Genomic DNA, 111798 nt, shown 5'->3' with positions numbered 1-111798 from the left:
CCCCGACCGCCGTTGAGCCGATCCCTGGTCCCGGGCGGGAGGTCTCCGCGCCCAGGACCACACGTCACGGTGTGACGTGCCGGAGCGCGAACGACAGCGCCGTCTCGACCTGCCGGATCGTCTCCTCGACGACCAGCGAGCCGTGGCCGGCGTCGAAGCGGTACACCTCGTGCGGGTGGCCCAGCCGCTCCAGCTCGGCGAGGTAGTTCTCGATCTGCCGGATCGGGCAGCGCGGGTCGTTGGCCCCGGCGACGACGAGCACCGGCGCCCGCACCTGCTCGACGTAGGTGATCGGCGAGGACCGCACGTAGCGCTCGTGCACCTCGTCGGGGGAGCCGCCGAACAGCGCCCGGTCGTAGGCCCGCAGGCCCTCCATCTCGTCCTCGTAGGCGGCCAGGTAGTCGGCCACCGGGACCTCGGCGATGCCCGCGGCCCAGCGCTCGGGCTGCGTGCCCAGGCCCAGCAGGGTGAGGAAGCCGCCCCACGAGCCGCCGGTCAGCACCGCCCGCGCCGGGTCGAGGAAGCCCTCGGCGGCCAGCGCGTCGTAGACGGCGGCGACGTCCTCGAGCTCGGTGAGCCCGGGCCGGCCGGTCAGCGCGTCCCGCCAGGCGCTGCCGTAGCCGGTGGAGCCGCGGTAGTTGACGTGCACGACCGCGTAGCCGGCGTCGACGTAGGCGGCGCGGCGGGCGCGGTAGGAGTCGTCGTCGGCGGACTCGGGGCCGCCGTGCACCAGGAACGCCGTCGCGTACGGCGCCTGCCCGGCCGGCCGGACGACGAGCGCGTGCACGTCCCCGCCCGGGCCGGGCACCCAGCGGTCCTCGACGGGGTGCGCGGCCGGTGGCTCCTCGCCGGGCGCGGCGAGCACCACCGGCCCGTCGGCGCGGCGGATCACCGGCGGGCGCTCCGACGACGACCAGGCCAGCTCCACGGTCCCGTCCGGGCGCGCGGTGGCCCCGCGGACGACGCCGGACGGGGTGTCCAGCCGCTCCAGCTCACCCGTGGCCAGGTCGTAGCGGTACAGCTCGCTGCGGGCGGCGTGGTCGTGGCCGACCAGCAGCGCCGACCCGTCCGCGTACCAGCCGGCGGTCACGTCGCCGGGCAGGTCGAGCACGATCTCGGTCTCGGTGTCGGCCGCGACGTCCCAGACCAGCAGCTCCTCCCGGCCGCGCCGCTCGTGGCCGACCAGCAGCCGCCGGTCGCCGGGCAGCGGGGCGAACTCCAGCGCGTGCAGGCCGCGGCCCTCGCCGTCCCACTTCTCGGCCACCACCGAGTCGTCGGCGGTCCGCAGCACCCGCAGCGCGGGGTAGCGCGGGTCGCCGTGCTCGGAGTGCGAGATGACCAGCAGCTCGTCGTCGAGGGTGAGGGCGTCGACCGAGGCGGGGTCCTCGTGCCGGTAGACCACCCGCGGCGTCCCGCCGGCAGGCGCCAGCCACAGCTCGCTGCCGTCGTCGGTGGACCGGCCGATCGCCACGAGCGAGGAGCCGATCTCCAGTCCGGCCGGGTAGGCCGGCCCGACCTCCGGGACGGCGACCCGGTCCTCGCCGCCCGCGAACGGCTGCACCATCCAGACGCCGAACTCGTCGCCGTCGGTGTCGGCGAACCACCAGATCGTCTCGCCGTCGGGGGACAGCGTGCCGATCAGCGTGCCGTTGGGCCGGTCGGTGGCCTGGCGGTGCGCGTCGGTGGTGCGGTCCCACGCGTACTGCTCGACGACGCCGCTGACGTCCGAGGCGTACAGGCAGCGCTGCGGCGCGTGCAGCGCCCAGTCGGGCAGGCTGACACGGGGCGCGCGGAAGCGGGCCTGCCAGCGGGCGGTGACCTCCGGGGACAGGACGGGGGCGCTCACCCGCTCATCTTCCCCCGGCGCCCGCACCGGCCGGCTGCCCGCCCCGGGAGCCGCGGCCGGCCCGCCCGGCCATCACCCGCGCCTGCTCGGCCGCGGCCTCGGCGGCGGCGTCGCGGACGTCGCCGATCAGCAGCTCCAGCACGTCCTCCAGTGCCACCAGGCCCACGGTGCGCCGCTCCCCGCCGCCGGCGTCCACCACGCCGCCGAGGTGGGCGCCCTGCGCGCGCATCTCCGACAGCACCTCGGGCAGCCCGGTGCCGGGCGCGATCGGCACCAGCCGGTTGACGTGCTCGTCGGGGATCGGCCGGTCGCGCCCGGCGGCGTCGATGCCCAGCACGTCCTTGACGTGCACGAAGCCGACCAGTGAGCCGTCCCCGCCCTGCACCGGGTAGCGGCTGAAACCGTGCTCGGCGACGACGGCCTCCAGCTGCCGCGGCGTGGTGGAGCGCGGCACCGTGACGACGGTGTCCATCGGCAGCAGCACGTCCTCGACGGTGTGCTGCTCGAAGGTGAGCGCGCCGGCCGCCAGTGCGCTGACCTCGGTGCCCAGCAGCCCCTCGCGCCGCGACTGGGTGATCATCGAGCGGATCTCGGCCTCGTCGAAGCTGGCCGCCACCTCGTCGGTGGGCGTGACGCCGAACAGCCGCACGAAGCCGTTGGCCGTGGTGTTGAAGAACCAGATGACCGGCTTGAGCAGCCGGGTGAAGGTGGCCAGCGGCGGGCCGAGCGCGATCGCCGCGCGGTCCGGCCCGGCGATCGTGATGTTCTTGGGCACCATCTCGCCGAGCACCATGTGCAGCACGGTCACCAGCGCCAGCGCGATGACCAGCGCGATCGGGTGCAGCAGCGCGTCCGGCACGTGGAGCGCGTGCAGCGGCGCCTCGATGAGGTGGGCGACGGCGGGCTCGCCGACGGCGCCCAGGCCCAGCGAGCACAGCGTGATGCCCAGCTGGGCGCCCGCCATGTTCTGCGACACGTTGCGCATCGCGGCGAGCGTCCTGGCCGCCCGCGCGGAGCCCTCCGCGACGCGCGGCTCGATCTGGTCGACCCGCGCGGACACCAGCGCGAACTCGGCGGCCACGAAGAACGCGTTGCCCAGCAGCAGGCCGACCAGGACCAGCAGGCTGACGACGTCGCTCACGCCGCCGCCTCCTGCCGCACCCGCGAGGCCGTGGCGCCCGGGGGCAGCACCACCGTCCGCTCGGCCAGGATCCGCGCGACCCGGCGGCCGTCGAGGCTCTGCACGGTCAGCCGCGCGCCGTCGAACTCGACGCAGTCGCCGACCTCGGGCAGCCGCTGCAGCCGCTCGGCGAGGAACCCGGCCAGCGTCTCGTACCGCCCCTCGGGCACCGCGATGCCGGTGCGGTCGAGCACCTCGTCGGGGCGCAGCAGCCCGGACAGCACCCACCGCACGTCGTCGACCCGGCGCATGGTGCGCAGCGGCCGGTCGGTCTCGTCGGTGATCTCCCCGACCAGCTCCTCCACGATGTCCTCCAGCGTCACCACGCCGTGCGTGGCACCCCACTCGTCGACCACCAGCGCGATCTGCAGGCCCTGCTCGCGCAGCAGGTCCAGCAGCCGCTCCAGCCGCAGGGACGAGGGGACGGCGAGCACCGGGTCGGCCAGCTCGCCGGCGGTGCGGCGGCCCCGCTCGGCCTCCGGGACGGCGACCGCGCGCTTGACGTGCACCACCCCGGTGACCTCGTCGAGGTCGGAGCCGTAGACCGGGAAGCGCGAGTTGCCCGACTCGGTGGCCGCGGTGATGACGTCGGCGGCGGTGGCGCTGGCGCGCAGCGTCCACAGCCGGGTCCGCGGCGTCATGACGTCGGTGGCGTACTTGGCGCGCAGGCCCAGCGAGCGCTCGAGCAGGCGGGCGGCCACGGGGGAGAGGTCGCCCTCGGCCGCCGACCGGCGGGCCACCGCGGCCAGCTCCTCGGCGCCGCGGGCGGAGTCCAGCTCCTCGCGGGGCTCGAAGCCCAGCCGGCGCACGATCGCGTTGGCCAGCCGCTGCAGCGAGTTGACGACGACGCCCGCGACCGCGGTGAACGCCCGCATCCCCGGCGCCACGACCTTCGCGATGCCCAGCGGGTCGGCGATGGCCAGGTTCTTCGGCCCGAGCTCGCCGAGCAGCATCTGCAGCGTCGTCGCCAGGGCCAGCGCCAGGCCGTAGGAGACGCCCGTGGCCGCCGCCTGGGACAGGCCGAGCGCCTCGAGCGGGCCGTGCAGCAGCTGGCCGATCGCGGGCTGGGCCAGGTAGCCGACGACGAGCGTCGTCAGCGTGATGCCGAGCTGGGCGGCCGACAGCTGGGTCGACAGGGTCCGCAGCGCGGTCGCCACGCCGCCGGCCCGGGAGTCGCCGGCGCGGGCGGCCTCCTCGACGCGGCCGCGGTCGACCGTCGTGAGGGAGAACTCGGCCGCGACGAAGAAGCCGGTGAGTGCCGTGAGCACCACGGCGGCGAGGAGGAGCAGCCACTCGGTCATCGGGTCCGACGGTGCCCGCTGCGGACCGGACTCAACCGGAACGGCCCCGGAACGGTCGAGGGGGCCGCCTCCCGGCGGCCCCCTCGACTGGAGTCGGGGTGACAGGATTTGAACCTGCGGCCTCGTCGTCCCGAACGACGCGCGCTACCAAGCTGCGCCACACCCCGGTGCCTCGACCACTGTACCGTCCCGTTCCCGTGGCCCCCCTGCAGGGTCCCGCCCCGAGCCTGCCGGTGGCGGGGGGCAGGGGGTCCCTCCTCAGGCCGGCCGCGCCGTCAGCGTGAGCAGGGTCGCCTCGGGCGGGCAGGCGAACCGGGCGGGCGCGTAGGGGCTGGTGCCCAGGCCCGCCGAGACGTGCAGCCAGGTGCCGTTCGGCCGCCCCGGCGCGGGCTCGGCCCAGCGGTGCAGCCAGCGGACCCGGTCCCGGTCGATGCCGCAGTTGGTGACCAGCGCGCCGTAGAACGGCACCCGCAGCTGCCCGCCGTGGGTGTGGCCGCACAGCAGCAGGTCGTAGCCGTCGGCGGCGAAGCGGTCGAGCACCCGCGGCTCGGGGGAGTGGACGACCCCGATGCGCAGGTCCGCCGCCGGGTCGGCCGGGCCGGCGACGGCGTCGTAGTCGTCCCGCCGGATGTGCGGGTCGTCGCAGCCGGCGAACACGATCCGCCGGCCGGCGACGGTCAGCTCCCCGCGGGCGTTGGTGAGGTCCAGCCAGCCGCGGCCGGTCAGCCCGTCGCGCAGGTCGCGCCAGGGCAGCTCGGTGCCGTGCACCCGCTTGTCGGGACGGGTGAGGTAGCTGAGCGGGTTCTTCGGCCGCGGCCCGAAGTAGTCGTTGGACGAGGTGACGAAGGCCCCGGGCCGGTCCAGCAGCGGGTCCAGCGCCTGCAGCACCGTCGGGACGGCGTCGGTCCCGGCCAGGTTGTCCCCGGTGTCGACGACGAGGTCGGGCTCGAGGCCGTCCAGCGCCGCCACCCAGTCGCGCTTGGAGCGCTGCCCGGCGGTCATGTGCAGGTCCGACAGGTGCAGCACGGTCAGCGGCGCCGAGCCGGGGGCCAGCACCGGGACGTCGAAGCGGCGCAGCGTCCAGCGGTTGCGCTCGTACAGCGACGCGTAGGCGACCGTGGAGGCGCCCGCGGCGAGGGTGGCCGTGGGCAGGGCGGTGTACCAGCGCACGGGCCCGAGCCTACGGGCCGTGATCGGCCCCGGCGGCCGGGACGGAGGGCGTCGTGCCAGGCTGAGGGCGTGTCTGACCTGAAGGACCGGCTGCGCGCCGACCTCACCACCGCCATGAAGAGCCGCGACGAGCTGCGCACCGCGACGCTGCGGATGGTGCTCGCGGCGGTCAGCGCGGAGGAGGTCGCGGGCAAGGAGGCCCGGGAGCTGTCCGACGACGAGGTGCTCGCGGTGCTGCGGCGCGAGGCCAAGCGGCGCCGCGAGGCGGCCGAGGCGTTCGACGGGGCCGGCCGTGCCGAGCAGGCCGGCCGCGAGCGCGCGGAGGGCGAGGTGGTGGCCGCCTACCTGCCCGCCCAGCTCGACGACGCCGACCTCGCCGCGATCGTCGCCGACGCGATCACCCGCACCGGCGCGAGCGGCATGAAGGACATGGGCCGGGTCATGGGCGCCGCCAACGCGGCCGTCGCCGGCCGGGCCGAGGGCGCCCGGGTGGCCGCGGAGGTCCGCCGCCAGCTCGGCTGACCCGCGGCCGGCCCGCCCCCGGGGGCGGGCCGGCCGCGGGTGGGGCCTCAGTTGCCGCCGCGGCCCCCGTTGCCGCCGCCCCAGTTGCCGTTGCCGGGCCGGCCGTCCGCGTCGCCCTGGCCGGCGTCCGCGTCGCCCCGGCCGGCGTCGCCCTGGTCGGGCGTCGCCGTCCCCTGGTCGGGCGCGGGGGCGCTCGGCGCCGGCGCGGGCTGCCCCTGCATCAGCGCGGGGTCGGCCGGCGGGAACGCCGAGGTGGGCTTGTCGGCGAGGAAGGGCGCGAAGGCGTCGTGCCAGATGGTGGCCGGCATGTTGCCGCCGTAGCCGCCGACGTCCTGCTGCTCCTTGGGGTTGAACACCATCACGCTGGCCGCGTACTCGGGCATGACGCCGACGAAGGCCACCGAGTCCCGGCCCTGCGCGGTACCGGTCTTGCCGGCGATCGCGTGACCCGGGATCGCGGCCCGGGTGCCGGTGCCCTCGGGGCTGGCGGTGTCGCCGACCAGGATGTTGGCCAGCGTGTTGGCGATGTTCGCCGGGATCGCGTTCGGCGTGCACTGGTCGCCGCGGACCACGGGCTGGCCGTCGTCGCCGGTGAGCGGCTGGCCGGCGCGGTCGAAGACCTGGACCACCGGGATCGGGTCGCACTGCGTGCCCTGCGCGGCCAGCGTGGAGTAGGCGGTGACCAGGTCCAGCGGGCTGGTGGCCTCGGCGCCGAGCGTGAACGAGCCGAAGTTGCCGTCGATGATCTCGTCGGCGGAGTTCTGGGTGGGCTGGTCGAAGCTCATGCCCATCCGCTCGGCCATGCGCACCGGGCCCTCGACGCTGCCCAGCCGGTCCTCCAGCGCGAGGAAGTAGGTGTTCGACGAGCGGACCAGCGCGCCGACCATGTCGAGGGTGTCGGGGTAGTTGCCGGCGTTCTCCACGCAGTACATGCCGGTCGACTGGGACCGGTCGCCGCCGCAGGAGGGGCCGCGGAAGACCCGTGAGGTGTACTGGTTGCCCGGCGTGCTGATCACGGTGCTGGCCGGGATGCCGGCCTCCAGCGCCGCGGCGGCGGTGAACACCTTGTAGGTCGAGCCGGAGCCCTTGCTGGCCGCCGTGTGCAGGACGACGGACTCGCACTGCGGCTCCGCGCAGCCGTACTGCCGGTTGACGCTCATCGCCAGGACCGCGCCGGTGCCCGGCTGCACGGCGGTGAACATGCCGGCGAGCTGGTCGCCCATCGGCAGGGTGTTGAGGACCGCCTGGTCGCCGAGGGTCTGCAGCTGCGGGTTCAGCGTCGTCTGGATGGTCAGGCCACCGTTGTCCAGCTGCTCCTGGCTGATGCCGAGGACCTGGGTCAGGTACTGCTGCATGAAGGCGCAGAAGAACCCGCCGATCGCGGCGTCGATGCAGCCGTTGGGCGGGCTGATGCCCGGCGCCACCTGCACCGGCTCGGCCATGAGCGCGGCGAGCTGCTCCTCGGTCGTCCCGTCGAGGTGGCCGAGGTCGAACATCCGCTGCAGCACCTGGTTGCGGCGGGTCTGGCCGTTCTCCGGCTGGGTGATCGGGTCGTCGTTGGTCGGGCTCTGCACCAGCCCGGCGAGCATCGCCGCCTGGGGGAGGGTCAGGTCGGCGGCGTTGACGCTGAAGTACTTCTGGGCGGCGGCCTGGATGCCGTAGGCGCCCTGCCCGAAGTACACGATGTTCAGGTAGCGGGTGAGGATCTCGTCCTTGGAGTAGGTCTCCTCCAGCGCCAGGGCCAGCCGGGCCTCGCGCAGCTTGCGGGACAGGCCCTCGACGCCGTCCTGCTCGATGGCCTCCTGCCGCTCCTCGGCGCTGTCGGCGGTCTCCAGCAGGGTCTGCTTGACCAGCTGCTGGGTGATCGTCGAGCCGCCCTCCTGCACCGAGCCCGCGGCCACGTTGGTCACCGCGGCGCGCAGCGTGCCCTGCACGTCCAGGCCGTTGTGGTCGTAGAAGCGCGAGTCCTCGATGTCGACCAGCGCCTGCTTCATCACGTCGGCGATCTGGTCGGACGCCACCACCGTGCGGTTGTGGGCGTAGAAGTTGGTGATCAGCGAGCCGTCGGCGGCGAGCACGCGGGAGTTGCCCGCGGGCGTGGCGTCGGTGAGCTCCACCGGCAGCGCGTCGAGCAGCGACGCGGAGTTGCGTGCCACCAGCCCGCTCCCGCCGACCAGCGGGAAGAGCAGGCCGGCGACGAGCGCGCCGGCCACGACGATCATCGCGACGAGCTTGCCCAGGACTCGGGCGCGGGAGGCAGCAGACATCGCTGCCAATGTACGGGGCCGGGGTGGCCCGGACGGGTGATCAGGCGCGGCGCGCGGGCAGCACGCGGGTGCGCGGCACGCCCGTCGGCGTGTCGTCGTCGGGACCGGTCAGCGCCTCGGCCATGGTGCGCAGCCCGTCGAGGTCGTGGACGTCGCCGGCGGCCGCCGGGACCGCCCGCATCGCCACCTCCGGGTGGGCGCTGGTGAACCGGTCGGCCAGCCGCTGCTCGCGGGCGGCCACGGTCATCCGCTCGGCGTGCACCCGCAGGGCGCCGGCGGCCAGCGCCGCGGCCGGGTCGCCGTCCCCGTTCTCCGCGGCGGCCTCGGCGGCCGCCTCGGCGCGGGTGGCCGACAGCCGCGTGCTCGCCGGCGGGTGGGTGCGGTTGAGCACCAGCCCGGCCAGCGGCATCCCCTCGGCCGAGAGCCGGTCGACGAAGTAGGAGGCCTCCCGCAGCGCGTCCGGCTCCGGCGTCGCGACGACGACGAACCAGGTGCCCGGGCGGCGCAGCAGCTCGTAGGTGGCGGTGGCCCGCTCGCGGAAGCCGCCGAACATCGTGTCCAGCGCGGTGACGAACGCGGAGATGTCGCGCAGCAGCTGGCCGCCGAGGACCTTGCTGATGATCCGGGTGAAGAACACCAGCCCGGCGCTGGCGACGCGCAGCCCGGCCCGGCCCCCGGCGCGGGCCGGCGCGGTGAGCAGCCGGATCATCGTGCCGTCGAGGAACCGGCTCATCTTGTTGGGCGCGTCGAGGAAGTCCAGCGCCGACCGGGACGGCGGGGTGTCGACGACGATCAGGTCCCAGGTGTCGGCCGCCCGCAGCTGGCCCAGCTTCTCCATCGCCATGTACTCCTGCGTCCCGGAGAACGACGAGGACAGGGTCTGGTAGAAGGGGTTGGCCAGGATCTGCTCGGCCCGCTCGGGCGTCGAGTGCGCGGACACGATGTCGTCGAACGTCCGCTTCATGTCCAGCATCATCGCGTGGAGCTCGCCCGCGGCCCCCGGGACGTCGACCCGCCGCGGCTCGTTGTCCAGCTCCACGAGACCCAGCGACTGCGCCAGCCTGCGGGCCGGGTCGATGGTCAGGACGACGACGCGGCGGCCGGCCTCCGCGGCGGCCAGGGCGAGCGCGGCCGACGTGGTCGTCTTGCCGACCCCGCCCGAGCCGCAGCAGACGACGATCCGGGTGTCGCGGTCCTCGATCAGCGAGGCGAGGTCCATCGGCGGCGCGTGCCGGTCGGTCGCCGGCGACGCGGCGGCGCGGGCCGCGCTCACGCCGCCACCTCCGTGCCGAGGTGCTCCTCGAGCCGGTCGGCCAGCTCGAACAGGCAGCCGAGGTCCATCGGCCCGGGCAGCAGCGGCAGCTCCACCGTCGGCCGGTCGAAGGACTCGACCCGGGCGCGCAGCGCGTCCTGCGCCGCCCACCGCTGCGCGTGCTCGACCGCCTCCGCGGCCAGCGCGTCGGCCAGCGCGGGGTCGGCGGGCAGGCCCGCGGCGGTCAGCCCGGGCACGAGGTCGGCGCCGGTGACCGCGCCCTCGGCGGCCCGCACCAGCGCCGGCTCGGGCAGCACCGGCTCGGTGGCCATGTTCACGATCACGGAGCCGACGGGCAGCTTGGCCTCGGTCAGCTCGGCGATGGCGTCGGCGGTCTCCTGCACCGGCATGTCCTCGAGCAGGGTCACCAGGTGCACCGCCGTCTGCGGGGAGCGCAGCACCGCCATGACGCCGTCGCTCTGCGTCTTGATCGGGCCGGAGCGCGCCAGGCCCGCCATCTCGCTGGTGACGTTGAGGAACTTGGTGATCCGCCCGGTCGGCGGGGCGTCGACGACGACCGCGTCGTAGACCCGCCGGCCGTCCCTGCGCCGGGTCACCGCCTCCTTGATCTTCCCGGTGATCAGGACGTCGCGCAGGCCCGGGGCGATCGTCGTCGCGAAGTCGACGGCGCCCATCTTGCGCAGCGCCCGGCCGGCGCGGCGGAGGTTGTAGAACATCTCGAGGTACTCGAGCAGGGCCTCCTCGACGTCGATCGCGAGCGCCCGCACCTCCCCGCCGTGGCGGGTGACCGCGACCCGGCGCTCCTCGTAGGGCAGCGGCGGGGTGTCGAAGAGCTGGGCGATGCCCTGGCGGCCCTCGCACTCCACGAGCAGGACGGTGCGGCCCTCCGACGCCAGGGCCAGGGCCAGGGCGGCGGCGACGGTGGTCTTGCCGGTCCCGCCCTTCCCGGTGACGACGTGGCAGCGCACGGGGAAGTCGGGGCTCACCCTGACCAGCCTAGGAGCACTCCGGGGGCCACGGCCCGTCGCGGGCGAGGCGCACCCGCCGCCGGCCCCCCGGCGCTGCGCTAGCGTCGTCCCCCATGAGTGATCCGGCCCGCCGCAGGTGGGAGTACGCCACCATCCCGCTGCTGATCCACAACACCAAGGCGATCCTCGACTCGTGGGGGACCGACGGGTGGGAGCTGGTGACGGTGCTGCCCGGGCCGACCGGCCCCGAGCAGCCGGTCGCCTACCTCAAGCGCCCGCTGGCCTGAGGCGCCCGCGATGACGCAGGGGATGCAGGCCGGGAGCTGGCACGCGCGGCTGGCCGAACTCGGCATCCGGCTGCCCCCGGTGGCCGCGCCGGTCGCCTCCTACGTGCCGGCCGTGCGCACCGGGGACCTGGTGTTCACCTCCGGCCAGCTGCCGTTCGTCGACGGCGGGCTGCGGCGCACCGGCAAGGTGGGCGGGTCCGTCGACCCCGAGGACGCCGCCGCCGACGCCAAGCTGTGCGCCCTCAACGCGCTGGCCGCCGTCGACAACCTGGTCGGGCTGGACCAGGTGGCCCGGATCGTGCGCGTCGTCGGCTACGTGGCCAGCGCGGAGGGCTTCAGCGGCCAGCCGCGCGTGGTCAACGGCGCCAGCGAGCTGCTCGGCAAGGTCTTCGGCGAGGCCGGCCGGCACGCCCGCAGCGCGATCGGCGTCGCCGAGCTGCCGCTGGGCGCGCCGGTGGAGATCGAGCTGACCGTCGAACTGCGCGGATGACGGCGATCCGCCCGGCGGCGACGGTCCTGCTGCTCCGCGACGGCGCGGACGGGCTCGAGGTCCACCTGCTGCGCCGCACACGCGGGATGCCCTTCGCCGGGGGGATGACCGCCTACCCCGGCGGCGGGGTGGACCCGCGCGACGGGGACACCGACGTCGCCTGGGCCGGGCCGCCGCCCGCCGAGTGGGCGCAGGCGCTGGGCTGCGACGAGCGGGTGGCCCGGGAGCTGGTGTGCGCCGCCGTCCGCGAGACCTTCGAGGAGGCCGGCGTCCTGCTGGCCGGCTCACCCGACGGCAGCGACGTCGTGCCGGACGTGTCCGGGGACGACTGGGAGGCCCAGCGGCAGGCGCTGCTCACCCGCGAGCTGTCGCTGGCCGAGTTGCTGGCCGGGCGCGGGCTGGCGCTGCGGGCGGACCTGCTGCGGCCGTTCGCGCACTGGATCACCCCGCCGCAGGAGACCCGCCGCTACGACACCCGCTTCTTCGTCGCGGCGCTGCCGGTGGGGCAGGAGGCCCGCGACGTCTCCGGGGAGGCCGACGAGGCCAGCTGGCTGACGCCGGAGGCAGCGCTCACCGAGATGCGGGCCGGCACCCGGCCGATGCTGCCGCCCACGATCCACACGCTGCGCCAGCTGTCGGCCTTCGCCGACGTGGCGGCCGCGCTGGCCGGGTCCCCGCCGGAGCCGCTGCACCCGATCATGCCCGAGCTGCGGACCACGCCCGAGGGACGCTTCGCCGAGCTCCCCGACGGCACCCGCATCGGCCTGGTCGTGCCGCTCCCCTCGTGACCCTCCGGGTCACACCGCGGCCAGGTGCGGTCCCCCAGTTGCGCTGAGCCCTGCCCGCACCTCCTCGCGGAGGCCTCCGGCCCCCACTCGTCGGCGCGCCTCGCGGGGCGGCTCCCCTCGGGTGCTGCGAACGCGAGAGGCCCGGGACCGTGACGGTCCCGGGCCTCTCGCGTTCGATCGTCAGCGCGCGCGGCGGCGGAGGCGGTCCTCGTCGAGGACGACGACCGACTTGCCCTGCAGCTGGATCCAGCCGCGGTGCACGAAGTCGGCCAGCGCCTTGTTGACCGTCTCGCGCGAGGCGCCGACCAGCTGGGCCAGCTCCTCCTGGGTCAGGTCGTGCTTGACGCGCAGGCCGTCGGCCTCGCGGCTGCCGAACCGGTCGGCCATCTGCAGCAGCGCCTTGGCCACGCGGCCGGGGACGTCGGTGAAGATCAGGTCGGCCACCGAGTCGTTGGTGCGGCGCAGCCGGCGGGCGAGCACGTGCAGCAGCCGCTCGCCGACCTCCGGGTGCGCCTCGATCCACGGGCGCAGCACCGACTGCGGCATCTTGGCCAGCTTGACGTCGGTGACCGCGGTGGCCGTGGCCGTGCGCGGGCCGGGGTCGAACACCGACAGCTCGCCGAACTGGTCGGAGGGGCCCATGACGGCCAGCACGTTCTCGCGGCCGTCAGGGGAGCGCCGGGACAGCTTGATCTTGCCGCTCAGCACGATGTACAGGCTGTCGCCCGGCTCGCCCTCGTTGAACACGACCCGACCGCGGGGCAGGGTGATCGTCTCCAGACGGCTGGCGACGGGGTCGACGGCGTCCTCCGAGAGTCCCTGGAAGAGCCCCGACTGGGCCAGCACCTCGTCCACCACGATTTCTCTCCACCCCACCGTTCCGCGCTCGACCTGCGGGGCGTCGGCCCCGCATCCGTACGGAGTCTAGGCGGCTGTGCGCACGGTCACCCGTTCGGAGACACGCGGGGTGACCCACCGGGGTGAGGAACGGCCCCGGGAGCGACGCGGTGTGAGGGTCTAGACCAGCGGTTCGGTGCTCTGGCGGACCCGCGACCGACGGCGGCGGCGCCAGCGCGCCATCGCCCGGCGGATGCCGGAGGCGGCCAGCGTGTCCACCTCGCCCGGGGTCGCCGACTCGAGGAACTCGGCCACCTCGCGCGGGGACGTCGGACGGCGGAGGGGCTCCTCGACGCGTTCCATGACCAGCAGGAACGCGATGACCATCGGGGGGAAGAGGATGACGATGAGCGCGACCACGTCACCTCCCGGGTCCGGTCGCTGCTGAGCGGGCCTGTACAGCCATGGTGGCACGGCCCGGAGGGTGTCGCCGGTGACGCATACCCTCGACCGCGTGTCCACGCCGGCCTACGCCCGCCCCGCTGCGCGCCGTGCTCCCGCCCGACGTCCGGCCGCCGTGCCCTTCGACCCGGACGAGACGCCGCTGGCCCGCACCCGCCGCGCCCGCCGGATGGCCCGTGAGCTGGCCGTCATCCACCCCGACGCGCACTGCGAGCTCGACTTCACCAACGCCTTCGAGCTCCTCGTGGCCACCGTGCTGTCGGCGCAGACCACCGACAAGACGGTGAACAAGGTCACGCCGGTGCTGTTCGCGAGGTACCCCGACCCCGTGGCGCTCGCCGGGGCCGACCGGGCCGACCTCGAGGAGATCCTCAAGCCCACCGGGTTCTTCCGCGCCAAGGCCAACTCGGTGCTCGGCCTGGCGCAGGCGCTGGTCGAGCGCTTCGACGGCGAGGTGCCCGGCCGCATGGCCGACCTGGTCACGCTGCCCGGCGTCGGCCGCAAGACGGCGAACGTCGTCCTCGGCAACGCCTTCGGCGTCCCGGGGCTGACCGTGGACACCCACTTCGGCCGGCTGGTCCGCCGCTTCGGCTGGACCGCCGAGGAGGACCCGGTCAAGGTCGAGGCCGAGGTCGCCGAGCTGGTCCCCAAGCGCGACTGGACCATGTTCAGCCACCGCGTGATCTTCCACGGCCGGCGCGTCTGCCACGCCAAGAAGGCCGCCTGCGGGGCGTGCGGGCTGGCCCGCTGGTGCCCGTCCTACGGCATCGGCCCCACCGACCCCGAGGCGGCGATGAAGCTGGTCAAGACGCCCGCGGCGTCGGACACCGAGTGAGCGCCCGGCGCGCGGCCGCGCTGCTGGCGCTCGGGGTGCTGCTGTCGTCGTGCACCGCCTCGGCCGACGAGCCCGGGGCGCCCGAGCGGGCCACCGTCGCGGAGACGCGGACGGACCTGGCGGCCTGCCCGGAGCAGCCCGGCACGCCGGCCGCCGACGGCGACCTGTCCGGCGTCGCGCCGATCGAGTGCTTCAGCGGCGGCACCCTCGACCTCGGCCGCGCCCCGGGCGTGCCGACCGTGCTGAACCTGTGGGCGAGCTGGTGCGGCCCGTGCCGCGAGGAGCTGCCGCTGGTGCAGCAGCTCGCCGACGCCGCCGGGGACCGCGTCCGGGTCGTGGGCGTGATCAGCCAGGACGGCGTCCCGCAGGCGGCGTCGTTCGCCGAGGACGCCGGCGTGACCATCCCCGGCGCCTTCGACGGGCACGGCGACGTCGCCGCGGCGCTCGGGCTGCGCGGCCTCCCGCACACGGTGTTCCTCGCCGCCGACGGGTCGGTGGCCTCCGTGCGGACCGGCGCGGTCGAGTCCCTCGACGAGCTGCGCGCCCTGGTCGCCGAGCACCTCGGGGTGCAGCTGTGACCGGCCTCCTGCCCGGCGCCGACACCACCGGCCTGCCGGACTACCTGCTGCGGCTGGTGGCCGCGGCGGCCGACCTCCCGCTGCGCCACCGCACGCAGACGGCCACCGACACCGCGCGCCGGTCCGCGGTGCTCGTCCTGTTCGGCGAGGGCCCGCGCGGCGCCGACGTCCTGCTCATCGAGAAGTCCGCGCTGCTGCGCACGCACGCCGGGCAGCCGGCGTTCCCCGGCGGCGGCGCCGACCCGGGGGAGGACTACCCGGTGGGCACCGCGCTGCGGGAGGCGCAGGAGGAGGCCGGCGTCGACCCGGACGGCGTCCGGGTGCTCGCCACGCTGCCCCAGCTGTTCCTCGGGCCGTCGGACAACCTCGTCGTCCCGGTCGTGGCGTGGTGGGACGACCCGCGCGACGTCGCCGTCGGCGACCCGCGGGAGGTGGCCCGGGTGGCCCGGGTGCCGCTGGCCGACCTCACCGACCCGGCCAACCGGTTCCGCGTGCGCCACCCGGCGGGGTACGTCGGCCCGGCGTTCGGCGTGGCCGGGATGGTCGTGTGGGGCTTCACCGCGGCGCTGCTGGACGCCGTCCTCGAGGCCGCGGGCCTCGCGCGGCCCTGGGACGTCCGCGACGTGCGCCCGCTGTCGGCGGCCGGTGCGCGGCCGGCGGCCGCGCCCGGGGCCCTGGGGGAGGGCGGCGCCGAGGACGCCGCCGCGCCGACGGTGGCCGACGGCACGACCGGGGACGCCGCGACAAGTACGGTTCCGCGGCGATGAGCAGGATCTGGACGCGCCGCCTCCCGGCGGCGCTGACCGGCGCGGTGCTGGCGGCCGGGGTGCTGGCCGGCTGCGGCTCCGGCGACGACGGCGGCGGTGCCGCGGCGCCGTCGAGCCCCGACGCGTCGCTCGGCACGGTCACCACGGCCGAGGACGGCGTCCAGGAGGTCACGATCCAGACGCCGGACGACTACGTGTTCGTCCCCGACACCTTCACCGTGGCGCCGGGGCGGGTCCGGCTGACCGTGCAGAGCACCGCCACGCAGGCCACCCACAACTTCCGCTTCACGCCCGGCGCCGGCGTCGAGGAGATCCCCGAGGAGATCCCGCTGCTGGCCGCGGGCGAGACGGAGACCATCGAGTTCGAGGTCACCGCCCCCGGCGACCACCCGTTCGAGTGCAGCTTCCACGTCCAGCTGGGCCAGACCGGCGTCATGACGGTGCGCGGCTGACCCATGTCGCTGGTCGACCTCGTCCTCATCGCGCTGGCCCTGGTCTTCGCCTTCTCCGGCTTCCGGCAGGGCCTGCTGGTGTCGGCCACCTCCTTCCTGGGCTTCCTCGGCGGCGCCGTGCTCGGCGCCCAGCTGTCCGGGCCCGTCGCCGACCGGCTCGACGGCTCACCGGTCACCCGGGTGTTCGCCGCGCTCGTCGTCGTCCTGGCGGGGGCGCTGCTCGGGCAGGTGCTGGCCGGGGCGATCGGGCGGGCGGTGCGCCGCCGGGTCACCTGGGAGCCGGCCGAGGTGCTCGACTCGGTCGCCGGCGCCGTGGTGTCGGCGATCGCGGTGCTGCTCGTGGCGTGGATGGTCGCCACCCCGCTGGCCACCGCGCCGTTCCCCGGGCTGGCCGGGCAGGTGCGCAAGTCGGCGCTGGTGCAGGCGGTGGACCGGGCCGTGCCCGACGGCGTCCGGTCGGTCTACGACTCGCTGCGCGAGGCGATCGACCGGCGTGGGCTGCCCGACGTCCTGGACCCGCTCACGCCGACCCAGGCCCGCGAGGTCGAGGCGCCGGACGCGACGCTGGCCGCGAGCCCGGTCGTCGGGCAGGTGCAGGGGTCGGTCGTGAAGATCAGCGGCATCGCGCCGTCGTGCTCGCGGCAGATCGACGGCTCCGGGTTCGTCTACGCGCCCGGCCGGGTGATGACCAACGCGCACGTGCTCGCCGGCGTGGACGCCCCGGTCGTCGAGGCCGAGGGCGAGGAGTACGAGGCGACGCCGGTGTACGTCGACGAGGAGGTCGACGTCGCGGTGCTCGCCGTCCCGGACCTCCCGCAGGTGCCGCTGGCCTTCGCCCCGCAGGTCGCCGGCACCGGCGACGACGCGATCATCATGGGCTACCCGGGCGGCGGGGGGCTGTTCATCGGCCCGGCGCGCGTGCGCGACGAGGGCCCCATCAGCGGCCCGGACTTCCGCGACACCCGCACCGTGCAGCGCGACGTCTACGCGCTCTACGGCGAGGTCCGCGCCGGCAACTCCGGCGGGCCGCTGTTCGACCCGGCCGGGCAGGTCCTCGGCGTCGTGTTCGCCTCGGCGATCGACGACCCCTCCACCGGCTACGCGCTCACCGCCCAGCAGGTCGCGCCCGCCGCCACCGCCGGCGCCACCGCCACCGCCGAGGTCGACACCGGCCCGTGTGAGTGAAGGACCCCGCTGCCCCTCCACCGCTCGCCGGCCCGCGGTGGGCCCCTGCAGCGGGGCCGCCGCTGACCGGGAGAGGCTGTCAGCCGGCCGCCCAGCCCGCGATCGCCGCCGTGACCTCGGTGGCGGCCTCCTCGGGCGGGAAGTGGCCGATGCCGGGGAGCTCGCACCACTCGTAGGCGCCGGCCACGTAGCGGCCCGAGCCGCGGGCGGTCCGCGGCAGCAGCAGCGGGTCGGCGTCGCCGTGCAGCTGCAGCGTCGGCGCGGTGACCGGCGCGGCCATGCGGCGGGCGTAGCGCAGCCCGTCCGGCCGCAGCTGGGAGCGCCCGGCCCAGCGGAAGTACTCCATGGCCCCGTAGGCCGCCTGCGGGATCCGCGCCGCCGACCGGTACCGCTCGACGGCCTCGGCGAAGTCGGCGGTGTGCGTCCAGTCCCGCCCGGCCCAGTTGCGCAGGAACTCGGCGACCGGGTCGTCGTCGGTGCGGGTGAGCCGCCGCTCGGGCAGCCGCGGGACCTGGAAGCCCAGCACGTGCCGCAGCGCCCGCCGCTGGGCGGGGTCGCGCAGCCCGTTGCGCAGCAGCCGCGGGTGGGCCATCGAGACGACGACGAGGCGGCGCACGCTGCGCGGGTGCAGCGCGGCCATCGTCCAGGCGACCAGCCCGCCCCAGTCGTGCCCGACGACGACGGCGTCCCGCTCGCCGAGGGCGCGGACCAGGGCCGCGACGTCGTCGGCCGCCGTCGGCAGGTCGTAGCCGCGCGGCGGCTTGTCGCTGGCGCCGTAGCCGCGCAGGTCCGGCGCGACCGCCCGGAAGCCGGCCGCGGCGAGGACCGGCAGCTGCGCGCGCCAGGTCCACCAGAACTGCGGGAACCCGTGCAGCAGGAGCACCAGTGGGCCCTCGCCGGCCTCGGCCAGGTGCAGCCGGACGCCGTTGGCCGAGACGTCGCGGTGGATCCAGGAGCCGGGCAGCAGGACGCTGGTGGCGTCGGGACGCTCGTCGGCGGGAGCGCCTCCGGACCTCGCGGCGCTCAGACCAGGTAGGTGTCGGGGGAGCGTCGCTCGACGCGCCCGTTGCTCACCGTCGGCAGCGCACGGCGCCGCTGGCCCGGCTGCTCGCGGTGCATGACCTCGGGCAGCTCGCGCAGCGACTCCAGGGTCCGCTCCGGCTTGTCGATCCGCTTGATCATGCGCACGCCGACCAGTGCGGCGAGGCCGGCGATCAGCAGCAGGCCCGCGGTGACGATGAGGTAGGAGATCCAGCGGGGCAGGCCCAGCCAGGTGAACAGCTCGGCGAGCATGATGAACAGGAAGATGCCGGCGAAGGCCACGAGCACCCCGGCGGCGGCGAACAACCCGCCGCTGATGCCGGCCTTCTTCGCCGAGCGGCCGATCTCGGCCTTGGCCAGCTCGATCTCCCCGCGGATCAGCGTGGAGACGTCGGCCATGGCGCTCTGCACCAGCACGCCCACGGAGGGGTCGGCGCTGACGGCATGCCGCCCGGCGGGCTGGGTGGTCGACGCGCTGTGGGCCACGGGGGCTCCTCCCTGGTCGGACTGGATCGGCGGCCGCGGACGGCCTGGGGAGGATCTTGCCCCGTCACCGCCCGGATCACGCACCCGGAACCCGATCGGGCGCCCGGGACGCGGGAGGCCCTCCGCACGTCCTGCGCGCCAGGACGTGCGGAGGGCCTCCGGTGCCTCAGTCCTCGGAGCCGCTGGTGGCGGGCAGCTTGTCCTTGATCAGGTTCATCACCGAGGAGTCGGTCAGCGTGGTGACGTCACCGAGCTCGCGGTTCTCGGCCACGTCGCGCAGCAGCCGCCGCATGATCTTGCCCGAGCGGGTCTTGGGCAGCTCCTGGACGACCATGATCTGGCGCGGCTTGGCGATCGGCCCGATGTCCTTGGACACGTGCGTGCGCAGCTGCTGCACCAGGTCCTCGCCGGAGTCCTGGGCCGACCCGCGGAGGATGACGAACGCGACGATGCCCTGCCCGGTGGTCGGGTCCGACGCGCCGACGACCGCGGCCTCGGCGACGGCGGGGTGGGCGACCAGCGAGGACTCGACCTCGGTGGTGGAGATCCGGTGGCCCGAGACGTTCATGACGTCGTCGACCCGGCCGAGCAGCCAGATGTCGCCGTCGGCGTCCTTCTTGGCCCCGTCGCCCGCGAAGTAGACCTCCTTGCCGAACCGCGACCAGTAGGTGTCGACGTAGCGGTCGTCGTCGCCCCAGATGGTGCGCAGCATCGACGGCCAGGGCTGGGTGAGGACCAGCAGGCCGGTGCTGTCGTCGCCGAGCTCGTTGCCCTCGTCGTCGACGACCTTGGCCGAGATGCCGGGGAACGGCGTCTGCGCCGAGCCGGGCTTGAGGTCGGTGACGCCGGGCAGCGGCGTGATCATGTGCGCGCCGGTCTCGGTCTGCCACCAGGTGTCGACGATCGGGCAGCGGCCGCCGCCGATGTTCTGGTGGTACCAGAGCCACGCCTCGGGGTTGATCGGCTCCCCGACCGAGCCGAGCACCCGGAGCGAGGTGAGGTCGAAGCCGGCGGGGATGTCCTCGCCCCACTTCATGAAGGTCCGGATCACCGTCGGGGCGGTGTAGAGGATCGAGACGCGGTACTTCTCGATCAGCTCGAACCAGCGGCCGCGGTGCGGGGTCTCCGGGGTGCCCTCGTACATGACCGACGTCGCCCGGTTGGCGAGCGGCCCGTAGACGATGTAGCTGTGGCCGGTGACCCAGCCGACGTCGGCGGCGGTCCAGTAGACGTCGGTGTCGGGCTTGAGGTCGAAGGTCGCCCAGTGCGTGTAGGCGACCTGGGTGAGGTAGCCGCCGGAGGTGTGCAGGATGCCCTTCGGCTTCGCCGTCGTCCCGGACGTGTACATGATGTAGAGCGGGTGCTCGGCGTCGAAGGCCTCGGGCGTGTGCTCGGGCGACTGCCGGTCGACGACGTCGTGCCACCACAGGTCGCGGCCCTCGGTCCACTCGACGTCCTGCTCGGTCCGCCGGACCACCAGCACGTTGCGGACGCCCTCGGTGCGGCTGACGGCGTCGTCGACGGCGGGCTTGAGCGCGCTGGGCGCCCCGCGCCGGTAGCCGCCGTCGGCGGTGACCACCAGGACGGCGCCGGCGTCGGTGATCCGGCTGGCCAGTGCGTCGGCGGAGAAGCCGCCGAAGACGACCATGTGGACGGCGCCGATGCGGGCGCAGGCCAGCATCGCGACGATCGTCTCGGGGATCATCGGCATGTAGATGGCGACCCGGTCGCCGGCCTGCACACCGAGCTCGAGCAGCGCGTTGGCCGCGCGGCAGACGTCCTCGGTGAGCTGGGCGTAGGTGATCGTGCGGGTGTCGCCCGGCTCGCCCTCCCAGTGGTAGGCGACCTGGTCGCCGTGGCCGGCCTCGACGTGCCGGTCCAGGCAGTTGTAGGCGACGTTGAGCTTCCCGCCGACGAACCACTTGGCGAACGGCGGGTCGGTCCAGTCGAGGACCTCGTCCCACTCCTGCGTCCAGCTCAGCCGGCGCGCCTGGGTCTCCCAGAACGCCAGCCGGTCGGACTCGGCCTGCTCGTACACGTCCGGGCCCACGTTGGCGGACGCGGCCAGCTGCTCCGGCGCCGGGAACCGGCGGCCCTCCGACCCGGTCGACTCGCTCACGTGTGCTCCCTCCGTCTCGTCGGTGCGCACGCCGTGCCGGCGGCGTGTCCCAGCACACACCGTAGGGGGCCGGGCCGCCCGCGGGGCCGGGGACCGCAACGTCGTTGCAGCAGACTGGGGCCGTGGACGGCGGACCCCAGGCGGTCGTGGCGGCCCGGGTGCCCGGCGCCGCCGGCCTCGGCCTGCTCGCCCCGCCGTCGGCACGCCCGTTCCCGGCCACTCTGCTGGCCGACCCGGACTGGACCGCGGAGCGGGTCGCCGCGCTGGGCCGCCGGTACCGCAGCACCGACCGGCGGGTGCTCGCGACCGTGTGGTGGTACTCGGCGTCGGCGGTGCTGCTGACCCCGGTCGCCGCCGGGCTGGCCACCGGCCGGCCGCTGTCGGCGCGGCTGGCCGACGCCACCCTGTACGGGATGGCCGGCGGCGCGGTGCTGGCCGGGGTGTCGCGGGCGCCCGCGGGCCCGGACCCGGCGGGGGAGCTGCGGGAGGCGCTGGCGTCGGCGGTCGCCGCGGTGGCCGCGGCCGGCGGGCTGCGCGAGCGGCCGCTGTGGGCGGTGGCCACCGACTCGCTGGCCGGCCGGCTGCTCGCCGTCGGCCGGGCGCTCGGCGACGTCGAGACGGTCACCGCGCTGGCCGCGCCGCTCGCCGCGGCCGTCGGCGACCCGATGCCCGCACCCCGCTACACCGACGTCGGCGGCGTCCGGTTCGTCCGCCGCGCCTCCTGCTGCCTGCTGTACCGGCTGCCCGGCGAGGCCCTGTGCACCGCCTGCCCCGGCCGGCCGCCGGCGGACCGGCGGGTGCTGCTGGAGGCCGCCGCCGGCCTGTGGTGAGTCAGCGGTCCAGCGCGCGGGCGATCGCGGCGCGCAGGTCCCCGACGCCCTCTCCGGTCAGGGCCGAGACCGGCACCGCGTCGGGGTAGGCGGTGCACAGGGCCGCCATCCACTCCGGCGGGGCGACGTCGGCCTTGTTGAGCGCCAGCAGCTCCGGGTGGTCGCGCGCGCCGATCTCGTAGAGGACCCCGCGCACCGCCGTCACCTGGCCCATGGCGTCGGGCGCGGACGCGTCGACGACGTGCAGCACCAGGTCGGCCTCGGTGACCTCCTCGAGCGTGGCGCGGAAGGCGTCGACCAGCTGGTGGGGGAGGTGGCGGACGAAGCCGACGGTGTCGGTGAGCGTGTAGGGCCGGCCCTCGGGGGTGACCGCCCGGCGGACGGTCGGGTCGAGGGTCGCGAACAGCGCGTCCTGCACCAGGACGTCGGCGCCGGTCAGCCGGTTGAGCAGCGCCGACTTCCCGGCGTTGGTGTAGCCGGTGAGCGCCACCGAGGGCACCCGGTTGCCCCGGCGGCGACTGCGGGTGCGCTGCCGCCGGGCGGCGGTCTGCTGCACCTGGCGCCGCAGCATGGTCATGCGCCGGCGCACGTGGCGGCGCTGGGACTCCAGCCGCTGCTCGCCGGGGCCGCGCACCCCGGTCCCCGCGCCGCCGGCGCTCCGCCCGCCGCCGATCCGCGAGAGCTCCGTCCCCTGCCCCTGCAGCCGCGGGAGCTGGTAGGCGAGCTGGGCCAGCTCCACCTGGGCGCGGCCCTCGCTGCTGCGCGCGTGCTGGGCGAAGACGTCGAGGATGAGCGCCGTCCGGTCCACCACGCGCGCGCCGACCCGGTCCTCGAGGTTGCGCACCTGGGCCGGGGACAGGTCGCCGTCGGCGATGACCAGCCCGGCGCCGCGGTCGCGGACCAGGTCGGCCAGCTCGGCGACCTTCCCCGACCCGAGGAACGTCGCCGGGTCGGGGTGCGGCCGGGCCTGCACCATCCGGCCCACCACGGCCACGCCGTCGGTGTCGGCCAGCCGCTCCAGCTCGTCCAGCGGGTCGACCGCGTCCGCGTCGGCGTGCAGTCCCAGCAGCACCGCCCGGGGTGGCTCCGCGCCGTCCCCGGCCGCCGTCCCCTCCTGCTGCGTCCCGAGCAGCCACGTGCCTGGCATCCCGGCCTCCCCGGCCGTGCGGGCCGGGGAGGCCGGGCCGTCCTGGCCCGGGTGTCCCGGCCCGGTCAGCCTCGCCGGTCGGCTCCCGGACCGCCACCGGGCAGGAAGAGCATCGAGTCGCCGAACTCGTGCCACAGCCAGCCGCCGGCCGCGGCCGCCCCGTAGGCGCGCGTGACCAGGTCCCGGCCGGCCACCGCCTCCAGCAGCAGCAGGTGGCTGGTCTCGGGCTCGTGCAGCCCGGTGACCAGCCCGGTGACCGCGCGGGCCGGCCGGTCCGGGCCCAGCACGAGGTCGGTCCAGCCCTCGCCGGGCCGGGTGACGCCGTCCTCGCCGGTCACCGTCTCCAGCGCCCGCGTGACGGTGGTGCCGACGGCGACCACCCGCCGCCCGGCCGCCCGTGTCGCGGTGACCAGCCGCGCGGTGACCTCGGGGACCCGGTAGCGCTCCGGCGCCGGCGGCTCGTGCAGCTCGGGGCTGGAGACGCCCGCGTGCAGCACCAGCGGCACCACCGGGACGCCGCGGGCCATCAGGCGCACCAGCAGGCGGTCGGTGAACGGCCGGCCGGCGCTGGCGTTCTCCGCGCTGCCCGGCTCGGTGGCGTAGACGTTCCGGACGTCGTCGAGCGCGACCGGACCGCGCAGGTGGCGGTAGCGGACCGGCTCGCCGTGCCGGGCGAGGTAGGCGGGGAGGGCGACGGCCGGCGCGGCGACCGCCCGCCACAGCCGGCCGGGGCGCGCGGGATCGGGGAACCCGCCGCGCAGGACCAGCCGGACGCCGTCGGGCAGCAGGAGCACGGCGCCGGGCTCGAGCCCGGTCTCGGGGCCGTCGTCGGCGGGGCGGCGGACCTCGACCACCCAGGTCCCGTCGTCGAGCGTGGTCGAGACGTGCACCGGCGTGCGGGTGTCGTCGGCGCGGCGGGCGGTGAGGCGGGCCGGCAGCGTCGCGGAGGTGTTGACCACGACCAGGTCGCCGGGCTCGAGCAGGCCGGGCAGGTCGCGGAACCGGGCGGAGGTGAGGCTGCCCGGGCGGACGGCCATCAGCCGCACGCCGTCCCGGGCCAGCCCGCGGCGCTCCGGCGGCTCGCCGGCCTCCGCCCCCATGGGCACGGCGAGGGCGGTCACCGGGACACCGCCGACGGCACCAGGTCGGCCAGGCGCACCCGCGGGCCGGGCAGGTCCCCCTCGAGCAGCGTCAGCAGCGCCGCGGCGACGTCGGCCGGGTCGGCCAGGCCGGCCGGGTCGGCGCCGGGGTCGGCGGCGGCGTGCATGTCGGTGGCCATGTCGCCCGGGTCGACGGCGACCACGCGCAGCGCCGGGTGCTCGACGGCGAGCACCGCGGTGAGCAGGTCGAGCGCGGCCTTGCCCGCCCCGTAGCCGCCCCAGCCGGCGTAGGGCTCGACGGCGGCGTCGCTGCTGACCGACACGACCGTCCCGCCGGCGCGCTCCAGCGCGGGCAGCACCGCCTGCACGAGTGCGACCGGGGCGACGGCGTTGGTCCGCAGCAGGTCCTCCAGCACGGCCGGCGGGAGGTCGGCCAGCCGCGGCAGCGGGACGGGACCGAGCGCGGAGGCGTTGTTGACCAGCAGGTCGAGGCGGTCGCCGGCGGCGGCGGCCAGCGCGGCGCGGTGGGCGGGGTCGGCGACGTCGCCCGGCACGGCGGTGACCAGGCCGGGGCGGGGGAGCCCGGCGACGGCGGCAGCCAGCCGGCCGGCGTCCCGGGCGTCGACGACGAGCCGCCACCCGCGGCGGGACAGCTCGGTGGCGAGGGCGAGCCCGAGGCCCCGGGAGGCCCCGGTGACCAGTGCGGTGGGTGTCATGTGGCTACCGTGGATCCTGAAGTCGACTTGAGGTCAAGGGGGCGCCGTGGAGCTGCTCGCGATCGGGGAGGTGGCCGCCCGGTCCGGCCTCGCGCCGTCGGCCCTGCGGTACTACGAGGCCGAGGGGCTCATCGCCGCGAGCCGCACCCCCGGCGGCGCGCGGCGCTACCCCCGCTCGGTGCTGCGCCGGCTGGCGTTCGTCCGGGCGGCGCAGAACGTCGGGCTGTCGCTGCCGGAGATCCGCGAGGCGCTGGCGACACTGCCCGACGGGCGCACGCCCTCGGCGCGCGACTGGGCGCGGCTGTCCCGCGGCTGGCGGGACCGGCTCGACGCGCGGATCGCCGCGCTCGAGCAGCTGCGCGACGGGCTGAGCTCCTGCATCGGCTGCGGCTGCCTGTCGCTGACCTCGTGCGCGCTGTCCAACCCGGGCGACGCCGCGGCGGCGGAGGGTCCCGGTGCCCGGCGGCTGTCCCCGCTGCTGCGCCGCGTGCCGCCGGCCGGCCGCGCGGGCTGAGCGCACCTCGCGGGGCCCGCCGGGGGCGGGCATGATCCGGACGGGACCGAGTCGCGGGACGCCGCCGGGGAGGACAGCCGCATGACCCTCATGCCCGCCGCCTTCATCGGCCACGGCAACCCGATGAACGCCCTGGAGCGCAACCGCTACACCGACGCCTGGCGGGCCTTCGGCCGCGCGGTGCCCCGGCCGCGGGCGATCCTCGTCGTCTCCGCGCACTGGTACGTGCACGCCACCGCGGTGACGGCGATGCCGCGCCCGCGCACCATCCACGACTTCTTCGGCTTCCCGGACCGGCTGTTCGACGTCTCCTACGACGCCCCGGGGCTGCCCGAGCTGCACGAGCAGGTGTCCGACGTCGTGTCCCCCACGTGGGTGGGCGCCGACCTCGACAGCTGGGGGATCGACCACGGCGCCTGGTCGGTGCTGGTGCACGCCTTCCCCGACGCGGACGTCCCGGTGGTGCAGCTGTCGATCAACGCGCTCAAGGGCCCGGACTACCACCTGCAGATGGGCGCGGCCCTGGCGCCGCTGCGCGAGGACGGCGTCCTGGTGATCGGCAGCGGCAACGTGGTGCACAACCTCGGCGGGGTCAGCCGAGCGCTGCCCGACGCCGGCTTCGACTGGGCGCAGCGCTTCGACCAGGCCGCGCGCGAGGCCATGCTCACCGACCCCGGCGCGGTGGGCCGCCTGGACGGGCACCGGGACTTCGACCTCGCCGTCCCCACGCCCGACCACTTCCTGCCGCTGCTCTACGTCGCCGGCATGGCCGGGGCCACGGGGACGACGGCGGACGTGCTGGTCGACGGCTACGCCTACGGGTCGCTGTCGATGACCTCCTACACGGTCGGCATGCCGGCGCCCGGTGCCGAGGGCGGCGGCTTCGCCGCGCCGCTGCCCGAGGGGCCCCCGCCGGACGGCGCCAACATCTAGCCGCCGCCGGACCGGCCACCGGTTCACCCCGGAGCGTGACGACGGGCCGACCGAACGGAGGGGTCCGTCACCGATCGACGTCACGGTCGTTCCCCCCGGACAGTGACGCCGCTCATGTCCTGACATCCCCGGGGGGTCCCGTTGTCGTCCGCTCGCCGTTCCCCGTCCCGCAGGCCCCGTGGCCACCGGGCGCTGCTCGTCGCCGGCCTGGTCGCCGCGGCGGTCGCGGTGCCCGGGGTGGCCACGGCCGCGCCGGGCGGCACCCCCGCCGATCCGCTGGAGGGCGTCGTCACGACGCTCGAGCAGGCCGTGACCGGGCAGGGCGGAGACGCCGCCGAGCCCCCGGCGCTGCCCGGCACCGACGCGCTCCCGCTGCCGGGCGCCGACCAGGAGGTGCCCGCCGAGCCGGCCCCTGCGGAGCAGGGCCCGGTCCCGCCGCTGCCGGAGGCGCTCGTGCAGGGCCTGCAGTCCGCGCTCACGCCGCTCGGCGTGCCGGAGCACTGCGTCCAGGGGGTGGCCGACGGCGTGCAGGGCCTGCTCGACGGCGTGCTGTCCCAGGACCCCGCGGCGGCCGTCGAGGAGCTGGTCACGGGGCTGCAGGGGGCACTGACCGGCCTCGCGTCCGGCCGGCCGCCGGCGCTGGACCCCGCGACGCTCGGGAGCGCCGCCGAGCAGGTGGCAGCCGACGTCGAGGAGTTGATCGCGGCGTTCCAGGCCTGCCTGCCCGCCCTCCCGGAGACCCCCGAGCCCCCCGCGCCGGAGCCCACGCCCACGCCCACGCCCACGCCCGAGGCGCCGCACGCCGCGCCGGTCGCCGCGCCCGTGGCCGACCAGCCGGTGCAGTACCTCGGCTACGCGCCGACCGGCGGGGACGAGGGCGTCGAGACCGAGGGTCCGGGCGCCGTCGTCCCGCTGGCCGCCCTGGGCGGTGCCCTCCTGGTCGGCGGCGGCGCCGGTGCCGCCGTCTCCCGGGCCCGGTCCCGTGCGGTCGGTCGCTAGGGAGCTCTCGGGCCAGCGCCTGCCGCTGCTGGTCCTCCTCGTCGTCGTCCTCGCCGGGGCCGGCGTGTTCGTGTGGACGGGGCGCCCGGCGGCCGACGCGGCCGTGGCGCCCCCCGCCACCTCGCTGGTGGCGGTGCCGGCGACCGGCGAGGTGCCCGCCCTGCCGGCCGCCGGCACCCCGGCCGCGGGCCCGGTCGTGCCGGCGCGGATCGCCGTCCCGGCCATCGACGTCGACACCGCGGTCGAGTCCCGCGGGACGGTGCGGTACGGGAACCCGTTCACCGGCCGGGCCGTCGACGGCTACGGCGTGCCCGAGTCGATGCGGACGACGTCGTGGTGGTCCGACGGGCCCGCGCCCGGGTCCGGGCGGATGGCCGTCGTCCTCGGCCACGCCGGGGCCGGGGGCGGCGCGGTGTTCGACCGGCTGCCGGAGCTGTCCCCCGGCGACGAGGTGGTCCTGGTGGACGCCGGCGGCGCCTGGCTGCGGCTCGAGGTGCTCGGCGACCCGGTGACCGGGCTGGACAAGGCCACCTCCGCCCTCGCGGACACGCTCAACGGGCACCCCGCGGGCGCCGACCTCGCGCTGGTCACCTGCGGCGGCGAGTTCGACGAGTCCGCCGGCGCCAGCGAGGACAACACCGTCGTCTTCGCCCGGGTCGTCTAACCGGCCGCGGTGCCGCTCGCCCGCCCGCCCGGATCACCCGGCGCCGGGCGGGCGGCGTCGCTGATCCGCGGGAACGGCCGGGTGGAGAAGACGACCTCCACCGGGAGCCCGAAGAACTCCGCGATGCGCAGCGCCAGGTGCAGGCTGGGGTTGTACTCGCCGCGTTCCAGGTAGCCCACCGTCTGGTAGTGGACGCCGAGGGCGTCGGCGAGCTCCCGCCGGGTCACGCCCTGCTCGGCCCGCAGCAGGGCGATCCGGTTGTAGACCGCGTCCTGACCCCGGTCGGTGGTCACCGCACCCACTGCAGCGAGGCCTCGCGGGCCGCCTCGACCTGCGACCCCGACTGCCGGCGGGCCATCCGGCGCAGCACCCGCGGGGTGACCAGCGCCCCGGACACCGCCCAGGCGGTGAGCACCAGCACCGTCGTCCCGGTGCGCCACGAGTCGCCCACCTCGAGGGTCACCGCGGCGTCGGGCAGGAAGGCCGACCGCAGGCCGAGGCCGATCCAGTACACGGGGAACACCTGCGCGACCCCCTGCACCCAGCCCCACAGCGACTGCAGCGGGAAGAAGATCCCCGAGATCGCGGTGAGGACGAGGATCGGCAGCATCCCCCAGGAGCCCACCTTCTGGGTGCTGGGGACGACCGAGCCCAGCAGCATCCCGAGCGGCAGCGTCGCCAGCAGGCCGAGGACGACGACCCACGCCACCGTGAGCCAGCCGGCGGCCCCGCCGTGCATCAGCCCGTCGAAGAGCAGGAAGCTGGGCACGAGGATCGTGAGCAGCGACGGCAGCAGGTTCAGCGACTGGTAGGTGAGCTGCCCGGTGACGTAGCCCTGCATGCCGTGGGGCAGCGCCTTGTGCCGCAGGAGCGTGCCGTCCTCCCGCTGCATGGCCAGGTCGAACGCGGGGCCGATCACCAGGCCGAAGGCCAGCAGCCCGCCGAGGATGCTCGGCAGCGCGTACGTCGGGTAGGTCAGCCCGGTGTCCCCGATCTCGTCGTCCCGGTTGAACCACAGCAGGAGCAGCGTGCCCAGGGCGGTGAACAGGTAGAACCCCTGGTCCTGCGGGCTGCGCACGCTCTGCACGAACTCCCGCCAGCCCCGGCGCAGGCCCAGGGCGATCGCGTTCCGGGTCGGGTTCACCGCGTGACCTCCTCCAGGGCGGGCCCGGGCCGGAGGCCGGCCTCGGAGCGCTGCACCATCGCCAGGTAGGTGTCCTCGAGGCTCGCCCGCCGGACCTCCAGGTCGGTCAGCTCGTCGCCGTGCTGCTCGACGAGCCGGCGGACGAAGGGGACGACGTCGGTGGTCGGGTGCACGAAGCGCTCGGAGCCGCAGGCCCAGCGCACCTCCGCGGTGCCGGCGACCCGGCGGCCGAGCTCCTCCGCGCTGCCGTCGGCGACGATCCGGCCGCCGGCCAGGATGAGGATGCGGTCGGCCAGCTTCTCCGCTTCGGCGAGGTCGTGCGTGGTCAGCAGGATGCTGGTGCCCTCGAGGTCGGACAGCCGGTGCACCAGCTCGTGGAAGTCGCGGCGGGCCTGCGGGTCGAACCCGGCGGTCGGCTCGTCGAGGAAGAGCAGCTCGGGGCGGCCGATGATGCCGACCGCGACGTCCAGCCGCCGCCGCTGCCCCCCGGAGAGGGTGACGATCTTGCGGTCGGCGTGCTCGGTCAGCCCGACGGTGTCCAGCAGCCGGCCGACGTCGTACGGGCGGGGGCGGTCGGGCGTCGAGTACGGCGCGTAGTAGCCGCCGAGCTGGGTCAGCAGGCGGCGGGGCGTCCACCGGGCGTGGTCGCGCCAGGACTGCAGGACCACGCCCACCCGCGCCCGCCACGCGTCGCCGGCGCGCGCCGGGTCCTCGCCGAGCACCCGGACGTCCCCGGCCGAGCGGACCCGGAAGCCCTCGAGGACCTCGATCGTCGTCGTCTTCCCGGCGCCGTTGGGGCCGAGCAGGCAGACCACCTCGCCGGCGGAGACGGTGAGGTCGACGCCGGACAGCACCTCGTTCGTGCCGTAGGTCATGCGCAGGTCGCGCACCTCGACGACGGGGGCGGACACCGGAGGGGACACGGGCATCAGGGCCTCCGAGGAGGGGAGCCGGCGGTGTCCCGTGATAGTAGGACTACTACATCCGCAGCGGAAGTGCTGCGGCGGCCAGGACCTCGGCCCACATCGCGCAGGCCGCGGCGCCCGGGTGGAAGCCGTCGTCGGCGAACAGCCCGGGACCGTCGAGCGGTGGCGCGGGGGCGTGCCGGACGCCCGGGCGGGCCAGGCGCCCCAGCTCGGCGTCGAGCGCCCGGGCCTGGCGGCCGAGCACCCCGCGCAGCGGCTGCGGGAGGGTGGGGAAGCGGCCCAGGTCCGGCAGCCCGGCCAGCACGACGACGCCGCCGGGCGCGGTGAGCGGCGTCAGGGCGCCGAGCAGCGCGGTCACGTCGCGGCGCCAGGCGGCCCGGGAGCGCAGCCGCAGCGTGTCGTTGACGCCGAACGCGACCAGGACGACGTCGGCGGGCGGGCCGGCCGGCCCGGGGACCAGCAGCCCGAGTGCCTGCGCGACCGTCGTCCCGGTGCGCGCCGACAGCCGCCAGCGCACCTCGCGGCCGCTGCGCCGGGCGAGCGCGGCGGCGAACCGGGCGGCGAGCCCGTCCTCCTGCGTGGCGACGCCGACGCCCGCGGCCGGCGACTCCCCGACGACCGCCACGGTCAGCGGCGGCCCGTCGCCCGCCACGACGCCGGCGCGCGGCCCGGGCGCCTCCGGCAGCACCGGCGTGCGGCGGCGGACACCCGCGCCCTGGACCAGCAGCACCGGCGCCAGGGCGACCGCGAGCGCGCGCACGGGCTACAGCCGCGTCCCCAGGGCGACGACCTCGCCCACGACCCAGACGGCCGGCGGGCGGATGCCCTCGTCGGCCAGCGTCCCGGCCAGCCCGGCCAGCGTGGTGCGCACCGCGCGCTGGGTGGCCGTGGACCCGTCGGCGACGACGGCCACCGGCGTGTCCGGCGCCCGGCCGTGCTCGATGAGCGCCGCGGCGATCGCGCCGGCGGTGTCCACGCCCATGAGCACGACGACCGTGCCGCGCAGCCGCCCGAGCGCCGCCCAGTCCACCAGCGACTGCGGGTGGCCCGGCGGCACGTGCCCGGAGACGACGACGAACTCGTGGGTCAGCCCGCGGTGGGTGACCGGGATGCCGGCGAGCGCCGGCACCGCGATCGCGCTGGTCACGCCGGGCACCACCTCGACCGGCACGCCCGCGGCGACGCACGCCTCGAGCTCCTCCATGCCGCGGCCGAAGACGAACGGGTCGCCGCCCTTGAGCCGCACCACCCGCCGGCCGGCCAGCGCGTGCTCGACCAGCAGCGCGTTGATCTGCTCCTGCGCCATCGACCGGCCGCGCGGCAGCTTCGAGGCGTCGATGACCTCGACCTCCGGCGGGAGCGAGGCCAGCAGCGACTGCGGCGCCAGGTGGTCGGCCAGCACGACGTCGGCCTGCGCGACCGCCTGCTGGCCGCGGACGGTGATCAGTCCCGGGTCGCCCGGCCCGCCGCCGACCAGCACCACGCTGCCGGCCCGGCCGCCCTCCGGCTCGCGGGCGGCGCGGTCGCGGATGCTGCCGTCGCTCAGCCCGGCGACGACGGCGTCGCGCACGCCGACCGCCCGCTGCGGGTCGCCGCCACCGTGCACGCCGATCACCAGGTCGCCCTGCCGGCCGACGGCGGGCGTCCACACGCTGGAGGCCGACCGGTCGTCGGCGCGGGCGCAGAACACCCGCAGCCGCTCGGCCTCCTCGGCGACCGCGGCGTTGACGGCGGGGTCGTCGGTGGCGGCCACCGCGTACCAGGCGCCGTCGAGGTCGCCGGGCCGCCAGCCGCGGCGCACCCAGGTCAGCGAGCCGGGCGCGACCAGCGCCTCCAGCGCCGGGGTGACGGCCGGGCTGACGACGGTCACCCGCGCGCGGGCCTCGAGCAGCCCGGCCACCCGGCGGTGCGCGACCTGACCGCCGCCGACCACGACGACCCGGCGGTCGAGCAGGCGCAGGCCGACGGGGTAGACGACCCCGGACCCGGGGTCGACGGGCGTCGCGTTCACGGGACCTGTCCGCGGCCGGCGGACGGGGTCGGGTGGGTGCTCAGCGGGGCTCCTCCGGGACGGCGGCCGGTCCCGACGACGTCGTCGGCGTCGGGGACCTCGGCTCCAAGGATCGCAGCGAGGTCCGCGGCGAACGCACGCGAGGTCGCCGGGTCGCGCACGGCGACGCGGAGGTGGTCGGGGGACAGGCCGGGGAACGTGTCGCCGCGGCGCACCGCCCAGCCGCGCTCCCGCAGCGCCGCGCGCACCCGCCCGCCGCCGGGCACCCGCAGCAGCACGAACGACGACCGCGGCTGCCCGAGGACGGTCACGCCGGCCGGGAGCGCGGCCAGCAGCGCGGCCCGGTGGTCCGCCAGCTCGCGGGCGGCCGCGTCGGCCTCGGCGCGGGCGGCGGGGGTGGTGCAGGCGACCGCCGCGGCCAGCGCGGGCGTGGACAGCGGCCAGTGCGGCTGGGCGGCGGCCATGGCCGCGACCAGGTCGGCCGGGCCGAGCGCGTAGCCGACCCGCAGCCCGGCCAGCCCCCACGTCTTGGTCAGGCTGCGCACGACGAGCAGGCCGGGCAGGTCGGGACGGCCGACCAGCGACCCGGGCTCGCCGGGCACGGTGTCGGCGAAGGCCTCGTCGACCAGCAGCACCCGGCCGGGGCGGGCCAGCGCGGCGACGTCGTCGGCCGGGTGCAGCACCGACGTCGGGTTGGTCGGGTTGCCCAGGACCACGAGGTCGGCGTCGTCGGGCACGGGCCGCAGGCGGTAGGACGGCGGCTCCAGCAGCAGCCGCTCCACCGGGTGCCCGGCCGCGCGCAGTGCCGCCTCCGGCTCGGTGAACGACGGGTGCACCACCACCGCCCGCCGCGGCCGGACCGCGCGGGCGAGCAGCACGAAGGCCTCGGCGGCGCCGGCGGTGAGCAGCACCTCGGCGGGGTCGCGGCCGTGCGCGGCGGCCACCGCGGCGCGGGCCGGGCGGGCGTCGGGGTAGGCGGCGACGTCGTCGAGGGCCCGCCGCAGCACCGCCCGCAGCCACGGCGGCGGGGTGCCGGCGCGGACGTTCACGGCGAGGTCGGTGAGACCGGGGGCCAGCTCGAGGTCGCCGTGGTGGTCGAGGTCGATGCCGTCTGTCGCCCTCCGGGCTCCAACCGCGGCCACTTACCGTTCCCCGGTCGCGTGGAGCCGGTCCGTCTCCGCCGTCCGGAGGGCCTCCGGCCCCCCACCCGGCGAAGACACCGCTACCGCGGCGGTCACCCGCCCGCGCACGGTCTTGCCCACCACCAGCCGGGCGCCGCCGAGCAGGGCCGCGGCCTCGGCCACCGACGCCGTGCCCACCGCCGCGGCCACCCGTGCCGAGGGCGAGGGGACGGCGACCCGGGCGAGGTCCGCGGCGGGGTGGCCGGTCAGCGGCCAGCCGCGGGCGGCCGCGGCGGCGACCAGGCCGCGCTCGGCGGCGCGCGCGTCGAGGGTGGCCAGCCGCGCCACCCGGGCGCCCGGCGGCAGGACGGCGTCGACGGCGGTGAGCACCTCGTGCGCGGCCACCCCGGCGACCGCGCCGACGCCGACGGTCACGTCCACGGGGTCACGCCCGGCCGGTCGGGGAGGGCGGCGAGCAGCGCGGCCGCGTCGCGGGGGAGCGGGCCGTCGGCCAGCAGGCCGAGCTCGCGCAGCCGGGCGCCGACGGTGAGCGCCCAGGGCCGGCCGAGGCGGGCGCGGGCGAGCAGGTGGTCGTCGGCGAGGAGCTGCTCGGGCGGGCCCTGCACCACCCGCCGGTCGACGACGACGGCCACCTCGTCGGCCCAGGCCAGCGCCAGGTCGACGTCGTGCGTGCTCATCACCACCGTGGAGCCCGACGCCTGCAGCCGGTCCAGCGCCGCCAGGGCCTCGGCGACGGCGGAGGGGTCGAGGCCGGCGGTGGGCTCGTCGAGCAGCAGCACGCAGGGGCGCATGGCCACCGCGCCGGCGATCGCCACCCGCTTGCGCTCGCCGTAGGACAGCTGGTGGGTGGGCCGCCCGGCCAGGCCGTCGACGGCGAGCAGCGCCAGCGCCTCGGCCACCCGGGTGCGCACCTCGTCCTCGGGCAGGCCGAGGTTGAGCGGGCCGAAGGAGACGTCCTGGGCCACCGAGGCGCTGAACAGCTGGTCGTCGGGGTCCTGCAGGACCAGCTGGACCTCCTGCCGGTGCGCGCGCAGGCCGCGGCGGGTGTGGTGCAGCAGCGCGCCGTCGACGGCCACCCCGCCGGAGTCCGGGCGCAGCGCGCCGGACAGGCAGCGCAGCAGCGTCGTCTTGCCGGAGCCGTTGGCGCCCAGCACCGCCAGCCGGCGCCCGGCCGGGACGGTGAGCGAGGCGCCCTCCAGCACCCGGCGGCCGCGCTCGTAGCCGACGACGAGGCCCTCGGCGGTCAGCGTGCGGTGGCTCATGCCAGGACGCCCACGGCGACCAGCGCGGCGAGCCCCGCGGCGGTGGCGGCGAGGAAGCGGCGGGACGAGGGCCGGGACTCCGGCAGCACCCGCAGCCCGGTCTCCATCCCGCGGCCGGCCAGGCCCTCCTGCAGCCGGCGGGCGCGGTCGAAGGACCGGGTGAGCACCGCGGCGGCCAGCGCCCCCGAGGAGCGGTAGGAGCGGCGCCAGGTCGAGTGGCCCATGCGGGCGGTCTGCGCCTCGCGGATGGTGCGCAGGCTCTCCAGCAGCACGAACAGCAGCCGGTAGGTCACCCCGGCCACCTCGACCACGGCCGCCGGGACGCGCAGCCGGCGCAGCGCGGCCAGCAGGTCGGTCATCGGCGTGGTGGTGGCCAGCAGCAGCACCGCCGCACCCCCGGCGACCGAGTGCCCGACCAGCGCGCCGGCGCGCTCCGCGGCGTCCGGCGCCCAGCCGGGCCCGCCGTCGCCCACGGAGACGACGGCGGTCAGCGCCCCGACCGCGACGAAGGCCAGCGGCCAGCGCGCGGCGCGGCCGAAGGTGCGCGCCGGCACCCGCGCCGGGCCGAGCGCGAGGACGACGGCGGTGGCCGCGACCAGCACGCCGCCCGGCCACACCGGCAGCACCAGCGCGCAGACGACCAGTCCGCCGGTGAGCAGCAGCTTGTCCACCGGGGAGCGGGTGCGCCAGGCGCTGGCCCAGGCGGCGTCGTCGACCGCCAGCCCCGTCACGGCGCCTCGGGAGGCGGGGCGGCCTGCTGCTCCCGCGCCTGCCGCCGGCCGCGCAGCCGGCCCAGCACGTAGCCGAGCACGCCGCCGCCGAGCGCGGCCTGCAGGGCGAACAGCCCCGACTCGACCTCCGCGGAGGGGTTGGACACCGACTCGAACCACGGGGTGTAGCCGGACTCCTCGATCGCCTCGGTGGCCCGGCTGTCGGTGCCGGCGTAGTCGGAGGCGCCGCCGTCGAGGGCCAGCGGGAGGGCGAACAGCGCCACCACCGCGAGGACCAGCAGGGCGGTGACCAGGTGGCGGCGGGTCACCGGACCTCCTCCGGGGTGGCGGCGGGGCGCAGCAGGCCCAGGCGCTCGAGCTCGGGCCGGGCGTTGACGGTGAGCACCCGGAACAGCAGCACGCCGAGCAGGCCCTCGCCGACCGCCAGCGGCACCTGGGTGACCGCGAAGACGCCGAGGAACTTGGCCGCCGCGGCGAGGAGGCCGCCGTCGGCGTCGGGGAAGGCGAGCGCGAGCTGCAGCGACGTCGTGACGTAGGTGGCGAGGTCGGCCAGGGCGAGGGCGACGAACACGCCGGGCAGCAGCCCGGCGCCCAGCGCCCGCGCCAGCCGGTAGGCGCCGTAGCCGACCCACGGCCCGACGACGGCGAAGGAGAACGCGTTGGCGCCGAGCGTGGTGAGCCCGCCGTGCGCCAGCAGCAGCGCCTGGAACAGCAGGACGACGGTGCCGAGCAGCGCCATCACCGGTGGCCGGAACAGCACGGCCCCGGCGCCGGTGCCGGTCGGGTGGCTCGAGCTGCCGGTGACCGAGGGCAGCTTGATCGCGCTGAGCACGAAGGTGAACGCGCCGGCCGCGCCGAGCAGCAGCGTGGACTCCGGGTGCTCGCGCACCTCGGTGACCACCGCCCGGGCGCCGTGGACGACGAACGGCGCGGCGGCGATCGTCCAGCCGATCGCGTGCGGCGCGGGCAGGAAGCCCTCAGCGACGTGCATGGCGTGCCCTCTCCGGGACGGCCGCCGCGCAGGCGGCCACGAACCGTTCGGCCAGGGCCGGGGAGCCGGCCCAGTGCAGGTGCAGGTAGGAGGCGTGCACCGAGCCGGCGACGAACCCCTCGGGTGCGCCGCCGGGCCACCGCCAGGCCGGGGTCGGGCCGGCGCCGGGGAGCGCGTGCGTGCGGTGGAACTCGTGCCCGCGCACCCGGGTGCCGGCGCGGGCCAGCACGCTGTCGGACAGGGCGACCGCGGCGCGGTAGCCGAGGGTCAGCCGCGGCGTCATCGCCGTCGCGACGTCGAGGACGCCGCACATGGGCGTGCCGTCGAGCTCGCGGGAGAGGTAGAGCAGCCCGGCGCACTCGGCGGCCACCGGGCCGCCGCCGGCGGCGAGGGCCGCGACGGCGTCCCGCAGCGGGGTGTTGGCCGACAGCTGGTCGGCGTAGACCTCGGGGAACCCGCCGCCGACGACCAGCCCCGCGGTCCCCGCGGGCAGCGCCTCGTCGCGCAGCGGGTCGACGGGGACCACCTCGGCGCCGGCCGCGGCGAGCAGCTCGGCGTTCTCCGCGTAGCCGAAGGTGAACGCCGGCCCGCCCGCGACGGCGACCCGCGGCCGCCCGGCGACCGCGGTGACCTCGGCGGCCGGGTCCCACGGGGGTCCGTCGAGGCCGGGTGCGGACCGGGCCAGCCGCAGGACGGCGTCGAGGTCCACCGCGGCGCCGACCACCTCGCCGAGGCGGCGCACCGTGGCCAGCGCCTCGGTGGAGCGCTCGGCGGCCGGCACCAGACCGAGGTGCCGCGACGGCGTGCCGAGGGCGTCCAGCCGCCGGACCGCGCCGAGCACCGGCACCCCGGCCGCGTCCAGCGCCTCGCGCAGGATCGCCTCGTGCCGGTCGCTGCCGACGCGGTTGAGCACCACGCCGCCCAGGCGCACCCGCGGGTCGAAGGTGGCGAACCCGTGCACCAGCGCGGCGACGCTCTGCGCCTGCGCGCCCGCGTCGACGACCAGCACCACCGGCGCCCGCAGCAGCCGCGCGACGTGCGCGGTCGAGGCGAAGCCGGGCTCGACGTCGGGGGAGGTGGCGCCGTCGAACAGCCCCATCACGCCCTCGACGACGGCGACGTCGGCCCCGCGGGCGCCGTGCAGGAACAGCGGGACGACGCGCTCCTCGCCCTGCAGCACCGGGTCCAGGTTGCGGCCCGGACGGCCGGCGGCCAGGCCGGTGTAGCCGGGGTCGATGTAGTCGGGGCCGACCTTGTGCGGGGAGACGGCCAGCCCGCGGGCGGTCAGCGCGGCGACCAGCCCGGTGGCGATCGACGTCTTGCCCGCGTTGCTGCTCGGGGCGGCGACCACGATCCTCGGGACCCGGCCCACCCCGCTCACCACTCGATCCCCCGCTGGCCCTTCTGGCCGGCGTCCATCGGGTGCTTGACCTTGGTCATCTCGACCACCAGGTCCGCGGCGTCGACCAGCGCCTGCGGCGCGTCCCGCCCGGTGATCACGACGTGCTGGGTGCCGGGCCGGTGCGTGAGGGTCTCGACGACGTCGTCGACGTCCACCCAGCCCCACTTCAGCGGGTAGGTGAACTCGTCGAGGACGTAGAAGCGGTGCGCCTCGGCGGCCAGGTCGCGCTTGATCTGCGCCCAGCCCTCGGCGGCGTCGGCGGCGTGGTCGACCTCGGTGCCCTGCCGGCGCGACCAGCTCCAGCCCGAGCCCATCTTGTGCCACACCACCGGCCCGCCCTCGCCGGTCTGCTCGTGCAGCCGGCCCAGCGCGGTCAGCGCGTTCTCCTCGCCGACCCGCCACTTCGCGCTCTTGACGAACTGGTAGACCGCGACGGACCAGCCCTGGTTCCACGCCCGCATCGCCATGCCGAACGCGGCGGTGGACTTGCCCTTCATCTCGCCGGTGTGCACGACCAGCAGCGGCCGGTTGCGGCGCTGCCGGGTCGTCAGCCCGTCCTGGGGGACGACGGCGACCTGCCCCTTCGGCACCGTCAGGCCGCCTGTCGCACGGAGCGGACGGTGGCCGCGAGCGACTCGGCGGCGAGCTCCTCCAGCCGGAGGGTCCGCGCGCCGAGGTGGGTGCCGAGGACACCGGCGAGGCCCAGGCGCACCGGGCCGGACTCGCAGTCGACGACGACCGCCGCCGTGCCCGCCTCGGCCAGCCGCCGGGCGGTCGCGTGCGCGGCGCCGAGCGCGTCCGAGCCGCGCGCCCCGGTGGCCCGGCCGTCGGTGACGACGACCAGCAGGGGGCGCCGCTGGGGGTCGCGCACCCGCTCCACCCGCAGCGTCTCCTCCGCGCGCAGCAGCCCGGCGGCCAGCGGCGTGCGCCCGCCGGTGGGCAGCTCGCGCAGCCGCGCCGCGGCGGCCTCGACCGACCAGGTGGGCGGCAGCGCGAGGACGGCGTCGGCGCCGCGGAAGGTGACCAGGCCGACCTTGTCGCGGCGCTGGTAGGCGTCGAGCAGCAGCGACAGCACCGCGCCCTTGACCGCGCCCATCCGCGCCCGCGAGCCCATCGAGCCGCTGGCGTCGACGACGAAGAGCACGAGGTTGCCCTCGCGGCCCTCGAGCGTGGCCTGGCGCAGGTCCCCACGGGCGACCCGCAGGCCGGGGCCGGTGCGCCCGCGGGCGACCTGGTGCGGCGCGGCGGCGAGCACGGTGTCGACCAGGTGCAGCCGGGTCACCGGCCCGGACGGGCGGGTGGAGCCCACGACCCGCCCGCGCTCGGCGCGCGCCTTGGACCGCCGCCCGGCCGCGCCCGTCCCGACGCCGGGCACCTCGAGCCGGCGGGTGCGGAACGGGTCCGACGGCGCGACCGCGGCCCGCTCGGACGCCGGCGCCCCACCGCGCTCCTCGCCGCCCTCAGAGGAGCCCTCGTCGCGCGAACGGCTCTCCTCCGAACCGGAGGAGGCGCCGCCGTCCTGACCCTGGCCGTCGCCGGGAGGGGGCGGGGGAGCGCCGCCGTCGCCGGGGCCGTCCGGGGGAGGCGGGTCCTCGTCCGGGCGGCTGTCCTCGAGCGCCTGCTCGAGGGTGTCGTCGTCGAGGCCGGGCGCGTCGAACGGGTCGCGGCGCCGGCGGTGGGGGAGCGCCAGCCGGGCGGCGACCCGGACGTCGTCCTCGGTGACCGCGTCGCGGCCGGACCAGGCGGCGTGCGCGATCGCGGTGCGCGCGGTGACGAGATCGGCGCGCAGCCCGTCGACGTCGAAGGCGGCGCACACGGCGGTGACCTGGCGCAGCGCGCCGTCGGAGAGGACGACGTGCGGCAGGCGGGCGCGGGCGCCGGCGATCCGGGCGGCCAGCTCCGCCTCCTCGGCCTCCCACGCGGCGGCGAACCCGGCGGGGTCGGCGTCGTGGGCGAACCGGCGGCGGACCACCTCGGCGCGCTCGGCGGGGTCGCGCGGGGCGGCCACCTCCACGGTGAGGCCGAACCGGTCGAGCAGCTGCGGGCGCAGCTCGCCCTCCTCGGGGTTCATCGTCCCGACCAGCAGGAAGCGCGCCGCGTGCCGCACCGAGACGCCCTCGCGCTCGACGTAGGCGGTGCCCATGGCGGCGGCGTCGAGCAGCAGGTCGACGAGGTGGTCGTGCAGCAGGTTGACCTCGTCGACGTAGAGCACGCCCCGGTGCGCGGCGGCCAGCAGGCCGGGCTCGAAGGCCTTCACGCCCTCGGTGAGCGCCCGCTCGAGGTCCAGCGACCCGACGACGCGGTCCTCCGACGCGCCCACCGGCAGCTCCACCAGCCGGGCCGGGCGCGTGGAGCCGGGCACGCCGAGGTCGTGCGGACCGTCGGGGCAGGCCGGGTCCGGGGCGGCGGGGTCGCAGGCGAACCGGCAGCCGGGCACGACGGCGACCGGCGGCAGGACGGCGGCCAGTGCGCGCACCGTCGTGGACTTGGCCGTGCCCTTCTCCCCGCGCACGAGCACGCCGCCGATGGCGGGCGAGACGGCGTTGAGCAGCAGGGCCAGCCGCATGTCGTCCATGCCGACGACGGCGCCGAAGGGATACGTCATGCGGGTGCACGGGTCCTCTCCCCGGGTGTCCACGCCCGGAGGTGGCAGGAGGCGGCGGCGGGAGTTCCTGACTCCCCGGCACCTCGCGGGCGAGGTCTCCGGGTCACAGTGGCGGGACCGCGCCGGAGTCGCACCGGGCTTCCTCCACTGCCGTCGCTGTGGCCCGGTCATGGAACCACGCGACAGGACGGGCCGGGAGGCCGGGCGGCGACTTGACGGAACGGAAAGAGACGGTCCACACTTTCCGGCATGGAAAACGACGCGATCGACCGCGACACCGCCGCCGCGCAGCTCGCCGCGCTGCGGGCCGACCGGGAGGCGCTGGCCGACCGCGTGCTGCAGCCGTGGTGGTACGACGTCGCGCTCGGCCTGCTGCTGTTCGCCTTCCTGGCGTCCTACGCCCTCGACTCCCTCTGGGTGACCTTCCCGGCGCTCGTCCTGTTCGCCGCCGGCCTGGGCGCGCTGGTGGCGGCCTACCGGCGGATCACCGGGGTGTGGGTGAACACGCCGCCGCGGGTGGCGGCGGCCTGGGGCGCGTTCGTGCTGGTCGTCCTCGTTCCGGCGTTCGTGCTGGCGGAGGGGTACGACCGGCACTGGGTGATGGTGCTGGCCGGCGCGGTGCTCGGCGTCGCGGCCGGGGTGCTCAGCCGGGTGTGGGGCCGCCGCTGGGTGGCCGGGCTGCGGAGCGGGCTGTGACCGCGGTCGCGCCGCACTTCGACGCCGTCATCCACCCGCCGCCGCGGCTGCAGATCTGCGGGCTGCTGGCCGCCGTCGACACGATGGAGTTCGCCACCGTGCGCGACCGGGTCGGCGTGAGCGACTCGGTGCTGTCCAAGCACGTCAAGCAGCTGGAGGAGGCCGGGTACGTGCAGGTCAGCAAGGCGACCGTCGCGTCCCGCCAGCGCACCAGCCTGTCGCTGACCCGGACCGGGCGCCGGGCGTTCGAGGCGCACGTCGCCGAGCTGCGCCGCATCGCCGGGCTGTGAGGGCGCGCCGCCCCGGCCCGCGCGGGCTCGCCGACGCCGCCCTCGTCCTCACCGGCGCCGCGGCGGCCGGGTGGCTGCTCGGCCGCGTCGGCGTCCCGTCGGCCGCGCTGTTCGGCGGGCTGCTCGCCGGCCTGGTGCGCGGCCTGGCCGGGCGTGCGCCGCTCGACGTGCCGCGGCCCGCGGCGGCCGCGGCGCAGGCGGTCGTCGGCATCTCGATCGGCGCGCTGGTCGACCCCGACACCCTGGCCGCGATCGGCGAGGACTGGGCGCCGGTCCTCCTGGTCACCGTGGCCACGCTGCTGCTCACCGTCGGCGCCGGGCTGCTGCTGCGCCGCCAGCCCGGGATCAGCCCGGTGACCGGGGCGTTCGCGATGATCGCCGGCGGCGCGTCGGGCATCACCGCCATGGCCCGCGACCTCGGCGCCGACGACCGCATGGTGGCCGTCCTGCAGTACCTGCGGGTGCTGCTCATCGTCGTCGCGATGCCGGTGGTGGCGACGACGGTCTACGGCGCCGACCCCGGCGCCGGGGTCGGCGCCGCGGACGAGGCCGGCCCCGGCTGGCCTGCCGGCCTGCTGTCCACCGCCGCCTGTGCCGCGGTGGGCGTGCTGCTGGCCCGGCTGGTGCACCTGCCGGTGCCGGCGCTGCTCGGGCCGCTGCTGGTGGCCGCCGCGGCCGACCTCGGCGGGCTCTCCGGCGGCGCCACCGTGCCCGGCCCGGTGGAGGCGGCGGCGTTCGTGCTCATCGGCCTGCAGGTGGGGCTGCGGTTCACCGTCGCGAGCCTGCGCACCGTGGGACGGGCGCTGCTGCCGGCGCTGGCGGTCATCGTCGGCCTCGTGGTCGCGTGCGCCGGGCTGGGCGTCGTCCTCTCGGCGGCCACCGGCGTCAGCGAGCTCGACGCCTACCTCGCGACGACGCCCGGTGGCCTCTACGCCGTCCTCGCCACGGCCACCGGCACCGGCGCGGACGCGACTTTCGTGCTCGCCGTCCAGGTGCTGCGGCTGTTCGTGATGCTGCTCGCGGCGCCGCTCATCGCCCGCAGGCTCCGCCGCCGGCCGGCCTGACCGGTGGCACCGCGCGCCTACCCTCGACCGGGTGAGCCGTGCGCCGGAGGAGGAGACCGAGCTGTCCGAGGTGGAGACTGCCGTCGTGGACGCCACCGCCGACGAGCAGGACGCCGTCCTGCTGTTCGTCGGCGGCCCCCTCGACGGGCGGGTGGAGGTCCGCGCCGCCCGTCACGGCGCGCCGCTGCCCACGGTCACGCACGTGCACCTGCACGGCGGCCCGAAGGTCGTCTCGCGCTACGACCTGCAGCCCCTGCCCGGCCAGGCCGGCGTCTACCACCTGCGGCAGCGGGAGCCCCGGCCGCGCCGCGGCGACTGACCCGCGCTCACCAGCCCTGCGTGCGCCGGGCGGCGTCGACCACCCGGTCGAACAACGCCCGGTCGAGCGCCGCGCCCTCCCGCCGCACCCGCGCCGGGTCCAGCGTCAGCAGCCGGTCCAGCCGCACCTCGCTCGGCCGGCCCCGGCCGTCCCAGGCGCCGGTGCCGACGTCCATCCAGCTGCGCCCGTACCGGGCCTCGTCGGCGGCGTCGCGGTCGTGGTCCTTGCTGGTCAGCATCAGGCCGAGCAGGTCCTCACCGCGGCGGCCGATGACCAGCACCGGGCGGTCCTTGCCCCGCCCGTCGCCCTCGTCGAAGGGCACCCAGGCCCACACGACCTCGCCCGGGTCGGGCCGGCCGTCGGCCCGCGGCCGGTAGCCGACGTCGACCGCCGCCGGCCGGCCGGCGGCGGACGGCGCGGGGGTCGTGCGGCGCCCGGTGCGACGGGCGGAGGGCGCGGCGACGGCGCGCACGAGGGAGCGGACGGCGGCGACGAGACGGCGCGGGCGGTCCATGGCAGGAACCGTACGGAGGCACCAGCGGACACGCCGTCCCGTCTGCCTCGTTCGTCACACCGGTACCAATCCGCCCCGGTTCCGGTTACGGGGCGTCGATCGCGGGCACCATTGCGTCACGGGACGCCGGCACCGCGTCCCGGGAGAGGGGGGCTCCCAATGACCTCGGCCCAGCCCGTGATCCCCGTCGTCCCACTGACGCGGGAACCGCGTGCCAGCGTGCTCGCCGCGTTCCAGCTCGTCGAGGACGCCCGGTACCTCGGCACCGAGCGCAGACCGCGGCGCAACCGGGTCCGCCGCGTGGCGCGGCGCACCGTGACCACCCGGCGCCTGGCGAGGGACCTGCCCGTCTGAGCCGTCCCGGCTAGGCGACGCAGAACTCGTTGCCCTCCGGGTCGGCCATCGTCACCCAGGAGAACGGGCCCTGCGACGCCCGCCAGAGCTCGGTGGCGCCCATCCCGAGCAGCCGCGCCACCTCGGCCTCGCGCCGCTCGTCGCCGACCCGCAGGTCCAGGTGCACGCGGTTCTTGACCGTCTTCGCCTCGGGCACGGCCTGGAACAGCACGCGCGGCCGGCCGGGGTCCGGCGAGGTGATCGCCGCGCCGGCGGCCCACACCAGGGCGCCGCGGTGCGTCGTCGTCTGGTCCTCGCTCGCGTGACCCGCCGCGACCGCCCGCCGGATGAACGCCTCGTCCTGCGGCTCCACCTGCCAGCCCAGCGCCTCGGCCCACCAGTCGGCGAGCACGTGCGGCTCGGCGGCGTCGATCGTCACCTGGAACTCGGTCGCCATGGCCCGCAGCCTGGCAGGGCCCGGTGACGGGCCGGAACGGCCTGCCTGCAGGGGCCCGCCGCGAGCCCGCGAGCGGTGGGGGGCAGGGAGGTCCTCCTAGAGCTCGAGGGCGAGGTCCGCGCGGATGGTGGCGTCGTCGGGCAGCGGGGTCTCCAGCCCGCAGTGGTCGCGGATCATCGTGCCGAACGGCGGCAGGGCCTCGCGGTCGATCCGGCTCGCCGGGTCCCACAGCCCCGAGCGCATGACCGCCTTGGCGCAGTGCAGGTAGGCACGCTGCACGGTCACGACCATGACCGAGCGCGGCTCCCGGCCGAACTCGGTGAGGTCGAGGTCGAGGGCGTCGGCGGGCAGCAGCCCGGCGGTGCCGAAGACCTTGAGCGTCTCCTCGAGGCCGGGCACGAAGAACAGCAGCGCCACCCGCGGGTTCACCGCCACCTTGCGCAGGCTGTCGAGCCGGTTGTTGCCCTGCCGGTCGGGCAGCACCAGCCGGTGCTCGTCGAGCACCTTCACGAAGCCCGGGTCGCCGCCGCGCGGGGAGACCTCCGGCCAGCCGTCGGCGTCCGCCGTCGCCAGGGTGAGGAACGGGGACAGCCCGATCAGGGCCCGGCAGTGGACGTCGAGGTGGTCGATCTCCTTGTCCAGCACCAGCTGCGAGGGCGGGCGGTAGGAGGCGAGGACCGGGTCGGGCTGCACGCGACGACGGTAGCCCCCGCTAGCGTCGCGCCGTGCCGGTCACGTGGAGCTCCCCGGTCCGTTTCGTCGAGTGCGACCAGCAGGGCGTCGTGTTCAACGCGCACTACCTCGTCTGGGCGGACGAGGCCTCCACCGCCTGGTGGGCGTCGATCGGGCTGCCGTGGGAGGAGATCGCCCCGCGGGTCGACCCGGTGGTCAAGGCCAGCGCCCTGGAGTGGTCGTCGTCGGCCCGGTGGGGCGACACGGTCGAGGTCGACGCGCAGGCCGAGCGGCTCGGGCGCACGAGCGTGACCGTGCGGTTCACCGTCCGCGTGGGGGAGCGGGTGTGCTGCGTCGTCCGCAACACCTACGTCGGCACCGCCGGGGGAGCGGCCACGCCGTGGCCCGACGACGTCCGGGAGCGGCTGGAGTCCGCGCTCAGCGCGGGCTGAGCGCGTCGCCGGGCGGCAGCAGCGGCAGGTCCGCCGGCGGACCCTCCTCGAGCAGCCGCCACAGCGCGTCGGTGTCGGCGTGCTCGGCCACCAGGTCGCCGAGCGCGTCCAGGCGCTGCTCGCGGACCGCGGCGAAGGACGTCTCCGGCGCCGGCGTGAACCGGCGGCCGGTGGCCCGGGCGACCTCGGCGAGGAAGGCACGGCGGAACCCGTCGTTCTCCAGCGCCCCGTGCCAGGTGGTGCCCCACACCGACCCGGCCCGGCCGCCGTCGAGGAACGGCTCGGCCCCGTCCCCGTAGGTCACCACGCCGTGGTGGATCTCGTAGCCGCGCACGGGGTGCCCCATCGCCTCCCCGGACGGGCGGCCCAGCGTCTTCTCCCGCGCGAACCGGACGTCGGCCGGCAGCAGCCCCAGCCCGGGCACGGTGCCCGCCCGCGACTCGACGTCGTCGGTGATCGTGCGGGCGAGCATCTGGTGCCCGCCGCAGATGCCGAGCACCGGCCGGCCCTCGGCGGCGCGGCGGGTCACCGCGTCGGCCAGCCCGGTGGCGCGCAGCCAGGCAAGGTCGGACACCGTCGCGCGGCTGCCGGGCAGCACCAGCAGGTCGGCGTCGGCGGCCTCCTCGGGGCGGGTGACGAACCGGACGAGGACGCCGGGCTCGGCGGCCAGCGCGTCGACGTCGGTGGAGTTCGACAGCCGCGGCAGCCGGGCGACGGCGACCCGCAGCACCTCCTCGCCGTGCGGCGGCCCGGCGGGGAGGACGCCGGTGGGGATGCCGAGGGAGTCCTCGACGTCGAGCGCCGCGCCGGGCAGCCAGGGCAGGACGCCGAGCGTCGGCCGGCCGGTGAGCGCGGTGAGCTGCTCGAGGCCGGGCCGCAGCAGCCGGACGTCGCCGCGGAACTTGTTGACCAGGAACCCGGCGACCAGCCGCTGGTCGGCCGGCGGCATGAGCGCGACGGTGCCGTAGAGGGCGGGGAAGACCCCGCCGCGGTCGATGTCGCCGACGACGACCACCGGCAGCCCGGCCGCGGTGGCCAGGCCCATGTTGGCGATGTCGTCGGCGCGCAGGTTGATCTCGGTGGGGGAGCCGGCCCCCTCGCAGACGACGACGTCGAAGCGGCTCCGCAGGTCGGCCAGGCAGGCCAGCGCCTGCTCCAGCAGCGCCGCCTTCATCGGCCGGTAGGACAGCGCGGTGACGTCGGCGACCGGCCGGCCGAGCACCACCACCTGGCTGGCGTCCTCGCCGCCGGGCTTGAGCAGCACGGGGTTCATCGCCGCCTCGGGCTCGACCCGCGCCGCGGCGGCCTGCATGACCTGCGCCCGCCCGATCTCGGCGCCGTCGGCGGTGACCACCGAGTTGTTGCTCATGTTCTGCGCCTTGAACGGCGCGACCCGCACGCCCTGGCGGGCCAGCCAGCGGCAGACGCCCGCCGTGACGACGGACTTGCCGGCGTCCGACGTCGTCCCGGCGACCAGCAGCCCCCCGCTCACGCGGCCGGGCGCGGGCTGCCCCAGCCCGCCTTCTCCTGCCCGGACATCCCGGCGATCGTCTCCATGATCCGGTCGGTGACCTCGCGGCGGACCCGGCCGTTGCGCGCCTGGCCGGCGTGCTCGGGGAAGGTCATCGGCTCGCCGAACTCGATCGAGAACCGGTGCGGCCGCGGCCAGCGGGCGCCGACCGGCTGGATCCGGTCGGTGCCGACGACGGCCACCGGCACCACGGGGCAGCCGGCCGTGAGCGCCAGCCACGCGACGCCGGTCTTGCCGCGCGCGAGCCGGCCGTCGCGGGAGCGGGTGCCCTCGGGGTAGATGCCGAAGCCCTCACCGGCGCGCAGCACGCCGAGGGCGGTGTCCAGCGCCTCCTGCGCCGCGCGGGAGGCCTTCCGCTCCACGGGCATCGCGCCCAGCGCCGTGAACAGGGTGCGGGTGAACCAGCCGCCGAGGCCGCGGCCGGTGAAGTACTCGTCCTTGGCCAGGTACCGGACGCGGCGCGGTGCCGACAGGGGGATGACCATGCTGTCGATGAACGACAGGTGGTTGCTGGCGATGATGAACGCGCCGGTGGCCGGCACGTGCTGCCGCCCGGTGACCCGCGGCCGGAACACGACCCGGAACAGCGGCCGTAGCAGGAACCGCGCGAGCAGGTAGAACACGCCGTCCGCCCCCTCCCAGGGACCGGGGCCGGCGTCTGCCCGCCGGCCCGGACCCCGGGCATCCTCCCCTGACGCCCGCGCGGTCCGGGAGGCAGGGCCGCGCGGGCGGGGCGGGGGTCAGCGCTCGACGCGTCCCGGGGGCGGGCAGGCGTCGCGCAGGATCGCGCGCACCTCGGGCGCCAGGGGCCGCGCCCCCGAGGCGGAGGCGACGAGGTCGAGGGCGACGTCGCGGACCTTGCGGTGGACGTGGCTGGAGATGTGCGCCAGCAGGTCGAAGGCCACCTGGTCGCCGCACCCGGTGAGGAGCATGAGCACGCCCTTGGCCTGCTCGATCGGCGCCCGGCTGGCCATCGCCGTGCGCAGCTGGGCGACCTCGGTCTCCAGGGCCGCGACGCGGTCCTCGGCCGACGGCACCACCGGCCGGGGGGCCTCGACCATCAGGCCCTCGACCGCGACCACCCGGCCGTCGTCGTCCGACCGCGGCTCGCCGACGAAGACGACGGGCCGGTGGCCGTCGCCGGACCGCAGCCGGACCTCCAGGCAGAAGGCCTGCGCCCCGGTGACCGCCGCGGAGAGGGCGTCGATGGTCCGCGCCCGGTCGTCGGGGTGCTGGGCGGCGACGAGCACCTCGGTGGAGGGGCCGGGGCCGTCGTCGGGGAGGCCGTGCAGGGCGGCCATCTCCGCCGACCACCACCAGTCCCCGCTGGCGCGGTCGTAGCGCCAGTGGCCGGCGACGGCGGTGCGCCGCCCGGGCAGGGGTGGGGGGGCGGGGGGACGGGGGAGGGGCGGAGGGGTCGTCCGGGCGGCCGGTGGGCGGTGCTTGGAGGCGACACGCGACTGCGTCGACGTCATGGCGGGCTCCGAGAGGACGCGCCGGGTGGGGGGCCCGGCGAGAGCGCCGCACAGCCGGCTGTTCGACCATCTGCGGATCGCCGGGGGAGTTCCCGGCCGCTCGGGGACCTCCATGACGGTAGTCCCCCGGGACCGGGGGCGCACGACCGTCGGACGACCGGTCCGGTGCGTGTCACACCACCGTGAGGGGCCGCACCGGGTGCCGCACCACCGGATCGCGGCGCAGGGCGGCGTCGACGGCGGCGAGGCCGGCGACGGCGCTGCGCAGGTCCGCCGCGGGGAGGGTGAACGGCACCCGCAGGTGGTCGTCGAAGGCGGTGCCGGTGCCGAACGCGCGGCCCTCGGCGAGCAGCAGACCGAGCGGGGCGGCGGCGGCCGCCAGCGCCGCGGAGCTCGTGCCCGGTGGGAGCGTGCACCAGACCGACAGGCCGCCGCGCGGGGGCGCCGCGGTCCACGCCGGCAGCCGGGCCGCCAGCTCGGCCAGCAGCACCTCCCGGCGCTCGCGCAGCAGCGCCCGCCGCTGCTCCAGGACCGCGTCGAGGTCCCGCACCAGGGTCGCCGCGGCCAGCTGGTCGAGCAGGCCCACCGAGAGCTGGCGGCGGCCGAGGGCGGCGCCGAGCGAGCCGGCGAGGGCGGCGTCGGTCCGCAGCCAGCCGACCCGCAGCCCGCCCCACACCGCCTTGGACAGCCCGCCGACGGTGATCGTCGCGGCGTCGGGCAGGCCCGCGGCGTACGGGGGCAGCGGCCCGTCGTCGAGGTGCAGCTCCGCGGTGACCTCGTCGACGACGGTCAGCACGCTCTGCTGCCACAGCGTCGCGGCCAGGCGGCGGCGCCCGGCGGCGGACAGCCGGGCGCCGCTGGGGTTGGAGAAGTCGGGCATCAGGAAGGCCATCCGCGGGCTGCTCTGCCGGACGGCGATGTGCGCGGCGCCGACTACCGCGTCGGGGTCGGCGGCGTCCACGGCGACCGGGACGCACCGGCCGCCGGCGGTGGTGACCAGGCCCAGCGCCCCCGGGTAGGTGGGGTGCTCGACCAGCACGCGGTCGCCGGGCTGCAGCAGCGTCTCGAACACCAGCGCGGTCGCGTCGCCGGTGCCCGCGGTGACCACCACCTGCTCGGGGTCGGTGGGCAGGCCGCGGGCGGTGTACCGGTCGGCGATCGCCGCGCGCAGCTCCGGCAGCCCGCCCGGCGCGTAGCCGTGGCCGGCGACGACGGCGGGCAGCCGCTCCAGCGCCTCCCGGTAGGCGGGCAGCAGCTGCGGCGCCGCCTCGGGCGCCGCGTGCGCGAGGTCGAGCACGCCCGGGTCGGTGGTCGGGGCGGTCCACACCGGGTCGGCCGCGGGCGCCTCGACGACGGTGCCCGCGCCGTGCCGCGTGCTCGCGTGCCCCTCCTCGCGCAGCAGCCGGTAGGCCGAGGCGACGGTCACCCGGCTGACCGCGAGCGCGGCCGCGAGGTCGCGCTCGGCCGGCAGCCGGGTGCCCGGCGCGAGCTGCCCGAGGGCCGCCAGCTCGCGGATGCGCCGGGCCAGCGCGGCGTACCGCGGGCCCGGCAGGTCACCCAGTGGCCCGACCAGCCCGGCCAGCTCGGGAGCAGTGGACTGATCCGCGCTCGGTGGCATGCAGGCCACCATGCCGGATTGGACCGCTTCCGTCCAGGCCCGATGGTGCCACTGTCCTGTCCATGACCCCTGGTGCCGTCCTCGTCCTGCTGTTCCTGCTGGCCCTCGCCGCCCTGGCGGTGGGCACGCTGGTGGTCGCCGTCCGCGGCGGCCGCGGCCCGGCCGACCCGCCGGCCAGCCACCTCCGCGTCGACCCGTCCGGCTTCCCCGTGCCGTCGGCGCCGCGTGGCGCCCTGCACGGGCGCGGGCCGCGGACCCGGTCCCCTCAGCGGCCGCGGGCCGCCCTGGCCACGGCCGTCCTGCCCACGGCCGTCCTGCCCACGGCCGCGGCGGCCGCGGCGGCCACCCACACCGCGCGCGAGAGGCGCACCGCCCGCGCGACGTCGCTGCTGGCCGGCGCCGCCCCGTCGCCCAGCACCGGCCGGTCCTCCACCCGGCTGCCGTAGACGTTGCGCCCGCCCAGCCGCAGTCCCAGGGCGCCGGCCGCCGCGGCCTCGCAGCGGCCGGCGTTGGGGCTGGGGTGGGCGGCGCCGTCGCGGCGCCACACCCGCAGCGCCCCGCCCGCCGACCCGCCGGCGAGCGGGGCGCAGGCCACGGTCAGCGCCGCGGTGAGCCGGGCGGGCAGCCAGTTGGCGACGTCGTCGGCGCGGGCGGCGGCCCAGCCGAACCGGGCGTGCCGCGGGGACCGGTGGCCGACCATCGCGTCGAGGGTGTTGACCGCGCGGTACCCCAGCAGCCCGGGCAGCCCGGCCAGCGCGCCCCACACCAGCGGCGCGACGGCGGCGTCGGAGGTGTTCTCCGCGACCGACTCGACGGTGGCCCGGGCCAGCTCCGCCTCGTCGAGGGTCGAGGGGTCCCGCCCGGCGAGCGTGGGCAGCAGCGCCCGCGCCGCGGGCAGGTCGCCGGACTCCAGCGCGCCGGCCATCGCGGTCGCCGCCCGGCCCAGCGAGGTGCCGCCCAGCACCGCCCACGCGGTGGCGGCCGCGGCCGCGGTGCGCGCCGCCGACCGGCCCCGGGTGGCGCGGTCCACCGCGGCCCCCAGCCCGGCCGCGCCCGCCACGAGCACCGCCGCGTACCCCGCACCCGCCGCGCGGGAGTCCCGCCAGACCCGCCGCTCCAGTGCGGCGGCGACCGTGCCGAACCCGGCCACCGGGTGACGCCGCGCGGGATCGGCGAGCAGCACGTCGGCGGCCGCGCCGAGCGCCAGGCCGAGGGCGGTGGGGACGTCTCGGCGGTGCGGCACGGTGCCCATCCTGCCGAGGGCGCTTCCTAGGATCGCGGCCATGCGCCTGCCCGGCCGTTACGACGGCGTCGCCCGGCCGATCGTCACCTACGGCAGCAACGAGGTGCTGCACCGCCCGACCGCCCCGGTCACCGAGTTCGACGAGCGGCTGCGGCGGCTGGTCCTCGACATGTTCGCCTCGATGCGCGAGGCCGACGGGGTGGGGCTGGCGGCCAACCAGATCGGCGTCGACGCGCGGGTGTTCGTCATCGACTGCCCGGACGCCGACGGCGAGGACGTCGTCGGCTACGTCGTCAACCCGCGGCTCACGCTGCTCGAGCCGACCGGCGGCGAGCCGGCCGAGGAGGTCACTGAGGAGGGCTGCCTGTCGGTGCCCGGGCCCTACGCCGAGCTCGCCCGCGCCTTCCGCGCCCGGGTCGACGGCGTCGACGTGAAGGGGGAGCCGGTCTCCATCGAGGCCACCGGCATGGCCGCGCGCTGCCTGCAGCACGAGGTCGACCACCTCGACGGCGTCGTCTACGTGGACCGGCTGCCGGAGGAGCTGCGCGAGAAGCTGCTCGCCGAGGCCGCCGGGCCCGAGGGCGAGCTGCCGGCGTGAGCGGGGTCCGGCAGGCGGACGCGGTGGAGGAGGCCGCGACGACCCCGATCGTCGTCGTCGGCATCGGCGCGGACGGCTGGGACGGGCTGGCCCCGACCTCGCGCGCCGAGGTCGAGCGGGCCGAGGTGCTGCTCGGCAGCTCCCGCCAGCTCGACCTGGTCCCGGAGGAGGTCCCCGCCGAGCGGGTGCCCTGGCCCTCGCCGCTCACCGAGGCGCTGCCCGGGCTGGTCGAGGAGCACGCCGGCCGCGCGCTGGTGGTGCTGGCCAGCGGCGACCCGATGCTGTCGGGCATCGGCACCACGCTGACCCGGCTGCTGGGCGCCGAGCGGGTGCGGGTGCTGCCGGCGCCGTCGTCGGTGTCGCTGGCCTGCGCGCGGCTGGGCTGGGCGGTCGAGGACACCGAGGTGGTCAGCCTGGTCGGCCGGCCGATCGAGCTGCTGCACCCGCACGTGCAGCCCGGCCGGCGGCTGCTGGTGCTCGGCTCCGACGGCGAGACGCCGGCGCAGGTGGCCGCGCTGCTGGCCGGCCGCGGCTACGGGCAGAGCCTGGTCACCGTGCTCGGCGGGCTCGGCGGCCCGGACGAGGAGGTGCGCACCGGCACCGCGGCCACCTGGTCGCAGCCGGCGCCGGCGCTGGTCGTCACCGCCGTCGAGTGCCGGGCCGACCGCGGCACCATGCCGCTGCCCACCACCCCGGGCCTGCCCGACGGCGCCTACGAGTCCGACGGGCAGCTGACCAGGTCGGAGGTCCGCGCGATCACGCTCGCCCGGCTGGCCGCCGTCCCCGGGCAGCTGCTGTGGGACGTCGGGGCCGGCGCCGGGTCGATCGGCATCGAGTGGATGCGCGCGCACCCGACCTGCCGCGCCGTCGCGGTGGAGGCATCGGCCGAGCGGGCCGAGCGGATCGCCCGCAACGCCGGGCGCCTCGGCGTCCCGTACCTGCGGGTGGTGCACGGGCACGCGCCGGACGTCCTCTCCCGGCTGGGCGCCCCGGACGCGGTGTTCATCGGCGGCGGGCTCACCACGCCGCTGCTGGTCGAGACCTGCTGGGACGCGCTGCCGGTGGGCGGCCGCATGGTGGCCAACGCGGTCACGGTCGAGAGCGAGGCGGTGCTCGCCCAGTGGCACGCGCGGGTCGGCGGGGAGCTGGTGCGGGTCGGGGTGCAGCGCGCCGAGCCGGTCGGGTCGTTCACCGGCTGGAAGCCCGCGATGCCCGTGACGATCTGGTCGGTGACCCGCTGGTGACCGGAGCCTGTTCCGCCGTTCGCGCGCGAAGGGCGAATCCGTGACCGTCCACTTCATCGGGGCCGGGCCCGGGGCCGCGGACCTCGTCACGCTGCGGGCGGCGCGGATCATCGCCAGCGCCCCGGTCTGCCTCTACGCCGGCGCCCTGGTGCCCCGCGAGCTGCTCGACACCGCCCCGCCCGGCGCCCGGCTGGTCGACACCGCCGACCTCGACCTGGACCGGATCACCGCCGAGCTGGTGGCCGCGCACGAGGCCGGCCACGACGTCGCCCGGCTGCACTCCGGCGACCCGTCGGTCTACAGCGCCGTGGCCGAGCAGATGCGCCGGCTCGACGCCGCGGGGGTGCCCTACGACGTCGTCCCGGGGGTGCCCGCGTTCGCCGCCGCGGCCGCCGCGCTCAAGCGGGAGCTCACCGTGCCCGGCGTCGGGCAGACCGTCGTCCTCACCCGCACCAGCGCGCGGTCCACGCCGATGCCGCCGGGGGAGGAGCTGGCCGCCTACGCCGCCACCGGCGCCACGCTCGTGCTGCACCTGGCCGTGCAGCGGATGGCCGAGCTCGCGCCGCAGCTGGCCGAGCACTACGGCGCCGACGGCCCGGTCGCCGTCGTGGCCCGGGCCAGCCGCGACGACGAGCTGGTGCTGCGCGGCACGCTCGCCGACATCGCCGGGCAGGTCGAGGCCGCGGGCGTCAGGCGGACCGCGGTCGTGGTCGTGGGCCCGGTGCTCACCGCGGAGCAGTTCCCCGACAGCCACCTCTACTCGACGACGAGATGCCGTCAGGCCTGACCCACCACCGCGCCGGCGCGGTCGACCACCACGACGTCGACCGCGACCGGGGCTCCCCGCAGCACCCCCAGGGCCGTCTCCCGGGCGCCCGCGGCCACCAGGTCGCCCAGCGGCAGCCCGGCCGCCTGGCACTGCCGCAGCGCGTCGAGCGCGGTGTTCGCCCCGCGCACGCCCGCGACCAGCTCCGCGGAGCCGCCCGCGGCCGCCACCCGCGCGGCCAGCGAGTCGAAGGAGACCTGCGAGCGGCCCGAGTGCAGGTCGAGGTGGCCGTCGGCGAGCTTGGCCAGCTTGCCGATGCCGCCGGCCACGGTCAGCCGCGGCACCGGGTGGCGGCGCAGGTACTTGAGCACGGCGCCGGCGAAGTCGCCCATGTCGAGCAGGGCGTCCTCGGGCAGGCCGTAGAGCTCCTGCACCGTCCGCTCGCTGGTGGAGCCGGTGCACCCGGCCACGTGCTCGTGCCCGGCGGCCCGGGCGACGTCGATGCCGCGGCGGATCGAGTCGATCCACGACGAGCAGGAGTACGGCACGACGACGCCGGTCGTGCCGAGCACCGACAGCCCGCCGACGATGCCCAGCCGCGGGTTCCACGTCCTCCGCGCCAGCTCGGCGCCGTTCTCGATGGACACCTCGACGACGACGTCGCCGCTGCCGCCGTGCCGCGACGCCACCGCCGCGACGTGCTCGCGGATGAACTGCCGCGGCATCGGGTTGATCGCCGGCTCGCCGACCGCCAGCGGCAGCCCGGGCTTGGTCACGGTGCCCACGCCCTCGCCGGCGCGGAAGACCACCCCGCTGCCCGGCTCGCCGTGCGACACCCGCGCGCTCACCAGCGCGCCGTGGGTGACGTCGGGGTCGTCGCCGGCGTCCTTGACGATCCCGGCGGTGGCCGCGCCGGGATCGAGCGACTCGCGGGCCAGCGCGAACGAGGGGTGCCGGTCGTTCGGCAGGTCGATGGTCACCGGGTCGGGGAACTCGCCGGTGAGCAGCGCGGTGTAGGCCGCGGTGGTGGCCGCCGTCGCGCACGCGCCGGTGGTCCAGCCGTGCCGCAGCCCGGAGGCGCCGTCCCTGCTCACCGGCCCATGATCCCCGGCGGCGCGGCGTGAGCGGGCGGGTGCTGGTCCTCGGCGGCACCGGCGAGGCGCGGCGGCTGGCCGCGGCCCTGGTCGAGCGCGGGGTCGACGTCCTGTCCAGCCTCGCCGGGCGGGTGGCCGACCCGGTGCTGCCCGCAGGCGGCGTGCGGGTCGGCGGCTTCGGCGGCGCCGACGGGCTGGCCGACTGGCTGGCCACGCACCGGCCGCGGGCCGTCGTCGACGCGACCCACCCGTTCGCCGCCCGGATCACCGCGAACGCGGCGGCCGCGGCGCGGCGGCAGGGCGTGCCGCTGCTGCGGCTGCAGCGGCCGGGCTGGACGCCGGGGCCTGCGGACCGGTGGACGTACGTGGACTCCCTGGCCGACGCGGCCGCGGCGGTCCGGGACGCCGGCACCGTCTTCCTCACCACCGGCCGGCAGGGCGTCGGCGCGTTCGCGGCGCTGCCCGGGCGGGTGCTGGTGCGCTCGGTCGACCCGCCGGACGAGCCGCTGCCCGCGGGCGCGGTGCTGCTGCTGGCCCGCGGCCCGTTCACGGTCGAGGAGGAGGTCGCGCTGCTGCGCGAGCACGGCGTCGACGTCGTCGTGACCAAGGACTCCGGCGGGCACATGACCGAGGCCAAGCTGGTCGCCGCCCGGCGGCTCGGGCTGCCGGTGGTGCTGGTCCGCCGCCCGCCGCTGCCCCCCGGGGTCGACGTCGTGGCCACCGTCGAGGAGGCGGTGGAGTGGCTAAATGCGTTGAGACGTGACGGTGCCGGAACGGAGGATGGCCCCTCGTGGAACCGATGACCGAGCAGCAGGTGCGGCGCTCCTTCGTCAACTGCTCGAAGGGCGAGGCCAACTCCGCCACCCTCCCGCGCGACCTCGCCGACCTGCCGTGGGACGAGCTCGAGGTGCTCGGCTGGCGCGACCCGAAGGCGCCGCTGCGCGGCTACCTCGTCGTCCAGCGGGAGGGGCAGCCGGTCGGCATCGCGCTGCGCGCCGCGGAGTCGCGGATGTCGGCGCGCCGGACCGTCATGTGCCTGCTGTGCCAGTCCACCCACTCCGGCGACGCCGTCTCGCTGTTCACCGCGCGCCGCGCCGGCGAGGCCGGCCGCAACGGGAACACCGTGGGCACCTACGTGTGCGCCGACCTCGGCTGCGCCGCCCGCGCCCGCACCGAGATCCCGCCGTGGCTGCGCGACCGCGACCCGGCCGAGGTGGGCGAGGAGCGGGTCGCCGAGCTGCGGGAGCGGGTGCAGACCTTCCTGGACGCCGTCACCGGCTGACCCGGCGCGTCAGCGTCCCGCGGGGCCGGCGCCGGGGTGCCGGTCGCGGTCGGCCCTCGCCGCGGCGCGGTCGCGGGCGGCCCGCTCCCGGTCGGCGCGGGCGCCCTCGCGGTCCCGGGCCGCCGCCCTGCGGTCCTCCTCCGCCGCCCGGCGGTCGGCGGCGTCGGCCGCCCGGTCGGCCTCGGCCCGCGCCCGGTCGTCCTCGGCCTGGGCGCGGTAGCTCTCGGCGACCTGGGCGTCGATGGCCCGCTGGTGCTCCCGCCGCTCGGACGGCACCCCGCCGGCCGAGGCGGCCGCCCGCTGGCGCCAGCGCTCCTGCTCGGCCCGGCGCAGGTCGGCGGCCGACTCCCGGCGCTCGGCGGCGGCGGCCCGCTCCGCTGCCCGCTGGTCACGCTCGGCGGCCACCTCGTCGCGCTGTCGCGCCGCCTCCTCGCGGAGCAGCGCCGCCTCCTCCCATCGGCGGGTCGCCTGGTCGCGGCGACCGGCGGCGTCCTCCCGCGCCCGGTCGGCGGCCCTCCGCGCCCGCTCGGCGTGCGCCGTGTCCGTGTCCCCGGGGGTGGTGACCGCGTCCCCGGGTGTGGTGGCCGCCGGCCACCGGACGGCCCGGTCCCGCTCGTGGTCGACGGCCCGCAGCGCCGCCGCGGCCTCGCGCAGGTACCCCTGCGCGTCCTCGACGCGGCCCCTGCGCAGGGCTCGTTCGGCGAGGGCGAGATGGGTGGCGGCGACGGCGTGCTCGGTCGTGGCCATCGCCTCGGCGCCCTGCACCAGCCGCTCCTGCAGCCGCCGGACGTCCTGCTGGAGGCGCTGGGAGGCATCCTCGGTGTGGCGGCCGTGCGGAACGCGCGCCGGCCGGTCCGGCGCGCCCTCGTCGGCGGTCCGCCCCCCGGACCCGTCCATGCGCGACAGCGTCGTCCGGGGGGAGGCTGCGGACAAGGGCGCCGGGTACCACGCCCTCGACCGGGAACCCCGACCGACCGGAGGCGCAGGTTCCGTGCCCGACGACCCCCGCCTTGTCCTGTTCGACCTCGACGGCACGCTGGTCGACTCGACGCCGGGCATCGCCGCCTCGGTGCGGGTGGCCGCGGCCGAGCTGGGCCTGCCCGAGCCGACGCCGGCGCAGCTGCGCGACATGGTCGGCCCGCCGCTGCAGGACGGCTTCGCCACGGTGCTCGGGGTCCCGCCCGCCGACGTCGACCGCGCGGTGGCCGCCTACCGGGCGCACTACACGGCCGGCGCGCTGCTCGACGTCGCCGTGTACGACGGGATCCCGGAGCTGCTGGCGACCCTCCGCGACGGCGGGGCGACCCTCGCCGTCGCGACCAGCAAACCCGAGGTGTTCGCCGTGCGGGTGCTCGAGGCGACCGGCCTGCGCGCGGCGTTCGCGAGCGTGCACGGCGCCACCCTCGACGGCGCCGTGCGGCACAAGGACCAGGTGGTCGCCGCCGCGCTGGGCGCGCACCCCGCCGCGCGGCCGGCCGTGCTCGTCGGCGACCGCGCGCAGGACGTGCTGGGCGCGGCGGCGCACGGGCTGGCGTGCGTGGGCGCGGGCTGGGGACCGGGCGGTCCGGGCGAGCTGGAGGGGGCCGGCGCGGCCGTCGTCGTCGCGACGCCGGGGGAGGTGCCGGCCGCGCTCGCGGCGCTCGACGGGTAGCGGACCGCCGTCCGGGCTAGTTACCCGAGGTGACCGGGGCCGTTCCGCTGACCGATGCGCTGCAGGAGCTGCGCGACGCCGTCGCCGCGGCGCCGCTCGGCCTGGCCACCCCCGCGCGGGAGGCGACCGCGCGCACCGCCCGGGCGGTGGTCGACCAGGTCGACGACTACCTGCTGCCCCGGCTGCGCGACCTCGACGCCCCGCTGCTGGCCGTCGTCGGCGGCTCGACGGGCGCGGGCAAGTCCACGCTGGTCAACAGCGTGCTCGGCGCGCGGGTGACCACGCCCGGCGTGCTCCGGCCGACCACCCGCGCCCCCGTGCTGGTCTGCTCGCCGGCCGACGTGCCGGCGTTCTCCGGCGACCGCGTGCTCCCCGGCCTGCCGCGCACGACCGGCGAGGGCGACGTCGTCGGCGGGCTGCGCCTGGTCCCGAGCGAGGCGCTGCCGGCCGGGCTCGCGCTCGTCGACGCCCCCGACGTCGACTCGGTGGTGGAGACCAACCGCGACCTCGCCGGGCAGCTGCTGTCGGCGGCGGACCTGTGGGTCTTCGTGACGACGGCGGCCCGCTACGCCGACGCCGTCCCGTGGGACCTGCTGCGCACGGCGCAGGAGCGCGGCACCGCGCTGGCGGTCGTGCTGGACCGGGTGCCGCCCGAGGCGGTGAGCGAGGTGGCCGCCGACCTCGCCGGGATGCTGCAGCGCGGCGGCCTGGGGACGGCGCGGCTGTTCGTGGTGGAGGAGCGGCCGCTGCGCGACGGCTTCCTGCCCGAGGAGCAGGTGGCGCCGCTGCGCGACTGGCTGCGCGGGCTGGCGGCCGACCAGGAGCAGCGCGCCGCCGTCGTGCGGCAGACGCTCGCCGGGGCGCTGGAGAGCCTCGACGGGCGGGTGGCCGCGGTCGCCGACGGGGTGGACGAGCAGGCCGCGGCGGCGGCCGCCCTCGCCGACGCCGCCGACGCGGCCTACGGCGCGGCGCGGCAGGCGGTCGCCGAGGGCGTGGGCAACGGCAGCCTGCTGCGCGGCGAGGTGCTGGCCCGCTGGCAGGACTTCGTGGGCACCGGCGAGTGGATGCGCTCGCTGCAGAACCGGGTGGGCCGGCTGCGCGACCGGCTGGGCGCCGCGCTCACCGGCCGCCCGACGTCGACGGACTCGCTGCACGGCGCCCTGGAGTCGGGCGTGGAGACGCTGCTGCGCGCGGAGGCCGGCCGTGCCGCCGACCGCACGGTGACGGCGTGGCGCTCGCTGCCCGGCGGGCCGGCGCTCGTCGCCGGGCGCGAGGAGGAGCTCGGGGCGGAGTCGCCGGACTTCGCGCCCGCGGCCGCCGACGAGGTGCGCGACTGGCAGGGCCACGTGCTCGACCTGGTGCGCGAGGAGGGCGCGGGCAAGCGCTCGCAGGCGCGGCTGCTGTCGTGGGGCGTGAACGGGGCCGGCGCGGTGGTGATGGTCGCCGTGTTCGCCTCGACGGCGGGGTTGTCGGGTGCGGAGCTCGCCGTCGCCGGCGGGACGACGGCGCTCGGGCAGCGGGTGCTCGAGGCGGTGTTCGGCGACGCCGCGGTGCGCTCGCTGGCCGCCCGGGCCCGCGCCGACCTCGACGCCCGCGCCGACCGGCTGCTGGCCGCCGAGCAGGACCGCTTCGAGGAGCTGCTCGCCGTCGCCGCGGACGCCCCCGCCGCGGCGGAGGAGCTGCGCTCGGCCGTCGCCACGCTGGCCGCGGCCCGGGGAGCCGCCGCGTGAGGGGCCGCGGGCCGTCGCTGGCCGACCGGCTGGCCGCGCTGCGCGAGGCGGTGGAGGTCGCCGACGGGCGGCTGGAGGTGCCCGAGGTGGGCACGGCGCGGTCGCTGCTGGCCAAGGCCGGGGCCCGCGAGGCGCTGGGCGACGCGACCGTCGTCGCGCTCGCGGGGGCCACCGGCAGCGGCAAGTCCACGCTGTTCAACGCGCTGTCCGGGGCGGAGGTGAGCACACCCGGCGTGCGGCGGCCGACCACCGGCGTCGCGCACGCCAGCGTCTGGGGGGACCCCTCCACCGGAGCGCACGGCGCCGACCGGTTGCTCGACTGGCTGGAGGTGCCGCGGCGGCACCGGGTCGCCGACCCCGACCCCGCGCTCGACGGCCTGGTGCTGCTGGACCTGCCCGACCACGACAGCGTGCGGCTGGAGAACCGGCTGGAGGTCGACCGGCTGGTGCAGCTGGTCGACGTCCTGGTGTGGGTGCTGGACCCGCAGAAGTACGCCGACGACGCCGTCCACACCCGGTACCTCGCGCCGCTGGCCGGGCACGCGGGCGTGCTGCTGGTGGTGCTCAACCAGGTGGACCGGCTCGACGAGGCGGCGGTCGCCGCGTGCCTGGCCGACCTGCGCCGGCTGCTCGACGAGGAGGGCCTGGCCGGGGTGCCGGTGCTGCCCACCGCGGCGCCCAGCGGCCTGGGCCTGCCGCAGCTGCGGGCCGAGCTGGGCCGCCGCGTGGGCGCCCGCAAGGCCGCCACCGACCGGCTGACCGCGGACGCGCGGGGCGCCGCCTCGGCCCTGGCCGCCCACTGTGCCCCCGACGCCGGCCGCGACCGCGGGCCGGACCGGGCGGCGCGGGAGGAGCTCACCGGGGCGCTCGCCGACGCCGCGGGGGTGCCGGCGGTGGCCGCCGCGGTCGAGCGCTCGGCGCGCCGCAGCGGCGTGGCGCACACCGGCTGGCCGGTGCTGCGGTGGACGTCGAAGCTGCGGGCCGATCCGCTGGGCCGGCTCAACCTGGGGGACGAGCGGTCGCGGACCTCGCTGCCGCAGGCGGGCGCGGTGCAGCGGGCCGGGATGGACGCCGCGTTGCGCCGGGCCCGCGACGAGGCCGGCCGCGGGCTGCCGCCGGCCTGGCGCGACGAGCTGCGCCGCACGTCGGAGGACACGGAGGAGCGGCTGCCCGACCGGCTCGACCGCGCCGTCGCCGGCACCGACCTCGGCCCCGACCGGACGCCGCTCTGGCAGCGCGCGGCCGGGGGCCTGCAGTGGCTGCTGGCGCTCACCGCGCTGGTGGGCGCGCTGTGGCTGCTCGCGCTGGCCGGCCTCGGGCTGCTGCAGCTCGACGACGTCCTCCCGCTGCCACGGGTGCAGGGCATCCCGCTGCCCACGCTGCTGCTGGCCGGCGGGCTGCTCGCCGGGCTGCTGCTCGCGCTGCTGTGCCGGCCGCTCGTGGCGGCGGGCGCCAGACGCCGGGCGCGGACGGCGCGGCGCCGGCTCACCGCCCGGGTGGCGGAGGTGGCCGACGAGGAGGTGCTGGCGCCGCTGGCGGAGGCGCGCGCCGACCACGACCGGTTCTGCGCCGCGGTGGGGCGGGCGGCCTCCTAGCGGCGGGTGGCGGCCCAGACCGCCGCACCGGCCAGCCCGGCGGTGCCCGCCACGACCCGTCCCCGGCGGCGCTGCGGACCTCCCCAGTCCCCGCGCACCAGCGCCGGTCCGGGGGAGGGGGCGAACAGGGCGCCGTCGGTGGGGCCGTCCGGACGGCCGGCGCGCAGCAGGTGGCGCCCGAGCACGCGGGCGGTCAGCCGGCCGACCCGGTCGGGAGCCAGCGGGTAGGCGGCGGCGAGGACGTTCTGCAGGCCGGGGCGTACCGACCGCCGCGGGTCGGCGAGCAGGCCTGCGATCCGCTCGGCCACCCGCTCGGGGCGCATGACGGGCGGCAGTGGCCGCAGCGTGCGACCGGTGCGGTTGCCCGAGGCCCGGGCGGTGGGGGTGTCGGTGAAGGGTGGGTGGACGGCGCAGACGGCGATCCTCGAGCGGATCCGCAGCTCGTGCCGCAGCGCCTCGGTCAGCCCCGCGACCCCGTACTTGGCGGCGGTGTAGGTGGCCGCCCACGGGGTCGGTACCCGTCCGGCGATCGACCCCACGTTGACGATCACGGCGGGACCGCCGGAGGCCAGCATCCGCGGGACGGCGGCCGCGCAGCCGTGCAGGACACCGAGCAGGTCGACCTCGAGCAGCCGCCTCTGCGTGGCCAGCGGGATCTCCTCGAAGGGCCCCCACAGGCTGGTGCCGGCGACGTTGGCCCAGCCGTCGATCCGGCCGAAGCGCTCGACGGCGGCGCCGGCCAGGCGCTCGACCTGGCCGGGGTCGGTCACGTCGGTCGGGACGGTCAGCACCTCGGCGCCCAGGGCGGTGCACTGCGCGGCGGCCTCCGCCAGCCGGTCGGCGCCCCGGGCGGCCAGCACCAGCCGCGCTCCGCGCTCGGCGAGCAGGCGTGCGGTGGCCAGCCCGATGCCGCTCGACCCACCGGTGACCACGACGACCGGACCGCTGCCCATGCCGTCCCGGTACCCGGATGTGCCCGGGGCAGGCGGTCATCCAGGGGGTCGGCTCGTCGCGGGGCGGGGCGAGCGGCATCGGGCTGGTCCTTCGGATCAGAACGGTGGCGGATCGTCGTCCGGGTGGGCCGGTGACGGTGGTCCGGGATCGGCCGGTGGTGGACCGGGTTCGGTCGGGGGCGGTCGCAGGCCCGGTGGCCGGGTGGTGCGGGTGATCCCGGACCGCGTGGTGACGGTGAGGGTCCCGTCGGCGCTCATGTGGAAGCGCCAGCCCGTCGCGAAGGTCTTGAGGCGGTGGTGGCTGCGGCAGAGACAGCACAGGTTGGCGCAGTCGGTGGCGCCGCCGGCGGCGTGGGGGACGACGTGGTCGGTGTCGGCCCAGCCGACGCGCTGGCCGCAGGTGGGGAAGCGGCAGGTGCGGTCGCGGGTGTGCACGAACGCCTGCTGCGGCGCGGAGGGCGTGTAGGCGTCGGTCGCGTCCGGGCGGTCCAGCAGCGCACAGTCGCAGTCGGTGTCGGGGTGGTCGGGGCAGCCGGTGCGGGCGAGCCGGCGTAACCGGTTCAGCGTGGTCGTCGCCCGCAGCGTGCCGTCGTCGTCGACCAGCGCCAGGGTGACCGACCCGCCTTCGGGCGCCCGGACGCCGAGCGCGTCCAGTTGCTGCAGGAGCTCGCGCAGGTGGGCGGCGGTGATCGGCAGCCCGTTCACCGCACCCGCCTCGCCTCTGCGGCCGGTCAGCGCGGCGAGGGTGGCGATGACCTGCAGATGCGCGGTCACCGGCGGGCGGCCGGTCTCCCACGGGCGCTGCAGCAGATCGGCGAGGACCAGGGTGCGCAGCTGCCCGATCGGCCGCTCGTCCCCGTCGGCCTTCAGCATCCGCGCCAGCTCGTCGACCACTGCCTCACAGGCGGCGGCCACGTCAGTCGGTAGCTCGGCGGTCAGCGTGGCCATGCCGTCGCGGGGGGAGGGGTGGATGCGCACGTCGGCGTGCCGCTCGGCCTGTGCGCGGCGCTCGTCGACCGCGGCGGCGTCGAGCTCGAGCAGCAGCTCCAGCGCGCGCTTCTTCAGCTTCCCCACTGTGAGCGAGGCCGCCTCGGGCAGCACGGCCGCCTCGACGCGGCGGGCGAGGGCGAGGTCGGTGTGCTCGAGCACGTCGACCAGCGCCTTGGCGCGGGCCTCGTCCAGCCGCCCGGCGGCCAGCGCCGCCCAGGTGCCGGGCAGGTGCGAGCGGTACGTCCAGGCCCGGTGGGCGAGGTGGGAGGCGGTGCCGCGGCCGACGTTCAGCACCACCGCCAGCTCCGCGGTGAAGAACTCCGAGACACCCGGCAGCTCGGGATCCGGCGCCCAGGAGCCCGTCCGGACGCCGGGGGCGCCCGGCGCGGGATCGTCGTCGGCCGGGGAGTCGTCGGCCAGGCCCAGGACGAGCTCCGCCTCGTAGGCGGCGGCCATCGCCTTGAGCGCCTGCACCCGTTCGAGCTCGGCGGCCTTCTGCTCCCGGGTCAGCAGGCTCACCGGCAGCCGCGGCAGCCGCACCGGCCGGTGCAGGACCGCGTCGACGAGCGCGCGCTCGATGAGCGACCCGGGACCGGCGACCTCCCGCACACCCCGCACGCTAGGAGAGGGGTACGACGGTTCCCGCTGGTCAGAGGGGAGTCGAGGGTGTGACCCTCAGGCGGCCAGCGGCTGCGACGGCTCGTCGGCGGGCACGGTCGCCGGGGTGCGCCGGTGCGACAGCCGCAGGCCGGCCGCCGCGCCCAGCGCCAGCACGATCACCACGGCGCCGTAGACCACCGCGGTCAGCCGCAGCCCGACCACGCCCGAGGCGATGCCCGCGACGATCGCCGGGATGCTGAACGCCAGGTAGCCGACGACGAAGACGCTCGACAGCAGCCCCGCGCGGTGGCCGGGCTCGACGCCCGCCGTCACGGTGGCCACGGTGCCGAGGAAGGCGGCGCCGAAGCCCAGGCCGGCCAGCCCGGACGCCACGAAGAACAGCCACAGCGTCCCGGTGACCAGAGCGACCAGCAGGCCCGCGACGGCGGCCGCGAACACGACGCAGCCCCCGCCCATCGCCCGGCGGGGCGGCACGTCCCGGGCGAGCACGCCACCGACGGCGGCGGCGCCCTGCATGCAGAGGATGAGCAGGCTGCCGACGAGGTGGTCGGCCACGCCGAACACACCGGCGGTCAGCGACGGTCCCAGCGACAGCACCAGCCCGCCCATCGCCCAGAGCGCGACCAGGCAGGGGACCCCGACGGCGAACGCGCGCCGCTGTGGCCGCGGCACCTCCACCCGCGGGCGCAGCGAGGCCAGCGCCCCGGGCACGCGCGGGGAGGTCTCGGGCAGCAGCCAGGCGAGGGCCGCGCCGAGCACGAAGGCCACGGTCAGCACGCCGAACACCCACGGCGTCGGCTCCGCGATCCCCTCGATGGCCAGGCCCGCGCCCACCGCGCCCAGCGACAGCCCGAGGCCCGGCGAGACGCTGTTGAGCAGCGCGCCCAGCGGGCGCGCCGAGGGGCGCTGCAGGTCGAGCAGCGCCGCGCCGAGCGACCCGGTCAGCGCGCCGGTCGACAGCCCCTGCAGCGTGCGCGCGGCCAGCAGCCAGCCCACGCCGTCGGCGGCGAGGAAGACCGCCATCGCGACCGCCTGCAGCAGCAGCCCGGCGGCGAGCACCGGCCGCCGGCCCACGTGGTCGGACAGGCTGCCGACCACCAGCAGCGCGGCGAGCAGCGCGAAGGCGTAGATGCCGAACACCAGCGTCAGGACGCCGGCGCCGAAGCCGAACTGCTCCTGGTAGACGCGGTACAGCGGCGACGGCACGCCGGAGGCGGCCAGCACCAGCACGAGGAGTCCGGCCACCGACCAGAACGCGACCGGGCGGGGGAGGCGGGGCACGACAGTTGCCAAGGCCACCGATCCGGCCGGCATTCCCGTCAGGACGGGTAGCGGCGCGGCGTGTAGACCTGCCCGGCCGGCGTCACCCGCGTCTGCGAGGACCCGACCAGCAGCAGGCAGCGCATGTCCACCGTCTCCGGGTCCAGGTCGCGCAGCGTCGTCACCCGGACCTCCTCCTCCGGCCCGCCGACGTCCCGGCCGACGACGACCACCGTCTCCGGCTCGCGCACCTCGCGCAGCGCGTCGAGCGCCTTGGCCAGCTGGTGCGGGCGCGCCTTGGACCGCGGGTTGTACAGCGCCAGCACCAGGTCGGCCGCCGCCGCGGAGCGCAGCCGGTCGAGGACGACGTCGAGCGGCTTGAGCACGTCGGAGAGGCTGATGACGGCGAAGTCGTGCCCGAGCGGCGCGCCGACCCGCGACGCGACCGCCTGCGCGGCGGTCAGCCCGGGCAGCACCCGCACGCGGACGCCGGCGTGCTCGGGCCGGGCGGCCACCTCGAGCACCGCGGCGGCCATGGCGAACACGCCCGGGTCGCCGCTGGAGACCACCGCGACCCGCCGTCCGGACCGGGCCAGCTCCAGCGCGTGCGCGGCCCGCTCGGCCTCCACCCGGTTGTCGCTGGGGTGGCGGGTCTGCCGCGGGTTGGCCGGCACCCGGTCCAGGTAGGGGCCGTAGCCGACCAGGTCGTCGGCGGCGGCGAGCGCGTCGGCCACCTCGGGGGTGGTCCAGCCGCGGGCGCCGGGGCCGAGGCCGACGACGACCACCTCGCCGGTCCGCGGGGCGGCGTCCGGGAGGTCCGCGGGGGCGGGCGTGGTCCCGGTGAGCGGCGAGGGCAGCAGCGCCAGGGAGAAGTACGGGACGGTCGCGGGGTCGACGTCGGCCAGCGGCATCGTCCGCTGGCGGTCGGTGGTGGCCCGCTCGACGTAGAGCGCGCGGTCGAGCACGCCGGCGGCCTCGAACGCCTCGCGGACCCGGCCGAACGTCCGGCCGAGCTTCACCACCGCGGCGGAGTCGGTGGTGGCCAGCCACTCGGCGAGCTCGTCGGCGGGCAGCGTGCCCGGCAGCACGGTGAGCACCTCGTCCCGCTCCACCAGCGGCCGCCCGACGACCGCCGCGGCGCCGCTGACGCTGGTCACGCCGGGCACCACCTCGGTCGGGTAGCGGTGGGCGAGCCGCTTGTGCATGTGCATGTAGGAGCCGTAGAAGAACGGGTCCCCCTCGGCGAGCACGACGACGTCGCGGCCGGCGTCGAGGTGCGCGGCCAGCCGGGCCGCGGCGGCCTCGTAGAACTCGTCGATCGCGCCCTGGTAGCCGCCGGGGTGGTCGGTGCCCTCGGTGGTGACCGGGTAGACCAGCAGCTCCTCGACCTGCCCCTCCCGCAGGTAGGGGGCGGCGAGCGCGCGGGCGACCGAGCGGCCGTGCTGCGCGGCGTGGAAGGCGACGACGTCGGCGGCGGCGATCAGCCGGGCGGCCTTGACGGTGACCAGCTCGGGGTCGCCGGGGCCCAGCCCGACCCCGTACAGGCGCCCGCTCACTCGACGTCGCTCGCGATCGCGTTGACCGCCGCCGCGGCCATGGCGCTGCCGCCCCGCCGGCCGCGGACCACGAGGAACGGCAGGTCGGAGGCGGCGAGGGCCTCCTTGGACTCGGCCGCGCCGATGAAGCCGACCGGGATGCCGAGGACGGCGGCCGGGCGGGGGGCGCCGGCGGCGACCATCTCGAGCAGGTGGAACAGCGCGGTGGGCGCGTTGCCGACGGCGACGACGGCGCCGTCGAGCCGGTCGCGCCACAGCTCCAGCGCGGCGGCGGTGCGGGTGGTGCCGAGCTCCGCGGCCAGCGCCGGCACGCGCGGGTCGCCGAGGGTGCAGACGACGTCGTTGTCCTTCAGCAGCCGCCGGCGGGTGACGCCGGAGGCGACCATCCGCGCGTCGCACAGGACGGGAGCGCCGGCGTCGAGGGCCTCCCGGGCGAGCCGGACGACGTCGGGGCTCGCGGCGACGTCGGCGGCCAGGTCGACCTGGCCGCAGGCGTGGATCATCCGGACGACCACCCGCGCGAGGTCCTCGGGCAGGCCGGCGAGGTCCGCCTCGGCGCGGATCGTCGCGAACGACCGCCGGTAGATCTCGGCGCCGTCCTTCTCGTACTCGTACATCGGGCAGGAGGCTACGTCGCGCACGGAGCGGGTAGCCGGGGGCATGGCCCTTCCCCGCCTCCTCGTCCTCGTCCTCGCCGGTGGTGCCGGTGGGCGCCTGCAGCTGCTCACCGAGCACCGCGCCAAGCCCGCCGTCCCGTTCGCCGGGGTGTACCGGCTGATCGACTTCCCGCTGAGCAACTGCGAGCACTCCGGCATCCCCGACGTCTGGGTGTCGATCCAGCAGCACCCGGCCTCGCTGGCCGACCACCTCGCCAACGGCCGGCCCTGGGACCTCGACCGCACGACCGGCGGGCTGATGACCCTCCCGCCGTTCCAGGGCACCGAGCGCGGCGGGTGGAACACGGGGACGGCGAACTCGCTGTGGCGGCAGGCCGAGCTGATCCGCCAGTTCGGCCCCGAGGCGCTGGTCGTGGTCAGCGCGGACGCCGTCTACGAGCTCGACTACCGCGAGGTCGCCGAGGCGCACCTGCAGTCCGGCGCGGAGGTGACGATGGTGACCACCGAGGTCGCCGCCGACGACGCCGCCCGCTACGGCATCGTGGAGGTCGACGGCGACCGGGTGACCGGCTACGCCTACAAGCCCGACGAGCCGGCGACGACCACCGCCACCAACGAGGTCTTCGTCTTCGACCCCGGGCCCACGCTCGACCGGCTGGAGCAGCTGCGGTCGGAGGTCGGCGAGGAGGGCCTCGAGGACCTCGGCACCCACCTGCTGCCGGCGCAGACCCGCGACGGCGGCGCGCGGGCGCACCCGCTCAAGGGCTACTGGCGGGACGTCGGCACCGTCCCGGCGTACTGGGAGGCGCACCAGGAGTTCCTGTCGGAGGAGCCGCCGATCGACCTCGACGCCCCCGGCTGGCCGATCCACACCCGCGGCGGCCGGCACAGCGCCGCCCGGGTCCTCGACGACGGCCAGATCGAGAACAGCCTGCTGTCGGGCGGCACCCGGGTGTCCGGCAACGTGCGCGGGTCGGTCATCTCCCCGGGCGTCGTGGTCGAGGCCGGGGCGACCGTCGTCGACTCCGTCCTGCTGCCCGGCGTGCGGGTGCGCTCCGGCGCGACGGTGACCCGCGCGGTGGTCGACGACCGCGTCGACGTCGGCAGCGGCGCCACGATCGGCGGCGACGGCGACGTCACGCTGGTCGGCCGCGCGGTGTCCGTCCCCGAGGGCACCGAGGTCTCCGCCGGGGCCCGCTACCCGGACCCCGAGGAGGACCGGCCGACGCGGTAGCCGTCGACGGTCGCGACGACGTCGAGGACCTCGCCGCGGGGGCGGCCGCAGCGGCGCTCGCAGCCGGCCCAGTGCACGCGGGCGCCCTCCGGCACGGTCCCGGACGCGACCGCCGCGGCGGCGTCGGCCCGGACGTCGGCCCGCGACCTCGCGCACCCGGGCCGGCCGGCGCACGCGGTGACCCGCGCCCAGGGGCTGTCGGCGTCGAACACCACGCCGGTCCGGTACAGGTAGACGGCGGCGTCGTCCACGCGGTCCTCGGCCAGGTCGGGCACGACGACGCTGCGCCACGGGGTCAGCTGCACCTCGCCGGTCAGCGACGCGAGCAGGTCGGCCTGGTCGGCGGAGAGCCGGCCGAGCGGGACGACGCCGACGAGCGCGGTCCGCCCGTCGGCCTGGGTCTCCGCGCCGACCGGGCCGGCGTCCACCGCGGCCGGGACGGCGGCCACCGCGGCCGGGGTGCCGCCCAGCCGCGCGGCGACGCGCGCGGGCCCGTCGTCGAGCTCGGTCAGCCGCTGGCCGGTGCCGTCCTGCGCGGCGCGCTCGGCGAGGAAGGCGCGGGTGGCGGCGAGCAGCAGGCCGACGGCGTCGTCCGGCGCGGCGCGCAGCCCGCTGTCCGCCCCGCCGAGCAGCAGCGCGACCGAGGACGGCGACAGCGCCAGCAGGCCGACGTCGCCGCCGAGCCCGGACACGTCGCCGCGGCCGTCGTCGAGCGTGGCCAGGTAGCGGCCCGGCAGCGCGGCGAGGGCGGGGTCGGCGCACAGGCCGGCGTCGAGCGCGGCCACCCACGGCCGGGCGTCGAGCAGCCCGCCGGCGCGGCCGGTCAGCGCGCTGGCCAGCACGTTGCGCACCCGCTCGTGCGTCTCGCTGGGCAGCAGGCCCACGCCGGCGAGCCGGTCGCCGAGCTCCCGCGCGGCGCCGGCGGCCAGCCCGCGCAGCTGCAGGTTGCCCCGGCTGGTCATCTCCAGGGCGCCGTCGCCGAGGTCGCGCGCGGCGGCGGCGAGCACCCGCAGCTGGGCGGCGGTGAGCAGGCCGCCGGGCACCCGCACGCGGGCGAGCTCGCCGTCGGCGGCGGGGTGCGTCTGCAGCGCGCCGGGGCAGGCGTCGGCGCGCGGTCGGGAGGAGGTCATCGCGCCCGCGAGGCTACGACGGGTCGAGCACCCCGGCGGCGAGCTCGGCGGCCACCGGGTGCCCGAACAGCCCCGCCAGCCCGCCGGTGTGCACGAACACGGTCCGCTCGCCGGGCCGGACCGAGCCGTCGGCCACGGCGGCGGCCAGCCCGGCCAGCGCCTTGGCCGTGTAGACGGGGTCGAGCAGCAGCCCCTCCGTGCGGGCCGCCGTCCGCAGCGCCGCGACGGCGGCGTCGGTGCGGGCGCCGTAGCCGTCGCCCACCTGGTCCCGGCGCAGCCGCAGCCCCTCCGGGGACCCGCCGAGCGCCGTCACCAGGCCGGCCACCCGCTCGGCCGGGTCGGGCACGGCGCCGACGTCCACGCCGAGCACGCGCTCGGCGCCGAGCCCGGCCACCAGGCCGGCCATCGTGCCGCCCGAGCCGACCGCGACGACGACGTGCCGGGCGTCGGGCGCCTGCTCCCGCAGCTCGTCCGCGCAGGCCAGGTAGCCCCGCGCGCCGGTGGGCGAGGAGCCGCCCAGCGGCAGCACCGCGGGCACCTCGCCGGCGGCCCGCAGCTCGGCGGCCACCGCGGCCACCCGGGCCTCGACGCCGTCCGGGCCACCGACCACCACGACGCGGGCGCCGAGCGCGCCCTCCAGGGCCAGGTTCCCGGGCCGCTGCGCCGACGGCGCCCCGTGCAGCACCAGCACGGCGCGCAGCCCCACCCGAGCGGCGGCCGCGGCGGTCATCCGCGCGTGGTTGCTCTGCACGCCGCCGCTGGTGACCAGGACGGTCGCGCCGTCCCCGGCCGCCTCGGCGACGAGGTGCTCGAGCTTGCGCACCTTGTTGCCGCCGCCGAGGTCGGTCAGGTCGTCCCGCTTCACCGCCAGGTCCCCCGGCCGCAGGCCGAGGGCGGCGGCGAGCCGCGGTGCCGGGTCGAGCGGGGTGGGCCAGTGCGCCAGGCGGACGGTCACCCCTGCATCGTGCCGGGGTCAGGCGTCGCGGCGGGCCCGGTCGAAGGACATCCACACCTCGCGGCGCTCCCTGCGGCTGGTCACCTGCGCCATGGCGGCGACCCGGCGGCGCTGGTCGAAGGAGGCCACGTGCTGGACGACGGCGACCTCGGCGTCGCGCATCGCCCGCTCGGCGGCGAACTCGGCCGGCGTCGACGGGTACTCGTCGGCCGGGACCGGCGGCACGTCGTCCCGCTCGCGGGCGTACGGGCTGTCGGGCGGCAGGTTGCCGCTCACCCGGCCGTAGGCGCCGAGCAGCAGCAGCACCAGGCCCGCGGCGACGGAGAAGCCGACGTTGCTCAGCCGGAAGGCCAGGAGGTTCAGCCCCGTGTTGAGCACCGCGAGGTTGGCCAGCGCCGACACCAGGAACAGCACGCCGATGACGATCATGACCGTCGAGGCGGTGCGGGGGCTGCGGAAGGCGGCGACGACCAGCACGACCGCGGTGACCAGCGAGATCACCGACAGCAGGCCGTTGGACGACATGCCGAGGATGCGCTGGCCCTCGGTCGAGAAGAAGGCCAGGCCGTTGGCCAGGCCCAGGACGCCGAAGACGGCGATGATCCCGGCGACGACGAACGCCCCAGTGCGCTGGACGGCGTAGACGCGGCTGCCGGACGCGGGCTCCCGCTCGGCGCGGGCCGGGGCGTCGGCGGTCGGGGCGTCGGCGGTCGGGGCGGCGGCGGTCGGGGCGGCGGCGGTCGGGGCGGCGGCGGTCGGGGTGTCGGTGCGCGGGGCGGGGTCGGCGGCGCCGGTCCGTGCGCGGTCGGCCGTCCGGTGGCGGTGCAGCGACAGGGCCATGGTCGTGCTCCTCGGGTCGGTGGTGCTGACACCGGTTGTTCCCAATCCGGTCGTGCCCGGATGCACCCGGTTCCGGACCTTTTCGTCCCTCCTGCCCGCCGGGCGTGTCGTGGTCTCGGGAAGAGCGGGCGCCGCGCCGTCGTTCCGCGGGCGTGACCCAGCCGTTCAGCCCCGACCTGCACTCGGAGTTCCTCCGCGCCGACCTCTACCTCTCCATGGGGCAGCCGATCGAGGCCGCCCGCCTGCTCGAGCCGCTCGTCGAGGCCGAGCCGGGCAACGGGGCCGCCCTCGAGCTGCTGGCCCGCAGCTACTTCGGCTCGGCCCAGCTGCAGCGCGCGGAGACGGCGCTGCGCCGGCTGGTCGACCTCGCGCCGGCCGACGGGTGGGCCCGCCGCGCGCTGGCCCGCACCCTGGAGCGGCAGAGCCGCCGCGACGAGGCCGTCGCCCACCACCGCGTCGCCGACGCCCTGGGCGCCGCCTGACCGTTCCTGCTCCGTCACCGGCGGACGCTTGACCTCGAGTCGACTGGAGGTCCTAGCGTCCGCCGCGTGAGCATGGAGATGACGGCGTGGTCGGCGCTGTCCCGCGCGACGCACGCCCGTCCCGACCGCCGCGCCGTCACCCGCGCGACCCTGCACCGGGTGCTCGCCTTCGCCCGCCCGCACCGGGCGCGCATCACCGGCTACGTCGCCGTCGGCGTCGTCGAGGCCGTGCTCACGGTGGCCTCGCCGCTGCTGGCCGGCCGGGTCGTCGACGCGATCGTCGACGGCGCCGCCACCTCGGTCGTCGTCGGCCTCGCCGTCACGATCGCCGCGCTCGCCGTCCTCGCCACCGCGCTCGGGCTGGTCGGCCGGTACCTGTCGGCGAGCCTGGGCGAGGGGCTGATCCTCGACCTGCGCACCGCCGTGTTCGACCACGTCCAGCGGATGCCGGTCGCGTTCTTCACCCGGACCCGCACCGGCGCCCTCGTGTCCCGCCTGGACAACGACGTCCTCGGCGCCCAGCGGGCGTTCAGCGACACCCTCTCCGGGATCGTCAGCAACACCGTCACGCTCGCCCTCGCGCTCGTGGCGATGCTGACCCTGTCCTGGCAGGTGACCGTGCTGGCGCTGCTCCTGCTGCCGGTGTTCCTGCTCCCGGCCCGCCGGATCGGCCGCCGCCTGGCCGCGCTGAGCCGCACCGCCGCCGTCGCCAACGCGGCGATGACCGGCCAGACGACCGAGCGGTTCTCCGCCCCCGGCGCGACGCTGGTCAAGCTGCTCGGCGACCCCGGCCGCGAGTCGGCGCGGTTCGCCGCCCGGGCGCGGGCGGTCCGTGACGTCGGGGTGCGGACGGCGATGGTGCAGTGGGCGTTCATCAGCGCGCTCACGCTGGTCTCGGCGCTGGCGCTCGCCCTGGTCTACGGCCTGGGCGGGGCGTACGCGCTGCGCGGCGCGCTGGACCCGGGCTCGGTGGTGGCGCTGGCGCTGCTGCTCACCCGGCTCTACGCGCCGCTGACCGCGCTGGCCAGCGCCCGGGTCGACGTCTCCTCGGCGCTGGTCAGCTTCGAGCGGGTCTTCGAGGTGCTCGACCTGGTGCCGCTGGTCCGCGAGCGCCCCGGCGCCGTCGACGTCCCCGACGGGCCGGTGTCCGTGGAGCTGGACGGCGTCACCTTCGCCTACCCGGCGGCCGACCGGGTGTCGCTGGCGTCGCTGGAGGACGTCGCCCGGCTCGACGGCCGCGGCGGCGTCGACGTGCTGCACGACGTCTCGTTCACCGTGCGGCCGGGGCAGGTGGTGGCGCTGGTCGGGTCCTCGGGCGCGGGCAAGTCGACGATCGCCTCGCTGGTGCCGCGCCTGTACGACGTCGACGCCGGCGCCGTCCGGCTGGGCGGCGTCGACGTCCGCGACCTGACCGCCGCCTCGATCCGGCGCACCGTCGGGGTGGTGACCCAGGACGGGCACCTGTTCCACGAGTCGCTGCGGGACAACCTGCTGCTGGCCGCCCCGGACGCGACCGACGACGACCTGTGGGACGCCCTCGCCCGCGCCCGGCTGGCCGACCTGGTCCGCGGGCTGCCCGACGGCCTGGACACCGTCGTCGGCGAGCGCGGCTACCGGTTCTCCGGCGGCGAGCGGCAGCGGCTGACCATCGCCCGGCTGCTGCTCGCCCGCCCGCGCGTGGTGCTGCTCGACGAGGCGACCGCGCACCTCGACGCCACGTCGGAGGCCGCGGTGCAGGCGGCCCTCGACGAGGCGCTCGAGGGGCGGACGGCGATCGTCATCGCGCACCGGCTGTCCACCGTGCGCGGGGCCGACTGCATCCTCGTGCTCGAGGGCGGCCGGGTCGTCGAGCGCGGCCGGCACGAGGACCTCCTCGCCCTCGGCGGGCGCTACGCCGAGCTGCACCGCACCCAGTTCGGCCGGCCGGTGGCGGCCTGAGACCGGACCGGGTCAGCCGCACCGCGAGGACAGGCCGGCGGTCACCGGGCGGTCCCGAACAGCCGTGCGTCGGCCCGGGCGGAGCGCCGGCCGAGCAGCCGGCCCACCGCGGGCAGGAGCGGCGTGGAGCCGAGGATCCGGTCCGCGGCGTCCGGCGGGATCGCCGAGACCACCCAGCCGAGCGCGGACACGGTCTCGCGGAGGGTGTACTCCCGCGCGAACGCGGCGTCCTGGCGGGCCCAGTCCCCGGGCGTGAGGTGGCGCTGCACCAGGGTCATCCCGTCGCGCTCCTCGTGCGCGAGGTGGGCGCCGAGGGCGTCGCCCGTCCGGGCGATGGTGTGCGCCAGCTCCCGCCGGGTGTCCTCACCGCCCCGGCCGCCGGCCAGGTCCGCCAGCGCGTCGGCGCAGGAGGCCAGCAGGGGGTCGATGCCGGCGTGCTCGGCCTCGAGCTGGTCGAGGACGTCCGGGTCGGCGCCGCGCTCGCGCAGCAGCGGCCACAGGTGCGCGTCCTCGCCGGCGTGGTGCTTGTGCAGGAACCGCGCGAACTGCCCGAAGCGACGTCCGAGGGCCCGCCAGCGGGCCCGGTCGCCCACGTCGACCGTGGGGACGGCGGCCGCGAAGGCGGCGAGGTCGCGCCGGAACGCCCGGTGCATCACGTACATGCTGGCCAGGTCGACCGGCCCGTCGGGTGCGGCGGCCTGGCCGGGCAGCAGGAGCTGGGCGGGGTGGGGAGCTGCAGCGGTCATGACGACCTCTTCCGGTTGAGTGACACTCAAACGAATAGAGCGATGGTATGGTCGAGTGGTGACGGGGGGCAAGAGGGTCTACCGCTCCGAGCTGCGCCAGGAGCAGGCCAGGCGCACCCGCGCGCAGGTGCTCGACGCCGCCACCCGCTGCTTCGTGGAGCGGGGCTATGCCGCGACGACGATGCGCGACGTCGCGGCCGCCGCCGGGGTGTCGGTGCCGACGGTGTTCGCGCAGGGCGGCAAGGCGGCGCTGCTGCTCGCGTGCGTGGACCGCGCGCTCGTGGGCTCCGACGAGGACCGGACGGTGCGGGAGCTGGACCCGTTCGCGCAGCTGCTCGCGGCGCCGGACCGCGCGGGCCGGCTGGCGGCCCTGCGGCGGCTGGTGCTCGAGACCGCGCCCGGGGCGCGGCCGATGCAGGACGTCTTCGCCGCCGCCGCGGCGGCCGACCCGGACGTGCGGCCCGCCTACGAGGAGTACGAGCGCCGTCGCCGTGCCGACACCGCCGTCCTCCTCGGCCCCTTCGCGTCCGACCTGCGGGAGGACCTCGACCTCGACGCGGCGACCGACGTCGCGTGGTCGGTCTTCTCGCCGTCGACGCAGTCCCGGCTGATGGTGGGGTGCGGCTGGCCGGCCGAGCGCTTCGCCGACTGGCTGGCCGACACCCTGGACCGGCTGCTGCTGCGCTGACGTCGTCCCCGTCGTGCAGGGGGGTGTGACTCTCCTCGAGCAGGTGACCGCCGCCGTGCGCGCGGCCTGGTGCCGCGAGACCCGCGACGACAGCGACCTCGCCGACTGGTCGCCCGGCGACCCGGCCCGCGGGCAGCGCGGTGCGACCGCGCTGGTCCTGCACGACCTGCTCGGCGGCGACCTGCTGCTCGCCGAGGTGCGCCGGACCGACGGCTCCCGGCAGGGCGTGCACTGGTGGAACCGGCTGCCCGGCGGCCGCGAGGTCGACCTCACCCGCGAGCAGTTCGCCCTCCACGAGGTCGGGGGGGGCGCGGGTCGTCGTCGGCCCGCCCGGCCTGCCCGGCCACGAGGACGGCGGCGACCGCGGGCAGTGCCTCGGGCTGCGCGCCGCGGTGCTGGACGCCCTCGGCCGGACCAGGGGACGGACGTGACCCGGACGGAAACGGGGTGCGGGAGCCCGCTAAGGGGAGGCTAACCTCACCTCGACGACGATCACCGAGGTCAGGAGCCGACCGTGCCGCACCACCCCGCCCCCACCCGCCTGCGGCGCGCGTCGCTGACCGCGGCCGCCGCCGTCCTCGTGGCCGGGCTGGCCGCCTGCGGCGGGACCGCCGACGAGCCCGCGGCCGCGGCCGCGGCCGGGACCGGCGACGGCGCCTTCCCGGTCACCATCGAGAACAGGTTCGGCACCACCGAGATCCCCACCGAGCCGCAGCGCGTGGTCACCGTCGGCTTCAACGACCAGGACTTCGTGCTGGCCCTGGGCGTGACCCCGGTCGGCGAGCGCGAGCTCCTCGGGGACTACGACGCCGCGACCCGCCCCTGGGCGCAGGAGCAGCTGCCGGACGGGGAGATCCCGACCGTGGGCGGCGAGGAGATCGACCTCGAGGCCGTCGCCGCGCTCGAGCCCGACCTGATCGTCGGCGTCTACTCCTTCATGGACGAGACGGTCTACGAACAGCTGTCGGGCATCGCGCCGACGCTCGCGCAGACCGACGAGTACGCCGACGGCGCCACCCCGTGGCAGGAGCAGACCCTGCTCATCGGGCGGGCGCTGGGCCGCGAGGAGGAGGCGCAGGAGCTCGTCGACGACGTCGAGGGCCGGTTCGAGCAGGCGGTCGAGGAGAACCCCGGCTTCGCCGGCAGCTCGCTCGCCGTCGACCTGACCGGCGTCGGCTCGGGCCACTACCTGCTCGGCGCCGACGACCTGCGCACCCAGTTCTTCACCGACCTCGGCTTCACCGTCCCCGACACCAGCGCCGACGTCAGCCAGGAGCGGCTGGACCTGCTGGAGGCGGACGTGCTGGCGGTGAACGGGTACGACCAGGCGGACGCCGACGCGGATGCGCTGTTCTCCGCCCTCGACGTGGTGACCCAGGGGCGCACGGTCCTGCTCGGCGGCTACTCCGGCGACGTGTCCGCCGCGCTCGGCTTCGGCAGCCCGCTCTCGCTGCCCTACCTGCTGGACGAGGTGGTGCCGGCCCTGGCCGCCGCCGCCGACGGCGACCCCTCCACCGCGGTCCCGGTCCTCGGCTGAGGTCCCCGTCCCGTCCCGGCCCCGTCCCCGCCCCCGGCCACGGGGCCGGGGCCGGGGACGTCCGGGCGGTACCGTCTCCCCATCACGGCAGTGCGTGCAGGAAGCCGGTGCGAGCCCGGCGCGGTCCCGCCACTGTGACCCCGGGGAACCGGGGGAGCCGGACACTCCGGCTGCCGTGCCCGACGGCCCGGGGCGCGGACCCCGAGTGAGGACGCTGCGTGTTCGCCCTGCTCTCCACCAGTGACACCGACCTGCTCTCCGCCCGCGCCAGCGGCGCCGACTGGCGGCTGGGCAACCCGGCCCGCCTCGGCGCCGACGGCATCGCGGAGCTGACCGCGGGCGCGCGGCTCGTCGTCGTCCGGATCCTCGGCGTGCGCCGCCAGTACGAGGAGGTGCTCGCGCCGCTGCTGGCCGGGCCCGCGCCGGTCGTCGTCCTCGGCGGGGAGCAGGTGCCCGACGCCGAGCTGATGGAGCTGTCCACCGTCCCGATGGGGGTGGCCACCGAGGCGCACGGCTACCTGGCGCAGGGCGGGCCGGACAACCTGGTGCAGCTGCACCGCTTCCTGTCCGACACCGTGCTGCTCACCGGCGAGGGCTTCGAGCCGCCGTCGGTGGCGCCGGACTGGGGCGTGGTGGAGCGGGCGGGCCGGGGGAGCGGGCCGCGGATCGCCGTCCTCTACTACCGGGCGCACCACCTGGCCGGGAACACCGCGTTCGTCGAGGCGCTGTGCTCCGCGGTCGAGGACGCCGGCGGGCAGGCGCTGCCGGTGTTCGTGAGCTCGCTGCGCAGCGTCCCCGACGACCTGCTCGAGGTGCTGCGCACCGCCGACGCGCTCGTCGTCACGGTGCTGGCCGCCGGCGGCTCCCGGCCGGCGACGGCGTCCGCCGGCGAGGACGACGGCGCCTGGGACGTCGGCCGGCTCGCCGCGCTCGACGTCCCGGTGGTCCAGGGACTGTGCCTGACCCGCTCGCGGGAGGAGTGGCTGGCCGACGACGACGGCCTCTCGCCGCTCGACGTCGGCAACCAGGTGGCCATCCCGGAGTTCGACGGCCGGCTGATCAGCGTGCCGTTCTCCTTCAAGGAGACCGACGCCGACGGCCTCACGCACTACGTCGCCGACCCCGAGCGGGCGGCGCGGGTGGCGGGCACCGCGGTGGCGCACGCCCGGCTGCGGCACACCCCGCCCGCGGAGCGCCGGATCGTGCTCATGCTGTCGGCCTACCCGACCAAGCACGCGCGGATCGGCAACGCCGTCGGCCTGGACACCCCGGCGTCGGTGGTGCGGCTGCTGGCCGCCATGCAGGGGCAGGGCTACGACGTCGGCCCGTTCGACGGTCCCGACGCGCTGCCCGGCGTGGCCGACCTCGACGGCGACGCGCTGTTCCACGCGCTCATCGCGGCGGGCGGGCAGGACGCCGACTGGCTGACCGAGGAGCAGCTGTCGGGCAACCCGGTGCGCATCCCGGCCGCGGAGTACCGGCGCTTCTTCGACACCCTGCCGGAGGACCTCCGCGACGCGATGGTCGAGCACTGGGGCGAGGCGCCCGGGTCGCTGTTCGTGGACGGCTCCGGGGACGACCGGGCCATCGTCTTCGCCGCGCTGCGGGCGGGCAACGTCGTCGTGATGGTGCAGCCGCCGCGCGGCTTCGGCGAGAACCCGATCGCGATCTACCACGACCCCGACCTGCCGCCCTCGCACCACTACCTGGCCGCCTACTGGTGGCTGCGGTCGGTCTTCGGCGCGCACGCGCTGGTGCACGTCGGCAAGCACGGCAACACGGAGTGGCTGCCGGGCAAGACCGTGGGGCTGTCGGCCTCCTGCGGGCCCGACGCCGCGATCGGCGACCTGCCGCTGGTCTACCCGTTCCTGGTCAACGACCCGGGGGAGGGCTCACAGGCCAAGCGCCGCGCGCACGCCACGCTGGTCGACCACATGGTCCCGCCGATGGCGCGCGCCGACTCCTACGGCGACATCGCCCGGCTCGAGCAGCTGCTCGACGAGCACGCCAACGTGGCGGCGATGGACCCGGCCAAGCTGCCCGCCGTCCGGGCGCAGATCTGGACGCTGCTGCAGGCCGCCAAGCTCGACCACGACCTGGGCCTCGCCGAGCGGCCGGAGGACGACCACTTCGACGAGATGATCCTGCACGTCGACGGCTGGCTCTGCGAGATCAAGGACTCGCAGATCCGCGACGGCCTGCACGTCCTCGGCGTCCCGCCGTCGGGGCAGGACCGGGTGGACCTCGTGCTGGCGATGCTGCGGGCGCGGCAGATCTGGGGCGGCGCGGTGGCGCTGCCCGGGCTGCGCGAGGCGCTGGGGCTGACCGAGGACGGCACCGCCGGGCGCGCGGCCACCGATGAGGTGGAGGCGCTGGCGGCCGCGCTGGTCTCGGGGATGGAGGAGGCCGGCTGGGCGATCGGCGCCGTCGGTCCGGTGGTGCGCGAGGTGCTCGGGCGCGAGGACTCCGCCGTCGCGGACGTGCTGCGGTTCGCCGTCGACGAGGTGGTGCCGCGGCTGGAGCGCACCACCGACGAGCTGGACGCCACGCTGCACGCCCTCGACGGCGGCTACGTGCCGGCCGGGCCGTCGGGCTCGCCGCTGCGCGGGCTGGTCAACGTGCTGCCGACCGGCCGGAACTTCTACTCGGTCGACCCGCGCGCGGTGCCGTCACGGCTGGCGTGGGAGACCGGCCAGGCGATGGCCGACTCGCTGCTCGAGCGCTACCGCGCCGACACGGGGGAGTGGCCGCGCTCGGTGGGGCTGTCGGTGTGGGGGACCTCGGCGATGCGGACCTCCGGCGACGACGTCGCCGAGGTGCTCGCGCTGCTCGGCGTCCGTCCGGTGTGGGACGACGCCTCGCGGCGGGTGACGTCGCTGGAGCCGGTGCCGCTCGACGAGCTCGGCCGGCCGCGGATCGACGTCACCGTGCGCATCTCCGGCTTCTTCCGGGACGCCTTCCCGCACGTGGTGACGATGCTCGACGACGCGGTGACGCTGGTGGCCGCCCTCGACGAGTCCCCCGAGCAGAACTTCGTCCGCGCCCACGTCGACGCCGACGTCGCCGGGCACGGCGACCGGCGGCGGGCCACCACCCGGGTGTTCGGCTCCAAGCCCGGCGCCTACGGGGCGGGGCTGCTGTCGCTGATCGACTCCCGGGACTGGCGCGGCGACGCCGACCTCGCCGAGGTGTACGCGGTGTGGGGCGGCTACGCCTACGGCCGCGACCTCGACGGCGTGCAGGCCCGGCCGGACATGGAGGCGGCGTACCGGCGGATCGCGGTGGCGGCGAAGAACGTCGACACCCGCGAGCACGACATCGCCGACTCCGACGACTACTTCCAGTACCACGGCGGGATGGTGGCGACGGTCCGCGCGCTGACCGGGCGCGCGCCGGCGGCCTACATCGGCGACTCGACCCGGCCGGAGCAGGTGCGCACCCGCTCGCTGACCGAGGAGACCTCGCGGGTGTTCCGCGCGCGGGTGGTCAACCCCAAGTGGCTGTCGGCGATGCGCCGGCACGGCTACAAGGGCGCCTTCGAGCTGGCCGCGACCGTCGACTACCTGTTCGGCTACGACGCCACGACCGGCGTGGTGGCCGACTGGATGTACGAGAAGCTCACCGAGACCTACGTGCTCGACCCGGAGAACCGCGAGTTCATGGAGCGGTCCAACCCGTGGGCGCTGCACGGCATCGCCGAGCGGCTGCTGGAGGCCGTCGACCGGGGCATGTGGGCCGAGCCGGACCCGGAGCTGCTGGCCGGGCTGCGGCAGGCCTACCTCGACACCGAGGGCGACCTCGAGGGCGGTGGGACGCCGGCCCAGTCGGGAGCGCCAGCCTGAGGGGGACCCTCCTGCCCCCGCACCGCTCGCGAGCTCGGGGCCGGCCCCTGCAGGAGGGCCGATCGCCCGGTTCACGCGGCCGCTCGCCGGGTAGTCGATCTCCATGGGCATCCTGAACCGACTCCTGGGCACTGCTGAGACCACGGCTCGTCGCGGAGCCGCCGGGGGCCGCGCCGCCGCCGGCCGCGCCACCGGACGCGGGATGGGGCGGGGCACCGCCGGGCGCGGCATGCCGTCCGGCCGCGGCATGGGGCGCTCGCGGATGGCGACCCCGACGCCGACCCGGCGCTTCGGCCGCGGCACGCCGACGACCGCCGCCTCCGGCGGGCTGGGCCGCCTGCTCGGCTCGCTGACCGGCCGCCGCTGAACCGCGGGGGCTGAAGCCCCCACGGACAGCACCATCCGCCGCTAGGGCACCGAGGCGGCGGCGACCAGCAGGACGACGGTCGCTGCCGCCTCGCCCATCGCGCCCATCACGTCCCCGGTGACGCCGCCGAGCCGGGCCGTCGCGCGGGCGTGGACGAGCTCGGCCGCGAGCAGGCCGGCCACCGCGGCCCCGCCCAGCGCCGCCGCGGTCCCCGGGCCGCCGGCCGCCCACCCCGTCGCGGCGGCACCGCCGACCACGAGCAGCCCCCACCCCGCGAGCCAGGGCGCCGACACCGTGCCGGCCACCGCCTGCCCCAGCGACGACCCCTCGGCCGTCGGCGTGCCGGGCAGCCCGGTGCGGGCCATCGCCAGCCGCGCCACGACCACCGCCGTCCACAGCGCGAGCCAGCCGCCGTCGGCCGCCAGCAGCGCCGCCCCCGCCGCCGCCTGCAGCAGCAGGGCGAGGACCAGCGTCACCACCCCGAACGGGCCGACGTCCCCCTGGTGCATGACCTGCAGCGCCCGCTCCCGGCCGCGCAGCGGACCCAGACCGTCGGCGGTGTCGGCCAGCCCGTCCAGGTGGAGCGCCCGGGTCAGCCAGGCGAGCACGGCGAGCGCCGCCACGGCACCGGTCAGCGGGGACACCAGGTGCGCGCCGAGCACGCCGACCCCGGCCGCGACCCCGCCGAGCGCCAGCCCGACCAGCGGCGCCCACGGCAGCACCCCGCGGGTGGACGTCGTCCCGGCGGCGGGGACGCGCACCACGGTGAGCAGCGCGACCGACTCCAGCGGGCCGGCCCACCTCGGCCGGTGCGTCACCGCAGCCGCTGCGGCAGCCCGGCGACGACGAACCACACCTCGTCCGCGGTGCCGGCCAGCCGCTGGTTGACCTCGCCGAGGGTGTCGCGGAACAGCCGGCCCGCGCGGGACTCCGGCACCACGCCCAGACCCACCTCGTCGCTGACCGCCACCACGTGCGCCGGGGTCATCGCCCAGGCGTTGACCAGCGCGTCGACCCGCCCGGCCAGCCGGTCGAGGGCAGCGGGCCCGTCGGTCCACACGCCGGTCTCGTCCATGAGCGCCGCGACCCACGTGGTCACGCTGTCGACCAGCACCGTCCCGCCGCGCAGCAGGTCGCTGGGCGCCGTGGTCTCCAGCGTCGTCCAGCCGGCCGGCCGGCGGGCGCGGTGCGCGGCGACCCGCCGGGTCCACTCGGCGTCGTCCGGCGCCGGTGCCGAGGTGGCCAGGTAGACGACGCCGGGCCGGTCGGCCACCAGCGACTCGGCGTGCGCCGACTTCCCCGACCGCGACCCGCCCAGCACCAGCACCCGCGCCATCAGCCGACCGCCCCCGCGAGCTGCAGCCGGGTGACCGTGCCGTTGTGCGGCGTCACAGCCGGCATCTCCGCGGGGCCCAGCCCGGCGGCGACCGCCTGGGCGGCGCGGATGGTGTCGCCGTGGGTGACCAGCGCGACGACCCCGGCCGGCGGGTCCGCCCGCAGCCGGCCGAGGAGGGCCGCGACCCGGGCGTGCAGGTCGGCCAGGCTCTCCCCGCCCTCGGCCGCCCAGCGCGGGTCGGTCCAGTCGACGACGTCCCACAGCTCCCGCGACGGCCGCCCCTCGAGCACACCGTAGCCCTGCTCGCGCAGCGCCGGCGTGGTGGTGAACGCCAGACCGGTCGCGGCGGCGCAGTGCTCGGCGGTCTGCACCGCCCGCAGCAGGTCGCTGGACAGCATCGCGCCCGGCCCGAGCGCCGCGAGCTCGCGGGCCGCGGCCCGCGCCTGGTCGTGTCCCCGGTCGGTGAGCGGGACGTGCGCCGTCTGGCCCTGCATCAGCCCGGCGGCGTTCCAGGTGCTCTGCCCGTGCCGGACGAGGAGGAGGGTGAGCGGGCGGGCCATGGTGGTCGCCGAGCGTAGGGCAGGCGGGCGCGGGCCCCGGGGCCGGTGCTCGTACCGTCGGGACGTGACCATCCCCGTCCGTCCCGGCGCCGGCCGTCCCGCCGCCGCGCCGACCGGCCCCGACCCGCTGGCCCCGCTGCTCGACCTCCCCGGGGTCCGGGAGGCCGCCGACGCCGCCCGCGCCGGCATCGACCGGCTGCTGGCCCACCGGCTCATGCGCAACCGGTCGGCCGAGGTCAGCACCGAGTCGGCGCTGCGCGGGGCCCGCGCGTCCGCGGCCCTGGACGGCGTCGACGTCCCGCTGGCCGACCTGCGCGCGGGCTCGGTCGACGACCCGGTCGTGCAGGGCTCGCTGCGGGTGTCGGTGGGGCTGGGCTCGCTGGTCGACACGTGGGCGAAGGCCCCCGGGCAGGTGCTCGCCCGGCTGCACGTGCTGGCCGCCGCCGACCTCACCGACCGCGCCGGTCTCGGCCGCCCCGGCCCGCACGCCGGCCCGCGGCTGACCGGCCTGTTCCAGGTGGTGACCGGCACCTCGACCGTCCCCGCGGTGCTGGTGGCCGGACTCGTGCACGGCGAGCTCGCGGCCCTGGCGCCCTTCGGCACCGCCGACGGCGTCGTCGCCCGGGCGGCCGCCCGGCTGACCACCATCGGCCGCGGCCTGGACCCCAAGGCCGTGTCGGTGCCCGAGGTCGGCTTCGTCGACCTGGGCGCCGACGCCTACCGCGACCGGCTGGCCGGCTACGCCGCGGGCGGACCCGACGGCGTCGCCGCCTGGCTGGTGCACTGCTGCCGCGCCACCGAGCTCGGCGCCCGCGAGGGGCTGGCCATCGCCGAGGCGATCCTGCGCGGCTGACCGGCCCGCCCTGCGCCCGGTGCGGGCGCGGCGCACAGTGAGGGGATGCGCCACCTCGACGTCGACGGGCTCGGCCGGGTCAGCCGGATCGGGCTGGGCACCTGGCAGTTCGGGTCCCGCGAGTGGGGCTACGGCGAGGGCTACGCCGAGGGCACCGCGCGTGACGTCGTCCGCCGGGCGCGGGACCTCGGCGTCACGCTGTTCGACACCGCGGAGATCTACGGCTTCGGCCGCAGCGAGCGCATCCTCGGCGAGGCGCTGGGGGAGGAGCGCGGCGAGGTCGTCGTCGCCTCGAAGGTCTTCCCGGTGGCGCCGTTCCCGCCCGTGGTCCGGTCCCGGTTCGAGGGCAGCGCCCGGCGGCTGGGCCTGACGCGGATCCCGCTGTACCAGGTGCACCAGCCCAACCCGGTCGTCCCCGACAGCGTGGTCATGCCGGGCCTGCGGCAGCTGCTCGACGAGGACCGCATCGGCGCCGCCGGCGTCTCGAACTACTCCCTGGCCCGCTGGCGGGCGGCCGACGCGGCGCTGGGCCGGCCGGTCCTCACCAACCAGGTGCAGTTCTCCCTCGTCCGGCCCGGGGCGCTCGAGGACCTGGTGCCCTTCGCCGAGCGCGAGGGGCGCGTCGTCATCGCCTACAGCCCCCTGGCGCAGGGCCTGCTCGGCGGCCGGTACGGCGTGGAGAACCGGCCCGGCGGGGTGCGCGCGGCCAACCCGCTGTTCGGCACGGAGAACCTGCGGCGCGCGCAGCCGCTGCTCGACGTCCTGCGCGAGGTCGCCGCCGCGCACGGGGTCCGGCCCGGGACGATCGCGCTGGCCTGGCTGGTCTCGCTGCCCCGGGTGGTGGTCATCCCCGGTGCCTCGAGCGTGGAGCAGGTGGAGGCCAACGCCGCGGCCGGCGACGTCGACCTGCGGCCCGACGAGCAGGCGGCGCTCACCGCGGCGGCGCGCGCGTTCACCCCGGTGTCCGGCGTCCGCACCCTGGTCGACGGCGTCCGGGAGCGGGTGGACGGGCTGCGCGGGCGGCTGGGCGTCTGAGCGGGCGAGGCCCGATCGACGGGCGCTCAGGCGCCCCGGCGCCGCCACCGGGCGGCGGCTGGGGCCGCCGCGGTCGCAGCGGCCGCCACGGCGGGCACGGTGCGCAGCGACCGCCGCCGCGCGTACCAGGCCAGCCCGGCGACCGCCGCGCCCACGCCCATCGCGGCGCCGGTGACCACCGGCGCCGGCGGCACGGCGAAGCGCGAGCGCATCGACACCGGCCGGGTGAACTCCAGCACCGGCCAGCCGCGCTCGGCGGCCACCTTGCGCAGCGCCCGGTCGGGGTTGACCGCCGTCGGGTGCCCGACCGCGGTGAGCATCGGCAGGTCGGTGACCGAGTCGCTGTAGGCATGGCAGTCGGCCAGGTCGTAGCCGTTCTCGGCGGCCACCCGCCGCATCGCCTCGGCCTTGTTCTCCCCGTACGCGTAGAACTCGATCTCGCCGGTGTAGCGGCCGTCGACGGTCACCATCCGGGTGGCCACCACCCGGTCGGCGCCGAGCATCTCGCCGATCGGCTCCACCATCTCCGCGCCGCTGCTGGAGACGATGACGATCTCCCGCCCCGCCGCCCGGTGGGACTCGATGAGGTCGGCCGCCTCGGCGTAGACCAGCGGGTCCACGACCTCGTGCAGCGTCTCCCGGACGATCTCGTGCACCGTCGCGACGTCCCAGCCGGTCGCCATGTCGGTGATCTGCGCCCGCATCCGCTCCATCTGCTGCGCGTCGGCGCCGGAGAGGGAGAAGACGAACTGCGCGTAGGCGCCCTTGAGCACGGCGCGGCGGTTGATCAGCCCGCCCGCGAAGAAGGGACGACCGAAGGCCAGGGTGCTGGACTTGGCGATGACGGTCTTGTCCAGGTCGAAGAACGCCGCGGCGTGCGTCACGGTTCACGACTGTAAGCGGACGTCCCGGGTGTGACGGGTCTCGCAACCCCGTCCACACCCTTTCGGGTCGTCCACAGTTGCCCGGTCCGGCACGCGCGCACCGGCCGTCCGCGATGGGCTCCGGCGCGTGCCCCCGCGTCCGGTCCCCCCGCCGTCCCGTCCGCTGGTCGTCTGCGCCGACGAGGACCTCCTCGACGACGTCCTGCGCGTCCTCGCCGCCGCCGGCACCGAGCCCGAGGTGGCCACCGGCGGGACGGCGCTGCGCCGCGCCCACCGGGACGCCGCGCTGGTGCTGCTCGGCGCGGACGTCCTCGACAGCCCGGCGGTGCGCGCCCTGCCCCGCCGCCCGGGCGTGGTCGTCGTCGCGCCCAGCGCCCTGCCGGCGCCGGCCTGGGCGGCCGCGGTGGAGCGCGGCGCCGAGCGCGTCGCCGTGCTGCCCGACGACGAGGCGTGGCTGGCCGCCCGGGCGGGGGAGGCGGGGCGGTCGCCGGTGGCGCGCGGCTGGCTGGCCGTCGTCGGCGGCAGCTGCGGCGGGGCGGGCGTCAGCACGCTGGCCACCGCCCTCGCCGTGGCCGCCGCCAGGCGCGAGGGCGTCCTGCTGGTCGACGCCGACCCGTGGGGCGGCGGGCTGGACCTGCTGCTCGGCGCCGAGGACGCCGAGGGGCTGCGCTGGCCGGAGCTGACCGGGGTGCGCGGCCGGGTGGACGGGGACGCGCTGCTCGCCGCGCTGCCCACGGCCGCCGGGGTGCACGTCCTCGCCGCGGCGCGCGACGACCCGGCGCCGGTGCCGGCCGAGGCGCTCGCCGCCGTCGTCGACGCCGCGCGGGACCGCGGGCTGCCGGTGGTGGTGGACCTGCCGCGCACGGCGGCGCCCGACCCGGCGGCGGAGGCGGTGCTGGCCGAGGCCGACCTGGCGCTGCTGGTCGTGCCCGCCCGGCTGCGCGCCGCCTCGGCCGCCCGGGCGCTGGTGGCGGGGGCGCCCTGGTCGGCAGCCCGGCTGGTGGTGCGCACCGTCCCGGGCGGCCTGTCCGCCGCGGAGGTGGCCGCCGTGGCCGGACGGCCGGTGCTCGCTGAGCTGGGGCACGACCGCGGCGCGCTGCCCCGGGGCGAGCGCGGCGAGCCGCCGTCGGTGGCGCCGCGCAGCCCGCTGGGCGCGCTCGTCCGCCGGCTGCTCGGTGAGCTGTCCCGGCCGGAGCGGGCGGCGTGAGCGGCCTGCCGCTGGTCGAGCGCGTGCGCGCCCGGCTGGCGCTGGAGCCGGGGCCGCCGAGCCGGGCCGCGGTGGCGGCGCTCGTGCGCGAGGAGGCCGGCCTGCTCGGCGAGACCGACGTCCTCGCCGCGGTGCGCGACGCGGTCGCCGAGCTGGCCGGAGCCGGGCCGCTGGAGCCGCTGCTGCGGGCGCCCGGCGTCACCGACGTGCTGGTCAACGGCCCGGCCGAGGTGTGGGTGGACCGGGGGAGCGGCCTGGAACCCGCGGACGTGCGGTTCCCCGACGAGGACGCCGTCCGCCGGCTCGCGGTCCGGCTGGCCGCCAGCGCCGGGCGCCGCCTCGACGACGCCGCGCCGTGGGTCGACGCGGGCCTGCCCGACGGCACCCGGCTGCACGCGGTGCTGCCGCCGGTCTCGGCCGCGGGCACCTGCCTGTCGCTGCGGGTGCTGCGGCGGTGCTCCCTCGGTCTGGCCGAGCTCGCCGCGCGCGGGACGCTGCCGGGGCGGTCGGAGGCGCTGCTGCGGGCGGTGCTCCGGCGGCGGCTGGCCTTCCTGGTCACCGGGGGCACCGGGTCGGGCAAGACCACGCTGCTCTCGGCGCTGCTCGGCGAGGTGCCGCCGGGCGAGCGCGTGGTCCTCTGCGAGGACGCGCCGGAGCTCACCCCGGCGCACCCGCACGTCGTCCGGCTGCTCACCCGCCCGCCGAACGTGGAGGGCGCCGGGCAGGTGACCCTGCGCGACCTCGTGCGCCAGGCACTGCGCATGCGGCCCGACCGGCTGGTGGTCGGCGAGGTCCGCGGCGCGGAGGTCACCGACCTGCTGGCCGCGCTCAACACCGGGCACGACGGCGGCTGCGGCACCCTGCACGCCAACCGGCCGGGGGAGGTGCCCGCGCGGCTCGAGGCGCTGGGCGTGGCGGCCGGCCTGGACCGGCGGGCGGTGCACAGCCAGGCCGCGGCCGCGCTCGCGGTGGTCGTGCACCTGCGGCGCACCCCGGCGGGCCGCCGGGTGGCGGAGGTCGGGGTGGTGCGCCGCGACGGCGACCTCGTGGCCGTCGACGCCGGTTGGCGGGCCGACGGCGGCCCGTGTCCCGGCGCGGACCGGCTGGCCGCCCTCCTCGACGGCGGGACGGCGTGACCGCGGCGCTGGCGGCGGGCGCCCTGGCGCTGCTGCTGTGGCCCGGCGGGGCGGCCCGACGGCGGGCGCGGCTGCGCCGGCTCACCGGGGCGCGCCGCCCGGTACGGGGGCCGCTGGTCGCGGCTCCGCGGTCCTGGCCGGTCCTCGCTGCGGTCGCGGGAGCCGCCGCCGGGGCGCTGGCCGACCCGCCGCTGGTCGCCGTCCTGGCCGGTGCGGCCGCCGCCGGGGCCGCCCGGGCGGGGGCCCGGCGGCGCGCGCTGCGCCGGGACGAGCAGGACCTCGACGTCCTCGCCGACGCCCTGGCCGCCCTGGCCGCGGAGCTGCGCAGCGGCCGGCCGCTCGACGCGGCGACCGCGGCGGCGGTGGCGGTGGTCCCCGATCCCGACGGCGCCCGGGCGCTCGCCCGTGCCCTCCGTGCGCCGGCCACCGTGCCGGCGGAGGCGAGGTCGGAGCTCGGCCGGGCGCACGGGCGGCTCGCGGCGGCGGTCGAGCTCAGCAGCCGGACGGGGTGCTCGCTGGCCGCCGTCGCCGGGGCGGTCGAGGACGACCTCCGGGCCCGCCGGCGTCAGCGGGAGGAGCTGCGCTCGGTGACCGCCGGACCGCTGGCCAGCCCCGCGCTGCTGGCCGGGCTGCCGCTGCTGGCGCTCGCCATGGGCAGCGGCATCGGCGCCGACCCGTGGGCGGTGCTCACCACGACGGTGCCCGGGCAGGCGTTGCTCGTCGCCGGGGTGGCGCTGGAGGCGGCGGGGCTGGCCTGGTCGGCGCGGCTGGTCCGGCGGGCGCTGCGGTGAGCGCCGCGGGAGCCCAGGCGTCGGTGCTGCTGGCGCTCGCCGGCGCGCTGGCCGCGTGGCCGACACCGGCGGTGCGCCGCACGGCCCGGCTGCGTGCCCTCGGCGCGCCCGCCGTGCCGGAGCGGCCGCCGGAGGGGACTCCCGGCCCGCTCCGGCGGCTGGTGCTCCCCGTCCTCGCCGGTGCCGCCACGGCCCTGCTCGTCGGCGGCGCGGCCGGGGTGGTGCTGGGAGCGGTCGGGGCGGTGCTCGCCGACCGGTGGCTGCGGCGGGCGCCCGGCGCGGGGCCGCCGCGCGAGGTGCTGGCCACCGACCTGCCGGTGGCCTGCGACCTGCTCGGTGTCTGCCTCGGCGCCGGGCTGCCGGTCGGCGGGGCGCTCGCGGCGGTGGCGGCGGCCGGCGCGGGACCGCTGGGTCCCGCGCCGGTCGACGTCACCCGCCGGCTGCGTCTCGGGGCCGCGCCCCGCACGGCGTGGCACGACGTGCCGCCCGAGCTGGCCGGGCTGGGCCGGGTCCTGGTGCGCGCGGGGGAGTCGGGAGCGGCGGCGGTGCCGGCCCTGCGCGTGCTGGCGGCGGAGGCGCGGACGGCCGCGCGGAGCCGGGCCGAGGCGGGCGTGCGCCGGGCGGGGGTGTGGGTGCTCGCGCCGCTCGGGCTGTGCTTCCTGCCGGCGTTCGTGTGCCTGGGCATCGCGCCGATGGTCATCGGCATCGCCGGCCAGGTGTTCGGGTGACTCCGGGGGTGAGGGCCGTCAGCGGCGGCCGGCGGGCATCGCGGAGGTGTGGGCCGGCACGAGCGCCCAGGCCGCGGGGACCGACGCGGGGACCGCCGGCGCGGCCGGGGCGAGGTCGAGCACCATCCGCGTGGGCTGGAAGGCCTCGGCGTAGCCGATGCGGGCCTGCGCGCCCCAGTGGCGGGCGGAGGCCACGACGGCGTCCGGCTCGACCATCGCCGAGCGCTCCACCTGGGAGGCGTGCGCGGCGAGGGCGTCGAGCTTGCCGGCGAGGTGCGCGGTGACGTCGACGTACACGCTCGGCGCGAAGGCCAGCGTGGAGGGGCTCTGGTAGTGCAGGACCCGCGGCAGGCGCCGGGCGGCGCCCAGGGTGGCGGCGGCGATGGCGCGGTGGTCCTGGTGGCTGTCGTCGGGGGCGTGCACGTAGACGAGGTCGGCGGCGGTCTCCCGCAGCACCTGCTCGATGCGGCGGACGGTGCCCGAGTCGGCCACGACCTCGCAGTCCCGCAGCCCGCCCCAGGCCAGCCGCGCGCCGATCAGCTCGGCCGCGCGCTGCTGCTCGGCGCGCCGGCCGGCGATCTGGCCGTCGTCGCCGGGGCCGTTCTCGCCCCCGGTCATCACGAGCATGGTCACCGTGTCCCCGGCCGCCACGTGCGCCATCAGCGCGCCGCCGCAGCCGAGCTCGATGTCGTCGGGGTGGGCGCCGATGGCCAGGACGCTGCGCCCGGGGCCCCTCGTCGTCGTGCCGTCCACGGCCGCCGTCCTCTGCTCGCCAGGGGCGGCCTCCCCGCCCGACACCTGTCCATCGGCGCCGCCGGCGGCGCCCTCCAGCGTGGCGACCGGACCTCCCCCGTCGGGGGGAGATCCGGTGGTGCGCAACCCGTCAGACGGCGACGGCCCGGGCTGCCACCGCGAGGGCGAGCTCCGCGGCCTCGGGGAACGAGCCGGTCGCCGCCCACGGGGCGGGGACGTCCGGCGCCGCCGCGTACTCGCCCTGCCGGACGCGGATCGCCCGCGCGCCCACGGCCGCGGCGACGGCGACGTCCTTGCCGGGGCGGTCACCGATCACCAGCACCCGGTCGGCGGGGACGCCCAGGCGCGCGGCGAGGGCGAGCAGCCCCTGCGGGGCGGGCTTGCGCGCGGCCCGGCCGCCGAGGGTGTCGGTGACCAGCACCGCGGTCAGCAGCGGGCCGAGCCCGGTCGCGGCGAGCTTGGCCGCCTGGATGGCCGGGTTGCCGTCGGTGAGGCAGCCGACCGGCACGGCGCCGGCCAGCGCCGCGAGGGCCTCGCGGACGCCGGGGTAGGGATCCAGCCGCTCCGGCGCGCACGCCGTGAACGCGGCGACCAGCGGCGGCACGAGCCGGGCCAGGGCGCCGGCGGGCACCCCGGCGGCGAGCAGCGCGCGGTCGATCGTCCCGCCGGCGTCGGACCCGGCCGCCAGCTCCGCGACGAGCGCCGCGTGCACCGCGTCGCCGTCCAGCCCGGCGGCGCCGGCGGCGGTCCCGACGGCCGCCGCGGCCGCGGCCAGGTAGGCGGCCTGCGGGTAGAGGGTGTCGTCCAGATCGACGACGACGGCCAGCGGCGGCGGCCCGTCCCACCCCGGCACGGTGCTCACCAGGGCAGCCGGCCGTCGGTGAAGTCGGGCTCGCCCAGCGCCAGCAGGGCGTCGGTGGCCTCGTCGGCGAGGACGGCCGCCACCTGCGGTCCGGTGGTGCCGTCCCCGTAGGGGCAGGGCAGGCCGGCGGCGCGGGCCTGCCCCGCAGCGCTGGTGTGCGCGGCGGCCGCGGCCAGGACGGCGTCGGCGGCGCAGTCGTCGGCCAGGCCGGCCAGCGTGGTGGTGCCGGCCTCGACGCCCTCCCACCGCGGCGTCGAGCCGCGCAGCACGACCACCGGGACGCCCAGGTAGGCGGCCTCCTCCTGGATGCCGCCGGAGTCGGTGACCGCCAGCCGGGCCGAGGCCAGCGCGGCCAGCAGGGTGTCGTGGTCGACCGGGCCGCTGCGGGTGATCGCCGGGTGGTCGAGCTCGGCGTCCAGGCCGGCGTCCGCCAGGCGGGCCGCGGTCCGCGGGTGCACCGGGAAGGTCACCGGCCCGACCCGGTCGGCCAGCGCGCGGACGACGCCCACCAGGCGCTCGAGCCGCACCGGGTCGTCGACGTTGGTGGGGCGGTGCGCGGTCACCAGCACGCCGGACCGCTGCGCCACCGGCACCGGGCGGACCCCGCGGGTGACGAGCGTGTCCACCACCGGGTTGCCGACCACGAACACCCGCTCGGCGGGCACGCCCTCGGCGGCGAGGAACGCCGCGGCCCGCCGGGTCGGGGCCAGGTGCAGGGCGGCCACCGCCGCAGCCACCCGCCGGTTGACCTCCTCCACGCTGCGCGGGTTGAGGCTGCGCAGCCCGGCCTCGAGGTGGGCGAACGGCACGCCGGCGCCGCGGGCGGCCAGCGCGTAGGCGGGCACGGTGTTCGTGTCGCCCAGCGCCAGGACCACGTCGGGCCGGAACCGGGCCACCGCTCGGGCGGCGTCGGCGTGCAGCGCGCCGTACCGGGCGGCGGGGTCGTCGGCCGGCAGCACGAACCGGCAGGTGGGCGCGAGGCCGAGGGTCTCCTGCAGCCGGGTGGAGAGCGCGGGGTCGGTGTGCTGGCCGGTGTCCACGACGTCGACCCGGTGTCCCGCGGCGGTCAGGGCGGCCACCACCGGGGCGAGCTTGACCACCTCGGGGCGGGTCCCGAAGGGCACCAGGACGTGCCTGCGGCGGCTCACGCGGACACCGCCTGCGCGGCGCACGGGTCGGTCACCGGGGTGCCGTCCTCGGCGGTGTAGGTCTCGGCGAAGTAGCGGCTCATCCGCACGCCCGGGGTGAACCACAGGTGCGGCAGCCGGGCCTGCGGGTCGCGGATGCCGGTGAGGTGGGCGCTCACGACGTCGGCGCCGGCGGCCAGCGTCAGCGGCAGCCCGCCCGAGAACCGCGGGTTGATCTCGACCACGGTGGCCCGGCCGTCGTCGCCGACGAAGCCCTGCACGTTCGCCGGGCCGGTCAGCCGCACCGCCTCCAGCGCGCCGGCGACCACGTCGGTGACGGTGGGGGAGTCGAAGGTGGTGCCCTTGACCGAGATGCCGGCCCGGGTGTCGTCGCGCCAGCGCGGCACCACGGTGAGCAGCCCGCCGTCGCGGCCGACGAGGGCGTCGGCGGTGAACTCGCGCCCCTCGAGCCGGGTCTGCGCGATGAGCGAGGCGTCCTCGGCGAGGGCGTCGGCCACCGCGGAGCGGGCGTCGAGCAGCCGGACGCCGCGGCTGCCGCGCCCGGCGCGCGGCTTGACCACCCACGGGCCCGGGACCCGCACCAGCCCGGCGGGGGTGTCGGTGGTCGCGGGATGGGGGACGCCGGCGTCGCGCAGCGTGCGGGCGAACGCGGCCTTGTCGCAGCACAGCTCCACGCTGTCCGCCGACGGCAGCCAGGTGGCCACCCCGGCCGCGGCCAGCTGCTCCGCGCCGGCGATGAGGGCGGGCAGCTCCTCGGCGACCGTGCCGATCAGCGCGTCCGCGCCGTGCGTCGTCGCGAGGGACACGAGGGCGTCGACGAAGCGCACGTGGTCCGCCCGGGGGACGACCGCGCCGACGGTGGCCAGCGCCGCGCCGGCGGCGGTCCAGTCGGCGTCCACGCCGACCACCCGGTGACCCAGGGCGACCAGGCGGCGGACGACCGCGACCCCGGCCGGGCCACCCGCCCCCGTGACGAGGACGGCGGGGCGCGCCGCGTCCGGGTCGGCGTGCCGGCCGCCGGACGGGGGCGCGGGCGCGGGATGCAGGGTCGAGGTCACCGGGGCGTCTCCGAGTCGTGCGGGCGGGCGAAGCTGGCGGGGTGCGGGGCAGCGGGACCGGGCGCCGGCGCGGGAGAGGCGGCTGGCGGCGCGGCCGGGCGGCCGGTGGGCGGCACCGCGATCCGCGCGACCGGGACCGTCGGCTGCGCCGGAACCGGCCGGGAGGACAGGCCGTCGTCGACGGCCGGCCGGGCCAGCAGCCACCCCCGCGCCCACAGCCGCAGCGCGGCCACCCGGGTGTCGGTGACCGGCTCCCACTGCCGCGCGGCGACGCACTCGGCCAGGCAGTCCAGGACCGCGAGGTCGGTCTCGTAGGTGGCCACGGCCACGAGCGAGGCGCCGTGCGCGCCGAGGCCGTCGGCGGTCAGCCCGCGGACGTGCTCGGCCCGGTGGTCCGGGGGCAGGTGGCCGAGCCGGTAGTCCACGCGCGCGGACTCGCGGCGGGCGGCCAGCCAGGCCGACAGCCGGCGGGGGTAGACGTGGCGGTGCAGCAGCCCGGTGACCGTGGTGCGCCGCCGCCGGGCGCGCCGCTCGTCACCCTCCGGGTCGCGGTAGCCCAGGCCCGGACGGGCCCAGCTGTCGGGACGGCGGGCGGTGTGCCGGCCCGACACGTCCTGCTCGGCACGCTCGAGGGCCGGCAGGGTGATCCACACCATGAGCAGGAAGCCGCCGAGGGTGGCGACCAGGTTCCACACCGTGCCGACCCAGTCGTGGAAGAGGACCAGCGCACCCTCGCCCCACAGCAGGCCCGCCCCCGCGGACAGCAGCAGCCGGCCGTGGTTGAGCAGCAGCAGCGCCGCGACGGCGACCAGCAGCCCCCCGACGGCGTGCAGCTTGCGGCTGCGCAGCACGACCGCGGTCAGCGCGGTCAGCCCCAGCACCGACAGCACCGACGAGCACGACGCCGTCACGACCGCGTCGATGATCCCGCCGTCGCCGGGGAAGAGCAGCACGTGCTGCGGCAGCACGCCCGAGACCCGGCCCGGTGCGATCCAGCCGAGCACCGTCGCCACGCCGGCCGCCTCGACCACCTGGAGCGGGCCGGACAGGTGGCGGAAGCCGAGCACGCAGATCACGGCGGCGAGCGCGAGGTCGAGCAGCACCGGCACCAGCCGGCGGTTCGTCCCCCGCCATGCCCGCCGGCGGACGGGCGGAGCCGCGAGGCCGGCGGCGCTCACCGCTGCTCCCCGAGGGTGGCGGCGAACGACCGCGGCCGGCCGGCGAGCTCCGCCGCGACGGGATCGGTGGCGGCCACCGCGACGGCAGGTGCTGCCGGCAGCACGGTCGAGGTGGCGCCGGACCGTCTCGTCTTCACCCAGCTGTAGGGCCGCCCGAGCATCCCGTCGACGTAGGCACGGGACGTGATCCAGATCGACAGCGCGAACGCGGGCAGGAAGCCCAGCAGCCGCCAGGCCGACCGCCGCTCCACCCGGCCGACCAGCAACCCGACGCACAGCTCGGCGAGCGGGCCGATGAACAGCAGCATCGACAGCGGCAGCAGCCCGACGACCGGCAGGTCCCCGATGCCGAACGCGCGCAGGACGGTGAGCAGCAGGCCCAGTCCGGACAGCATCGGCACGTGGTAGACGCCGAGGAACAGCGTCGTCTCGACCTTCTCCAGCGGGGACAGGTGCGGCGAGCGCACCAGCGGCCGCCAGTGGTCGCGCAGGCACTTCTGGTGGCCGCGGGCCCAGCGGTAGCGCTGCTTCCAGAACCGCTGGGCGCTGACCACCGCCTCCTCGAAGTCGATGGCCGAGACGTCGTAGCGCACCCGCTGCCCGGCCATGAGGACGCGCAGCGTGAGGTCGGTGTCCTCGGTGACCGTCTCGGGGTTCCAGCCGCCGAGCGCGCGCAGCGTGCTCATCCGCACCGCGCAGTTGGCGCCGCCGTAGGCGGGCAGCTCGAACAGCGCCTGGCGGCCGTACTCGTTGACCAGGTAGCCGGAGAGGTAGTCGACGAAGACGACGCCGGCCATGGAGGAGTCCTTGCCGTTGCGGATCACGCACCGGCCCATGACCGCCCCGACCACCGGGTCGCGGAAGTGCCGGACCAGCCGGCGCAGCGATGAGGGCTCGGGCTCGTGGTCGGCGTCGAAGACCAGCACGACCTCGGCGTCGACCAGGTCGAGGGCCTCGTTGAGCGCGCCGGACTTCCCCCCGCCGGCGCCGGGCGGCCGGTGCAGCACGCGCAGCCGCGGCTCGCGCGCGGCCCACGCGTCGAGCTTCGCGCCGGTCGCGTCGTCGGACCCGTCGTCGACGACGACGAGCGTGAGCCGGTCGGCCGGGTAGTCCAGCGTGAGCAGCGCCGACACCATCCCGTCCACGACGAGCTCCTCGTTCTTGCAGCCGACGAGCACCGCGACCGGCGGGGTGTAGGTGTCCAGGCCGACGTCGGCGGCGAGCAGGTCGCGCTCGGCCCAGCGGGCGGCCGCGACGGCGAAGGCGAGGTGCCGGCAGAAGTAGACGCCGAACACCACGTTGAGCGCACCGGCGGCGACGCCGAGGGTCGGGTCGAGCCCGAACGCGACGACGGCGGCGGCGAGGGCGACGACGTAGCCGGCCAGGACGAGGGGGCGGCCCTCGGGGCGGTCGGTGCCGTGCGCCACGGGTCCTCCTCCCGGCCTGCCGGTGACGCGTCCGCGCCACCTCCTCGCTGATTCGGCATCTGCCGGCACCACCTGAAGCGGAAGCGCCGACACCCGCCGCAGCGCCGTCCACAGGCGGCCCGCCGTCCACAGCCTGCGGGCGGACGCCGGCGGGAGCGCCCGGCGCGGCGAGGGTCGGGGCGCGCCCCGCGACCGGGGCCCCCGACCCGAGGAGGAGCCGTGACCACCGACCACCCGCCCGCCGAGGACCCGACCGAGCAGACTCCCGCGGGACGCGGCCGGCGAGGGCTCGCCCGCCGCTGGGCCCGGGTCCGCGCGACCGCCGAGGCGGGCATGAGCACCGCCGAGTACGCCGTCGGCACGGTCGCGGCCTGCGCCTTCGCCGCGGTCCTCTACCGCGTGGTGACGGGGGGCTCGGTCGTCAGCGCGCTCGGTGACCTGGTCGAGTCCGCGCTCGGCGCCCTCTCCTGACCGTGCGCCGCCGCACGGTGTCCCCGGACCGGCGGGAGGCCGGGATGGTCACCGCCGAGGCCGCCGTCGTGCTGCCCGTGCTGGTGCTCGTGCTCGCGGCCGTCGTCTCCGCCGTCGTCGTGGTCGGCGCGCACCTGCGCTGCGTGGACGCCGCGCGGGAGGGCGCCCGGGCCGCCGCCCGCGGGGAGGACGCGGCGCAGGTCCGGGCGCTCGCCGCCCGGGTGGCGCCGGACGGGGCGGTGACCGCGGTGGTCGTCGCGGGGGAGGAGGTCCGGGTCACCGTCGGCGCGTCGGTGGCTCCGCTGGGCGTCGGCCCGGCCGTCGGGGTCGGGGCGAGCGCGGTCGCCCGGCTGGAGCCCGGGGTGGCCGCGGGGTGAGCGGGCGGGAGCGGGGCTCGGCGACGGTGTGGACGGTGGCCCTGGCCGGCGTGCTCGCGCTCGTCGGGCTGGCCGCGGTCCTCGTCGGCGCGGCGGCGGTCGCCCGCCACCGCGCCGGGTCCGCGGCCGACCTCGCCGACCTCGCCGCCGCCGCGCGGGCGGTCAGCGGGGACCCGGCCGACGCCGCGGCCGCCGCCGAGGTGGCACGGGCCAACGGCGCGGACCTGGTCGCCTGCACGGTCGGGGGCGGCGCGGTCGTCGACGTCCGGGTGGCGGTCACCGTCCCGCTCGGCCCGCTGGGCGCCCGCCGCGCCGAGGCGGTCGCCCGCGCCGGGCCGGCCCCGCCCGCGGGTTCAGAAGACGAGGCCGTCCTCGACGTGGCCGGCGCCGGCGTCCGCGGCGGGTCCGTCGGCGTCCGGCTCCGCGGCGGGCTCGGGCCGGGGAGCGGCCCGCCCGGTGCCCGGCCGCCGCAGCAGCCCCTGGACCGGGCCGGTCGGCACCACGTGCGCGGTGCCCTCGACGTCGGACTCCTCCACGTCGTCGGCGTCCGCGGTGTCCTCGGCCGCGGCCAGCTCGTCGAGCACGACGTCGAGCACGCGCACGGCGCCGGCCTTGTCCAGCGGGTCGTTGCCGTTGCCGCACTTGGGCGACTGCACGCAGGAGGGACAGCCGCTCTCGCACTCACAGCTGGCGACGGTGGCGCGGGTGGCCCGCAGCCAGCGTCGCAGCGCCGCGAAGCCCCGCTCGGCGAAGCCCGCGCCACCGGGGTGCCCGTCGTAGACGAACACCGTCGCGGTCCCGGTGTCCGGGTGCAGCGCGGTGGACAGCCCGCCGAGGTCCCACCGGTCGCAGGTGGCCAGCAGCGGCAGGATGCCGATCGCCGCGTGCTCGGCCGCGTGCAGCGACCCGGGCAACGCCAGGTCGTCCACCTCGGCGCGGGCGACCGCGTCGGCGTCGAGGGTCAGCCACACCGCCCGGGTGCGCAGCTGGCGCGGCGGCAGGTCCAGCGGGAACTCGGCGAGCACCTCGCCGGTGCCGGCCCGCCGGCGCTGGTAGGCCACGACCTGGTTGGTCACGTCCACGACGCCGGTGTGCGCGGTGACCATGCCCAGCCGCCGGGTGCGCTCGACGTCCACGACCGACAGGTCGGTGACGTCGCGGGCCACGGTGGTCCACTCCGGGCTCTCGGCGTGCACGACGGCGCAGGCGTCCTCGGGGTCGAACTCGTCGACGACGAAGGTCTCCCCGCGGTGCACGTACAGCGCGCCGGTGTGCACGGTGGAGTGCGCCGCCCCGCCGTCCACGGTGCCCAGCAGCCGGCCGGTGTCGCCCTCGATGATCGCCACCGGCTCGCCGCCGCTGCCCCGGATGTCGACCTCGGGGCGCCCGCGCCCGGCCCAGTACCAGCCGGCCGGGCGCCGCCGCAGGTCGCCGGCGGCGACGAGCTCCTCCAGCCGCGCCTCGGCCACCGGGCCGCCGAAGTCGGGCAGGTCCTCGGGGGTCAGCGGCAGCTCGGCCGCCGCGGAGCACAGCTGCGGCCCCAGCACGTAGGGGTTGGCGGGGTCGGTGACGGTCGCCTCGACCGGCCGGCCGAAGACCGCGCGGGGGTGGTGGGCCAGGTAGTGGTCCAGCGGGTCGTCGCGGGCCACGAACACGACCAGCGACTCGCGCTGCGCCCGCCCGGCGCGGCCGGCCTGCTGCCAGAGGGAGGCCAGCGTGCCGGGGTAGCCGGCGAGCACCACGGCGTCGAGACCGGCGATGTCGATGCCGAGCTCGAGGGCGTTGGTGGTGGCCACGCCGAGCAGCTCGCCGGCGGACAGCGCCCGCTCCAGCTCGCGCCGCTCCTCGGGCAGGTAGCCGCCGCGGTAGGAGTCCACGCGGCGCACCAGGTCGCTGCGGCCCCGGTCGGCCAGCAGCCGGCGGGCCTGCTCGGCCACCGACTCGGCGCTGCGCCGGGACCGGACGAACGCCAGCGTCCGCGCGCCGCGCTCGACCAGGTCGGCCAGCAGCCCGGCGGTGTCCGCGGCGGCCGACCGGCGCAGCGGCGCCCCGTGCTCGCCGGTCTGCTCGGTGAGCGGGGGCTCCCACAGCGCGAAGGTCGCGCCCGGGCGCGGGGAGCCGTCGTCGGTCACGGCCACGACCGGCGCCCCGACCAGCCGGCCGGCCGCCGCGGCCGGCTCGGCCACGGTCGCCGAGGCCAGCACGAACACCGGGTCGGCGCCGTAGCGGCGGCAGATGCGGCGCAGCCGGCGCAGCACGTGCCCGACGTGCGAGCCGAAGACCCCGCGGTAGGCGTGGCACTCGTCGACGACGACGTAGGCCAGCCGGCGCAGCGTCGAGGACCAGCGCTGGTGGGCCGGCAGCACGCCGCGGTGCAGCATGTCCGGGTTGGTGACGATCCACCGCGAGTGCCGGCGCACCCAGTCGCGCTCCTCGGCGGGGGTGTCGCCGTCGTAGGCGGCCGGCCGCACCGACGGGTCGGCGAGCGCGGCGACCGAGGCCAGCTGGTCGCGGGCCAGCGCCTTGGTCGGCGCGAGGTAGAGGACGCAGGCGCGCGGGTCCTCGGCCAGGTGGGTCAGCGCGGGCAGCTGGTAGGCCAGCGACTTGCCCGACGCGGTGCCGGTGGCCACCACCACCGAGGTGCCGTCGTGGGCGAGCTGGGCGGCCTCCACCTGGTGCCGCCACGGCTCGCGGACGCCCTGCTGCTCCAGCCGCTCCCGCAGGCCCGGCTCGACCCACTCCGGCCAGGGCAGGGTCCGGCTCTCCCGCACCGCCAGCCGGTGCACGTGGGTGACCGGGGACTCCTCCTCCGGGGTGCCGGCCAGCAGGTCCGCGAGCAGCTCGGCACCGGGCGGCACGACGTCCGGGGACCCGGCGCTCGCGGAGTTCGCGGACCCGTGCGCGGCGGCCGAGCCGTGGACCGGCGTGCCCTCCACCGCGGTGCCCTCCCCGGCGGTGCCCGGCGCCTCGCCCCCCGAGGACCCTCCGCGGCCGGGTGGGGGAGCAACCGGCCGGACCGGGTGGAGCGTGGTCACCCCTCCACTGTCACACCCGGGGGCAACCCGCCCCTCGTCCCGGGGAGAGGAGCGACCCTCCGCCCACCTGCGGTCACGCCCTGCGCCCACACCGGTTCCGGGGAGGGGGCAGACCGCGGAGTGTGATTCCGCTTACACTCGCGCCTCGTCTCCGGGCGGTCCCGCCCGCCGACGTGCTCTCCGCCGACCGGGGACGCGAGCCGCCCGTCGGCAGCCGACCGCTGGGAGGTACCGATGCCGGACAATGATCTCTCCGGCGGGGACGTCGTCCTCGTGACGGCAGCCCTCGTCGTCTCGCTGGTTGCACTGGTGTTCGCGTGGTCCCTCGTGCGCGCGGTCCTGGGCGCCGATCAGGGCACCACCCGCATGCGGGACATCGCCCGGGCCGTGCAGGAGGGCGCCGGGGCCTATCTGCGGCGGCAGTTCCGCACCCTCGGCGTCTTCGCCGTGATCGTCTTCCTGCTCCTGCTCGTCCTGCCGGTCCACGACGGCGGCTGGGGCACGCGCATCGGCCGGGCGGTGTTCTTCCTCGTCGGTGCCCTGTTCTCCGCGACGGTCGGCTTCATCGGCATGACGCTGGCCACGCGCGGCAACGTCCGGGTCGCGGCCGCCGCCCGCACCGGCGGCTACCGGCCGGCCTTCCGCATCGCGTACCGCACCGGCGGGGTCTGCGGGATGATCACCGTCGGCCTGGGCCTGTTCGGCGCGTCGCTGGCACTGCTCCTGTTCGACGAGACCGCCCCCGTCGTCCTCGAGGGCTTCGGGTTCGGCGGCGCGCTCCTCGCCATGTTCATGCGCGTCGGCGGCGGCATCTTCACCAAGGCCGCCGACGTCGGCGCCGACCTCGTCGGCAAGGTCGAGGCCGGCATCCCCGAGGACGACCCGCGCAACGCCGCCACCATCGCCGACAACGTGGGCGACAACGTCGGCGACTGCGCCGGCATGGCCGCCGACCTCTTCGAGTCCTACGCGGTGACCCTCGTGGCCGCGCTGATCCTCGGGCAGGTCTTCTTCGGCGCGGTCGGCATGGTGTTCCCGCTCGTCGTCGCCGCGATCGGCGTGCTCGCCTCCGTGGTCGGCATCCTCGCCAGCAACCCGGGCAAGGGCGACGCCAGCGGCCTGGCCCCGATCAACCGCGGCTTCTTCACCTCCGCGGTCGTCTCCCTCGTCCTCGTCGCCGCCGCGGCCTTCACCGTGCTGCCGAGCGTCGCCGACGTCCCCGACTCGGTGGTCAACCCGCAGGTGCTCGGCTTCGTGTCCGTCCTGGTCGGGATCGTCCTCGCCGCCGCCATCCAGCAGCTCACCGGCTACTTCACCGAGACCAGCCGCAAGCCCGTCCGCGACGTCGGCCAGAGCTCGCTCACCGGCCCCGCGACCGTGGTGCTCTCCGGCATCTCGCTGGGCCTGGAGTCGGCCGTCTACGCCGCCCTGCTCATCGGCGCCGCCGTCTACGGCGCCTTCCTCATCGGCGGCGGCGCGGCGCTGTACGCCGTCGCCCTGGCCGGGTGCGGGCTGCTCACCACCGCCGGCGTGATCGTGTCGATGGACACCTTCGGCCCGGTCAGCGACAACGCGCAGGGCATCGCCGAGATGTCCGGCGACATCGACGACGACGGCGCCCGGGTGCTCACCGACCTCGATGCCGTCGGCAACACCACCAAGGCCATCACCAAGGGCATCGCGATCGCGACCGCCGTGCTGGCCGCCACCGCCCTGTTCGGCTCCTACAACGAGCAGGTCCGCGCCGCGCTCGACGGCGTCGACCTCGGGCAGGCGTTCAGCCTGGTCGAGCCGGACAACGTCGTCGGCGCGGTCATCGGCGCGGCGGTGGTGTTCCTCTTCTCCGGGCTGGCGATCAACGCCGTGTCCCGGGCCGCCGGGCGGGTGGTGTTCGAGGTCCGCGAGCAGTTCCGCACCCGCCCCGGGATCATGGACTTCTCCGAGCGGCCGGACTACTCCGCCGTCGTGGACATCTGCACCAAGGACTCGCTGCGCGAGCTGGCCACCCCCGGGCTGCTGGCGGTGCTGGCCCCGGTGGCGGTCGGGTTCGGCCTCGGCTTCGGCCCGCTGGCGGCCTACCTGGTCGGCGCGATCGCGGCCGGCACGCTCATGGCGGTCTTCCTCGCCAACTCCGGCGGGGCCTGGGACAACGCCAAGAAGATGGTCGAGGACGGCGCCTACGGCGGGAAGGGCAGCGAGGCGCACGCGGCCACCGTCATCGGCGACACCGTGGGCGACCCGTTCAAGGACACCGCGGGCCCGGCGATCAACCCGCTGATCAAGGTGATGAACCTGGTGGCGCTGCTCATCGCGCCGGCGGTCGTCGGCCTGCAGGTCGGGGAGGACGCCAACACCACGGTGCGGCTGCTCATCGCGGGCGCCGCGACGCTGGTGGTCGTCGCCGCCGTGGTGGTGTCCAAGCGCCGCTCGGTCGTCGTCGGCGGCACTGCCGGAGAGCCGGCCGGCACGCTGACCACGTCCGCTCCCTGAGACCACCCCGCGAGCCTCCCGACCGGCCCGGCCGGGCGGGAGGCCGCGGCGGCGGTCTGTGGACGGGGAGCCGGCTGTGGACGACGCGGCCGGTCCCGCCGCAGGGCCGTCCTAGCGTCCGCGGCGCCGGACCCACCCGGGTCCGGCGCCGACGCCGGGAGGGCCGTTGTCCGTAGCCATCGCCATCCAGCTCGACGCCGTCCATGCGCTCGGTGAGGAGCTCACCGCCCTGGCCGCCGAGCTGTCCTCCGACGCCGACCTGTGCGCCTCGACCGCGGTCTCGCTGGCGACGGCGGCGCCGGGCGAGGTGTCCGACCGGGCCGGGACGACCGGGCGGATGTGGGCCGCGCTCGTCGCCGACCTCGTCTCCGGGGCCGACGCCGCGGCCACCGCCCTGCTCGACGCGGTGCGGTCCTACCGGCTGGCCGACGCCGCGGTCTCCGACCGGCTGCTGGCGGCGAGGGCGGCGCTGCCCGTGGGCGCCCGGTGAGCGCCCCGGGCCTCGCGGCCGTCGCCGGGTGGGACGTCGCCCTCCTCGACGGCGCCGTCTGGACGCTCGAGGCGGTGACCGAGCGGCTGCCGCGGTGGCGCGCCCGGACGGAGGCGGTCGCCCGCGCCCTGGAGGCCGCCGAGTGCTGGTCCGGCGACGCGGGACTTGCCGCCGCGGGAGCGCTGGGGGAGGTGTCCGCGGTCGTCACGGCGGTGACCACCGCCCTCGGCGCGTCGCTGGACCGGCTGCAGGACACCGCCCGGGAGGCGCGCACCGCGCAGGACCTGGCCGAGCGGGCGCTGGCCGAGGCCGCCGCCCACGGCGTGACCCTCGACGAGGCCGGCGGGGTCGTCCTCCCGACGCCGGCCGCACCGCCGCCCGGCGCGACGCCGGAGGCGCTGGCCGGACACCACGACGCGATCGCCGAGCAGGCCGCCGCGGCCGAGCGGGTCGCCGGGCTGGCGGCCGACGCCCTCCGTGCGGCGGCCCGCGCCGCCGCCTGCGCGGCCGACTCGGCAGCGCCGCTGGGCGGGATCGGAGGGGCCGGGGGAGTCGTGCCCCCGGACTACGCCGGCCTCGCGGCGGCCGTCGCCGCGGACGGGGTCTGGATCCCCTCGTGCCTGCCGGTGCGGGGGACGTCGCCGGAGGCGGTGGCGGCCTGGTGGGCGGGGCTGTCCACCCGGGCGCGCGAGCTGGTGACCTCGGTGGACCCCCGGCTCGTCGGGAACCTGGACGGCCTGCCGGCCTGGGCGCGGGACCGGGCGAACCGGCTGGTGCTCGAGCGGGCGCTGGCCGACCCGTCCGGGGACACGGAGGAGACCGCGCGGGCGGTGGCGGCCGAACTGGCGCGCGCGGAGGCGGCCGGCCGCCCGGTGCAGCTGTGGAGTCTCGACCTCGACGACCACCTGGCGGCCGTGGTCCACGGCGACCTCGACACCGCCGACGACGTCGCGGTGTACGTGCCCGGCGTCGGCAACGACGTCGACGACCTCGGCGGCCTGGGCGCCGACGCGCGGGCGGTCGCCGACGCGACCCGGGCCGCCGCCCCCGCCGCCTCGGTGGCCACGGTCGCCTGGCTGGGCTACCGCCCGCCGGGCAACGTCGTGTTCCCGACGGCGTGGGGTGAGGGCCGGGCGGCGACCGGCGGGCGGGCCCTGGCCGACGACCTGGCCGGGCTGGCGGCGGCGCGGGCGGCCGACCCCGTCCGGGGCGGCGAGCCGCCCCAGGTCACCGTCGTCGCGCACAGCTACGGGACCGTCGTGGTCGACCGCGCCGCGGAGGAGCCCGGGCGGTTGGCGGCCGACGCGGTGGTCCTCCTCGGCAGTCCCGGGATGGACGGCCCGGCGTCGGACCTGGAGGTGGCGGAGGTCCACGAGGCCTCGCCGTCCCTGGACCTCGTCACCTGGCCGCTCGACGTCCACGGCGCGAACACCGGCGACGACGACTTCGGGGCGACGCCGCTGCCGGCCGACTGGGACACCTGGCACACCTGGTACCTCGACCCCGGCCGGCCGACCCTCGCGGGGGTCGGGGAGGTGGTCGCCGGGGTCCAGGAGGGCGACTGAGCGGCCGGAACCCGCCCGGGGGAGGCCGGGAACAGCGGTGCCGCTGCACCGTTGGAGGCGGTGACGGCACGCCCGCGCGCAGTCGCCGGCCGGTCGCGTTCCGGCGTCGTGGCCTACCGTGGCCCGCCGAGGGGGCGCACCGCGTGACGACGAGACCGCACACCGCGCTGCCGCGACCAGCACCACCCGACAGGAGCACCGTGCCCACGAAGACCGCGAAGAACGGCCAGACCGCCGCCACGACCGCCGGCGGCACCAGCACGCCCGCCCGCCGCCGGGCCGCTGCTGCGGGGGGCGGCCGCCCGCTGGTCATCGTGGAGTCGCCGACCAAGGCCGGGAAGATCGCCGGCTACCTCGGCAACGGCTACGTCGTCGAGGCCAGCGTCGGGCACATCCGCGACCTCCCGCGCAACGCCGCCGACGTCCCGGCCGAGCACAAGGGCGCCCCGTGGGCCCGCCTGGGCGTCGACGTCGACAACGCCTTCGAGCCGCTCTACGTCATCAGCCCCGACCGCAAGCAGCAGGTCAGCCGGCTCAAGCAGCTGGTCAAGGACGCCAGTGAGGTCTACCTCGCGACGGACGAGGACCGCGAGGGCGAGGCCATCGCCTGGCACCTGGTCGACACCCTCAAGCCGCGGGTCCCGGTCCGCCGGATGGTCTTCCACGAGATCACCCCCGAGGCGATCGCCCGCGCCGTGGCCAACCCCCGCGAGCTGGACACCGCGCTGGTCGACGCGCAGGAGACCCGCCGCATCCTCGACCGGCTCTACGGCTACGAGGTCAGCCCGGTCCTCTGGAAGAAGGTCCTGCCCCGGCTGTCGGCCGGCCGCGTGCAGTCGGTGGCCACCCGCATCGTCGTCGAGCGGGAGCGCGAGCGGATGGCGTTCACCGCCGCCGACTACTGGTCCCTCGACGGCGTCTTCGCCGTCCCCGGCCGGGCCGGCGCCGACGCGGGCGAGCCGACGACGCTGCGCGCCCGCCTGGTCAGCGTCGACGACAGCCGCGTGGCCACCGGCCGCGACTTCGACCCCGCCACCGGGCAGGTGACCGGCGACGTCGTCCACCTCGACGAGGCCGGCGCCCGGGGCCTGGCCGCCCGGCTCGAGGGCCGGCAGGTCACGGTCAGCCGGGTCGACGAGAAGCCCTACCGGCGCCGCCCCTACGCGCCGTTCACCACCTCCACGCTGCAGATGGAGGCCGGCCGCAAGCTCGGCTGGTCCTCGGCGCAGGTCATGCGGGTGGCCCAGCGGCTGTACGAGAACGGCCACATCACCTACATGCGGACCGACTCGACCAACCTCTCCAACGAGGCGATCAACGCCGCCCGCACCCAGGCCCGCGAGCTCTACGGCGACGCCTACGTCCCCGCCGAGGCCCGCCGCTACAGCAAGAAGGCCAAGGGCGCGCAGGAGGCGCACGAGGCGATCCGCCCCGCCGGCGACTCCTTCCGCACCCCCGGCCAGCTCGCCGGGCAGCTCGCCCGCGACGAGTTCCGCCTCTACGAGCTCATCTGGCAGCGCACCGTCGCCTCGCAGATGGCCGACGCCGTCGGGCAGACCGTGAGCATCCGGCTGGCCGGCCGCAGCACCACCGACGAGCGGGTCGAGTTCACCGCCAGCGGCCGCACGATCACCTTCCCCGGGTTCCTGCGCGCCTACGTCGAGTCCCGCGACGAGGGCGCCGCGACCGGCGACGACGAGCACGGCAGCGACGACGCCGAGCGGCGGCTGCCCCGGGTCGAGCGCGGCCAGCAGCTCGACACGCAGTCGCTGGAGCCCAAGGGCCACACGACGACCCCGCCGTCGCGCTACACCGAGCCCAGCCTGGTCGCCCGGCTCGAGGAGCTGGGCATCGGCCGTCCCTCGACCTACGCGTCGATCATGCAGACGATCCAGGACCGCGGGTACGTGTGGAAGAAGGGCTCCGCGCTGGTCCCCTCCTTCACCGCCTTCGCGGTGGTCAACCTGCTCGAGCAGCACTTCGCCGCGCTGGTCGACTACGACTTCACCGCGTCGCTGGAGAACGAGCTCGACGAGATCGCCGCCGGTGAGCTCGGCCGGGTCGACTGGCTGACCGAGTTCTACTTCGGCGGCGAAGGCCGGCACGCCGGCGGCATCGCGGCCTCCGGCGGGCTCAAGCAGGTCATCGGCCAGCAGCTGGAGGAGATCGACGCCCGCGGCGTCAACTCGATCCCGCTGCGGGCGACCGGGCCGGCCGGCGAGCCGGTCGTGGTCCGCGTCGGCCGCTACGGCCCCTACCTGCAGGCCGGCGGCGAGGACGGCCCGCGGGTCAGTCTCCCCGAGGACCTGCCGCCCGACGAGCTGACCAGCGAGAAGGTCGCCGAGCTGCTCGCCGCGCCCTCCAGCGACCGGCAGCTGGGCACCGACCCCGAGTCCGGCCACCCGGTGGTCGTCAAGGCCGGCCGCTACGGCCCCTACGTCACCACCGTGGTCCCCGAGGGCAGCAAGGACAGCCCGCGGACGGCGAGCCTGTTCGCCTCCATGTCCCCGGAGACGGTGACCCTCGAGCAGGCGCTGCAGCTGCTCACCCTGCCCCGCACCGTGGGCACCGCGCCCGACGGCGAGGAGATCCAGGCGCTCAACGGCCGGTACGGGCCCTACCTCAAGAAGGGCAGCGACTCGAGGTCGCTGGAGGACGAGCAGCGGCTGTTCACCGTCACCCTCGACGAGGCGCTGGCCGTGTTCGCCCAGCCCAAGCAGCGGGGCCGGCGGGCCGCGGCCGCGCCGCTCAAGGAGCTCGGTCCCGACCCGGTCACCCAGGGCCAGATCACGGTCCGCGAGGGCCGCTTCGGTCCCTACGTCACCGACGGCGAGACCAACGCCAGCCTGCGCAAGGGCGACGACGTCGAGACCATCTCCCTCGACCGCGCCGCCGAGCTGCTCGCCGACCGCCGCAGCCGGCCCGCCGCCACGAAGAAGAAGGCCGCGAGGAAGGCGACCAAGTCGACGGCGACCAAGTCGACGGCGGCCAAGAAGACGGCGGGCACCAAGGCCACCGCCAAGAAGGCGGCCAAGACGACGGCGGCCAAGACGACGGCGGCCAAGACGACGGCGGCCAAGAAGACGGCGGCCAAGAAGACGGCGGAGAAGGCGACCGCGTCCGACGCCGTCCCCGCGAGCTGAGCGTGACGGCGACCGGCTCGCTCGACCCCGCCGACTGGCAGCAGCGGCGGACGTCGTTCGGGTCGGTCGCCGCCGACTACGCCGCGCTGCGCCCGGGCTACCCGGCCGACGCGGTGGCGTTCCTGCTCGGGGACCGGCCGCGACGGGTGCTCGACCTGGGTGCCGGCACCGGCCTGCTCACCGACGTCCTCGCCGCCGCCGGGCACGAGGTGCTCGCCGTGGACCCGTCGGCGGAGATGCTCGCCCAGCTGCGGGCCCGGCACCCCGGCGTCCCGGCGCAGGTCGGCGGCGCGGAGGCGATCCCGCTGCCCGACGCGAGCGTGGACGCCGTCGTCGCCGGCCAGGCCGCGCACTGGTTCGACCCGGAGCCGGCCGCGGCGGAGCTGCGCCGGGTGCTGCGGCCCGGCGGCGTCGTCGGGTTCGTGTGGAACACCCGCGACGAGACCGTCCCCTGGGTCGCCGCGCTCGGCGCCGCGCTGGCCACCGAGGCCCGCGGGCACGAGGCCGACCAGGGCGTCGTGGCCGCGTTCGCCGCGGCGCTGCCCGCCGACGTCGCCACCGCGCGGTCGCGGGTCGTCCAGCGGGTCCCGCCCGAGCAGGTCGTCGGCGGCATCGGCACCCGCAGCTACGTGGCGACGATGACCCCCGACGCCCGCGCCGCCTTCCTCGGCGGCATCCGCGACCTGCTGGCCACCCACCCGGACACGGCCGGGCGCGACGTCCTCGAGCTGCCCTACCGCACCGACGCCCACCGGCTCACCCCGCGCTGACCGGCCAGGAGCCCACCGCGAACACCCGGCGGAAGGGCAGCACCGTCGTCCCGTCCGGCCGCGCCGGGTAGGCCGCCCGCAGCGCCGCCGCGTACTCGGCGGTGAACGCGGCGGCGTCGGCGTCGTCGAGCAGCGCCAGCACCGGCCGCAGCACCGTGCTGCGGACCCAGCCCAGCACCGGGTCGGCGCCGCGCAGCACGTGCAGGTAGGTGGTCTCCCAGACGTCGGCGGACAGGCCCGCCGCCGTGAGGACGTCGAGGTAGCCCGCCGGGTCGAGCACCGGGTCGGGCGGGGGAGCGGCCGCGGCCAGGCGGGGCGCCCACCGCGGCGCGGCGCACAGCGCCGCGAGCAGCCGGTGGGTCGGGGCGCGGTGGTTGCCGGGCACCTGCAGCGCCAGCCACCCGCCCGGGGCGAGGCCGGCGGCCCACCGCGCGAGCAGGTCCGCGTGCCCGGGCACCCAGTGCAGGACGGCGTTGGTGACGACGACGTCGACCGGGCCGTCCGGCCGCCAGTCGCGGACGTCGCCGGGCACGAAGCGCACCCGCCCGGGAACGGCGTGCGCGGCCGCGGCGGCGAGCATCTCCGGGGAGGAGTCGACGCCGGTCACCCGCGCGCCGGGCCAGCGCCGCGCGAGCGAGGCGGTCAGCTCCCCGGTGCCGCAGCCCAGGTCGACGACCTCGCGCGGCCCGTGCGCGGCCACCCGGGCCACGAGGTCGGTGAACGGCCGCGCCCGCTCGCCGGCGTGGCGCAGGTAGACGGCGGGGTCCCAGGCGGCGCTCACCCGCCGACCGTAGGACCCGGGAGCGTCGTCCCCGGCCGGTACCGTGGACCGGCCGACGCCCACCCCCCACGAGTCCCCGGGAGCCCCCGATCGACGCCTCTGGTCGCCTGCCCGGCCGCGGCCTGTTCGTCGCCTTCGAGGGTGGGGAGGGCGCCGGGAAGTCCACCCAGGTCCGGCGGCTGTTCGACTGGCTGGGCCTCGTCGAGGTGCCGGCCCGGGTGACCCACGAGCCCGGCGGCACGCCGCCCGGCGCGCGCATCCGCGCGCTGCTGCTCGACCCGGCCAGCGCCGGGCTGTCCCCGCGCGCCGAGGCGCTGCTCTACGCCGCCGACCGCGCGCACCACGTCGACACGGTGGTCCGCCCGGCGCTCGAGGCCGGCGAGGTGGTGGTCACCGACCGGTACGTGGACAGCTCGCTGGCCTACCAGGGTGCCGGCCGGGCGCTGGCCCTCGACGAGGTCCGGCGGCTGTCGGCCTGGGCCACCGGCGGCCTGGTGCCCGACCTCACCGTGCTGCTGGACCTGCCGCCCGAGGTGGGCCTGGCGCGCGCCCGCGGCCGCGCCGCCGCCGACCGGCTGGAGTCGGAGTCGGTGGAGTTCCACGAGCGGGTCCGCGCCACCTTCCTCGACCTCGCCGCCGCCGAGCCCGGGCGCTACCTCGTGCTCGACGCGCGGCGCCCCGCCGACGAGCTCGCCACGGCCGTCCGCGAGCGGGTCGGCGCGCTCATGCCGGGGAGGGTGGCGTGAGCACGGCCGACGGCGTCTGGGCGGAGGTCGTCGGCCAGCCGGCGGTGGTCGCGGAGCTCCGGGCCGCCGTCGCGCAGCCCGCGGCGATGACCCACGCCTGGCTGTTCACCGGGCCGCCCGGGTCCGGCCGCTCGGTGGCCGCGCGCGCCTTCGCCGCGGCGCTGCAGTGCCCCGCCGGCGGCGACGGCACCTGCCACGCCTGCCGGACGGTGCTCGCCGGCACCCACGCCGACGTGCAGACCGTCGCCCCCGAGGGCCTGTCGATCGGCGTCGTCGAGGCGCGCGAGCTGGTCCGGCTGGCCGGGCGGGCGCCGTCGCAGGGCCGCTGGCAGGTCGTCGTCGTCGAGGACGCCGACCGCATGACCGAGCAGGCCTCCAACGCCGTGCTCAAGATGATCGAGGAACCGCCCCCGCGGACGGTCTTCCTGCTCTGCGCGCCGAGCCTGCACCCCGAGGACGTGCCGGTCACCATCCGCTCGCGCTGCCGCGTCGTGAGCCTGCGGACGCCGCCGGTCGACGCGGTCGCCGACGTGCTGGTGCGGCGCGACGGGATCGACCCGGCGCTGGCGGCCTGGGCGGCGGCCGCGGCCGGCGGGCACGTCGGGCGGGCCCGGCACCTGGCCCGCGACGAGGACGCGCGGCTGGCCCGCAAGGCCGTGCTCGACGTCCCGCTGTCGCTGGTGTCGCTGGCCGCCTGCCTCACCGCGGCCGACGACCTGGTCAGCGCCGCCAAGGAGGAGTCCGACCGGACCACCGCGGCCCTCGACGACGCGGAGACCGAGGCGGTCAAGGCCAGCCTCGGCGTCGGCGCGCGGGGGCCGGGGGTGGCCGCCGCCCGGGGCGGTGCCGGGGTGCTCAAGGACCTCGAGAAGCGGCAGAAGAGCCGCGCCACCCGGCTCGGCCGCGACTCGCTGGACCGCGCGCTGGTCGACCTCGCCGCGCTCTACCGCGACGCGCTGGTGCTCGCCGCCGCGGGGAAGCACTCGCCGGTGCTGTCGCACCCCGACCGGCGGGCCGACGCCGAGGAGCTGGCCCGGCGGATCGGCGCCGAGGGCGCGCTGCGCCGGATCGACGCCGTCCTGGCCTGCCGCACCGCGCTGGAGCAGAACGTGAAGCCGCAGGTCGCCGTCGAGGCGCTCACCGTGGCGCTGCGCCTGCCCACCCCGTGACCGCCGGGCCTGCGCGGGCGCGGCGGACCGGTGTCGTACTCTGGACGCCGCACGCCCGCCGCCTTAGCTCAGTCGGTAGAGCATCTCACTCGTAATGAGAAGGTCGTCGGTTCGATTCCGACAGGCGGCTCACCACCCAGCGGCCCTCCCCTCCCGGGGAGGGCCGCTGCGTCGTCCCTGGGGACCGTGGTCCCGCTCTGGCACGATCCGCCCGTGGCCACCGGACCCGGCGAGCAGCGCCTGCGCGACCTCGCGCGGCTGCGTCGCGTCCGCGACCGGATCGACCGGGAGTACGCCCAGCCGCTCGACGTCGAGGCGCTCGCCCGGGGCGTGCACGTGTCGGCCGGGCACCTCAGCCGCGAGTTCCGCCGCGCCTACGGGGAGTCGCCGTACTCGTACCTGATGACCCGGCGCATCGAGCGGGCGATGGCGCTGCTGCGCCGGGGCGACCTGAGCGTCACCGAGGTCTGCTTCGCCGTCGGCTGCTCGTCGCTGGGCACGTTCAGCACCCGCTTCACCGAGCTGGTCGGCATGCCGCCGAGCACCTACCGGCGCCTCGCGGCCGGGTCCACCGCCGGCATCCCGGCGTGCGTCGCCAAGCAGGTCACCCGACCGGTCAGGAATCGAGAAGCCCCGGTGGGGACGCCGTCCCTAGCGTGACCGCCATGGAGCTCACCATCCACTACACCTTCCTCCCGCACGACGACCCGGAGGCCTCGCTGGCCTTCTACCGCGACACCCTGGGCTTCGAGCTCCGCAACGACGTCGGGTACGGCGGGATGCGCTGGCTGACCGTGGGCCCGCCCGGCCAGCCCGCGACCTCGATCGTCCTGCACCCGCCGGCGGCCGACCCCGGCGTCACCGACGACGAGCGCCGCACCATCACCGAGATGATGGCCAAGGGCACCTACGCCTCCATCGTCCTGGCCACGAAGGACCTCGACGGCGCCTTCGAGCGGCTGCAGGCCGGCGACGCCGAGGTCGTCCAGGAGCCGGCCGAACAGCCCTACGGCGTCCGCGACTTCGCCGTCCGGGACCCCGCGGGCAACCTCGTCCGCGTCCAGGAGGCCGGCTGAGCCGCCCGCCGTCCCGAGAGCACGACGCCCGCCCGGGGCCGGCCGGACGGGCGTCGCCCCGTGCCGGCCGTCACCCCCACCAGGTAGACAGCGAACGCGCCGACGACGGCGGCGCCCACCGGATGGAGAGACGATGAGCACCGCCACCAGCACCGGCCGGCAGGCGTCCGGGTCGCACGCGGCCGACTCCCACGACCGCATCCGCGTGCACGGCGCGCGGGAGAACAACCTCAAGGACGTCAGCGTCGAGCTCCCCAAGCGCCGGCTCACGGTGTTCACCGGCGTCTCCGGCTCGGGCAAGAGCTCGCTGGTGTTCGGCACGATCGCCGCGGAGTCCCAGCGGCTGATCAACGAGACCTACAGCGCCTTCGTGCAGGG

Annotated in this window: 115 protein-coding genes, 2 tRNA genes, 1 pseudogene and 2 riboswitches (2 of these 120 only partly in view); of the genes and pseudogenes, 57 read left to right on the top strand and 61 right to left on the bottom strand. The window is 77.4% G+C overall.

Annotated features, from left to right (window positions below; all coding sequences use genetic code 11):
* Positions 1-16, top strand: the 3' end of a protein-coding gene (locus ACFO3M_RS05775) for a glycosyltransferase 87 family protein (protein ID WP_387987445.1). Its footprint begins 1244 nt before the window's first position; only the last 16 of its 1260 coding nucleotides appear in the window; the start codon falls outside the window, past its left edge; the stop codon is at positions 14-16.
* Positions 17-64: 48 nt separating this feature from the next.
* Here the strand turns inward: ACFO3M_RS05775 and ACFO3M_RS05770 are convergent, their stop codons facing one another.
* The 5 genes from ACFO3M_RS05770 to ACFO3M_RS05750 form a co-directional block, all read right to left on the bottom strand.
* Positions 65-1846, bottom strand: coding sequence for a S9 family peptidase (locus ACFO3M_RS05770; RefSeq protein WP_387987443.1), 1782 nt, complete (start codon positions 1844-1846; stop codon positions 65-67).
* A gap of 4 nt (positions 1847-1850) precedes the next feature.
* Positions 1851-2987, bottom strand: a complete 1137-nt coding sequence (locus ACFO3M_RS05765; RefSeq protein WP_387987441.1) for a hemolysin family protein — start codon at positions 2985-2987, stop codon at positions 1851-1853.
* A complete protein-coding gene (locus tag ACFO3M_RS05760; protein ID WP_387987439.1) occupies positions 2984-4327 on the bottom strand; it encodes a hemolysin family protein in 1344 nt (447 codons plus the stop codon). Before ACFO3M_RS05760 ends, ACFO3M_RS05765 begins: the two co-directional genes overlap by 4 nt.
* A 93-nt stretch (positions 4328-4420) precedes the next feature.
* Positions 4421-4494 (bottom strand) — tRNA-Pro (locus tag ACFO3M_RS05755).
* Between the two features lie 91 nt (positions 4495-4585).
* Complete coding sequence (locus tag ACFO3M_RS05750) at positions 4586-5497, bottom strand: metallophosphoesterase (protein WP_387987437.1); 912 nt, start codon at positions 5495-5497, stop codon at positions 4586-4588.
* A gap of 69 nt (positions 5498-5566) precedes the next feature.
* On the opposite strand from ACFO3M_RS05750, the gene ACFO3M_RS05745 reads away from it, so the two are divergent.
* A complete protein-coding gene (locus ACFO3M_RS05745) occupies positions 5567-6019 on the top strand; it encodes a GatB/YqeY domain-containing protein (protein WP_387987435.1) in 453 nt (150 codons plus the stop codon).
* A 47-nt stretch (positions 6020-6066) separates the two neighbouring features.
* Here ACFO3M_RS05745 and ACFO3M_RS05740 read toward each other — a convergent pair whose 3' ends face one another.
* From ACFO3M_RS05740 to bagA, 3 genes are read right to left on the bottom strand one after another with little or no spacing between them, the layout of a single operon-like run.
* Positions 6067-8286: a transglycosylase domain-containing protein gene (locus ACFO3M_RS05740; protein ID WP_387987433.1), complete on the bottom strand. Its 2220-nt coding sequence runs from the start codon at positions 8284-8286 to the stop codon at positions 6067-6069.
* 40 nt (positions 8287-8326) lie between these two features.
* Positions 8327-9559: an ATPase BagB gene (bagB, locus tag ACFO3M_RS05735; RefSeq protein WP_387987431.1), complete on the bottom strand. Its 1233-nt coding sequence runs from the start codon at positions 9557-9559 to the stop codon at positions 8327-8329.
* Positions 9556-10545: an ATPase BagA gene (gene bagA / locus ACFO3M_RS05730; protein WP_387987429.1), complete on the bottom strand. Its 990-nt coding sequence runs from the start codon at positions 10543-10545 to the stop codon at positions 9556-9558. Before bagA ends, bagB begins: the two co-directional genes overlap by 4 nt.
* Before the next feature lie 95 nt (positions 10546-10640).
* Here bagA and ACFO3M_RS05725 point away from each other — a divergent pair, with 95 nt between their 5' ends.
* The 3 genes from ACFO3M_RS05725 to ACFO3M_RS05715 are packed head-to-tail and all read left to right on the top strand — an operon-like array spanning position 10641 to position 12092.
* Positions 10641-10814, top strand: coding sequence for a DUF4177 domain-containing protein (locus ACFO3M_RS05725; protein WP_387987427.1), 174 nt, complete (start codon positions 10641-10643; stop codon positions 10812-10814).
* 10 nt (positions 10815-10824) lie between these two features.
* On the top strand, positions 10825-11304 hold the full coding sequence (locus ACFO3M_RS05720) for a RidA family protein (protein WP_387987425.1): 480 nt from the start codon (positions 10825-10827) through the stop codon (positions 11302-11304).
* Positions 11301-12092, top strand: coding sequence for an NUDIX hydrolase (locus tag ACFO3M_RS05715; protein WP_387987423.1), 792 nt, complete (start codon positions 11301-11303; stop codon positions 12090-12092). The genes ACFO3M_RS05720 and ACFO3M_RS05715 overlap by 4 nt, the downstream gene beginning before the upstream one ends.
* A gap of 180 nt (positions 12093-12272) precedes the next feature.
* On the opposite strand, the gene ACFO3M_RS05710 is transcribed toward ACFO3M_RS05715, so the two are convergent.
* Together ACFO3M_RS05710 and ACFO3M_RS05705 are read right to left on the bottom strand one after the other, a co-directional pair.
* The gene (locus ACFO3M_RS05710) at positions 12273-12950 is read right to left on the bottom strand and encodes a Crp/Fnr family transcriptional regulator (RefSeq protein WP_456903448.1); all 678 of its coding nucleotides are present in this window, start codon (positions 12948-12950) and stop codon (positions 12273-12275) included.
* Between the two features lie 159 nt (positions 12951-13109).
* Entirely contained in the window at positions 13110-13349 is a 240-nt protein-coding gene (locus ACFO3M_RS05705) for a hypothetical protein (protein WP_387987421.1), read from the bottom strand.
* 94 nt (positions 13350-13443) lie between these two features.
* Here ACFO3M_RS05705 and nth point away from each other — a divergent pair, with 94 nt between their 5' ends.
* The 5 genes from nth to ACFO3M_RS05680 are packed head-to-tail and all read left to right on the top strand — an operon-like array spanning position 13444 to position 17208.
* The gene (gene nth, locus ACFO3M_RS05700; RefSeq protein WP_387987419.1) at positions 13444-14226 is read left to right on the top strand and encodes an endonuclease III; all 783 of its coding nucleotides are present in this window, start codon (positions 13444-13446) and stop codon (positions 14224-14226) included.
* Positions 14223-14804, top strand: a complete 582-nt coding sequence (locus ACFO3M_RS05695) for a TlpA family protein disulfide reductase (RefSeq protein WP_387987417.1) — start codon at positions 14223-14225, stop codon at positions 14802-14804. Before nth ends, ACFO3M_RS05695 begins: the two co-directional genes overlap by 4 nt.
* Positions 14801-15571 (top strand): NUDIX hydrolase, encoded by a 771-nt coding sequence (locus tag ACFO3M_RS05690; protein WP_387987415.1) that lies wholly within the window; start codon positions 14801-14803, stop codon positions 15569-15571. The genes ACFO3M_RS05695 and ACFO3M_RS05690 overlap by 4 nt, the downstream gene beginning before the upstream one ends.
* The gene (locus ACFO3M_RS05685; protein WP_387987413.1) at positions 15568-16023 is read left to right on the top strand and encodes a cupredoxin domain-containing protein; all 456 of its coding nucleotides are present in this window, start codon (positions 15568-15570) and stop codon (positions 16021-16023) included. Before ACFO3M_RS05690 ends, ACFO3M_RS05685 begins: the two co-directional genes overlap by 4 nt.
* 3 nt (positions 16024-16026) lie before the next feature.
* The gene (locus ACFO3M_RS05680; protein WP_387987411.1) at positions 16027-17208 is read left to right on the top strand and encodes a MarP family serine protease; all 1182 of its coding nucleotides are present in this window, start codon (positions 16027-16029) and stop codon (positions 17206-17208) included.
* Between the two features lie 79 nt (positions 17209-17287).
* On the opposite strand, the gene ACFO3M_RS05675 is transcribed toward ACFO3M_RS05680, so the two are convergent.
* The 3 genes from ACFO3M_RS05675 to acs form a co-directional block, all read right to left on the bottom strand.
* On the bottom strand, positions 17288-18091 hold the full coding sequence (locus ACFO3M_RS05675) for an alpha/beta fold hydrolase (RefSeq protein ID WP_387987409.1): 804 nt from the start codon (positions 18089-18091) through the stop codon (positions 17288-17290).
* A gap of 140 nt (positions 18092-18231) precedes the next feature.
* Positions 18232-18735, bottom strand: coding sequence for a phage holin family protein (locus ACFO3M_RS05670; RefSeq protein ID WP_387987408.1), 504 nt, complete (start codon positions 18733-18735; stop codon positions 18232-18234).
* 166 nt (positions 18736-18901) lie between these two features.
* Entirely contained in the window at positions 18902-20854 is a 1953-nt protein-coding gene (gene acs / locus ACFO3M_RS05665) for an acetate--CoA ligase (RefSeq protein ID WP_387987406.1), read from the bottom strand.
* 122 nt (positions 20855-20976) lie between these two features.
* Here acs and ACFO3M_RS05660 point away from each other — a divergent pair, with 122 nt between their 5' ends.
* Positions 20977-21684, top strand: coding sequence for a (2Fe-2S)-binding protein (locus ACFO3M_RS05660; protein WP_387987404.1), 708 nt, complete (start codon positions 20977-20979; stop codon positions 21682-21684).
* 1 nt (position 21685) lies between these two features.
* Here the strand turns inward: ACFO3M_RS05660 and hflX are convergent, their stop codons facing one another.
* The 3 genes from hflX to ACFO3M_RS05645 all read right to left on the bottom strand — a co-directional run bounded on the left by hflX (position 21686) and on the right by ACFO3M_RS05645 (position 24647).
* A complete protein-coding gene (gene hflX / locus ACFO3M_RS05655) occupies positions 21686-22831 on the bottom strand; it encodes a GTPase HflX (protein WP_387987402.1) in 1146 nt (381 codons plus the stop codon).
* Between the two features lie 65 nt (positions 22832-22896).
* Entirely contained in the window at positions 22897-23952 is a 1056-nt protein-coding gene (locus ACFO3M_RS05650; RefSeq protein ID WP_387987400.1) for an S-adenosylmethionine:tRNA ribosyltransferase-isomerase, read from the bottom strand.
* A complete protein-coding gene (locus ACFO3M_RS05645) occupies positions 23949-24647 on the bottom strand; it encodes an SDR family NAD(P)-dependent oxidoreductase (RefSeq protein WP_387987398.1) in 699 nt (232 codons plus the stop codon). Before ACFO3M_RS05645 ends, ACFO3M_RS05650 begins: the two co-directional genes overlap by 4 nt.
* A gap of 46 nt (positions 24648-24693) precedes the next feature.
* On the opposite strand from ACFO3M_RS05645, the gene soxR reads away from it, so the two are divergent.
* The 4 genes from soxR to ACFO3M_RS05625 all read left to right on the top strand — a co-directional run bounded on the left by soxR (position 24694) and on the right by ACFO3M_RS05625 (position 27757).
* The gene (gene soxR / locus ACFO3M_RS05640; RefSeq protein WP_387987396.1) at positions 24694-25161 is read left to right on the top strand and encodes a redox-sensitive transcriptional activator SoxR; all 468 of its coding nucleotides are present in this window, start codon (positions 24694-24696) and stop codon (positions 25159-25161) included.
* 81 nt (positions 25162-25242) lie between these two features.
* Positions 25243-26094, top strand: a complete 852-nt coding sequence (gene ygiD / locus ACFO3M_RS05635; RefSeq protein WP_387987394.1) for a 4,5-DOPA-extradiol-dioxygenase — start codon at positions 25243-25245, stop codon at positions 26092-26094.
* Between the two features lie 141 nt (positions 26095-26235).
* Entirely contained in the window at positions 26236-27093 is an 858-nt protein-coding gene (locus tag ACFO3M_RS05630) for a hypothetical protein (protein WP_387987392.1), read from the top strand.
* Complete coding sequence (locus tag ACFO3M_RS05625) at positions 27077-27757, top strand: class F sortase (protein WP_387987391.1); 681 nt, start codon at positions 27077-27079, stop codon at positions 27755-27757. Before ACFO3M_RS05630 ends, ACFO3M_RS05625 begins: the two co-directional genes overlap by 17 nt.
* Here ACFO3M_RS05625 and ACFO3M_RS05620 read toward each other — a convergent pair.
* Genes ACFO3M_RS05620 through ACFO3M_RS05555 form a run of 14 tightly spaced genes read right to left on the bottom strand, consistent with a single transcriptional unit; the run spans position 27754 to position 39971 of the window.
* Positions 27754-28050, bottom strand: coding sequence for a helix-turn-helix transcriptional regulator (locus tag ACFO3M_RS05620; RefSeq protein WP_387987389.1), 297 nt, complete (start codon positions 28048-28050; stop codon positions 27754-27756). The two genes, ACFO3M_RS05625 and ACFO3M_RS05620, sit on opposite strands and share 4 nt — an antisense overlap.
* Positions 28047-28901 carry an ABC transporter permease gene (locus tag ACFO3M_RS05615; protein WP_387987388.1) on the bottom strand — a complete coding sequence of 285 codons (855 nt, stop codon included), beginning with the start codon at positions 28899-28901 and terminating at the stop codon, positions 28047-28049. The genes ACFO3M_RS05620 and ACFO3M_RS05615 overlap by 4 nt, the downstream gene beginning before the upstream one ends.
* Positions 28898-29830, bottom strand: a complete 933-nt coding sequence (locus tag ACFO3M_RS05610) for an ABC transporter ATP-binding protein (RefSeq protein WP_387987387.1) — start codon at positions 29828-29830, stop codon at positions 28898-28900. The genes ACFO3M_RS05615 and ACFO3M_RS05610 overlap by 4 nt, the downstream gene beginning before the upstream one ends.
* Before the next feature lie 49 nt (positions 29831-29879).
* A complete protein-coding gene (locus ACFO3M_RS05605) occupies positions 29880-30587 on the bottom strand; it encodes an SGNH/GDSL hydrolase family protein (protein ID WP_387987385.1) in 708 nt (235 codons plus the stop codon).
* A 3-nt stretch (positions 30588-30590) separates the two neighbouring features.
* The gene (cobA, locus tag ACFO3M_RS05600) at positions 30591-31838 is read right to left on the bottom strand and encodes a uroporphyrinogen-III C-methyltransferase (RefSeq protein ID WP_387987384.1); all 1248 of its coding nucleotides are present in this window, start codon (positions 31836-31838) and stop codon (positions 30591-30593) included.
* Positions 31835-32980, bottom strand: a complete 1146-nt coding sequence (gene cobC, locus ACFO3M_RS05595; protein ID WP_387987382.1) for an Rv2231c family pyridoxal phosphate-dependent protein CobC — start codon at positions 32978-32980, stop codon at positions 31835-31837. The genes cobA and cobC overlap by 4 nt, the downstream gene beginning before the upstream one ends.
* The gene (locus ACFO3M_RS05590; RefSeq protein WP_387987381.1) at positions 32981-33400 is read right to left on the bottom strand and encodes a cobalamin biosynthesis protein; all 420 of its coding nucleotides are present in this window, start codon (positions 33398-33400) and stop codon (positions 32981-32983) included.
* Positions 33391-34242 (bottom strand): energy-coupling factor ABC transporter ATP-binding protein, encoded by an 852-nt coding sequence (locus ACFO3M_RS05585; RefSeq protein WP_387987379.1) that lies wholly within the window; start codon positions 34240-34242, stop codon positions 33391-33393. Before ACFO3M_RS05585 ends, ACFO3M_RS05590 begins: the two co-directional genes overlap by 10 nt.
* On the bottom strand, positions 34239-34973 hold the full coding sequence (gene cbiQ / locus ACFO3M_RS05580; protein WP_387987378.1) for a cobalt ECF transporter T component CbiQ: 735 nt from the start codon (positions 34971-34973) through the stop codon (positions 34239-34241). Before cbiQ ends, ACFO3M_RS05585 begins: the two co-directional genes overlap by 4 nt.
* Complete coding sequence (locus ACFO3M_RS05575) at positions 34970-35281, bottom strand: energy-coupling factor ABC transporter substrate-binding protein (RefSeq protein ID WP_387987377.1); 312 nt, start codon at positions 35279-35281, stop codon at positions 34970-34972. Before ACFO3M_RS05575 ends, cbiQ begins: the two co-directional genes overlap by 4 nt.
* Positions 35278-35964 carry an energy-coupling factor ABC transporter permease gene (locus tag ACFO3M_RS05570; RefSeq protein ID WP_387987375.1) on the bottom strand — a complete coding sequence of 229 codons (687 nt, stop codon included), beginning with the start codon at positions 35962-35964 and terminating at the stop codon, positions 35278-35280. Before ACFO3M_RS05570 ends, ACFO3M_RS05575 begins: the two co-directional genes overlap by 4 nt.
* Positions 35951-37345 carry a cobyrinate a,c-diamide synthase gene (locus tag ACFO3M_RS05565; protein ID WP_387987373.1) on the bottom strand — a complete coding sequence of 465 codons (1395 nt, stop codon included), beginning with the start codon at positions 37343-37345 and terminating at the stop codon, positions 35951-35953. Before ACFO3M_RS05565 ends, ACFO3M_RS05570 begins: the two co-directional genes overlap by 14 nt.
* Positions 37342-37956, bottom strand: coding sequence for a cob(I)yrinic acid a,c-diamide adenosyltransferase (gene cobO / locus ACFO3M_RS05560; RefSeq protein ID WP_387987371.1), 615 nt, complete (start codon positions 37954-37956; stop codon positions 37342-37344). The genes ACFO3M_RS05565 and cobO overlap by 4 nt, the downstream gene beginning before the upstream one ends.
* A 2-nt stretch (positions 37957-37958) precedes the next feature.
* Positions 37959-39971 (bottom strand): putative cobaltochelatase, encoded by a 2013-nt coding sequence (locus ACFO3M_RS05555; RefSeq protein WP_387987369.1) that lies wholly within the window; start codon positions 39969-39971, stop codon positions 37959-37961.
* Between the two features lie 61 nt (positions 39972-40032).
* Positions 40033-40116: riboswitch (cobalamin riboswitch) on the bottom strand.
* Positions 40117-40220: 104 nt separating this feature from the next.
* Here ACFO3M_RS05555 and ACFO3M_RS05550 point away from each other — a divergent pair.
* The 4 genes from ACFO3M_RS05550 to ACFO3M_RS05535 are packed head-to-tail and all read left to right on the top strand — an operon-like array spanning position 40221 to position 42340.
* The gene (locus ACFO3M_RS05550) at positions 40221-40667 is read left to right on the top strand and encodes a hypothetical protein (RefSeq protein WP_387987367.1); all 447 of its coding nucleotides are present in this window, start codon (positions 40221-40223) and stop codon (positions 40665-40667) included.
* A complete protein-coding gene (locus ACFO3M_RS05545) occupies positions 40664-40957 on the top strand; it encodes a transcriptional regulator (RefSeq protein ID WP_387987365.1) in 294 nt (97 codons plus the stop codon). The genes ACFO3M_RS05550 and ACFO3M_RS05545 overlap by 4 nt, the downstream gene beginning before the upstream one ends.
* Positions 40954-42021, top strand: a complete 1068-nt coding sequence (locus ACFO3M_RS05540) for an AbrB family transcriptional regulator (RefSeq protein WP_387987363.1) — start codon at positions 40954-40956, stop codon at positions 42019-42021. The genes ACFO3M_RS05545 and ACFO3M_RS05540 overlap by 4 nt, the downstream gene beginning before the upstream one ends.
* A 31-nt stretch (positions 42022-42052) precedes the next feature.
* Positions 42053-42340 (top strand): hypothetical protein, encoded by a 288-nt coding sequence (locus tag ACFO3M_RS05535; protein WP_387987361.1) that lies wholly within the window; start codon positions 42053-42055, stop codon positions 42338-42340.
* A gap of 7 nt (positions 42341-42347) precedes the next feature.
* Here ACFO3M_RS05535 and ACFO3M_RS05530 read toward each other — a convergent pair whose 3' ends face one another.
* A complete protein-coding gene (locus ACFO3M_RS05530; RefSeq protein WP_387987359.1) occupies positions 42348-42854 on the bottom strand; it encodes a type II toxin-antitoxin system PemK/MazF family toxin in 507 nt (168 codons plus the stop codon).
* Positions 42855-43073: 219 nt separating this feature from the next.
* Between ACFO3M_RS05530 and ACFO3M_RS05525 the strand changes: the two genes are divergently transcribed.
* Positions 43074-43208 carry a hypothetical protein gene (locus tag ACFO3M_RS05525; RefSeq protein ID WP_387987357.1) on the top strand — a complete coding sequence of 45 codons (135 nt, stop codon included), beginning with the start codon at positions 43074-43076 and terminating at the stop codon, positions 43206-43208.
* A 10-nt stretch (positions 43209-43218) separates the two neighbouring features.
* On the opposite strand, the gene ACFO3M_RS05520 is transcribed toward ACFO3M_RS05525, so the two are convergent.
* Both ACFO3M_RS05520 and ACFO3M_RS05515 read right to left on the bottom strand, forming a co-directional pair.
* Positions 43219-43644, bottom strand: coding sequence for a VOC family protein (locus ACFO3M_RS05520; RefSeq protein WP_387987355.1), 426 nt, complete (start codon positions 43642-43644; stop codon positions 43219-43221).
* Between the two features lie 96 nt (positions 43645-43740).
* Complete coding sequence (locus ACFO3M_RS05515) at positions 43741-44337, bottom strand: MSMEG_1061 family FMN-dependent PPOX-type flavoprotein (RefSeq protein ID WP_387987353.1); 597 nt, start codon at positions 44335-44337, stop codon at positions 43741-43743.
* 32 nt (positions 44338-44369) lie between these two features.
* Here ACFO3M_RS05515 and ACFO3M_RS05510 point away from each other — a divergent pair, with 32 nt between their 5' ends.
* Positions 44370-44768: an acyl-CoA thioesterase gene (locus tag ACFO3M_RS05510; protein ID WP_387987351.1), complete on the top strand. Its 399-nt coding sequence runs from the start codon at positions 44370-44372 to the stop codon at positions 44766-44768.
* Here ACFO3M_RS05510 and ACFO3M_RS05505 read toward each other — a convergent pair.
* From ACFO3M_RS05505 to ACFO3M_RS05485, 5 genes are all read right to left on the bottom strand, one after another.
* Positions 44755-46260, bottom strand: coding sequence for a cobyric acid synthase (locus ACFO3M_RS05505; RefSeq protein ID WP_387987349.1), 1506 nt, complete (start codon positions 46258-46260; stop codon positions 44755-44757). The genes ACFO3M_RS05510 and ACFO3M_RS05505 overlap by 14 nt on opposite strands.
* Positions 46257-46922 (bottom strand): lysophospholipid acyltransferase family protein, encoded by a 666-nt coding sequence (locus ACFO3M_RS05500; RefSeq protein ID WP_387987347.1) that lies wholly within the window; start codon positions 46920-46922, stop codon positions 46257-46259. The genes ACFO3M_RS05505 and ACFO3M_RS05500 overlap by 4 nt, the downstream gene beginning before the upstream one ends.
* A 117-nt stretch (positions 46923-47039) precedes the next feature.
* Entirely contained in the window at positions 47040-47774 is a 735-nt protein-coding gene (locus tag ACFO3M_RS05495; RefSeq protein WP_387987345.1) for a GAF and ANTAR domain-containing protein, read from the bottom strand.
* Between the two features lie 172 nt (positions 47775-47946).
* Entirely contained in the window at positions 47947-49392 is a 1446-nt protein-coding gene (yczR, locus tag ACFO3M_RS05490) for a MocR-like transcription factor YczR (RefSeq protein WP_387987343.1), read from the bottom strand.
* 265 nt (positions 49393-49657) lie between these two features.
* Positions 49658-50635 (bottom strand): cobalamin biosynthesis protein, encoded by a 978-nt coding sequence (locus tag ACFO3M_RS05485; RefSeq protein ID WP_387987341.1) that lies wholly within the window; start codon positions 50633-50635, stop codon positions 49658-49660.
* 40 nt (positions 50636-50675) lie between these two features.
* On the opposite strand from ACFO3M_RS05485, the gene def reads away from it, so the two are divergent.
* Genes def through cobM form a run of 3 tightly spaced genes read left to right on the top strand, consistent with a single transcriptional unit; the run spans position 50676 to position 53264 of the window.
* Complete coding sequence (def, locus tag ACFO3M_RS05480; RefSeq protein ID WP_387987339.1) at positions 50676-51233, top strand: peptide deformylase; 558 nt, start codon at positions 50676-50678, stop codon at positions 51231-51233.
* Positions 51230-52477 (top strand): precorrin-6y C5,15-methyltransferase (decarboxylating) subunit CbiE, encoded by a 1248-nt coding sequence (cbiE, locus tag ACFO3M_RS05475; protein WP_387987337.1) that lies wholly within the window; start codon positions 51230-51232, stop codon positions 52475-52477. Before def ends, cbiE begins: the two co-directional genes overlap by 4 nt.
* Before the next feature lie 40 nt (positions 52478-52517).
* On the top strand, positions 52518-53264 hold the full coding sequence (gene cobM, locus ACFO3M_RS05470; protein WP_387987335.1) for a precorrin-4 C(11)-methyltransferase: 747 nt from the start codon (positions 52518-52520) through the stop codon (positions 53262-53264).
* Here the strand turns inward: cobM and ACFO3M_RS05465 are convergent.
* On the bottom strand, positions 53255-54337 hold the full coding sequence (locus ACFO3M_RS05465) for a cobalt-precorrin-5B (C(1))-methyltransferase (RefSeq protein ID WP_387987333.1): 1083 nt from the start codon (positions 54335-54337) through the stop codon (positions 53255-53257). The genes cobM and ACFO3M_RS05465 overlap by 10 nt on opposite strands.
* A 26-nt stretch (positions 54338-54363) precedes the next feature.
* Here ACFO3M_RS05465 and ACFO3M_RS05460 point away from each other — a divergent pair, with 26 nt between their 5' ends.
* Both ACFO3M_RS05460 and ACFO3M_RS05455 read left to right on the top strand, forming a co-directional pair.
* On the top strand, positions 54364-55140 hold the full coding sequence (locus ACFO3M_RS05460) for a cobalt-precorrin-6A reductase (protein WP_387987332.1): 777 nt from the start codon (positions 54364-54366) through the stop codon (positions 55138-55140).
* Entirely contained in the window at positions 55137-55619 is a 483-nt protein-coding gene (locus ACFO3M_RS05455; protein ID WP_387987511.1) for an FBP domain-containing protein, read from the top strand. The genes ACFO3M_RS05460 and ACFO3M_RS05455 overlap by 4 nt, the downstream gene beginning before the upstream one ends.
* Before the next feature lie 9 nt (positions 55620-55628).
* Here the strand turns inward: ACFO3M_RS05455 and ACFO3M_RS05450 are convergent, their stop codons facing one another.
* On the bottom strand, positions 55629-56516 hold the full coding sequence (locus ACFO3M_RS05450) for a hypothetical protein (RefSeq protein ID WP_387987331.1): 888 nt from the start codon (positions 56514-56516) through the stop codon (positions 55629-55631).
* 94 nt (positions 56517-56610) lie between these two features.
* Between ACFO3M_RS05450 and ACFO3M_RS05445 the strand changes: the two genes are divergently transcribed.
* From ACFO3M_RS05445 to ACFO3M_RS05435, 3 genes are read left to right on the top strand one after another with little or no spacing between them, the layout of a single operon-like run.
* Entirely contained in the window at positions 56611-57270 is a 660-nt protein-coding gene (locus tag ACFO3M_RS05445; RefSeq protein WP_387987329.1) for an HAD hydrolase-like protein, read from the top strand.
* A 29-nt stretch (positions 57271-57299) separates the two neighbouring features.
* The gene (locus ACFO3M_RS05440) at positions 57300-59000 is read left to right on the top strand and encodes a GTPase family protein (protein WP_387987327.1); all 1701 of its coding nucleotides are present in this window, start codon (positions 57300-57302) and stop codon (positions 58998-59000) included.
* Positions 58997-60595, top strand: a complete 1599-nt coding sequence (locus ACFO3M_RS05435; protein ID WP_387987326.1) for a GTPase — start codon at positions 58997-58999, stop codon at positions 60593-60595. The genes ACFO3M_RS05440 and ACFO3M_RS05435 overlap by 4 nt, the downstream gene beginning before the upstream one ends.
* Here the strand turns inward: ACFO3M_RS05435 and ACFO3M_RS05430 are convergent.
* From ACFO3M_RS05430 to ACFO3M_RS05410, 5 genes are all read right to left on the bottom strand, one after another.
* Positions 60592-61548, bottom strand: coding sequence for an SDR family NAD(P)-dependent oxidoreductase (locus ACFO3M_RS05430; RefSeq protein WP_387987324.1), 957 nt, complete (start codon positions 61546-61548; stop codon positions 60592-60594). The two genes, ACFO3M_RS05435 and ACFO3M_RS05430, sit on opposite strands and share 4 nt — an antisense overlap.
* A gap of 96 nt (positions 61549-61644) precedes the next feature.
* Entirely contained in the window at positions 61645-63147 is a 1503-nt protein-coding gene (locus tag ACFO3M_RS05425) for an HNH endonuclease signature motif containing protein (RefSeq protein WP_387987322.1), read from the bottom strand.
* A gap of 66 nt (positions 63148-63213) precedes the next feature.
* Positions 63214-64440 carry an MFS transporter gene (locus ACFO3M_RS05420; protein WP_387987320.1) on the bottom strand — a complete coding sequence of 409 codons (1227 nt, stop codon included), beginning with the start codon at positions 64438-64440 and terminating at the stop codon, positions 63214-63216.
* 38 nt (positions 64441-64478) lie between these two features.
* Positions 64479-65975, bottom strand: coding sequence for a precorrin-2 C(20)-methyltransferase (locus ACFO3M_RS05415; RefSeq protein WP_387987318.1), 1497 nt, complete (start codon positions 65973-65975; stop codon positions 64479-64481).
* Complete coding sequence (locus tag ACFO3M_RS05410; protein ID WP_387987316.1) at positions 65972-66592, bottom strand: precorrin-8X methylmutase; 621 nt, start codon at positions 66590-66592, stop codon at positions 65972-65974. Before ACFO3M_RS05410 ends, ACFO3M_RS05415 begins: the two co-directional genes overlap by 4 nt.
* Before the next feature lie 43 nt (positions 66593-66635).
* Between ACFO3M_RS05410 and ACFO3M_RS05405 the strand changes: the two genes are divergently transcribed.
* Positions 66636-67826 (top strand): glucose-1-phosphate adenylyltransferase family protein, encoded by a 1191-nt coding sequence (locus tag ACFO3M_RS05405; RefSeq protein ID WP_387987314.1) that lies wholly within the window; start codon positions 66636-66638, stop codon positions 67824-67826.
* Here ACFO3M_RS05405 and cobG read toward each other — a convergent pair.
* From cobG to ACFO3M_RS05390, 3 genes are read right to left on the bottom strand one after another with little or no spacing between them, the layout of a single operon-like run.
* The gene (gene cobG / locus ACFO3M_RS05400; protein ID WP_387987312.1) at positions 67790-68956 is read right to left on the bottom strand and encodes a precorrin-3B synthase; all 1167 of its coding nucleotides are present in this window, start codon (positions 68954-68956) and stop codon (positions 67790-67792) included. The two genes, ACFO3M_RS05405 and cobG, sit on opposite strands and share 37 nt — an antisense overlap.
* Before the next feature lie 13 nt (positions 68957-68969).
* Complete coding sequence (locus tag ACFO3M_RS05395) at positions 68970-69911, bottom strand: pyridoxal-phosphate dependent enzyme (protein WP_387987310.1); 942 nt, start codon at positions 69909-69911, stop codon at positions 68970-68972.
* Between the two features lie 18 nt (positions 69912-69929).
* Positions 69930-70751: a DUF4383 domain-containing protein gene (locus tag ACFO3M_RS05390; RefSeq protein ID WP_387987308.1), complete on the bottom strand. Its 822-nt coding sequence runs from the start codon at positions 70749-70751 to the stop codon at positions 69930-69932.
* Between the two features lie 152 nt (positions 70752-70903).
* On the opposite strand from ACFO3M_RS05390, the gene ACFO3M_RS05385 reads away from it, so the two are divergent.
* The gene (locus ACFO3M_RS05385; protein WP_387987307.1) at positions 70904-71233 is read left to right on the top strand and encodes a tetratricopeptide repeat protein; all 330 of its coding nucleotides are present in this window, start codon (positions 70904-70906) and stop codon (positions 71231-71233) included.
* A gap of 72 nt (positions 71234-71305) precedes the next feature.
* Entirely contained in the window at positions 71306-73171 is a 1866-nt protein-coding gene (locus ACFO3M_RS05380; protein WP_387987509.1) for an ABC transporter ATP-binding protein, read from the top strand.
* Positions 73172-73212: 41 nt separating this feature from the next.
* Here the strand turns inward: ACFO3M_RS05380 and ACFO3M_RS05375 are convergent, their stop codons facing one another.
* Positions 73213-73917 (bottom strand): hemerythrin domain-containing protein, encoded by a 705-nt coding sequence (locus tag ACFO3M_RS05375; RefSeq protein ID WP_387987305.1) that lies wholly within the window; start codon positions 73915-73917, stop codon positions 73213-73215.
* Positions 73918-73975: 58 nt separating this feature from the next.
* On the opposite strand from ACFO3M_RS05375, the gene ACFO3M_RS05370 reads away from it, so the two are divergent.
* The 5 genes from ACFO3M_RS05370 to ACFO3M_RS05355 all read left to right on the top strand — a co-directional run bounded on the left by ACFO3M_RS05370 (position 73976) and on the right by ACFO3M_RS05355 (position 80351).
* On the top strand, positions 73976-74605 hold the full coding sequence (locus ACFO3M_RS05370; RefSeq protein WP_387987303.1) for a TetR/AcrR family transcriptional regulator: 630 nt from the start codon (positions 73976-73978) through the stop codon (positions 74603-74605).
* Positions 74606-74618: 13 nt separating this feature from the next.
* Positions 74619-75080, top strand: coding sequence for a YunG family protein (locus ACFO3M_RS22730; RefSeq protein WP_458166976.1), 462 nt, complete (start codon positions 74619-74621; stop codon positions 75078-75080).
* A 39-nt stretch (positions 75081-75119) separates the two neighbouring features.
* Entirely contained in the window at positions 75120-76142 is a 1023-nt protein-coding gene (locus ACFO3M_RS05365; RefSeq protein ID WP_387987302.1) for an iron-siderophore ABC transporter substrate-binding protein, read from the top strand.
* A 98-nt stretch (positions 76143-76240) separates the two neighbouring features.
* Positions 76241-76308: riboswitch (cobalamin riboswitch) on the top strand.
* A gap of 52 nt (positions 76309-76360) precedes the next feature.
* Positions 76361-79984 carry a cobaltochelatase subunit CobN gene (cobN, locus tag ACFO3M_RS05360; RefSeq protein ID WP_387987300.1) on the top strand — a complete coding sequence of 1208 codons (3624 nt, stop codon included), beginning with the start codon at positions 76361-76363 and terminating at the stop codon, positions 79982-79984.
* A 202-nt stretch (positions 79985-80186) separates the two neighbouring features.
* On the top strand, positions 80187-80351 hold the full coding sequence (locus ACFO3M_RS05355; RefSeq protein WP_387987299.1) for a hypothetical protein: 165 nt from the start codon (positions 80187-80189) through the stop codon (positions 80349-80351).
* 41 nt (positions 80352-80392) lie between these two features.
* Here ACFO3M_RS05355 and ACFO3M_RS05350 read toward each other — a convergent pair whose 3' ends face one another.
* Genes ACFO3M_RS05350 through ACFO3M_RS05340 form a run of 3 tightly spaced genes read right to left on the bottom strand, consistent with a single transcriptional unit; the run spans position 80393 to position 82247 of the window.
* Positions 80393-81169, bottom strand: coding sequence for an adenosylcobinamide-GDP ribazoletransferase (locus ACFO3M_RS05350; protein WP_387987297.1), 777 nt, complete (start codon positions 81167-81169; stop codon positions 80393-80395).
* Positions 81166-81687: a bifunctional adenosylcobinamide kinase/adenosylcobinamide-phosphate guanylyltransferase gene (gene cobU, locus ACFO3M_RS05345; RefSeq protein ID WP_387987295.1), complete on the bottom strand. Its 522-nt coding sequence runs from the start codon at positions 81685-81687 to the stop codon at positions 81166-81168. Before cobU ends, ACFO3M_RS05350 begins: the two co-directional genes overlap by 4 nt.
* Entirely contained in the window at positions 81687-82247 is a 561-nt protein-coding gene (locus ACFO3M_RS05340) for a histidine phosphatase family protein (RefSeq protein ID WP_387987294.1), read from the bottom strand. Before ACFO3M_RS05340 ends, cobU begins: the two co-directional genes overlap by 1 nt.
* Before the next feature lie 64 nt (positions 82248-82311).
* Here ACFO3M_RS05340 and ACFO3M_RS05335 point away from each other — a divergent pair, with 64 nt between their 5' ends.
* Together ACFO3M_RS05335 and ACFO3M_RS05330 are read left to right on the top strand one after the other, a co-directional pair.
* On the top strand, positions 82312-83100 hold the full coding sequence (locus tag ACFO3M_RS05335; protein ID WP_387987292.1) for a Fic family protein: 789 nt from the start codon (positions 82312-82314) through the stop codon (positions 83098-83100).
* A 45-nt stretch (positions 83101-83145) separates the two neighbouring features.
* On the top strand, positions 83146-84135 hold the full coding sequence (locus ACFO3M_RS05330) for an aldo/keto reductase (RefSeq protein ID WP_387987291.1): 990 nt from the start codon (positions 83146-83148) through the stop codon (positions 84133-84135).
* Between the two features lie 26 nt (positions 84136-84161).
* Here the strand turns inward: ACFO3M_RS05330 and ACFO3M_RS05325 are convergent, their stop codons facing one another.
* Positions 84162-85019 carry an HAD family hydrolase gene (locus ACFO3M_RS05325; RefSeq protein WP_387987289.1) on the bottom strand — a complete coding sequence of 286 codons (858 nt, stop codon included), beginning with the start codon at positions 85017-85019 and terminating at the stop codon, positions 84162-84164.
* A gap of 127 nt (positions 85020-85146) precedes the next feature.
* On the opposite strand from ACFO3M_RS05325, the gene ssd reads away from it, so the two are divergent.
* The 4 genes from ssd to ACFO3M_RS05305 are packed head-to-tail and all read left to right on the top strand — an operon-like array spanning position 85147 to position 88881.
* Positions 85147-86226, top strand: coding sequence for a septum site-determining protein Ssd (ssd, locus tag ACFO3M_RS05320; protein ID WP_387987287.1), 1080 nt, complete (start codon positions 85147-85149; stop codon positions 86224-86226).
* The gene (locus ACFO3M_RS05315) at positions 86223-87362 is read left to right on the top strand and encodes a TadA family conjugal transfer-associated ATPase (RefSeq protein WP_387987286.1); all 1140 of its coding nucleotides are present in this window, start codon (positions 86223-86225) and stop codon (positions 87360-87362) included. Before ssd ends, ACFO3M_RS05315 begins: the two co-directional genes overlap by 4 nt.
* Entirely contained in the window at positions 87359-88153 is a 795-nt protein-coding gene (locus ACFO3M_RS05310; protein WP_387987284.1) for a type II secretion system F family protein, read from the top strand. The genes ACFO3M_RS05315 and ACFO3M_RS05310 overlap by 4 nt, the downstream gene beginning before the upstream one ends.
* Entirely contained in the window at positions 88150-88881 is a 732-nt protein-coding gene (locus ACFO3M_RS05305) for a type II secretion system F family protein (RefSeq protein ID WP_387987283.1), read from the top strand. The genes ACFO3M_RS05310 and ACFO3M_RS05305 overlap by 4 nt, the downstream gene beginning before the upstream one ends.
* An 18-nt stretch (positions 88882-88899) precedes the next feature.
* On the opposite strand, the gene ACFO3M_RS05300 is transcribed toward ACFO3M_RS05305, so the two are convergent.
* The 6 genes from ACFO3M_RS05300 to ACFO3M_RS05275 form a co-directional block, all read right to left on the bottom strand.
* Positions 88900-89634 carry a PIG-L deacetylase family protein gene (locus ACFO3M_RS05300; RefSeq protein ID WP_387987281.1) on the bottom strand — a complete coding sequence of 245 codons (735 nt, stop codon included), beginning with the start codon at positions 89632-89634 and terminating at the stop codon, positions 88900-88902.
* Positions 89635-89764: 130 nt separating this feature from the next.
* Positions 89765-90496 (bottom strand): HAD family hydrolase, encoded by a 732-nt coding sequence (locus ACFO3M_RS05295; RefSeq protein ID WP_387987279.1) that lies wholly within the window; start codon positions 90494-90496, stop codon positions 89765-89767.
* On the bottom strand, positions 90493-91644 hold the full coding sequence (gene wecB, locus ACFO3M_RS05290; protein ID WP_387987278.1) for a non-hydrolyzing UDP-N-acetylglucosamine 2-epimerase: 1152 nt from the start codon (positions 91642-91644) through the stop codon (positions 90493-90495). The genes ACFO3M_RS05295 and wecB overlap by 4 nt, the downstream gene beginning before the upstream one ends.
* Positions 91641-92702, bottom strand: a complete 1062-nt coding sequence (locus ACFO3M_RS05285) for an ATP-grasp domain-containing protein (RefSeq protein ID WP_387987276.1) — start codon at positions 92700-92702, stop codon at positions 91641-91643. Before ACFO3M_RS05285 ends, wecB begins: the two co-directional genes overlap by 4 nt.
* Positions 92699-93880, bottom strand: a complete 1182-nt coding sequence (locus ACFO3M_RS05280; protein ID WP_387987275.1) for a hypothetical protein — start codon at positions 93878-93880, stop codon at positions 92699-92701. The genes ACFO3M_RS05285 and ACFO3M_RS05280 overlap by 4 nt, the downstream gene beginning before the upstream one ends.
* Positions 93877-95307, bottom strand: coding sequence for a glycosyltransferase family 2 protein (locus ACFO3M_RS05275; RefSeq protein ID WP_387987273.1), 1431 nt, complete (start codon positions 95305-95307; stop codon positions 93877-93879). The genes ACFO3M_RS05280 and ACFO3M_RS05275 overlap by 4 nt, the downstream gene beginning before the upstream one ends.
* 219 nt (positions 95308-95526) lie before the next feature.
* Between ACFO3M_RS05275 and ACFO3M_RS05270 the strand changes: the two genes are divergently transcribed.
* The 3 genes and pseudogenes from ACFO3M_RS05270 to ACFO3M_RS05260 all read left to right on the top strand — a co-directional run.
* Complete coding sequence (locus ACFO3M_RS05270; RefSeq protein ID WP_387987272.1) at positions 95527-95778, top strand: DUF4244 domain-containing protein; 252 nt, start codon at positions 95527-95529, stop codon at positions 95776-95778.
* A gap of 44 nt (positions 95779-95822) precedes the next feature.
* Positions 95823-96155, top strand: coding sequence for a TadE family type IV pilus minor pilin (locus ACFO3M_RS05265; protein WP_387987271.1), 333 nt, complete (start codon positions 95823-95825; stop codon positions 96153-96155).
* Positions 96152-96481, top strand: a pseudogene (locus ACFO3M_RS05260) (Rv3654c family TadE-like protein); the annotation flags it as partial. The gene ACFO3M_RS05265 and the pseudogene ACFO3M_RS05260, both read left to right, overlap by 4 nt.
* A 27-nt stretch (positions 96482-96508) precedes the next feature.
* Here ACFO3M_RS05260 and ACFO3M_RS05255 read toward each other — a convergent pair.
* Positions 96509-99190: a DEAD/DEAH box helicase gene (locus ACFO3M_RS05255; protein ID WP_387987269.1), complete on the bottom strand. Its 2682-nt coding sequence runs from the start codon at positions 99188-99190 to the stop codon at positions 96509-96511.
* Between the two features lie 234 nt (positions 99191-99424).
* Between ACFO3M_RS05255 and ACFO3M_RS05250 the strand changes: the two genes are divergently transcribed.
* From ACFO3M_RS05250 to ACFO3M_RS05230, 5 genes are all read left to right on the top strand, one after another.
* Entirely contained in the window at positions 99425-101680 is a 2256-nt protein-coding gene (locus ACFO3M_RS05250; protein ID WP_387987268.1) for a sodium-translocating pyrophosphatase, read from the top strand.
* Positions 101681-101846: 166 nt separating this feature from the next.
* Positions 101847-102170, top strand: a complete 324-nt coding sequence (locus ACFO3M_RS05245) for a hypothetical protein (protein ID WP_387987266.1) — start codon at positions 101847-101849, stop codon at positions 102168-102170.
* Positions 102167-103735 (top strand): alpha/beta hydrolase, encoded by a 1569-nt coding sequence (locus tag ACFO3M_RS05240; protein ID WP_387987264.1) that lies wholly within the window; start codon positions 102167-102169, stop codon positions 103733-103735. The genes ACFO3M_RS05245 and ACFO3M_RS05240 overlap by 4 nt, the downstream gene beginning before the upstream one ends.
* 200 nt (positions 103736-103935) lie before the next feature.
* Complete coding sequence (gene topA, locus ACFO3M_RS05235) at positions 103936-106878, top strand: type I DNA topoisomerase (RefSeq protein WP_387987262.1); 2943 nt, start codon at positions 103936-103938, stop codon at positions 106876-106878.
* A 2-nt stretch (positions 106879-106880) separates the two neighbouring features.
* Entirely contained in the window at positions 106881-107648 is a 768-nt protein-coding gene (locus tag ACFO3M_RS05230; protein ID WP_387987260.1) for a class I SAM-dependent methyltransferase, read from the top strand.
* On the opposite strand, the gene ACFO3M_RS05225 is transcribed toward ACFO3M_RS05230, so the two are convergent.
* Entirely contained in the window at positions 107635-108429 is a 795-nt protein-coding gene (locus ACFO3M_RS05225; RefSeq protein WP_387987258.1) for a trans-aconitate 2-methyltransferase, read from the bottom strand. The two genes, ACFO3M_RS05230 and ACFO3M_RS05225, sit on opposite strands and share 14 nt — an antisense overlap.
* 89 nt (positions 108430-108518) lie before the next feature.
* Here ACFO3M_RS05225 and tmk point away from each other — a divergent pair, with 89 nt between their 5' ends.
* The 6 genes from tmk to ACFO3M_RS05195 form a co-directional block, all read left to right on the top strand.
* On the top strand, positions 108519-109175 hold the full coding sequence (gene tmk, locus ACFO3M_RS05220) for a dTMP kinase (RefSeq protein ID WP_387987507.1): 657 nt from the start codon (positions 108519-108521) through the stop codon (positions 109173-109175).
* Positions 109172-110344 (top strand): DNA polymerase III subunit delta', encoded by a 1173-nt coding sequence (locus tag ACFO3M_RS05215; RefSeq protein ID WP_387987256.1) that lies wholly within the window; start codon positions 109172-109174, stop codon positions 110342-110344. Before tmk ends, ACFO3M_RS05215 begins: the two co-directional genes overlap by 4 nt.
* A gap of 57 nt (positions 110345-110401) precedes the next feature.
* Positions 110402-110474 (top strand) — tRNA-Thr (locus tag ACFO3M_RS05210).
* Positions 110475-110557: 83 nt separating this feature from the next.
* On the top strand, positions 110558-111004 hold the full coding sequence (locus ACFO3M_RS05205; RefSeq protein WP_387987255.1) for a helix-turn-helix transcriptional regulator: 447 nt from the start codon (positions 110558-110560) through the stop codon (positions 111002-111004).
* Between the two features lie 5 nt (positions 111005-111009).
* Positions 111010-111420 (top strand): VOC family protein, encoded by a 411-nt coding sequence (locus ACFO3M_RS05200; RefSeq protein WP_387987253.1) that lies wholly within the window; start codon positions 111010-111012, stop codon positions 111418-111420.
* Positions 111421-111553: 133 nt separating this feature from the next.
* On the top strand, positions 111554-111798 hold the beginning of the coding sequence (locus tag ACFO3M_RS05195) for an ATP-binding cassette domain-containing protein (protein ID WP_387987250.1). Its footprint extends 2143 nt past the window's final position; 245 of the gene's 2388 nt are visible here — the first part of the coding sequence; its start codon is at positions 111554-111556; its stop codon lies off the right edge, out of view.

It is taken from the genome of Geodermatophilus arenarius (genome assembly GCF_042654585.1).
GTDB classification, from domain to species: Bacteria; Actinomycetota; Actinomycetes; order Mycobacteriales; family Geodermatophilaceae; genus Geodermatophilus; species Geodermatophilus arenarius.
This window is presented reverse-complemented; position numbering and strand designations above follow the sequence as displayed.

Bases quoted from the DNA above. Each gene is read 5' to 3' on its own strand.
- ACFO3M_RS05760 (WP_387987439.1), bottom strand. From the start codon at position 4,327: ATGACCGAGTGGCTGCTCCTCCTCGCCGCCGTGGTGCTCACGGCACTC.
- ACFO3M_RS05740 (WP_387987433.1), bottom strand. From the start codon at position 8,286: ATGTCTGCTGCCTCCCGCGCCCGAGTCCTGGGCAAGCTCGTCGCGATG.
- ACFO3M_RS05725 (WP_387987427.1), top strand. From the start codon at position 10,641: ATGAGTGATCCGGCCCGCCGCAGGTGGGAGTACGCCACCATCCCGCTG.
- ACFO3M_RS05720 (WP_387987425.1), top strand. From the start codon at position 10,825: ATGACGCAGGGGATGCAGGCCGGGAGCTGGCACGCGCGGCTGGCCGAA.
- ACFO3M_RS05715 (WP_387987423.1), top strand. From the start codon at position 11,301: ATGACGGCGATCCGCCCGGCGGCGACGGTCCTGCTGCTCCGCGACGGC.
- ACFO3M_RS05685 (WP_387987413.1), top strand. From the start codon at position 15,568: ATGAGCAGGATCTGGACGCGCCGCCTCCCGGCGGCGCTGACCGGCGCG.
- ACFO3M_RS05680 (WP_387987411.1), top strand. From the start codon at position 16,027: ATGTCGCTGGTCGACCTCGTCCTCATCGCGCTGGCCCTGGTCTTCGCC.
- hflX (WP_387987402.1), bottom strand. From the start codon at position 22,831: ATGCCAGGCACGTGGCTGCTCGGGACGCAGCAGGAGGGGACGGCGGCC.
- ACFO3M_RS05645 (WP_387987398.1), bottom strand. From the start codon at position 24,647: ATGACACCCACCGCACTGGTCACCGGGGCCTCCCGGGGCCTCGGGCTC.
- ygiD (WP_387987394.1), top strand. From the start codon at position 25,243: ATGACCCTCATGCCCGCCGCCTTCATCGGCCACGGCAACCCGATGAAC.
- ACFO3M_RS05610 (WP_387987387.1), bottom strand. From the start codon at position 29,830: ATGCCCGTGTCCCCTCCGGTGTCCGCCCCCGTCGTCGAGGTGCGCGAC.
- ACFO3M_RS05585 (WP_387987379.1), bottom strand. From the start codon at position 34,242: ATGAGCCACCGCACGCTGACCGCCGAGGGCCTCGTCGTCGGCTACGAG.
- ACFO3M_RS05570 (WP_387987375.1), bottom strand. From the start codon at position 35,964: ATGCACGTCGCTGAGGGCTTCCTGCCCGCGCCGCACGCGATCGGCTGG.
- ACFO3M_RS05555 (WP_387987369.1), bottom strand. From the start codon at position 39,971: ATGACGTATCCCTTCGGCGCCGTCGTCGGCATGGACGACATGCGGCTG.
- ACFO3M_RS05550 (WP_387987367.1), top strand. From the start codon at position 40,221: ATGGAAAACGACGCGATCGACCGCGACACCGCCGCCGCGCAGCTCGCC.
- ACFO3M_RS05530 (WP_387987359.1), bottom strand. From the start codon at position 42,854: ATGGACCGCCCGCGCCGTCTCGTCGCCGCCGTCCGCTCCCTCGTGCGC.
- ACFO3M_RS05520 (WP_387987355.1), bottom strand. From the start codon at position 43,644: ATGGCGACCGAGTTCCAGGTGACGATCGACGCCGCCGAGCCGCACGTG.
- ACFO3M_RS05495 (WP_387987345.1), bottom strand. From the start codon at position 47,774: ATGACGTCGACGCAGTCGCGTGTCGCCTCCAAGCACCGCCCACCGGCC.
- yczR (WP_387987343.1), bottom strand. From the start codon at position 49,392: ATGCCACCGAGCGCGGATCAGTCCACTGCTCCCGAGCTGGCCGGGCTG.
- def (WP_387987339.1), top strand. From the start codon at position 50,676: ATGCGCCTGCCCGGCCGTTACGACGGCGTCGCCCGGCCGATCGTCACC.
- ACFO3M_RS05455 (WP_387987511.1), top strand. From the start codon at position 55,137: ATGACCGAGCAGCAGGTGCGGCGCTCCTTCGTCAACTGCTCGAAGGGC.
- ACFO3M_RS05450 (WP_387987331.1), bottom strand. From the start codon at position 56,516: ATGGACGGGTCCGGGGGGCGGACCGCCGACGAGGGCGCGCCGGACCGG.
- ACFO3M_RS05430 (WP_387987324.1), bottom strand. From the start codon at position 61,548: ATGGGCAGCGGTCCGGTCGTCGTGGTCACCGGTGGGTCGAGCGGCATC.
- ACFO3M_RS05410 (WP_387987316.1), bottom strand. From the start codon at position 66,592: ATGTACGAGTACGAGAAGGACGGCGCCGAGATCTACCGGCGGTCGTTC.
- ACFO3M_RS05405 (WP_387987314.1), top strand. From the start codon at position 66,636: ATGGCCCTTCCCCGCCTCCTCGTCCTCGTCCTCGCCGGTGGTGCCGGT.
- cobG (WP_387987312.1), bottom strand. From the start codon at position 68,956: ATGACCTCCTCCCGACCGCGCGCCGACGCCTGCCCCGGCGCGCTGCAG.
- ACFO3M_RS05390 (WP_387987308.1), bottom strand. From the start codon at position 70,751: ATGGCCCTGTCGCTGCACCGCCACCGGACGGCCGACCGCGCACGGACC.
- ACFO3M_RS05380 (WP_387987509.1), top strand. From the start codon at position 71,306: ATGGAGATGACGGCGTGGTCGGCGCTGTCCCGCGCGACGCACGCCCGT.
- ACFO3M_RS05375 (WP_387987305.1), bottom strand. From the start codon at position 73,917: ATGACCGCTGCAGCTCCCCACCCCGCCCAGCTCCTGCTGCCCGGCCAG.
- ACFO3M_RS05355 (WP_387987299.1), top strand. From the start codon at position 80,187: ATGGGGCGGGGCACCGCCGGGCGCGGCATGCCGTCCGGCCGCGGCATG.
- cobU (WP_387987295.1), bottom strand. From the start codon at position 81,687: ATGGCGCGGGTGCTGGTGCTGGGCGGGTCGCGGTCGGGGAAGTCGGCG.
- ACFO3M_RS05340 (WP_387987294.1), bottom strand. From the start codon at position 82,247: ATGGCCCGCCCGCTCACCCTCCTCCTCGTCCGGCACGGGCAGAGCACC.
- ACFO3M_RS05330 (WP_387987291.1), top strand. From the start codon at position 83,146: ATGCGCCACCTCGACGTCGACGGGCTCGGCCGGGTCAGCCGGATCGGG.
- ACFO3M_RS05265 (WP_387987271.1), top strand. From the start codon at position 95,823: ATGGTCACCGCCGAGGCCGCCGTCGTGCTGCCCGTGCTGGTGCTCGTG.
- ACFO3M_RS05250 (WP_387987268.1), top strand. From the start codon at position 99,425: ATGCCGGACAATGATCTCTCCGGCGGGGACGTCGTCCTCGTGACGGCA.
- ACFO3M_RS05200 (WP_387987253.1), top strand. From the start codon at position 111,010: ATGGAGCTCACCATCCACTACACCTTCCTCCCGCACGACGACCCGGAG.